We start from the raw sequence: 98,025 nt of genomic DNA on the forward strand, positions 1-98,025 counted from the left end.
TGATACTGTGCTTCCGACTCAGCGACATGACCCCTCCAAAGCCGGACAAATACTCCTGGACCACTTGGCGTTTGAACGCCTCATCGTACTTCGTCATGAAAAACACCCCAAAGGTTGGATGTATGTCCAACTTTTGGGGTGCAGTTCACTGCGCTTGGTTGCGCAGGGCCTTTTCAATTTCCATCGTCTGATAGACGGTTGTACTCAGGGATTTGCCGCAAGTTGTGCCGCGTGCTCGATAACCCTGGCCAGCTTGTCGTCGAGCGCCTTGCCATTGCGCCGACGTCTCGATTGCCGAACTGGCCGAACAGCGTCGACGGTTGATCGTACTCGACCCGGATTCGCCCAGGCGCCATTTCATATACCAGCACGGAAAGCGGTGCGTAAAGCCCGGCACGAATGTCGTGTTTGGTCATTTGCAACGCGATTCGCGGGTTCCCGACGTGATAGCGCTTGGCATGCCCCTTGAGGCCGGCCAGCGCCAACAGCGCGCCATGATTCTGAATCATGAAGATCATCAGTCCCTGATCGCCCTCCATCTGTGCCAATCGAGCTTCGGCGGCTGCGGGATCGGAGGCGATGAGCTTCGTCGCGGATGGATCGAAACGCCCTAACAGGGCTTCGAAATGATGGGTGAACGGTTCGAATGGAACGCTAACGTCTAGCGTCATATGCGTCACGCTAACGGCATGCGGCGTTGACGCGCTGATGAGTCGGTCGGCTTGTTTCATAGCGGATTGCGCTTCGCTAAGGCTTGGGACGAGTCCCAGCGCTAGCCAGGCGAGTGGTGCGTAGCGGAGAAATTTGGCTGCTTTCATGATTCGGTGCCGTCACGCCCGTGAGACGGCATCTTCCAGTGCCCGCTTGAGCATGACCTTGCCAAGCTGGATGCGATAGTCGCCACTCGCAAAGTTGTCTTCCAGCGGCCTCACGTCGACGAAGGCCGTCTCGACGAGACGGCCGATCTCTTCTGCAGATCCCGTGAACCCACGGCCCAGCATGGCTTCGGCCGCAGAGGCACGGAACGCTGTTGCGGCCAGCCCCGTCACGCCAATCCTGCCGCGCGTGCAGGTATCGCCGGCGTACTGCAAGGCGACGGCGGCTGCGGCCACGGCATAGCCCGAGGCGGGATGACGGAATTTCCGATAGGCCACGCGATCGGGGCCGGGCAAGGGGATGCGGATGCGGATGCGCGCCAGAATCTCGTCCTGCTGCGCCGCCGACGACATGAAGCCGACAAAGAACGCATCGGCGGCTACGTCGCGCGTACCGCCGGCGCCGATGAGTTCCATCCGGGCGTCCAGCGCCAGCATGATCGCAGGCCAGTCTGCCGATGGGTCGGCATTGACCAGCGAGCCGCCGATTGTGCCGCGGTTGCGCACGGTCGGATCGGCAATGACGCCGGCTGCCAGCCGGATCAATGGCAGAAGCTCGGCCAGCCCGGGATGATCGCCCAGTTCGGCATGGGTGGTGGCGGCGCCGATTGCAACGTGGTCCGGATGGATCTCGATGCCGTGCAGTTCCGGCAACCTGCCGATGTCGATGAGCAGGGGGGTACTGGCCAGACGCAGTTTCATCAGCGGGATCAGCGAATGCCCGCCGGCCAGCAGCTTGGCATCGCTGTCACTGGCGAGCAATTCGAGCGCATGCGTCACGCTGGTGGCTCTGACGTATTCAACAGGGTAGGGGATCATGCCGGGCTCCTGGTAGCGGCCTGGATGGCGCGCCAGACTTTTGGCGGCGTTAGTGGCATATCGAGATGGACAATGCCGAACGGCTTCAGCGCATCGCAGACGGCTGCGACGATGGCGGGCGGCGCGCCGACGCAGCCGGCCTCGCCGATGCCCTTGGCGCCGAGGGGATTGGTCGGGGAAGGGGAGACCTGGAAGGCGGTACGCATGCGCGGAACCTGCTCGATGCGCGGGAACCCGTAGTCGAGCAGAGACCCCGACAGGAGTTGGCCAGCGTCGTCATAGATGGCTTCTTCATGGAGTGCCTGGCCGATGCCCTGCGCGATGCCGCCATGCATCTGACCGTGGCAGAGTAGCGGGTTGATCAGCACGCCGACGTCGTCGACCGCGACGTAGTCAAGGATCTGCACCATGCCTGTGTCGGCGTCCACCTCCACGACGACCGCGTGGCAGCCGTTGGGTGCGCCCATCGCGGTCGGTTCATAGAACACGCGCTCTTCCAGGCCAGCCTCCATGTCGCGCGGCAGCTTGCTTGCCACATATGCCATCCTGGCGACTTCGGCAAAGGACGCCGAGGCGCCGGCCTCCGTGGAAAATGCTCCGTTGGCATAGCAGACGCTGTCTTCCGGAGCCTCCAGCATGATGGCCGCGATCTTGCGGGCCTTGTCGAGGATCTTCCCCGCCGCTACATACGCCGCGGAACCACCGACCGGCATCGAGCGCGAGTTGAACGTGCCGTGGCCGGCCAGGACCCGGTCGGTATCGCCCTGCACGACGTCGATGTCCTCCATCGGCAACTGCAGTGCGTCGCCCACGATCTGGGCAAAGCTGGTGGCGTGGCCATGGCCTTGCGGCATGGAGCCGCTGAACAAGGTCACCTTGCCATCGGAATGTACCCGCAGGTGGGCGCTCTCCCAACCGCCGCGGTCAAAGCCAACCCGGTGCAGCAACTGCGAGTTGCCCATGCCAACCAGCTCCAGGTAGCAGATCACGCCAATGCCGACATACCGGCCCTGCTGACGCAAAGAAGCCTGGCGCTCGCGCCAGCCGTTGTAGTCAATCATCTCCGTGGCCTGGGACAGGCAGGCCTCGTAGTCGCCGCTATCCCATTTGCCGCGTGCGTTGTTGTGCGGCTGATAGGGGAACTGGTCGGCCCGCACCAGGTTCAGCCGGCGCAATGCAACCGGGTCGATGTCCAGTTCGTTGGCAACCGCATCCATCATCCGCTCGACGATGTAGGCGGCTTCTGGCCGGCCCGCGCCGCGATAGGCATCGACCGGCGTGGTGTTGGTCGTCACCAGGTTGACCTGTACGTCCACGGAGTTGATCTGGTAATTGCCGGTGACGTAGCTGGCCGTGTTGACGGTGGGGATGCCGGTTCCCATGTTGGACAGGTAGGCACCCAGATTGGCATAGGACCTGACCCTGATCCCTAGCACCTTGCCGTCTTTCGTGACCGGGGCGTCCACGTATTCCAAATGGGCGCGCCCGTGCGTGGTGGCCACGTGATTCTCGCTGCGGGTTTCGGTCCAACTGACGGGGCGGCCGAAATGTCGGGAGGCGAAGGCCACCAGCACCTCCTCCACATAGAAGTGCATCTTGCACCCGAAACCGCCACCAATATCGGGCGCCACGATACGGATGCGATGCTCGGGCCAGCCCAGCGTCTCCGCGAGCCACCGCCGGGACATGTGCGGCACCTGGCTCGGCAGGATGAAGGTAAGCCGCTCGTCGGCGGCATCGTAGCTGGCGCAGAGCGCGCGGGGTTCCAGCGGGCTGGGAATCAGGCGCTGGTTGACCAGACGAATCGACACGACACGGTCGGCCGCCTGGACAGCTGCCTCGTAGTCACCGCCTTTCAGCTTGAATACACCGATCAGGTTGCCGGGGACGTTGTCATGGAGCTGCGGTGCGCCGTCCTGCAGCGCGGCTTCCGCCTGCACCACCACAGGCAGTTCGTCATAGTCGACCAGCAGCAGTTCGGCAGCATCGGCCGCCTGTTCGCGCGTTTCCGCCACCACCATGGCGACGGCCTCGCCAACATACCGCACGCATTCGGCAGGTAGCGGCGGATGGGGCGGCACCTTGGAATCGCCGACCACCCAGTTCGGGCGGATGTCGCCGACCTTTCCGGCGATATCCGCATGGGTCAGCACACCGACCACGCCAGGCGATGCGAGCGCGGCGCTCGTGTCGATATGCCGGATTCGCGCATGCGCGAACGGCGACCTGACGAAGGCGGCAAAGACCATGCCGGGGAATTGGTAATCGTCGGTGAAGCGGCCTTGTCCGCTCATCAGGCGCTGGTCCTCACGCCGCTTTACGGGCTTGCCGATGTGGCGCGTGGCGAGGTCCTGCTGTCCTTCACTCATGGCAGGCCTCCTGCGCGGACTGAGTCGCGCTCGCCTCAAGGAAGCTCGCGGCAAGGAGAACCGCGTCAACGATGTGCTGATACCCGGTGCAGCGGCACAGGTTGCCGTGCAGCGCCTCGCGTACCGCTTCCTCCGAAGGATGTGGCGTGGCAAGCAGCAGTGCCCGCGCGGCCATCAGCATGCCCGGCGTGCAGAAGCCGCACTGGAGCCCATGGCACTCGTTGAATGCCCGCTTCAGCGCCGTGGTGACCGGATCCTCTGACATGCCTTCTATCGTGTGCACGCTGCTGCCGTCGGTCTGCACAGCCAGCACGGTGCATGACTTGGCGCACTTCTGATCGATCAGTACGGTACAGGCACCGCACTGCGAGGTGTCGCAGCCAATATGCACGCCGGTCAGCCGAAGTGAATCCCGCAAGAGATGGACAAGAAGCCGCCTGGGTTCCGTCTCTATCGTGCGTGGCGTGCCATTGACAGTGTTATGTATCTGCATGAGTGCCATCTTGTCTCGTTGTTTGCTTGTCTCGGTGAAACGACGATCGTCATACGTCAAGGCGAAGCGGTCTCCTGGCGCTCGCTCACCAATCTTTCGAACCGCGAGAAGAAGTCCGCCAGAAGCTTGTTGGCCACCGAGCCCACCAGGCGCGAGCCAATCTGCGCGAGCTTGCCGCCCAACTGAGCCGTCGCCAGGTAATGCAATGTGGTCCCGCCGTCGGAATCCTCCAGACGGATGTTTGCATTGAGTTTTCCGAAGCCGGCAATCCCACCGCTCCCATTACCCTCGATGCGGTATCCGACGCGCTCTTCGTGGTTGGAGAATCGCGCGATGCCCTTGAAGCGCGCCTTGATCGGGCCGATCGAGGCGACGATCACGGCGTCGTAAGCGCCGTCATCCTGCAGTTGAAATTGCTCGCAGCCCGGCAAGCATTCCTGCAAGGTTTGGTGATCGTTAAGGCGTCTCCACACTTCCGCTCGTGACGCACCAATATGCTGTGAGCCGTTGAATTCCACGTTGCCTCCTTTAGTCTGTCCTGCAATGTATTCGATGTTAACATCGTAGAAATATCGACCGTACTGGTCAAGCTTGAATCGCTACCACCGCATCCGTGCTTACCCTATGCGGAAACTGAAAACGGTTTGAGATGTGATCGGGGAGTGCAACGTGCTCAGCATATGAGGCCGTTGCACCCCGCAGATCCATTGCGACAGCAGCGTTGAAGGCTTCCTTCTACAGCAGTGCTTCGATGGCAAGCGCGATACCTTGCCCACCTCCAATACAGAGGGTGACGATGCCCCGCCGGATTCCATCGGCATGCATGCTGTGCAGGAGGCGTGTGGTGAGGATGGCACCGGTAGCACCGATCGGGTGGCCGTGCGCGATCGCGCCGCCGTCGACGTTGATGATGTCGTGAGGCAGCCCCAACTCCGCCGCGATGGCGAGAGGCACGGCGGCAAACGCTTCATTGATCTCGAATCGTTCGACATCGCCCAGCGACCATTGGGCGCGCGCCAGTGCCTGATGAACTGCCGGCACGGGGCCCAGTCCGAACATCCCGGGTTCGACCGCGCCGAGTCCATATGCAACAAGGCGTCCGAGAGGCCGAAGACCTCTTTTTTCCGCGATGGCACGGTCCGCGACGATCATGGCCGCTGCGCCGCTGTTGATGCCCGGTGCGTTGCCCGCGGTAATGGTGCCATCGCGACGGAATGCCGGCTTCAGCCTGGAGAGTCCTTCGACCGTGGTGTCGGGCCGATTTGTTTCATCCTTCGCGAACGATGTCGTGCCGGTCTTCCCTTTCACAGGCACGGCGACGATTTGTTCCTCGAATCTTCCCTGAGCCTGCGCAAAAGAGAACCGTTGTTGGGAGCGCTCGGCCCAGCGATCCTGTGCCTCCCTGCTCAGTTCGTAGCGCTGCGCGAGATCCTCCGTATGCCAGCCGGAGTGTTCGCCGGAAAACGCGTCGACGAGACCGTCCATCAGCACGCTGTCATGCAAGGTAGCATCGCCCATGCGCTGGCCCCAGCGGGCCGCAGGCATCAGATAGGGCGCGCGGTCCATGTTCTCCATGCCGCCCGCGATGGCGATGTCCACATAGCCCAGACGGACCTCGTCCGCCGCGGAGGCGATGGCCTGTGCGCCAGACCCGCATACCCGGTTGACGGTGAGGGACGGGACGGATTTCGGAATGCCGCCGTTGATGGCCGCCTGGCGCGCCGGGTTCATCTTGTTGCCCGCCTGGATCACGTTTCCAAGCACAACGGAACCCACAAGCTCAGGGTTCAGCAAGGCGCGATCCACGGTTGCCTGGATCACCGTGGCACCGAGTTCTATAGCGGGTACGGTCTTCAGTGAGCCGTTGAAAGCGCCGACAGGGGTGCGAACAGGTTCGCAGAGTACGACTTCCTTGGTATTCATCGGTTACCTCCTGGGTGGATTCAAGCGTAGCGCTTGAGGTCGTAGGGATGGCGGGCAGGCTGGCCAAGCGAGTCGGCCACCCTGCAGTACGTGTTTTCTGTCCGGGCGCACGCCACGCCGGAGTCTTTCGGCGGCCGGCCTGTGGCATTGGCCGCAGGCGCCAGACTTGCAGCGGCAAGCGCCGCAAGGAAGATCAGTGCAGCACGATGTCGATTCATGTTCATTTGCCGTCGGGATCAGTGGGCATCGGCGGACGGGGCCTTCGGCGGGGCGACCTTGCGCATGAGCGGCACCAGCGGCGTCGCAATGACAAAGCACACGAAGATGGCCAGGAACGCATCGGAGTAGGTGAGCGTGTGGGCCTCGCGCATGGCAAGAGACCAGAGTTGCTTGACGGCGGCGGCGTTGCCGTCATTGACTTCGTTGCTCAGCAGCGTCAGGCGTGTCGTGGCGTCGTTCAGAAAGGCCGCCATCGCTTCGTTGCGGATGTTCAGGTGTTCGGCCAGGCGCAGGAAGTGGAGGTTTGTCCGGTCGTTCAGGATCGTGGCGCATGCGGCGATACCGATCGCGCCGCCCAGGTTCCGCATCAGGTTGAACAGGCCCGAGGCAAGTTTTAATCTGGCGGGCGGCAATGCGCCGAGCGCGAGCGTTACCGTGGGTGCAACGGCAAACTGCTGAGCCGCACCGCGCAGTGCCTGAGGCAGGAGTAGTTCGGCCCCACCCCAGTCGTGCATGATCGGCATGAAGTTCCACATCGAGAGCGCGAAGAGCGCCAGGCCGAACATCAGCAGCCAACGCAGATCCACCCGGTTTGCAAAGTACGCATAGATCGGGATCGACATCACCTGGAACAGGCCAGTGGAGAAAATGGCCAGCCCGGTCTGCAATGCGCTGAAGCCGCGTACCTGCCCCAGGAACAGCGGGGTCAGATAGATCGTCGCGAAGATGCCAATGCCCGTGACGAAGGAGAAAACGCATCCGAGCGCAAAATTTACGTCCTTCAAGGCGGACAGGTCGACGACGGGGTTCTTGTAGGTCAGGGACCGCCACAGAAATCCGATGCCCGCAATGCCCGATATCCACGCCGTGGTCAGGATAACGTGGTCGCCCAGCCAATCCCAACGCGGTCCTTCTTCCAGGGTGTATTCGAGGCAGCCAAGGAAGAGCGCCAATAGCACCATGCCGAGATAGTCGGCACCCTTGAGCAGCGACCAGTCCGGCTCGTCGATCTTGACGAGGATGGGCACCACAATGGTGACGAATATGCCGGGGGCGAGGTTGATGAAGAAGAGCCAGTGCCACGAGAAATTGTCGGTGATCCAGCCACCGATGGTTGGCCCCAGCGTCGGCGCCAGAGACGCCAGTCCGCCAATGATGGCGGCCGCCGCTACGCGCTGTTTGCCTTCGAAAAAGGCAAACGCGGTGGTGAATACCATCGGAATCATCGAGCCACCGAGAAAGCCCTGCGCCGCGCGAAAGGCAATCATGCTTTCGATGTTCCAGGCTATCCCGCAGAGCAGACTGGTCACCGTGAATCCGGCGGCCGAAGCGGCGAACAGCCAGCGCGTCGACATAACGCGGGCCAACCATCCGGACAGCGGAATGACGATGATCTCGGCGATCAGGTAAGCGGTCTGGACCCAGACCGTTTCATCGGCGCCTGCGGAAATGCCACCACCGATATCGCGCAACGATGCCGAGACGATCTGGATGTCCAGCAGAGCGATGAACATGCCGACGCACATCGTCGCGAACGCGAACACCTTGGTGCGCATCGGCAGTTCGCTTGGCGACAGCGTGGGCAAGGGCGCCGGCGCATTCGACGCGGCAGCGCTGGCGGAGACTGCTGTACTCATGACTTGCTCGCTTCCTTGGACTCGCGGGTATCGACTTCCGCCACGACCGACAAGCCGGGGCGAAGGAGGCCGAGCTTTGCGTCTTCTGCGTCGAGCACGATGCGAACGGGTACGCGCTGAACGATCTTGGTGAAGTTGCCGGTGGCGTTTTCAGGTGGCAGCACGCTGAACTGGGCACCAGTGGCGGGTGCGACGCTCGCCACGCGGCCATGGAACACCTTGCCGGGCATGACGTCAGCCACGATCGTGGCGCGCACACCGGGTTTCATATGCGCCAGTTGGCCTTCCTTGAAGTTGGCGTCCACCCAGAGCCCAGTTGCCGGCACGATCGAAAGAAGCTGGCCGCCGTTGGAGGCATAGGCCCCCACGCGCGCGCGACGATTTCCTACGGTGCCGTCGACGGGGGCGCGCAGTTCGGTGTAGCCCAGGTTGAGTTGGGCCAGGTCACGCTCGGCGATGGCCTGGGCCAGCGACGCCTGTGCCTGCTGCTTCTGCGTGGCGATGACTTCGAGTTGGCGTTGTGTGGCTTCGGCACTGGCCTTGGCTTTCTGGCCATTGGCGACCGATGCCTTGTAGTCGGCATCGGCCTTCTGGGAGCTCTGAACGGATACGGCGGATTTTTCGACCAGGCTGGCATAGCGCGTCTGGTCGTCACGCGCACGGACCGTTTCCGCGTCGACGGCGGCAACGCCGGCCCTGGCCTCCGCGATCACGGCCTGCTGGAGCCTTTCGCGTGCGTCGAGATTGGCGAGCAGTGCCTGCTGCGATGCCACGGCGCCTTCGGCTTTCGCCAGCGCGGCACGATAGTCGCGGTCATCGATGCGGGCCAGAAGATCCCCTTTGTGGACCACCTGGTTGTCGGTCACGAGAACCTCGGCCAGATAGCCAGGCACCTTTGCGGCGATCAGGGTGACGTCTCCGCCGACGTACGCATCATCGGTCTCTTCCATGAAGCGCCCATCGGCCCACCAGTGGTATCCGTAGCCTGCCGCAGCCAGGGCAATCAGCACGCCGCTACCGCGGATCAGTAGTGCCTTCCTGTTGCCTTTGGTCTTGGACGGGCTGGCATCGGAAGGGACGCGGTTGGCGGTGGCGGTCGTGCTAGTCATGAAGTTGCTCCGTGCTTGCTTGGAACGCGCCATGGGTTGGCGCAGAGAGGTTTGATTCAAGAGGTTGGGTCTGCGCAAAGCGCTCAAGGCGTGCGCGAAGTCCTGCACTTGCCGCCGGCCCGGGGGCGATGGAGTGGGTGCCTTCGGTAATGCGCTCGCCGGTGTCGGCATCGATCAGCGCGATGCGCACCGGACGGCCGGACTTGCGCTCGATCAGCCGTACGGTTTCGCCATCATCCGAGAAGTGGCGGTTTCCCCATGCCATCAGGGTCAGGAGTACGGGGCGGAAGTCGCGGCCGAGGTCCGTGAGTACATAGTCGTCGCGTGGCGGATGGGCGCTGTATTGCCGGCGGCTCATCAGTCCCTCGTCGACGAGCGTATTCAGTCGCCGCGTCAGCATGTTGGGAGCAATACCCAGCCTTTTATGGAATTCGTCAAAGCGTGTGGCGCCATAGAAAGCCTCCCGGAGGATCAGCACCGCCCAGGCGTCACCCACGCGTGCAATGCCGCGTGCCATCGGGCATGGCGCATCCTTGTGTGACGTTTTGATCATGAAATCTCGCTCGCAAAAAAACATGTTGCTATCATCATGAAAGTTAGTCTAGGCTAGTAACTAGCATCATGCAAGTTAGAATTTGCGTGGGATCTGATGAGAGGAATAGACATGACGAATGCAGCACCCCATGGCCTGGTCAAGCGCACCGTGAGCGTTGTGGTTGCCACGCTGGCAACCCTGGGCCTTGCCGCTTGCGCGGTAGGCCCCGACTACCACGCGCCCGCAAGTGAAATGCCGACGGTGTACCCGCACGCGAAGGAACTGGCCCCACTCAACGACGCGCGGGAGCCGGTAGGGTTGGACGCGTGGTGGAACGGCTTCGATGACCCCGTCCTCACGAAAATCGTTCAGCGGGCGCTGGATCAGAATCTCGACATGGCGTCGTCGATTGCGCGTGTGGCGCAGGCGCGTGCGGCTGCGGACTTTGCCGGGGCTGAACTGTTGCCGCAGGGCAGCGCATACGGCGACGTGAGCAAGCAGCGCCAGTCGCTGGAAAGTCCGTTAGGCAAGATCGGCAGCAACCTGCCTGGCTACAAGCGTGGCCAGACGCTCTATTCGGTGGGCGCGGCAGCAACGTGGGAAATCGATATCGCCGGGGGACTGCGGCGCGGTGCGGAGGCGGCCGATGCGGAGCTGCAAGCAGCCGAGGCCAATCACCTGGGCGTGCGGATCCTGGTGGCTGCCGAAGCTGCCGACGCCTACTTCCGCGTGCGCGGAGCCCAGGCCCGTATTGGCATCGCCCGCCAGCAGGTCCAGACCAACCAGCGCCTGCTGGATCTTGTGCGCCTGCGCCTGGCCGATGGCATCGGTGCCCAGCGTGAGCAGGCACAGGCCGAAGCCCAGCTCGCCCAGACCCGCGTCACGATCCCCCCGTTGCAGATCGAGCTCGAAACGCAGCTCAATCGTCTTGATGTCCTGATGGGCGCGCAGCCGGGCACCTATGCCTCGGAATTGCGCGATTCGACGAGCGAGCTGACCGTGCCGCAGGTTGCGCTGGCGCAGGGGCCTGCCGACCTGCTGCGGCGCCGTCCAGACGTGATCGCGGCGGAGCGCAAGTTGGCGGCATCGAATGCTCGTATTGGCGTGGCAACGGCGGAGTACTACCCCAAGCTATCGCTGTCCGCGTTGCTGGGGTTCGAGAGCCTCTCGGCGGGCAAGCTGTTCACGGGCCAGGCCTTCCAGCCTGCTGCTACCGCAGGCCTGCGCTGGCGGCTGTTCGACTTTGGGCGCGTGGCCGCGGAGGTTGCCGGCGCCAAGGGTGCAAATGCAGAGGCCCTGGCCATGTATCGCAAGTCGATGTTGCAGGCGACGGCTGATGTCGAAGATGCGCTCGTGACGCTTGTACAACTGGAAGCCCAGAGCCACGACCTTGCCGACGAAATCCGCTCGCACGAACGCGCGCGCCAGGCAGCGGAGGATGCATACAAGGGCGGGGCGGTCAGCCTCTTTGAAGTGCTCGACGAGGACCGTCAGCTGTTGGCCGCTCGCGACCAGAACGCTAAGGTCCGCGCAGACAATGCACGCGCCGCGGTATCCGCTTTCCGGGCGCTGGGCGGAGGATGGTCCTGACACGCCGCGCGGCTGCCCTGCCTACAGGCGATTCAGCGAGGATTTTGCGGCACGGGCGTGCCGGTGTTGAAAGCTTCGCTGAACTCGTCGGAATAGATCTCGGCTAGCGCGACGCGGAGCGCAGCGGCACGCTCGGAACCGTAGGCGGATTCGAAGCGCTCCTGGGCGCGTCGCCACAGGCGGTTCGATTCGGTCAACTTGGCGCGGCCTGCCTCCGTCAACTCTACACGGCGGCTGCGACCGTCTTCCTCGTCACGCGTCTGAAACAGATAGCCTTCGCGTTCCAGCGGTTGAATACTCCGCGCCAGCGCGGAGCGGTCCAACACCATGGCGTGAGCCAGTTCCGTCATGGTTGGGCGGTCACCCCTCGCAATATGCAAGAGGACTGAGCGCTGTGAAACGCTTAGTCCACAAGGCGCAAGGATGGAGTCATAAAGCTGTGTAATGCGCCGCGTTGCCTTGCGCAGCGCCGCGCCATTGCAGACCAGGGGGTCCTGGGTTGGTGACGTCATTTCTGGCCTCCTTGCTTCCCATCGTTTCGCCGCTCCGCCTCGCGTCCCTCAGGCGCCATGCGAGGCTTGCAGCACCGTCAGTGTAGTCGATCTTGACGAATGCGGGCATATGCAAGTAGATTAAGATGCGTGCATATGCAAATACTTCGAAGGGGTGGATAGTGCCGGGCAAAGCAGGAAGTGACCATGATCTCAACTAACGCCGCGGCGCCGCGCGTCGCCAATCCTCGCCTGCGATCCATGCTTGAGGCGCCCATCGTGCCCATGCTGGCCCGCATGAGCTGGTCAAACATGCTGATGATGCTGGCGCAGTCGTCCACCGGTCTGATCGAGACCTGGTTCCTTGCCAAGCTCGGGACAGACGTGCTGGCAGGCGTCGCGGTGGTGGTGCCAGTACTGATGCTGACGCAGAACATGTCGCAGGGCGCGATGGGTGGGGGCATCTCTTCCGCAGTGGCGCGCGCCCTTGGTTCCGGTAACACCGCTCTGGTCGAGCAGCTCGCGCGTCACGCGCTCGCGATCAATGTGCTGATTGGCACTATCTTCTCGCTACTTCTGTTGGTTGGCGCGAGGCCGCTATTCTCTTTGCTTGGCGCGCATGGCGCAGCGCTGGAAGCTGCCTGCACGTACGGCCGCGTGCTGTTTGCGGCGTTGCCGTTGATGTGGGCAATGAACGCTCTCGCCAGCGTGATCCGTGGCACGGGAAATATGGCGATACCAGGCATGGTGATTTGCGTCGGTGCGCTGCTGATGATCCCGTTGTCGCCGTGCCTGATCTTTGGGCTCGGTCCGTTGCCCAAGCTTGGGGTGGCTGGCGGCGCGTGGGCGCTGGTGGCGTACTACGCTGCAGGGACCCTGGTGCTGGGCTGGTATTGCTTGTCGGGCCGCTGTGCCGCACGGTTGTCGGCTGGCACGCTGCAGTGGGCACCGATGCGCAGCATCCTCGTCGTCGGCGGGCTTGCCTGTCTGAACCCGGTCCTCACCAACGCACTGATCGCGATCACGACAGCGCAGGTCGGCCATCATGGCGGCACGGCCGCGCTGGCAGGCTATGCAACCGCCGCTCGCCTCGAGTATCTGCTGATTCCAATCGCCTTTGGCCTTGGCGCACCGATGGTCGCCCTGGTCGGCGCCAATATTGGTGCAGGGCAAGTCGAGCGTGCCCGCCGCATTGCGATAACCGGTGGTTGCATGGCCTTTGTGCTGGCAGAACTGGTGGGGTTGGCCGCGGCATTTTGGCCGGAGACCTGGCTGCGTCTTTTCGGCGCCGATGCACACCTCCTGGAAACCGGGGCGCTTTACCTGCAAATCGTTGGCCCAGTCTATGGCTTCTTCGCGCTGGGCTTTTCGCTTTACTTCGCCTCGCAAGGTGCGGGTCGCCTCAAGTGGCCGCTGCTCGGTGGTGCCCTGCGTCTCGCGCTATTCGCCGGCGTTGGGGGCGTGGCAATCAGTCTGGGTGCGTCGCTGGCGCAGTACTTTGCCCTGGGCGCCCTTGCCATGCTGCTATATGGCAGCTGTATCTTGTGGTCGATTGCTACCGGAGGTTGGGCAGGAGTCCGCCAGCGCACCGCGTGAATCGGACGGATCTCATCCCCCCGTGCTTGTCAGCCTCGCCAGCCTGCGCCTGCCTGTTGAAGGCGGAGTTGCCCCTTGCGCGCGACGCGGGCCATCCTGGCGAGGCGCGGAGCGCTCAGCGGCGGCGCCGCTGAGCGTTCTGCCGAGACGAATCCCTCTCTCCCCGTGCATTCACCTGCATGAGGTGCCTACCGGAACAGGTTCACCTTTGCGAGGTCGACAAGCTGCTGTCCGCGGCCATCCATCACCGCACGGAGCATGAACAATCCAAACTTGTATGCTTGGTCGGCAGTGGTCGAAGGCGGCATCACAAGCTCCTGGCGCGCGCTGACTACGTCGATCAGCGCCGGGCCTGGGTGCGCGAATGCTTCGCGCAGCGCGCCCTCCAGTTCCTCGGGGTGCTCCACGCGAAAGCCTTTGATCCCCATGGCATTGGCCATCGCGGCGAAGTTCGGATTCTCCAGTTCGCATCCCGTGTCGACGAATCCACTGGCCTTCATCTCCATCTCCACAAAGCCCAGCGTGCCGTTATTGAGCACGACGACCTTGACCGGCAATCCGGTTTGGACGAGCGTGACAAACTCACCCATCATCATGGTAAAGCCACCATCGCCGGACATCGAAATCACTTGTCGGTCCGGGAAGGCAGCTTGGGCGCCGATGCAATGCAAGAGCGAGTTGGCCATCGAACCATGGTTGAACGATCCAAGCAGGCGTCGCCTGCCATTCATCTTCAGATACCGGGCGACCCATGCAACGGGCGTTCCGACATCACAGGAGAATATGGCGTCGTCATCCGCAAGCTCGCTGACGAGCCGCGTCACATATTGGGGATGGATGGTGCTGCTGTTGGGTTCCAGCTCCGCCAGCGCGTCAAGACTCTGCCGGGCCTTGCGATAGTCGTCGAGTGCCCGGTCGAGAAATCGGCTGTCATCCTTCTCCGGAATCAGGGGAAGCAGCTCGCCGAGCGTGTCCTTGACGGTTCCCAACAACCCGAGGTCTATCGGACACCGGTTGCCAAGCGCTTCCGCGCTGGTATCGACTTGCGCAATGGTGACCCCTTCGGGGTAGAACTGGCGATAGGGGAAATTGGTACCCAACATCAGCAGCATGTCGCAACTCTTCATCGCGGAATACCCGGATGAAAACCCGATGAGCCCTGTCATTCCCACATCGAATGGGTTGTCGTACTCGATGTACTCCTTGCCGCGCAGCGCGTGAACGATGGGAGATTGCAGCCTGCGGGCGAGTTCGATGACTTCGGCGTGCGAATCCTTGCAGCCTGCTCCACAAAGCAGGGTTACGCGCGATGACTGGTTTAGCAGGTCGGCGAGTTTGACGATTTCGTGGTTCGATGGGCGAATCAACGGGGCCGAAGGCGCGCTCCAGCTCGGCGCGGTTTTGGCGAGCGGGGCGAGTGCGACATTTCCCGGGATGACGACCACCGCGACGCCTTTACGTGCAACGGCCGTCCGGATGGCACGCCCGAGAATCTGTGGCAGTTGGTCAGGACTTGAGACGAGTTCGACATAGTGACTGCATTCCTTGAACAAGACCTCGGGGTGCGTGGCCTGAAAATAGTCGGTGCCGATTTCCGAGCTCGGGATATGCGCGGCGATGGCAAGAACAGGAACGCCGTTCCGGTGACAGTCAAACAAGCCATTGATGAGGTGCAAGTTACCGGGCCCACAGCTTCCGCAGCAAACCGCGAGCTGCCCGGTGAGATGCGCCTCGGCACCGGCGGCAAAGGCGGCACTCTCCTCGTGCCGCATGTGCACCCATTCGATCGAACCTTCACGACGCAGGGAATCCGTGAAGCCGTTCAATGAGTCTCCCACCACGCCATAGACACGCTTCACGCCAGCGTTCACGAGCGCACCAACCATGTAGTCGGCAGCTATGGTTGCCATGTCATATCTCCAATGTGAGAGAGAAATGCCGCAGTTCCGGTGCGCCCGGGGAGCGCGGCGGGACGGCCCGAGTAGGCTTGATGATAGGAGCAGGTATTCGCCAGGGCCATTACATGAATCTGGCAGGCGGCGATTCCGGACTGGGGCGACTAAATGAAGATTGCGCTACTGCCAGAAGCTGCGGCGCGCGGAGTGCAACGGTCGGGGGATTGGCGCCCGCCTTCACACCGAGCCATCGATGGCAAAGGCATGATGGTCGGGCATTGCATAAGGAAAAGCTTATCTTCACCCCAAGAATATTAATTTTCCTTAATGCATCGCCGTGCCTACGCTATATCAGACGCACTGACTGCGTGGACATTCGAATTTGAGTCAGCCATCCTTCGCCCAGGGCGCTGCCACGACGCCATTCAGATGCCGGCGCCAGACCACCGTCTGGTGCCCATCTCACCACTCCGCGCCACGGCTGCGAACACCACGGCTTTTGTGCGGCATGACCGATGCGGCGCACCGGACCTTGGGTGTGCCGGCAGGACTATTGTCGCCTTGACCATTTGAGTCGCCACGGCGAGAAGTCAGGCACGCTGACGCAAAGATGGAGAAGAAGCCGTGGAATCGCCCGACCAATCTGTGTGCATAGTCGATGACGATGCGAGCATCCGGGGAGCGCTTGAAAGCCTGCTGCGCGCCCACGGAAAAAGCGTGCAGTCGTTCCACTCGGGGAAGGAATTCCTGGAGTCCGTTCAGTGGGATACCGTGGGATGCCTGATCCTTGATATGCGCATGCCCGGCATGAGCGGTCTGGAAGTCCAGGAGCACGTCATCAATCACTCTCATGTTTCCATCGTCTTCATCACGGCAAGGAACGATGTACCTTCCACGGTATTGGCAATGAAGAGTGGCGCCGTTGATTTCCTGGCCAAGCCCATCAGCGAGGATGCGCTACTCCGAGCCGTCGACACGGCAATTGCCAGGACGCATTTGCAGCGACGAAATGCCGCCGAAGCGGCTGCCCTGCAAGCGTTGTACCAAAGCCTGACCCCAAGAGAGCAGGAGCTTCTGCCTCTGCTTGCAGGGGGGATGTTGAACAAACAGGCAGCGGACGTACTGGGGATCACTGAGTACACCGTGCAGGTGCATCGTGGTCATATCATGAAGAAGATGCAAGCGGGCTCATTTGCCACACTCGTCAGGCAAGCAGGGCAGCTGGAGCTTGAGACGCAAGTGCCCGTCAGGGGCTACCGGCACTGAATCACTGCGCCGCACCGATATCCTCAGGTAACGCGAGCTGTGCAAATCAAGGCGTGGCGACTGGGCTCGTGAGACTCGCACCTTCCTGGAGATCGAGGACCATACGATCCGATCTTCAGCGCGAGACGCATGGCATCACATGTTCTGCCTTGTTGATGCCCTCGACACTCCCTCCACGACGTCATACCGCCCATACCCCACTAAAGTCGGGTTAAGAATGTCGCCCGCACCGCCGTTCTGGAAGCGACAGGTGGCACCTTGCTCGTTAACTACGCGGCAGGACACACAATAATGAAGGCGGACCTATTGCCCAACGGCTTAGGCTTAGTGGAGAAAGAATGGCGTTCATCGGCAGCATGAAAATCGGCAAGCGACTGGCTTTGGGCTTCGCCCTTATTCTCGCGTTCTCCATCGTGATCACCGCAATTGGCATCTGGCGGCTCGACAACGTTTCAACCGCGACCCGCGAGATGATGAAGGTGCCGTTGCTCAAGGAAAGGCTGATTGGCGACTGGTATGCCAACCTCGCCTCAGGCATCCGACGCACCAGCGCAATCGCGAAGAGTTCTGACCCTGCGCTGGGCCCCTATTTCGCAGAGGATGCAGCGGCCTCGTCCAAGAGCTCGAGCGAACTCCAGAAGAAGGTGGAGACCCTGCTGTCCAACGATGAGGAGAAGGCGCTGTTCACCAAGATCGGCGAATTGCGCAAGGCCTACCTGAGCTCTCGCGACGAGATCAACAAGGCCAAGGCGGCGGGCAATGTCGATGACGCGACGCGACTCCTGGACAAGGTGTTCACGCCGGCTGCCAACGCGTATCAGGACACCATGCGTCAGTTGGTGGAAGTGCAGCGGCGGACGATTGACGATACCGCCAGGGAAATCGACGGCATTGCCGCAAAGAGCCGTACCCTGCTGCTCGTGCTCGAAGGCCTCATCCTGGTCCTGGGCATCATTTGTGCGTACTACCTGACGCTGAGCATCACCCGTCCGCTGAAGTTGGCCGTCACCATTTCGCGCCGCGTGGCCGATGGCGACTTGTCCAGCGAGATCGCGGTGACGTCCCGGGACGAGACCGGTGAGCTGTTGCAGGCACTGAAGGACATGAATGACAAGCTTGGAGGTACGGTCGGGAATATCCGTACCGCCAGCGAGGCGGTCGCCAGCGCGGCAGGCCAAATCGCATCGGGAAATATGGATCTGTCCTCTCGTACCGAAGAGCAAGCCGCATCCATCGAGCAAACCGCTGCCAGCATGGCCGGACTGACGGAAACGGTGAGCCAGAACGCCGACAACGCGCGTCAGGCGACTTCCCTGGCGGGAAGTGCCAGGGAGATGACGGAGTCCGGACGTGCCGATGTGGCAGCGATGGTTCAGACCGTTAATGAGGTTAACGCCGAGTCGAGGAAGATCGCAGAGATCACTGGAATGATTGAAGGCATCGCATTCCAGACCAACATCCTGGCGCTTAACGCCGCAGTCGAGGCTGCTCGTGCGGGCGAGCAAGGAAGGGGATTCGCGGTCGTTGCCGGCGAGGTGCGATCGCTCGCGCAAAGGGCGTCTGGCGCAGCGAAGGAAATCAAGGAACTGATCGAGACATCGACGGGGAAGGTTCAAGTCAGCGCGCAGCAGGCCGAGGGTGTCAGTGCTGCGATGGAACGGGTTAGCGTAGCGATCGAGCGCGTGTCAGACATCATCGGAGAAATTTCCGCTGCGTCTGACGAGCAGAGCAAGAACCTCGAGCAGGTGAGCCATGCCATTGCGCAGATCGACCAGGTGACGCAGCAGAATGCTTCGTTGGTCGAGGAGTCTGCCGCAGCAGCACAGGCGCTGCGCGAGCAGGCAGTCGGCATGAAAGACGACGTCATGTATTTCAAGATCGCCGGCCAACCTGTACCGGGGCGTTCGCTCATCGCTCTCAGGTCCGCCGCATAGGGTCCGCCGCATAGAAGAGTCATCCTTCGACCTGGGCCAGCGCCAGATCCCTCGTATCTCTGGCGCGATTGTCCAGGCACCCCCCGTCCTTGTCTGGCAGAGCAGTTTATGCCTATTCTTGAGCACGCTGCTCGCTGGCGGCTGGTTGGGGGCGCTGGTGATGCGACTGCCACGCAACCCAGCAAGCCGCAAGCGGGCAGGCGCGACTCCATGCCATTCCGGGCGTGTCGACCGGGCTTGTGGCGATAGCCAGGCCAACGCCGAACGCGCGGATCTGGCATGGTGAACTGACCCAGTCTCGCTGTTCGCCTCCGAGCATGCCGGCCGTTTCCGATCGCAATGGTTCCGAGGGCAACAACCGAACCCTGCTGTATTTTGGTTGGCTGACCCTGTTCGTCCATCTGGCGACGCCGGCCGGTTACCTGGTTGATATACAGACGTCGTACCTGCTCAAGAATGAACTGCATGCGACGGCGACGCAAATCTCGACGTTCCGGCTGGTTACGGGCATCCCGGTGTACATCGCGTTTGTTTTTGGCCTCGCGCGCGACCATTGGAATCCGCTGGGATTGCGGGATCGCGGCTTCTTCCTGATTTTCGCTCCGGTAACCTCGGCAGCATTCGTCTGGATGGCGTTCTCGTCGACCTCATACGCGGGACTGGTCGTCGGGATGCTGCTGGCAATGCTGTCATCCCGATTTATCGCCGCAGCCTATCAAGGCTTGATCGCTCTGGTGGGGCAGGAGAAGCTCATGTCCGGGCGGCTGAGCGCCCTGTGCAACACGATCAGCTCCGTCCCGGTCGTCGCGGGAGCGTTCGCTTCCGGGTACATCTCCGATCATCTTGCCGCGAAGGAGGCCCTCCTCCTGATGGCGATGGTCACGTTGTCGATCGCTGTGCTGGGGCTGTGGAAGCCCATTTCCGTCTTCGGCCATGCGTACGAGAAGCCGCAAGCGAGGGGCGCGGACTTCGTCGGGAATGTCAGGCGGCTCGTGAAGCACAAGGCCGTCTATCCGCCGCTTCTCATCTGCTTTCTCTGGAACTTCGCACCAGGATCGGCCACCCCACTGCAGTTCTATTTGACCAATGAACTGCATGCATCGGATTCCATTTACTCGTACTACAACGGGATTTTCGCCGCCGCGTTCATCCCCACTTTCTTGCTGTATGGCTTTCTGTGCAGGAAGGTATCGTTGAACAAGCTGTTGTGGTGGGGAACGATCGTCGCAGTGCCGCAAATGATTCCGCTGGCATTCATTCACTCACCCGATCTCGCGCTGGTATTGGCAGTACCGATTGGGCTGATGGGCGGCATCGCCACGGCAGCATACTTCGATCTCGCGATGCGGTCCTGTCCGCCGGGCCTGCAGGGAACCTTGATGATGCTGGTGGATGGTGTCCTTGCGCTCTCGGCGCGAGCCGGCGATCTGTTGGGCTCCTGGATCTATCACAGCGGCGCCGCGCTCGGGTTCACGTATTGTGTGATCGCCACGACGGTGGTGTACGCGCTGATTCTGCCCTTGATTCCGTTGGCGCCGAAAGCGTTGATTGCCACCAGGGATGGCGAGTCGAATCCGGAGGTCAAGCCCGAGCTGTCGAGCGACATCCGGGAATCCGAGGCGGGATAGACTTCCACTGGCCGACCCTGCTTCGCTTCTATACTGGGATGACGACGTGCGAGACTCGCGCTCGACTGTGGTGCACGCCAATAGCGGGAAACTTGATCCTGGCAAATCCCACGTCAGCCAACCCGGCACCACCCGCCCGGTGTGAATGTCATCGCAGGTTCACATTTGCCTCGATTCGGGCAAGGAGGTTTCCAATGGCCAACGCTCAAGGACAACTCGTCTTCACCCTGAACCACCTCATCGAAGTCGGCAAGGACGGCGAGCTCAGCTGCCTGACCGGCGCCCGTGAAGTGAACAACGCCGAGATGCGCAGCATCCTGGCAGGCACCGCTGAAACCTGCCGCAGCTCGGTGACCGAATTACAGACCCTTGTCAGCGCCCTGGGCGCCGTGCCGCGCGACCGTGGCACCATGACCGGCACGATGCATCGCGCCTGGATGGAAGTGATGCACATCATCGCTCCGCACAATGATGACGCGGTGCTGCAATTGTGCGAACGCGAGGAAGACGCGGCCAGGCGCGAGTATCGCGCGGCGCTGATGAAAGACATGCCGGCGGAAATCCGCTCGGTGGTCCTGCGCCAGTACGAGGGCATGCAGAAGCATCACGAACGCATCCACGCCCTGCGTGGCATGCAGATTCACTGAAGCGCTGAATCACGCCGGATTGACCTGATCTCAACACGCGGGCCGGAAGCCGACAAGCTGCCGGCCCGTTTTTTGTTTCGACGCCGAAGCTTGCGCCGCCTTGAGTGACGCGCCTCGAAGGCGACACGGTGAACTCGGGACTGTCCGGCTGCGACGACCGCCGCCGTGACCCTGCGTAGACGTCAGGCGGACCGGCGAACCTCCGCCGCCCCGGCCAGCATGAGGTCGAGGTTCTGCACTGCCGCCCCCGAAGCCCCCTTGCCGAGGTTGTCGAACACCGCTGCCAACAGCACTTGCCCGTGCTCCTGGTTGGCGAACACGCCCAGGCGCAGGTCGTTGGTGCCGTTCAGCGCCTGCGGGTCGAGGCGAGTGGCGGCGGCCGATTCGGCGAGCGGCATCACCTCGACATGGCGGGCGCCGGCGTAGTGGTCGAGCAGGCAGGCGTGCAGCCTGCCGACGTCCGTGCCGGATGCCAGCAGGTCCAGCTCCAGCGCCACCGTCAGGACGATACCTTGCCGGAAGGCGCCGTAGGCCGGCACGAAGGCGGGGCGCCGCGCCAGGCCCGCGTGCTGCTGGATTTCAGGCGTGTGCTTGTGCGCCAAGCCCAGGCCATAGACCTGGAAGGGCAGGGCCCGTGCGGCCTCCGGTCCCTCGTAGGTATCGACGGCGGCGCGGCCGCCACCCGAATAGCCCGACACCGCGTGGATGGCGATGGGGTAGTCGTGCGGCAGCAGGCCGGCCTCCATCAGGGGGCGCAGCAGGCTGATCGCCCCGGTGGGATAGCAGCCCGGATTGCTAACGCGCGGCGCGTCCGCGATCCGCTGCGCCTGGCCGGCAGTCATCTCCGGAAAGCCATAGGTCCAGCCGGGCTGCGTGCGGTGTGCCGAACTGGCGTCGATCACGCGCACCGCAGGGTTGACGATGGATGCCACCGCCTCGCGTGCGGCGGAGTCCGGCAGGCACAGGATGGCGATGTCGCAGCCGTTGATGGCGTCAGCGCGGGCGCGTGCATCCTTGCGCTGGCCGGCGGGCAGCGTCAGCAGGCGCAGATCGTCGCGTCCGCGGAGGCGCTCGTGGATCTGCAGGCCGGTGGTGCCCTGGTCGCCGTCGATGAAAACAAGCGGATAGCGCATGGGATGGATCCTCCGAAGTGGCGTGAAAGTGGCAGCCCCGCCGCTGCAGCATCGGCGCTGCGTGGGTGCGGCCGCGGGTGTGGCGCGATAAGGGAAGCGCCATCTTGCGCCACCGGATAGAATCGAAAAAGTTGAATTTCATGACGATGAAATTCACGTTTCCTGAACGATATCCTCGTCAGCAGATTCGTCCTTAACCGGAGTGCCGCCCCATGCGCGAGATCAGCCTGGACCGCCTGCGTACCCTCGTCGCCATCGCCGATCTGGGTTCCTTCGCCGAAGCCGCACGCGCGTTGCACCTGGCTCCGCCCACCGTCAGCCTGCACATTGCCGAGCTGGAAGCCCGCATCGGTGCGCCACTGCTGACGCGCAAGCGCGGCGAGGTGCGTCCGTCGTCCATTGGCGAGACACTGGTCGATCGCGCCCGCCGCCTGCTGGCCGATGCCGACCTTGCGCTGGACGACGTGCAGCGTCAGGTGCAGGGGTTGACCGGCCGCGTGCGCCTCGGCGCCTCGACCGGCGCCATCGCCCACCTGCTGCCGCAGGCGCTGGCCGTGCTAGCGGAGCGGCACCCCGACATCGAGGTGCAGGTGGCCGTGCTCACCTCGCAGGAGACGCTGGCGCGGCTGGCCGCCGGCACGCTGGAGGTCGGTCTGGTGGCACTGCCACAGGCGCGCGTGGCGGGGCTGACCATCCGCCCCTGGCGGCGCGATCCGGTACGGGCTTTCCTGCCGGCGAGCTGGCCCTGCCCGGCGCACATCACGCCGGCCTGGCTGGCATCGCGCCCGCTGATCCTGAATGACGGCACCACGCGCCTGTCGCGCCTGACCGCCGAGTGGTTCGCCAGCGGTGGCCACAGGCCGGCGCCGCGTATTCAGCTCAACTACAACGACGCCATCAAGAGCCTGGTGGCGGCCGGCTATGGCGCGGCCCTGTTGCCACACGAGGTCACCACGCCGGCGCCGGATGCGCGCGTGGTGATGCGGCCGTTGCGGCCCGCGCTGTGGAGGCGACTGGGGTTGGCGCACAGCGAGGAACGGGTGGAACGTGCCACGGAATACGTGCTGGAGGCCCTGTGGGCGCTGCGAGCGGGGTAGCGCTGTTGGCCACACGTCGACCGGCGGCTGTGCGAGCCGCCCAGACCGGACCTGCGGACCTTCCAGCGGGTTGCCCGGGGCATCGTCCGTGCGGCCCTGCGTTGCCAGCCTCAGACAGCCGCGCAGGCAACACCGTGATACCCGGTCATGACGATGCGCTATTCCGCCTCGCGACTTCGATTGCAGACGAGGGAGCCGACGACACAGGCTTCCGGTTGCCCTGCCAGACGCGCATGGCGATCGCAGGGCTGAGCAGCGACGACGGCGGCATCATCAGGTTGACAACCTTCAGAAACGCAGTGGCCAGCGTGCTGTCGTGTGCCGCGGCAAGGTGAAGCTTGCCGATGTACCAGTTGATGAAACGCCGCATCGGCGGGCATGCGCCCTTGACCTCTGGATGGCGGAGGTCGTTGCCGACCGCGATGTCCCACGGAATATCGACGATATGCGCGGCCGCCCTGAAGAATCGACGCGCGAGATCGTTCAGGCCCGCGCGCAGGCTCTGCTGCAGCGTCAGCGCTTCCTCTGCCGCGACCGTCATGCCTTGCCCGTAAACAGGGTTGAAGCTGCAGATGGCGTCACCGAAAACCAGGTAGTTTTCAGGGAAGCGTGCAAGTCTCTCGTACCGCCGGCGCAGGCTCGAGACGTAGCGGAAGCGCCTGAAATCGGTTAGCGGCTCCGCTCTTGCGACAACGTCGTGAATCTCCATGGTTGGCAGCGTCGCCAGATACGCGAGAAAGCCCTGGTCGTTGTCGGGTGCATCGTCGCCAAGAAAACCGCCGGCACTGACGATCCAGCTGTCATGTTCCTGCGCGAGCATGACGCCGTTGCGCCAGTTCGGCGCACTACCGGCGACAACAATGCCGTGCTTGCCGCCAAGATCAGTCGGTCGGCGCCGATAGGTACGGGTCATGTAGCAGATGCCGATCTCTACCTTTTCGTCGGCGGGAGGTTGGTAGCCGAGCTCTTCAAGCCACGCTGCACTGGATGAGCCGCGGCCGGTGGCATCAACGACAAGGTCCGCGTGGATGGTCTCTTCCGGCTTGCCCTCGACACATGCGCGCACACCGGTCACGCTCTTGCGAACGGGGTCGGTGGCAAGACCCTGCACAGCGCAATTTTCCATGGCGCGCACGTTGCGCAACCCCAGGACCCGTCGGCGTAGATGGCCTTCGAGCACGGGACGGCTCGCAAGCAGACCGATCAAATCGCTCGTGCCGTTAGCAAGCCTGACGTTGTGACCGATCCAGATCACATCGTTGGCGACATCGCCGATCACGCCGCCGCTTTGCGCAACGACCTCGGTGTTATATCCCGGAAAGAATGCCTCGAGTACCGCGCTGCCGCGCGCAAGGAGCCCATGGGTATGGCGACCCTGCGGCACGCCCTTGCGCGGCGTGTCTGCTGCCGGAAACGCATCGCGTTCGAGCACGGTGACGTTGGTATAGAAATCCGACAGTACGCGGGCGGCCAGGAGCCCACCCATGCTGGCGCCGATCACGATCGCATGCTTGCCCAGGTTCTTCATGACAATCCTCCAGTTCAATCCGTCGCAATGAGTCCAGCACCCATCGTCTGCAGGGGATGGTAGGATTGCCGCGTCCCCTGAGCGTCCCCCGGACGCCGTCATTGAGGGTCGCCTCGCCATGAATCAGTTCAGCGTGCGGACGCTAGGATTTCCGGAGATTCGTCGGGACGACCGACTGTGCCAGTTGCGCTTGCGCAAGGGCCTGGCCCTGCTGGTCTACCTGGCCGAAGCGAAGGGCTCGGTCGGGCGCGACGTCGTCGCCACGATGTTGTGGCCGGAAGAGGGCGAAGAGGTTGTACGGGCGCGGCTGCGGCGCCTATTGCATCGCCTCCAGCTCACGCTCGGCGACGACGCTCTCACCACCGATCGGTCAACGGTTCGATGGTCGGCAGCGATCGACCTGCAGGTGGATTCCCAGCTGTTCGAGCAAGCCTGCGACCGCGGCGAGTTCGAGCAGGCGTGCCGCCACTATTCCGGTGACTTTCTCGCGGGCTTTTCGCCCGGCGACTGCCCGCAGTTCGACGAGTGGGCCTTCTTTCGCCGGGAGGCCTTGCGGGGCCGGGCGATCCAGGCGCTCGAGCGAGTGGTGCGCGACAGGAACGCGGCCGGCGACTACGCGGTCGCGGCCGCGCACGCGGGCCGTCTCGTTGAGTTCGATCCGCTCAGCGAAGTGTACGGCCGGCACCTCATCCGCAACCTTCTGCTCGCCGGAGACCCGGCCACGGCCCAGCGGCACCTCGAGGCCCTGACGCGGCGCCTTCGTGACGAGCTCGATGTGGCCCCCGAAGCCGAGACCCGCGCGCTGCTGAATGCCGACGCAACGTTGCCCATCGAGGAACCGCCGTCGACGCGCTACGTCAGCGGTGGCGGCGTCCATCTCGCATTCCAGACCTACGGCGCCGGCCCCATCGATGTTCTGGTGCTGCCCGGTTTCGTGTCTCACGTCGAACGGGTGTGGGAGGAGCCCCGCTGCCGGGCGTTCCTGTCCTCTCTCGCCGGGATGGGTCGTCTCATCCTGCTCGATCGCCGCGGCGTCGGGCTTTCCGACCGGGTCGGGTTCAATCCCGGCGTCGACGCAACCGCGCAGGACATCGGCACCGTGCTGGACGCCGCCGGCAGCCGCAGGGTCGTGCTGTTCGGCGCGTCAGAGGGCGGGCCAGCATGCATCAAGTTTTCCGTTGATCACCCCAATCGTGTCGCCGGCCTCATTCTGTTCGCCTCGCTGGCGAAGGGAACCGCAACGCACGACTATCCCCACACCCTTCAGGCAAGTCAGTACGACATCTGGCTGCAGCAGCTCGTCGCACTCTGGGGTGGACCGGCAGGCATCGAGACATTCGCGCCGAGCCTGTCTGGCGATCCTCAGGCGAGAGCCTGGTGGGCTGGCTTGCTTCGCGCCGCGTCGAGTCCGGGAGCCATCAAGGGCGTGCTCGAGGCGTTGCGCGATATGGATGTGCGGCATCTCCTGGGCCGAATTTCCATGCCCACCCTGGTGCTGCACCGTCACGACGACCGCGCCGTTCGCGTCGGCGCCGGCCGGCATCTCGCCAGCCACATCGCGCAGGCGCGATTCGTCGAGCTCGACGGCGCCGATCACTGGGCCTTCGCGGGCGATCAGCAACCCGTCCTGGACAACATCAGGCGATTTGTCGGCAGTCTCGCTGGGTAACTGCGAACCGCGGCCAGCACGCCTGGGTGAGCCAACTGGGATGAAGCGACTCCACCGGGAGTCGTTTTTTTTGGGGGGGGCCTCACGCGGGGGTCGATGCTTGTGCATTGCAACATCCGCTTCCCGCGGGATTTACACCGACGACCCTGCGTCCCAAAGTCATATATATGAGCTAGTTGACATGGATGAATTTGCCGCCTAGGATGATTCCACGCTGACCCACACGAAGGAGATAAAGATGATTCACGTGGTACTGCATGACGCCAGGGACACCGTCGCGGTGGCGGTGGTCGAGGGGATCGAGGCGGGCACAAAGCTGAATGCCTGGATCATGGACGAGGACAAGGTGGTGACCGTCACCGCGCTGCAACCGATCCCGATCGGGCACAAGGTCGCGCTGTGTGACATGGAAGTGAACGAGACGGTCTACAAGTACGGCATCGACATCGGCAAGGTTGTGGCGCCCATCAAGGCAGGGCAGCACGCCCATGTCCACAACATCAAGACCAAGCGCTGGTAACGCGCGACGTCTGGACGCATTTACCGCAAGCCACTTCCCATCCAAAGCACCTGAGGACCTTGTCATGTCCGTAATCGATCAAAACACCACCTTCTGGGGATATCGCCGCGACAACGGTCGCGTGGGCGTCCGCAACCACGTCATCATCCTGCCCCTGGACGACCTGTCCAATTCCGCCGCGGAAGCTGTTTCCGCCGCGATCAAGGGCACCATGGCAATTCCTCATCCCTATGGCCGGCTGCAGTTCGGTCCGGATCTGGACCTGCATTTCCGCACGCTGATCGGCGCAGGGAGCAACCCGAACGTCGCCGCGGTGGTGGTGATCGGCATTGAAGACGGCTGGACCAAGAAGGTGGTCGACGGCATCGCCAGGACAGGCAAGCCGGTAGTGGGCTTCGGCATTGAAGGCCACGGCGACCATGAAACCATCATGCGCGCCTCGAAGGCCGCGAAGGAGTTCGTGCAGTACGCCACGGCACTGCATCGCGTCGAGTGCCCGATCAACGAGTTGTGGATCTCGACCAAGTGCGGCGAGTCGGATACCACGTCGGGCTGCGGGGCCAATCCCACGGTTGGCAATGCCTTCGACAAGCTTCATCCGCTTGGCACTACCCTGGTGTTTGGGGAAACCTCCGAGCTGACCGGCGGTGAGCACATCGTCGCGGCCCGCTGCGCGAACGACGAAGTGCGCCACAAGTTCATGGCGATGTTCGAACGCTATCAGGGCATGATCGACCGCTGGAAGACCTCGGACCTTTCGGAATCGCAGCCAACCAAGGGCAACATCGCCGGCGGTCTCACGACCATCGAAGAGAAGGCGCTGGGCAATATCCAGAAGATCGGCAAGAAATGCACCGTGGATGGCGTCCTCGACAAGGCCGAAGAGCCGACCCACCCGGGCCTCTGGTTCATGGATTCGTCGTCCGCCGCTGCCGAGATGGTGACGCTTTGCGCTGCGGCGGGCTACGTCGTGCATTTCTTCCCGACCGGGCAGGGCAACGTGATTGGCAATCCGATCGTCCCTGTCATCAAGCTGTGTGCCAATCCGCGCACGGTGCGCCTGATGAGCGAGCACATGGACGTTGATTGCTCGGGCCTGCTGCAACGCGAGCAGACCCTGGATCAAACGGGCGACAAGCTGCTCGAATGCATGATGGCCACCATCAACGGTCGCTGGACCGCTGCCGAAGCGCTGGGTCACCGCGAGTTCGTGCTCACCCGCATCCACGAGTCCGCCTGATGAAAACCATCTGCATCAGCGAATTCATGGACCCGGTCGCGGTGCAGGCGCTCACCCCCGGCTTCGACGTGCAGTACGAGCCGGGGTGGGTCGACAAGCGCGCCGACCTGATGGAGGTCCTCGACGGTGCCCACGGGCTGATCGTACGCAATCGCACGCAGGTCGACGCGGCACTGCTGGCTGCGGCAACCCGCCTCAAGGTGATCGGCCGGCTCGGCGTTGGGCTCGACAACATCGATGTCGAGACCTGTCGTCAGCGTGGTATCCGCGTGATCCCCGCACTCGGCGCGAATGCGCGGTCCGTTGCCGAGTATGTGGTGACGACGGCTGCCGTGTTGTTGCGCGGGGCCTATCTGTCCAGCGCGGAAGTGGCGGCGGGCAAATGGCCACGCGCGAGGCTGTCCGATGGCAGGGAGGCGCTGGGCAAGACGCTCGGCCTGGTGGGATTCGGTGACATCGGCAGACGCACCGCGTCCTTGGCGAAAGCGTTTGGCATGGAGGTGATCGCGCATGACCCGATGCTCGCGGCCGACGATCCGGTTTGGGAGGCCAGCGGTGCGCGGCGAGTGTCGTTCGACGAGCTGCTCTCGCAGGCCGATGCGGTCAGTCTGCATGTGCCGCTCGTGGCCGCCACGCGGAATCTCATCGATGTGGGCCGGCTCGCGGCAATGAAGTCAGGCGCTGTCCTGATCAACACCGCGCGTGGGGGCGTGGTGGATGAGAGCGCATTGGCCGACGCCTTGCGTGCGGGGCATGTCGGTGGCGCCGCCCTGGATGTATTCACCGATGAGCCGTTGCCGTCCGGAAGCCCGCTCGCGAACGCTCCCAATCTGATTCTGACGCCGCATATCGGCGGTGTCACGCAAGAGGCAAACGCGCGCGTGTCGATGATGATCGCCAGAGAAGTTCGGGAAACCCTGGAGGCAAGCACATGACACGTGTTCCCCTTGTTGAACTGGAGCGCATGGCCGCATCGGCATTGTGCCGTGCGGGCGCCAGCACGAGGCAAGCGTCGGCGACCGCAGCCGCGCTGGTACGTGCCGATGCGGTGGGGCTGCCATCGCATGGCGTCTCCCGCGTGCCCATGTACGTGGCTCACCTTCGCCATGACCGCGTCGACGGCAATGCCGAGCCCGTCGCGCGTGGAACGCGGGCCAGCGCGGTATTGGTCGACGCGGGCTGCGGCTTCGCGTTTGCAGCGTGCGACGTGGCCATTGCCGAGGCGATTCGTCTTGCCAGAACGACAGGTGTCGGCGTTGCCGCCGTGACCAACAGTCACCACTTTGGCGCCGCGGCGCTGCCCTTGGAGGCGGTGGCCAGCGCGGGCATGATCGGCATTGCGATGGGCAACTCTCCGGCAGCCATGCCAGCCTGGGGTGGCAAGCGCCCGCTCTTTGGCACTAATCCCATCGCGGCAGTCTTTCCGCGGCGCGACGCGGCACCCGTGGTGATCGACCTGTCTCTGTCGGAGGTGGCACGCGGCAAGATCATGGTCGCCGCGAAGCAGGGCAAGGAGATCCCTTTGGGCTGGGCGCTCGATGAGGCCGGTCAGCCCACTACGGATGCCAGGGCGGCCCTGCGCGGCTCGATGCTGCCGGCCGGCGGTGTCAAGGGCGCGATGCTGGCGCTCATGGTCGAACTGCTGGTGACGTCGTTGGCCGGCGCGCAATTCGGTGCCGAGGCCGATTCGTTTTTCGATGACGCCGGGAACCGTCCGCGTATTGGCCAATTGTTCCTTGTCCTCGATCCTGGCGCGTTTGCGGGTAGCGACACCTACGCTGAACGCGTTGAAGCGCTGGTCCGCGCCATGCTGGACGACGAAGGCGCGCGCCTGCCTGGCGCGCGCCGGCATCGCGCGCAAACGGAGGCCGCGGAACATGGCGTGGAGATTCCGGAAACCTTGTGGAGCGACCTGAAAGCCTTGGCGGGGGAGTCGATCGAAGCCTAGCGTACGCCCCCATCCGTGCATCGGCTGGCCTGCGTCAGACAGGCCGACGACAACAAAGGAGACAAACCATGCATCGACGCTTGAATCTTGGCGCGCGCAGAAGCTTCTGCTTTGCGTTCGCTACGTTGGCAGTGGTAACGGCCCTGGCCGGGCCAAAACCTGCGACTGCGGCAACACCGCAGGATGGCGTGGCAAATTATCCGGACAAGCCGATCCGGTATGTCGTTCCCTTTGCTGCCGGCGGACTCACGGATCTCATGGCGCGTACGGTCGCCCAGCAACTGTCGGAAGAATGGAAGAAGCCCATCGTCGTGGACAACAAGCCCGGCGGCAATGCAAACATCGGGGCCGACCAGGTTGCGAAAGCGCCTGCCGACGGCTACACATGGCTCGCCGTTACGCTGACACACGCGTCGAATGTGACGCTGTTTCCCGCGTTGCCGTTCAACATGCAGAAGGATCTGCTGCCCGTGGTGCGTATCGCGTCGTCGCCGATGGTGGTGGTCGTCCCGGCAAACTCACCGATCAAATCGCTGAAGGATCTGGCGACGGCAGCGCAGAAGTCGACATTGAATGCAGGGTCCAGTGGCAATGGCACGCCCCCTCATCTGACGCTCGCACTCTTCGAAAGCCAGAGCAAGGCCAACCTGACTCATGTGCCCTACAAGGGTGGGGCGCCTTCGATGACCGATCTCATCGGCGGGCAGATCGACGTGGTCTTCTCCAATTTCCCGGAATCGCTGGCCTATGTGAAGGCCGGAAAACTCCGCGCCCTCGCGGTCACCACGCGGGAGCGGCATCCGTTGCTGCCCGATGTCCCCACGGTGGCCGAGGCAGGGTACCCGGATCTGATCGTTGAGAACTGGACGGGTTTGATGGTGCCTGCTGGCACACCGCGTCCCATTGTCGAGAAAGTTTCGGCTTCGGTGGCGCGCATGCTGGCCTCCGAGGCCATCCGCAGCCGCATCGCGGCGGCCGGCTTTACACCGGCGCCACAGGGCGGCCCGCCGTTTTCGGAGTACTTCGGCACTGAGGTTACGCGATGGGCCAGGGTGATTGAGGAGAAGCATATCCGGGCCGAGTGATACCGGTACGTCGGTATGGCGGCGCCTGGCAGTGATGACAATGCATCACCTCTTTGGTCCTCGATTCAACTTCAGTATGATGTGGCTTATCTATATGACACGCGACCCTGATGTCACAGGGCGCGCAACTTGAGGACATTTGCCCGTGGGTTCCAGATTCGACGCCGGTGCCGCCATCGGTGGGGTGCTGTACAAGGACGTGAAGCGTGCCATTCTGGTCGCCCTCTCGGAGGGCGAGTGGAAGCCTGCTGAAGCGATTCCTTCGGAACGCAAGCTGATCGAGCGATTTGGCGTTTCCATCGGCACGCTGCGAAAGGCCATCGATGAGTTGGTGACGGAGAATATCCTTATTCGTCATCAGGGCCGCGGGACATTCGTTGCCACGCACCGGATGGAAGACCACTTTTTCCGGTTCTTCCGCGTTGTCCGTCAGGACGGATATCGGGAATATCCCACGGTGCGTCTTGTCCGGTTCCGCCGTGCCAAGGCCGATAAGGCGGAGGCCGCGGCGCTGGGCCTGTCAATTGGCGATGCCGTTTTCAGGTTTGCCAATGTCCTGTCACTGGAAAAGCAGCCTGTCATGATCGATGCGATCACGGTCCCGGCTGAGCGCTTCCCAACACTCACCGAGGCGCAACTGCGTGAGCGCCCGAACACGCTCTACAACTTCTATCAGGATGCGTTTGGCATCAACATCATCCGCACCGACGAACGCCTGCGCGCGACGCTCGCTGACGAAGAGGATGCCGAGCTGATGGGGGTGTCCGCAGGCAGTGCCTTGCTTCAGGTCTTGCGAACAGCGTATTCGTACCACGACGAACGCATCGAATATCGGGTCTCGAAACTTAATACGTTGCACCACGAATTCACACTGTCGCAGCCGTAGGTCGAGAGCCTTGCTTACGCATCTGCGCCAGGCGCGTCCCTACGGGAAAAAATCACCGCTGGCGTCGGACTTTCGTTGACGACCGCGATCCGCTTAGCGAGTGTCTGCACGGCATTTCACGACAGAGGGCGGATGATGACTCATGCGACTCTCAAGAGCACTTCTCCTGTATGCGAAACTCGAAGCAGATCTTTGTCGATCAACTCGACGAGTTCGCCGCTGGACAAGCGCCAATTCTTGGCGCCTGGATAGACGCGCAGGCCTCTAGGTGTCATGAATGATGTGAAGTAGCGACACTCAAGCACAAAAACGCAACGGTCGTCGTCGCCAGCGCAAGTCAGACGCCGGATCACTTTGTTGCCACGGCGCGGGCCGGATTGGGGATGCTGCAGCGTGATAGCCATGTACGAATCAGTGCATGGGACCAACAAGTCCTGTCGTGACGACGGACCGGCATATTCCATTGGCCGACATGCCTGGATACTAATTAGCGCGCATTTGTCGGTAAATGACGATGTTGCCAGAATTCCTGCCAGCAGCGTCATGTACGTCGTGCGATTTTGCAGGTCTCGCCCAACGACTACGAACCTTGCTGTTGCGCAGATGCGTTGCTGGAGCCTTCCAAGAGCTGCACGGATCGCGCGTCACACGGACGGTTGCGTGAACGTTACACCATGCAAAGCGCCGCGATTGGTGCCGATGTGACAACAGAGTGGGTACCGTGAGAGCACTACCGCGTGCTCTGTCGAAACGTATGATTCCCCTTTAAGAAGGTAATCGTCCCATATAGACCCCTGACCTAGTCCAATGCGGAATTCTCGACATGAATACACGCTTCGGCGCAAGAGCAGCCTGCCTTGGCGAATAGGGGCGGGAGGGAGAGAGCGACGCGCCTGCGGCAGGGCCTACCGCACGCTGATACTGCTTCTACTTGTGGGACTCAGCGCCTGCGGGTCGTTTCCTCACAATGCTCCGCGCAATCCGCCTGAGGCTGCGGCAGGCAGCGCATCGGCGGCCATGCGCGAACCCACGGAGGTCGTCGGCCAGACAGCCGTTGCCTTGTCGTTCTCCGGCGGTGGCACGCGAGCTGCAGCCTTTGCCTTCGGCGCGCTGCAGGGGCTGGACGTCATGAGAGGTCCTGGGGGCCCGTCCCTGCTCGACGACATCGCGTTCATTAGCAGCGTGTCCGGAGGATCCATCACCGCCGCGTACTACGGTCTGCACGGCAAGGCCGGCCTGGCGACCTTTCGATCCGTACTCTTGAAGGACGGAGAGGCGGGACTTCGCTTCAGTCTCCTGAATCCGGTCAACCTTGCGCGCCTCTTCGCGGGGGGGCTCAATGATCGGGAAGATCTCAGGAGCTGGCTCGACGAAGACGTGTTCAAGGGCGCGACGTACGCCGACATGTTCCGCCGCGGTAAGCCAATCGTTTGGATCAATGCTACGAACGTCTATTACCGGGTCGCGTTCCCGTTCAGCCAGCAGGCATTCGATGCGCTATGCAGCGATCTCGCAAGCTTTCCCGTATCCGAGGCCGTCGCCGCATCCATGGCGGTTCCGCTCTTCTTCGCACCGATCGTCCTACAAAAGCATCCCGAGGCTTGCAGTGCACCGCTGCCGAACCTTGACAAGGCCCAGGCGCCTGGGCAATCGCTGCTGTTCAGCGCCCTGGCAAACGCCGTTCGCGGTCTCCGGGACACTTCGAAGGGAGAGTACATCAAGCTGGTCGACGGCGGGGTGACCGACAATTACGGCTTGGCCACCATTTTGCAATCGCGCCTGCTGCTGGGCACAGCTTATGGTCCCATGAGTGAGCAAGACGCGATCAATGTGCGGCGGCTGCTTTTCATCGTCGTTGACGCGGGTCACGGCCCGCGCGGCGATTGGAACCGAAGCCAGGAGGGCCCATCCGGGATCGAAGTCGCAAGCGCGGCCATCGATGCGGCAATGGGGACCAACGTCAGGATGAGCTATGACGCCTTCGTTCCGATGATGCAGCAGTGGCGCGACGACCTCGTGGCGTATCGGTGTGGCATGCCGGATTCCCGGCAGCAGGAGATCGCTGCACGCCGCCCAGGCTGGCGGTGCAATGACGTCGAATTCTTCGTCACGCGGATCTCGTTTGAAGCCCTCGACAAGGAGCGTGCTGCAAGTCTGAGCGATGTGCCGACCAGACTCCATCTGCCCGAGAAGGACGTCGATCGCCTGATCGAGGCGGGGAGGGATGCCATCCTTGGCAACCCGGTGATCCGCGAGTTCGAGCGCGAATCGACCGAGGCGCGATAGTCCCGCGGCACGCGGCGTGGGTGAAGCGGGCGGTGGCGGAGTCTCAAAATGACTACCATCGGTTGATAGGCCCCACTACGCAGGCCGCACCGTGAAAATAAAATCCACTTCTACCGACGCGCCTTTTGGCAATTGCAGTACACCAACAGACGAGCGAGTGTGTATGCCGACGTCGCCAAGCACCGAATACAAGACGTCAGATGCGCCGTCGGCGACTTCGCTTTGCATCGTGAAGTCTGGCGCGCTTCGCACAAATACGGTGATGCGCGGCACCGCCTGTATGGCGTCGAGCGTTCCGCAGCTTCTTTTGATTAGAGACAGAGCGCGCAGCGTCGAAGTCCCTGCTGCACGACGCGCCTCGTCGAGCGAAATGGATTCGCCCACTACGCCAACGAAGCGCACCATTTCTCCAACTCGCGGGATTTGGCCAGCAATGTAAGCTACGTTTCCATCAACCAAAACAGGCGTGTACTTTCCACCGATCTTGATTTCCTCGTCCGGATCAAATCCGAATTCCGCCGCGATCTGCCGCAGCTTGTCGTCTCTCGTCATAGTCACCTTCACCAACGCTGTCGAAAGGGTAGAGCGTAATCGATTGCTCTAAGTTTGTCTGAGACGACGCTCCGTCCCTCAGATTCGACATAGGCTTGGTCGAAAATGGAAAATGCAGTGCACTGGCGGGCGAGTCGCCCCACAGGCGTCGACGATTTTGGCAGCGACGTCGGATGACCGGAACTGGCTGCGGATTCAACCGGTGGATGACGGCCTCCAACTCCGCGCTCGATCGGCTCAGCACGTATTGCCGCTACTTAACGTGCAGGATCACGACTCCCTCCGAGATCGTTGGGGCACTTGCGCCATTGCCTGCAGCGTTCTGTGCGATCCATTCCTTAGCCTTTTGGCTGCTTTCATCAATCCCCGTCTTGTCATTGCAAACGGTCACTGAGAAGCCAAATTCACCATCCTCGCTACGGGCCAGTGTGTAGCTGACAAAGCCTTGGACCGAGCGCATCAGCGATTCGATCTCAGGAGTGCGCCTCTCCAACAAATCGAAGAGTTCCTTGGCGCCTGCTCCCGAATATGCCCTTATTACAGTGTGCATGATATGTCACTCACTTTGATGCCCTGGAGTTGGCGCGAACCCGGTGCTGGGTGGAACCCTTGGCCGGTAGTCAATGCGGACGAGAGGCGCCCGAATCATGTTGGCCAGCAGATGTCAGAAGGCGACTTTGCGTAGGGGCTGATTTGCATTCGCCCTCCCATCAGGTACAGCTTTGGCGGCGAATAGAAAAAATGCCAGTGATCTCCGGAGAATTTCCGTCTGTCCGCCAAGGGGGCGAAGGAATTGAGGGCCATGAGTGACCTCCTGGTTCCTCCGGTCATCTGTACGAAGGTGTGCCGGTTCGTTCCGTCCTGCCGTCAAATCTGGCCATCGACGAGAGCGGTGATGGATCCCGGGGCAGCGTGTCGTTTATTGAGCGCTTACGATACTTCTGTTCCCATCGGATTGATTGCGGCACTGGTGCTGTGAGGTGCCCCTGCGCGATATGCATGGACGGCCATGGAAGATTCTCCTTAACGATGCTCAGGTGGCCTGTGCGGTTTCGGCGCGAGCCGTCACAAATGCCAGGCCGGCGCCGAGCAGTAACAGCGTGGCACTGGCCTCGAGCGTGCTGCGATAGCCCAGCGTGTCGAACAGCACGCCACCAACTGTGGAACCCATTGCGATGGATAGCTGGACGACGGCCACCATGAGGCCTCCGCCTGCCTCGGCGTGGTGCGGGAACGTGCGGGTGATCCAACTCCACCACCCGACGGGTGCCGCCGTGGCTACCAGACCCCACAGCGCCAGCAACGCGATGACCGCAGCGCTCTGGTGGCCAAACGCAACCAGCGCCAGGGCGATGATGGCCATCAGCGACGGGATGACGATGAGCGTCATGTAGAACGCGTGCTTCAACACGGTCCCGATCAACATGGTGCCAACGAATCCGGCGATGCCGATCGTCAGCAGGATCAGGGACAAGGTGGAAGCATCAACCCGCGTCACGGTTTCGAGGAATGGCCTGATGTAGGTAAACAGCGTGAACTGCCCGGAGAAGAACACACCAGCCGCCAGCATGCCGAATGCCACGACAGGACGCCGCAGATGTGCGAACAAGTGGCTCGACGCTTCGTTGCGGGATGCCACTGGCATGGCGGGCAGGCTGATCCATTGCCACGCGAGGGCGACCAGGGCAACCGGCACCAGGCAATAGAACGCTCCGCGCCAGCCAACGACCGCGCCCAGATAGCTGCCAAGCGGTGCGGCCACGACGGTGGCCAGTGCATTGCCGCCGTTGAAGACGGCCAGCGCCCGCGGAACCTGGTGCGCCGGCACCAGCCGCATGGCCGTGGCTGCCGACATCGACCAGAATCCGCCGACGACCACGCCGATCAGCGCGCGACCGGTCATGTAGGCGAAGTAGGTCGGTGCCACCGCGATGATGGCACCAGACAACGCCATGACGCCTGTGAGTCCAAGCAGCAGGGTCTTGCGGTTCATGCTGCCGGCCAGCGCAGAGATGAAAAGGCTCGTCACGACGGCAAAGGCGCCGGAGATCGCGATGCCCTGGCCTGCCATGCCTTCCGTGACATGCAGGTCTGCCGCCATCGGCGTCAGCAGGCTCACGGGCATGAACTCCGATGCGATCAATGCGAAAACGCAGAGCGTCATCGCGAAAACGCCGCTCCAGTACGACCGTGGGTGGGCAGGCTGATGCGCTGGAGGGCGTTGGGGTGCAGCGTCGGGCGGTACGGAGCCGGGGTAGGGCGGGCAGGCGGCCGCTTGATGCAAAACTGTCTTTTCCATCGCCGATATCTTCGTGGGGAACGGCCTGCGCGACTAGCTCATCCATGCCGGATGCCTTTATGAACTGCGCTCATGAGCCGTACATGGCAGACTCGGGCTCCGACGGCTTTGCCGGCGACCACAGATTCATGAGGCCCATTCATGACCGTATGTATCAATGCCGCGTAATCGGGCCGCGTTTTTCCGCTACCATCCCGCGAACTCCTGCCACGTTTTCTGCCCATGACATCGCTCAAGATCAACGGCCAGGTCCATGAAGTCGACCTGAACCCCGACACCCCATTGCTCTGGACCCTCCGCGACGCGTTGGGCTTTACCGGTACGAAATTCGGATGCGGCATGGCGCTGTGCGGCGCCTGCACGGTCCATGTCGACGGACAGGCGGTGCGCTCCTGCGTGACGCCGATATCCGCATTGGGCGGTAAGCCTGTGCGGACAATCGAATCGATGGATTCGGATCATGTCGGCAAGGCCGTGCAGGACGCATGGGTAGAACTGGGCGTGGCGCAGTGCGGCTATTGCCAGGCGGGCCAGATCATGACCGCCACGGCGCTGCTCAAAGACAATCCGAAGCCCACCGACGCACAAATCGTGGCCGCGATGAGCGGCAACCTTTGTCGATGCGGCACCTACACGCGGATCAACGCCGCGGTGCGGCTGGCGTCGTCACGGCTCGCCGGCAACAAGACGGGAGCGAAGGCATGACGCGCACCGATATTCAGCCATTGGAGCAACCGGCGCGCCGCCGTCTCTTGCAGGCGGGAGCGGCTTTTGCGCTGTCCGTGCAGTTCGGCGGCCTGATCGCGAAGGCCGATGCCGCCGAAGCGGCAAAGAAGTACGGCGCCGCGTCGATGCCGGGCGGCGTCGTGGACAATCCGCTGGTCTTCGTATCGCTCGCCCGTGATGGCACCGTGACCATCGTCGCGCACCGCGCCGAGATGGGCACCGGCGTGCGGACCAGCTTGCCGATGGTAGTCGCCGACGAGATGGAAGCCGACTGGAGCCGCGTGAAGATCGTGCAGGCTGACGCCAACGAGGCTCGCTATGGCAGCCAGAACGTGGACGGCTCGCGCAGCATGCGGCATTTCCTGGGGCCGATGCGCCGCGTGGGCGCATCGGCCCGCCAGATGCTCGAAGCCGCCGCAGCCGCGCGTTGGAACGTGCCAGCGGCCGAAGTGCAGGCGCGCAATCACGAAGTCATTCATGTGGCAACGGGCCGCCGGCTTGGCTATGGCGAACTGGCCGAAGCCGCCATGCGGCAGCCGGTGCCAGCGCACAATCAGCTCCGGCTCAAGCAACCCCAAGCGTTCCGCTATATCGGCAAAGGCAGGATCATGCCGGCGGATAGCCGTGATATTGCACAGGGCAAGGCCACGTACGGTATCGACGTGCGTCTGCCCGGCATGGTCTACGCGGTCATCGCTCGCCCGCCGGTTTATGGCGGCAAGCTGCGCAAGGTCGATAGCACCGACACCCTGAAGGTGCCGGGCGTACTGCGCGTTGTGGAACTGAAGGGCTATGACGGCCCGCCGCTGTTCAACCCCGTCGGCGGTGTGGCGGTGGTCGCCAAGAATACCTGGGCGGCAATGCAGGGTCGTGCCGCGCTCAAGCTTGAGTGGGACGACGGGGCGAACGCGAGCTACGAATCGGCCGCGTTCCGTCGCGCGCTTGAAGTTGCGGCGCGTCAGCCGGGCAAGGCGCTGCGCAACGACGGCGATGCCGTTGCGGCGCTGTCGGCCGGCAACGGTCAACGCAAGGTTTCGGCGGAGTACTACATCCCGCATCTTGCACACGCGTCGATGGAAACACCGGTGGCAACTGCGCGCTTTGTTGATGGCAAGTGCGAGATCTGGGCCCCGTCGCAGGCACCGCAGGGAGCACTGGAGAGCGTGGCGAAGCATGTCGGGCTTGATCCCAAGGACGTGACGGTGCACCTGACGCTGCTGGGCGGCGGGTTCGGCCGCAAGTCGATGGCGGACTTCATCTCCGAGGCGGCGCTCGTATCCAAGGCGATGGGTGGCACACCGGTCAAGCTGCAATGGACGCGCGACGACGACATCCGTCACGACTATTACCACACGGTATCGGTCGAGCATATGGAGTCGGTGCTCGATGCCAGCGGCAAGCCGTCGGCCTGGCTGCATCGGTCCGCCGCGCCTACCATCGGCTCCACGTTCAAGGTCGGCGCGCAAGGCAAGGCAGACTTCGAGGCCGCGATGACGGCCATCAACATTCCGTACCAGATTCCATCGATCCGGCTGGAGTCGGCCGACGTGCCGGCGCACACCCGCATCGGCTGGTTCCGCTCGGTGTCCAACATTCCGCATGCGTTCGCGGTGCAGAGCTTTGTCGCCGAACTGGCGCATCAGGCGGGCCGCGACCCGAAGGATTACCTGCTGGAATTGATCGGGCCGCCGCGCAAGATCGATCCCGCGACGCTATCCGACAAATGGAACTACAGCGAGTCGCCCGACCTGTATCCGCTCGATACGGGCCGCATGCGTCGCGTGATCGAGGAAGCTGCGCGCCGGGCTGGCTGGGGCCGCAAGCTGCCGAAGGGCCATGGTCTGGGTATCGCCATGGCCTACAGCTTCGTGACCTATGTGGCGACGGTCGTGGAAGTGGCGGTCGACGCCAAGGGCCAGATCACGATCCCGCGCGTGGACATGGCGGTCGATTGCGGCCCGCAGGTCAACCCGGAACGTATCCGCTCCCAGGTTGAGGGCGGGTGTGTGATGGGGATTGGTCTGGCGATGCTGGGCGAGATTTCGTTCCAGGGAGGTCGCGTGCAGCAAAGCAACTTCCACGACTTTGAAATCCTGCGTTCGCAGATGGCACCTCGCGCCATCCACACGTGGCTGGTCGGCGGTGACTTCGATGTGCCGCCCGGCGGCGTGGGCGAGCCACCCGTGCCTCCGGTAGCGCCGGCGCTGTGCAACGCAATCTTTGCGGCCACCGGCCAGCGGATCCGCTCGCTGCCGATCCGCAACCAGCTCTTGCAGGCCTAGCCGCGTGCGCCATCCGCCCGGTAGCGGATGGCGTCGATGACGATTTTGAGGGCGCGCGAAGACTGGCGGCGGCTTGGATAGAACGCGTGATAGCCGGGGAAGGTCGGGCACCAGTCGTCCATCACCCGGACCAGGCGTCCCGCCTCGACGTAGGGCTGAATCATGGGCCAGGGCAGGAACGTCAGTCCGAAGCCGTCCAGGGCGGCATTCAACATCTGGTTGACGCTATTGCAGATGACCTGGCCCTCCACGCGCGCCTGCAGCTTCCTGGCGCCCTTGGCCAGTTCCCACGCATAAAGGCCGCCGCTCGTTGAAAGCCGCAGGTTGATGCATCGGTGGGCCAGCAGGTCACGCGGCGTGGTGGGCTTGTCGCGGCCCCTAAAGTACGCAGGGGCGCCAACGATGGCCATCTTCACGTCGGGGCTGATGCGGACCGCAATCATGTCCTTCTCGATCTGGTCACCAAAGCGCACCCCGATGTCGTACCGCTCTCCGACGATATTGGTGAGTCCATAGTCGACGGTCAGCTCGACGTTCAAGTCGGGGTACTGCGGAAGCACCTTGGCCAGGCGCGGCCAGATGATGGCATCGATCGGATGGTCGACGGCCGTAATACGGATCGTGCCGGCGGGCCGGTCACCGAGCTCGGCCACTGCGGAAAGGTCGGCTTCGATTTCCTCGAACTTTGGGCCCAGCGACTGGATCAGCCATTCGCCGGCGTCGGTCGTAGACACGCTGCGCGTGGTCCGGGTCAGCAGCCGCACGCCCAACTTGGTTTCCAGGCTGCGAATAGTGTGGCTCAGCGCCGATTGGGTGACGCCGAGCCGGGCGGCCGCGCGCGTGAAACTGCGTTCCTTGGCGACGGTGATCAAGGCAAGCAGGTCGTTCAGGTTATGGCGGGGCATGGGCGGGCTTTCTTTTGCGACTCGGGCCAGCCAGGCGGGCAGCCGCGTGCATATATGGAGCTATGAGGGCATTTCATGAATGCCTCCGCTATTGTTCAGCCCGAAGCGCGCCATGCGCAAGCATTTTCATGAGGAGATCCGAATGCGGCGTCTGCACGTCCAGCATCATTCGAGCCGAGTCGCCGGCAGCCTGCGTCAACTGGCTCGAGCCTGTCAGCGATGACCCGTATCGCAAGTGAGGGACGTCAAGGGAGCAAGACAATGAAACACGTTCTGGCCGTGGCGGCTGCATCGTTGGCTGCGTCGGGGAGTGCCGCCATGGCACAGCAATTCGAAGGCCTGGGAAGTGGCGGTTTGCGGACGAACGCGGTCGCAGCACCTGTTTCGGCAGCCGACATCGCCTCGGTGTCACCGGCGTTGGCGGCGTTCGTCCATGAAAGGATCCAGGGCGAGGTGTGGCAGCGCCCGCTGATGAGCGCGCGCGACCGCAGTATCGCGACGGTAGCCGCACTGATCGCCCGCAGCCAGACAGTGGATATGCCAACGCAATTTGCCACGGCGCTGGATCATGGCGTCAAGCCAGCCGAACTGTCGGAGATCATTCTGCACCTTTCGTTCTATACGGGCTTGGGTAATGCGCTGGCGGCGATCCCCGCGGCAAAGCAGATCTTCGTCGCTCGCGGCGTTGGCGTCGACGCGCTGCCCCCCGCAGCCGGCGCGCGCTTGCAGCTCAACGAAGCTGCAGAAGCCGCCCGGGCCGCCGGCGTTCTACAGAACTTCGGTGCCGTGGCACCGGGCGTCGTGCAGTACACGACAGACGTGCTGTTTCGCGACCTGTGGCTGCGTCCCGCGCTGGTGCCGCGCGACCGCAGTCTGGTCACGGTTGCTGCGCTCGTCGCGACGGGGCAGGTGGCGCAGGTTCCCTATCACTTGAACCGTGCGATGGACAACGGCTTGACCCAGAGTGAGGCTTCAGAGTTGCTGACGCATCTGGCGTTCTATACAGGATGGCCGAGCGTTTTCTCTGCCATGCCGGTATTCAAGGACGTCTTCGCAAAGCGTCCTGGATGAGCGGGGATCCAGAATCAAGTATGACCTCAGCCATCACCACCGTTTTAACGAACCGAATCCATCCGGCATGATTACAGTGATACCGCCATGTCAGCAATCGTCCAGCGAGGGACCGGCAGCCTGTTTCACGGGTAGCGTTCGTATCGATTCGCACTTCCAGGCTGAAGCCCCGGCACGCGTGGGGGGAGCCACGGTCACGTTCGCTCCGGGAGCAAGGACGGGCTGGCATAGCCACCCGTTGGGTCAGACGCTCCTGGTCGTGGCTGGTGTCGGTGTTGTCCAGCAATGGGGGGAGCCGGCCCAAACTATCCGCCCTGGTGACCTTGTATGGATTCCACCGAACACCAAGCACTGGCACGGTGCCACAAGCTCGGCCAGCATGATACATATCGCCATTGCAGAGGCGATCGATGGGATGGCGGTGGAATGGATGGAGCAGGTGAGCTTCGAACAATATGCCCATGCACTACGGCGCCCTGCGTGATCTGTTTCGGCGTTGGCGCAACGGCTATGGCCGTAGCCGACCCCAATGCCGTGTTCGAAGTTGCCTGCCTCAACAGCGGCAAGAGATTGGAAATCCTGGTGCTGAGTAACACGCCTCCGCCCGTTCAATTGAGATACCCAGTGGTGGGCGAGTGTCGCCTGTTCAGGCAGCCTGATCGCGGCTAATCGCCCGGATCTTGTCCCAGACGTGCTCGGGCTGGGGAATGTCGAGGTCGAAAACAGTTTCAAGCGTGTCCGCGAGATGGTCGGCACTGGTGATGCGGTGTTCGCTAACGCTGTTGGGCATCACGTTGCGCAAGCGATCGTTCTGCAGGGCGACATAGCCGTCCGCGGTATGACGCAGGACTGCCAGCGCGTTTGTGAACGGCGACCCGGGATCGCGCATCAACCAGGCATGCATGGCGGCCATGGCGGCCTCGTCGCTGTAGTCGACCCGGAAGTCGAAGCTGTGCGCGATGCCATGCACATGATTGTTGAAGCGCAGCCAGCCGTCCTCCGTCGACATGATCGAAAAATCGAAGCCGCGCTGGCTGATTGGTCCGATACCCAGCGGCACCGGTTCGACGATGGCGTCGGCCACGCCGACCTCGGCGAGATAGGGGCCGTCGAGATCGACACGCAGGGTCAGATGATTGCCGATGGCAATGTCGCCCAGTATTTCACGATTGACGCCGCCGCACAGACGGGTTATCTGGAAGCCGAGCGCATCGAGCGCTGCGCCGAAGAGACCGTTCATCTCGTAGCACCAGCCGCCACGCCTGCCCTCCACCATCTTGGCGAAGGCAGACGCCGGGGTGATCGAGGACGGCCATCCCATGAAGGCATCCAGCGCCTCGAAGGTGAATGTCATGAGGTGAGCACGATGAAGTCTCGACAGGCCGTGAAGATCGAGAGAGACCGGCCGGTCGATCTTGATCCTTGCGAGATAGGCGTCCAGCTGGCTGGCTGTCAAGGTCATTCCGTTTTCGTTTGAACGCACGTGTGTCATCGTTCGGTCTCCTTTCGATGGCAATTCTTGCCGAAGATCCGGGCGCGTCAGTGCGGAACCAGACACTTCGTCAATGGGACCTTTCCAATAGAGCCAGTCCCTCCCGTGCTGCGTTGCCTGTAGGGCAACGATTTCGTGTAAGGATTGCTGTTCCTCGAACGAGCTTTCCAGCCAACAATCCCCCTCACAACCGGTTCTCGTATCTATGCGAGAAGGTCAAGAAAAAGTGGAGGACGACATGCAGGACCGAGGACTACCCCCCGCCAAACGCTGGATGGCATTTGGTGCCGCCATCCTGGGGATGACGCTGACCAGCGCACCGGCAGTCGCTGCCGACGCGTTTCCCACCAAGCCGATATCGATGCTGGTCGCATTCCCTCCGGGCGGGCCCGCTGATGTTCTGGCGCGGGCCATGCAGCCGGCGATGGCCAAGGCGCTCGGCCAGCCCGTGGTCATCGAGAATCTGCCCGGCGCCGGCGGCGCGCTGGCAGTGCAGCGGATGCTAAGCCGTCCGGCCGATGGCTACACGCTGATCATGGGCTCGCCGAACGAGGCCATCCTGACGCCGCTGGCGCTCGCCAGCGCCAAGTACAAGTCGGAGGAGCTGGCCCTGCTGGCGCCAGTCTCGAACCACCCGCTCGTCGTGATGACGCGCAGCGACCTGCCGTACAACTCGCTTGAGCAAATCATCGCGGCCGGCAAGTCGGCAGGTAGCAAGAGCCTGACCTTCGGCAATCCGGGCTACGGGACCATGTACCACATCGTCGCCGAATACATGGCTCAACTGACCGGCGCCAAGTTGCTGCAGGTGCCGTACAAGGGCGCCACGCCGATGCTGGCAGACCTGACCGGCCATCAGATCGACATGACGATTCTGCCAAACCTCGGTGCCTCCACGCAGCTGCTCGAAACGCACAAGATCAAGGCGGTTGCAGTGCTGGACACGCAGCGCATGCGAACCCTGCCCGATGTGCCTGCCATCTCCGAAACCAGCGTCGCGCGCAAGTCCGAGTTCGTTTATTCGATCTGGCTGGGCGTCATGAGCAGGGCCGGCATCCCCGCGGAGCGTGCCCGCGTATTGATGGACGCCTCGCAGCAAGCGCTGCGGTCGCCCGAACTGATCAAGGCGCTTGAGCTCTCGGGCGTGCAGCCGATGAAGCCACAGACGCTTGAGGCCTCCGCGAAGTTCTATGTCGACGAGACCGAGAGGCTCAGGAAGATGGCCGCCTCGATCAAGCTGACGGCGCAGTAGTTCCACCGCTCACGGCCGTTCCCATGGCGGCGCCGGCGCTCGCGTCGCTGCCCCGCCTTGTTCCAGCATCCCGTTCCAGGAAGGTTCTCCTTGAATATCCTAGTTGCCGGTTTCCAGCACGAAACCAATACGTTCGCCCCGACCATGGCCACCTACGAGAGCTTCGTCCGTGGCGAGGATTTTCCCGCCATGGCGCGCGGCGAGGCGATCTACGACCTGCTGGAAGTGAACGTGCCGATCAGCGGCTTCATCCAGCACGTTCGCGAGCACGGTCACACCGTCACGCCGGTGATCTGGGCGGCTGCCGGTGCTTCAGCCCATGTCACGACAGATGCCTACGAGCGCATCGCCGGCGAGATCGTGGAGGCGGTGACGACGGCGTCGTACGACGCGATCTATCTCGACCTGCATGGCGCCATGGTGGCCCAGCACCTCGACGACGGCGAGGGCGAGTTGCTGGCGCGCATCCGTGCCGCGGTCGGTCCGGACATGAAGATCGTGGTCTCGCTGGATCTGCATGCCAACGTCACCGAACGGATGCTCGCGCTAGCGGATGGGGTGGTGGCGTATCGCACCTATCCGCATGTGGACATGGCCGCCACCGGCAAACGGGCAGCCGGGATGCTGCTGGAGTTGAGCAGGCGGGAGGCGCGCGCGCACCTGGTGGCACGACGCGTGCCGTTCCTGATACCGGTCAACAGCATGTCCACGATGATGCAGCCGGCTCAAGGCATCTACGGGCTGCTCGAAGAGCTGGAGTCACAAGGCGTGCTGTCGCTGTCGTTCACACCGGGCTTTCCCGCGGCCGACTTCGCCGAGTGCGGTCCTGTCATTTGGGGCTACGGCTTCGACAAAGCCCGCGTCGAGCGGGCCGTCGACGCACTGTTCGCGCGCATCTGCGAACCCGAGAGCCAGTGGGCCGTGCAGTTCGAGGAGCCGGATGCAGCGGTGCAGCGTGCGATGCGGATCGCGCAAGAGGCCACGCGGCCAGTGATCCTCGCGGACACGCAGGACAACCCGGGCGTCGGTGGCGATGGCAACACCATGGGCATGCTGCGTGCGCTTCTCAAGGCTGGCGCGCAGGACGCCGCGATCGGGATCATCTGCGATCCCGCCGCGGCCGCGGCTGCGCACCAGGCTGGAGTTGGCGCGAGGATCGATATTGCGCTTGGCGGCTGCCCTCAGGTGAGCGAGGACGCTCCGCTGCGGGCGACCTTCGAGGTGGAGGCGTTGTCCGAAGGCAAGTTCGTCTACGGCGGACCGATGATGCACGGCAAGGCTGCCAACATGGGACCCATGGCGCGACTGCGGCTCGACGGCGTGCTCGTTGCCGTTAGCTCGACCAAGGCACAACTGCTCGATCGCAACATGTACCGCGCGGTCGGCATCGAACCGGCGGAGATGAAGATTCTCGTGAACAAGAGCTCGGTGCATTTCCGCGCCGACTTCGCCGCGATCGCGGAGGACATTTTCGTGGTGCGTGCGCCCGGTCCGTTCATCGCCGATCCGGCGGACCTGCCATGGCAGCATCTCAAGCCCGGCATGCGCCTGAAACCGAACGGTCCGGCGTTCGCGCCGGCGCCGCGAATCTACGACAAACTTACGTAGCTCGGAATCGAACTGCCCAAGGCCTAAGGCCCGGCGGCGGCCTATGTGTCGAGCATGCGGTCCGGCAAGCTGATCCAGACGCACGGGTACGATGTATCGAAATCTCCACAGCGCAACACGCACTCCCGCTTGAACTGCGTACCACCCTGTCATGGGCAACGCTGCGAACTTCGCAGGGGCGCACAAATCCTCATAAGGCGGTCGAGGCGTCGCTTGCGCGATTCATTGAGGGCTTCGATCAGCCCGACATCGTCAAGGCGCGAGCGTTACTCGCGCGTTAGTTTCTGCTCGACCGCCGCGCGCGGTTGGAAGGCGGGATTCCCCATGTAACGGCTCGCCTAACGCTTTCGAAACGCCGAGATTGCTAAAACTCCTGCATACCAGCCTCGATGGGTTGACAGCCCACCCGCGCCTGGCAATGGTTTGCACGGCAGAGGCGATCCCGTGCGGGCCGTGCTGTTCCGTAGCGGATCGCCTGCACGAGGAGGGCCGTCGCGGCTATGCCGCCGACCCCCTGTTGGAGATAGCAATGCATAAGACTCTTGCCAAGACCCTGCTTGCCGCTGCCGCACTTGCCGCCGGACTCAGCCAGACCGCCCACGCCGGTGCATATGCTGATGCACTGATCGTTGCCGCGCCGGGACACAACGGCCAGCGCGACGCCTTTACCGATGGCGCGCACCGCCCGGCCACCGAGGCCACCATGTTGCCCGTGGTCGCGCATCCGGGCCGGTCCGTGTGCGCGGTCCGTGGCTTTGATCCGTACCAGGACGGCATGCGCAAGCCTGATCCTTACACCGATGGCGCCCGCATCAGCTCGCGCGATGGCTTCACCGACGGCGCGCACAACGATGCGCGCGGCAGCGGGGAATGCCTGTCCTGAGCAGGGCACGGCAACGGCATGATTTGTCCGGGCCGCTTCGTGGTCCAGGCGCGGGAACATGCGCCTGCCTTCGGCTCGTGGCAGGTCAGCCAGTTGGCCCCCGCGGCTCAAAGGCCGCTTTGGAGTACCCAACCGGCGCTCGAACGCCACCGAGCCGCTTTCGATCAAGTTCATACGGGTGGTGACAGGCTCCGTCTATCTGGCGGTCATCCTCCAGCCGGATCAGTGGGCCCGTCGACCTGCGAGATCGCACTAGGCGTTGTCGCTCGCCCGTTGGAGTACATCGACCGTGGCCTCGAACGTCATTCGTGCCTTCTCGCGCCGTCGGCGCGCGAGTCGCTCCGCGCCGGCGCTCCGTTCGGCCTCACCGGCAAGCAAGGCGTGAATGTCGGGGAGCGTGTAGATGGTGGCACGACTGCCCCAGGTACCGTCGGGAATCTCCGTCGGGAAGACCCAGACGCGCGATACGACCTCGTCGAACGGTCGGTTCTCGGCGCGGGCCACCGCTTCCGTGATTGCCTTGACCAGCGCTCTACGCGACTCGTCGGTGTACTGCCCTTCGGGCGCCGACGGAATGATCCGGTAGCGCGCTGCTTTCGAGCGTTCCCCACCGACGAATACCGCAGCAGGTCGATGGAGATTGAGAACAGATACGCCCTGTGCAATCGGATTGGCCGGATCGTACCCCTCCGCTTTGATCAGAATGTCAGTCAATTCTTTGACCAGATGGGCTTCCGCCTCAGGGGTCAAGGCATCTTCCGGCCAGAGTGCGTCGATCATTGGCATGGTGCTGCTCCATTTCTAAGGGTGTCGGCATTTGCTGTCGAGGGTCCACAGCGCCGTTGGATCGTCAATCTAGGCTTCCCCGACCCGCTTGCGTACACCCGGAATGGACAAACAGTTTTGATCGCCAGGAACAAATTCGGCTGGTGCGTCTGTGCACCTCAAGCGTGTCCGATTGCGGGTCGATGTGTCCAGATGGTCTTTGACCGAAGTTCAGTTGTCGCCACCCACGCGCTGACGAGATGTCATCCGCTGCCTGAATCCGCTTGGGTCCACACCATGCTGTTTGTGGAACGCCTGTGAGAAATTGCTGCGGCTGGAGAAGCCAACGGCGCGCGCCACCTGGGAAATTTGCAAGGTTGTGGTCGCCAGCAGCTCTGCGGCCTTGTGCAGCCGAACCGCTCGCAACATGGCCATAGGCGTCTGGCCGAACGCTCGTTCGAAGTGCGAAGCGAACGCTGAACGGCTCATGCCGGCCAGGTCGGCCAATCGTTGCACTGACAGTGGCGCATCGGGATGTTCAAAGAGCTTCTCCAATGCAAGAAGCAGGCGGGGATCTGCAACGGCCGCCGTCCACGACAGTTCCGCGTCATTGCCCTCCACCTGGCGCCGCAGCAGCATGACCAGGCATTGCTTGAGCAATGCCTCGATCAAAACCCTCGAGCCCAATCCGGGCTGCGCGGATTCCGCCAACAGCATGACGAACTGGTCTTTCAACCCTGCGGGCCCGTCGAATCGCGTCACGATGGGGCGCCGCAGCATCCTGAAGGGGTCGGCGGTACTTGTCGCGAAGCGCAGCTCGCCACACGCCATCTCGACGCCCACTGCTGCCTCGCCCACCTTCACTGTCGGCGCCGTTTCACGCGCGGACCACGAGCCAAGCCTTGCCCGATCCACCGAAACGGTCGGCAACTCGAGCGCGCACTCCAGTCGATAGGAAACGCCCGGCGGCATCAGGACGAAGCTGTGCGGCTGTAGTGCGATGCGGTGGCCGTTGCCTGCGTCGAGTGTCCCGCGACCGTCTAGGCAGTAGTGGAGGCTGGCCGTCTCACACGCTTCGAACCGCACGCTCCAGCCATCGCGAATGTCGCACCGTGTGATGTGCGTGACACCAATGTCGAGTGTGGCAAGGAAATGTTCGAGCACACGATGTGCAGAAGGGGCGGATGCCATCATTGGACGAATTGAAACCAAACTAAGACCACCTGGAACCTTGCCATTCCTATCATACCTACTCCAATCCCAATCCTGATAGAGGTTCCCATGTTTGATATGAAAGATCTTGCCCGTCTGAAGAAGCTGGACGAAAACGCTCCTGAAGCGATGAAAAGCTTCCTTGCATTTGACTATGCAGTCTTCGCTGACGGCGCGCTTTCGGTACAGCAGAAGCAAATTATTGCGGTCGCAGTGGCGCTGACCACGCAGTGCCCATACTGCATCGCCTTGCATACCAAGGCGGCCCGCGATGCCGGCGCCACCAATGAGCAACTGGCGGAAGCCGCACTTGTGGCGGCGGCAATCCGGGCGGGCGGGGCCGTAACGCATGCCACGCACCTGTTCCGCGACTGAACTCCGCTCAAGCGCACCTTCCCGCGTGGGGATAGTCCCGCCTTCCATGGGGCGACTTCATATCGGGAAGGGACGCGCCTGATACGTCTCTGGAAGATGGAATCTTCCGAATCGCCGGTTCTGGCAGAGCTGGAACCGGCCGCGGCGGAATGCGCTTGTGCGCATCGTCGCAATGACAGGCAAGGAGGTCTGCGCCACCACGGCGTGCTCCTCCACCCCACATCAAATCTGTTGAGGAGTAAACAATGCTGCCCATCACCTCCGTTACCACATCGCGGACCAACCAAGCCATCCACCATCCTGACGCGTTGCTGCGCTGGTCCCTGGTCATTGTCTTCCTCTGGTTCGGCGGGATGAAGTTCACCGGCTACGAAGCGCAGGGCATTGCGCCGTTCATTGAAAATAGCCCCTTCATGAGTTGGCTCATCGATGCATTCGGTGTTCGTGGAGCCAGCGGCGTCATTGGCGTGCTGGAACTGTCCACCGCGGTGACGCTGGCCGTCGGTGCATTCCATCGTGGGGTGTCGATACTTGGTGCAGCCATGTCATGTGCGACGTACGCCATCACACTGACGTTCTTTGTCACCACCCCCGGCGTGGCCGAGCCGACTGCCGGTGGGTTCCCGGCGATCTCCGCACCGATCGGTCAGTTCCTGCTGAAGGATCTCGTGCTGTTGGCAGCGTCCGCTTCTCTGCTACGCACGGCGCTGGCGCGTTGGCAAGCGGCGCGTTCCTGATTTCGGTGCTGCCACTCAGGATCTTTCGAAGTGGACCCACGTCACAGCATTTTGACGTGGGTAGCTGTCTCATCGTCGACTGCGCTAAAACCCAGTCGCAAATAGAAGGCAGCGGCTGATTCGGTATCCGTCGAAAGCCTAACCGCACGAAACCTTAACGACGCTCCTTCGAGGAGCGCATAGACCAGGGCTTCGCCTACGCCTCGACGCCGAAAGTCATTTGCGACATAAAGATGACGCAGTCGGGCCGTATCGCCGGCTGGTTTATATGGGTCAACGTTCAAACCACCAATACCCACGATGCTTCCGTTGTCGGCAGCCACTAGCAGGCGCTCTCCCAGCTTGTCGAAGCTATTCCTTCCGGTGTGCCACTCGTCAATCAAACGCCCCATAAAGTTAAACCCTTGATTCGAAGCCTCACGTTCAAGGTCAACGAGCTGGGTAGGGAGGGCTTTTAGCTGAGCTATAGCGAGCATGCCTTCATTCCGAGGGGTGTGCTACGTTGCATTGTGCAAAGCTGCAAGACGCTAAACTTCGATACATCAGCTGAACGATTTCATCAAGCTGTTGCGTTGACCGGTTGAATCTGCAACGGGCAACCGCCAACCAAATTCCGAGCGAACAGCAGAGAATCCGCCGACCCGGCCGTCCACCAGCGCAGCTCCCCGCCACGCCGACAGTCAATGATCCCGCCGTAGAGCGGTGGATCAGGGGCCGTTACTTCCCTTGGTGGAAGGCAAACCGATCTTCTAGCATAGATACGCTGGCCAAGAGACCGACAAGGCAGGGAAGCCTGATATGACGGTTACGAGTCAAGTGACGGTTCCGAAGCTTCAGGAGGTAATGGATATGTCTGCCACAAGGATTGAGATGTGCGACCACGATGGCGACGGGGTATTGACCATTCGGGATGACGGCGCCGCATTTTCAGGCGTTGCGCTCGAGCTTTCGAATCTCTTCGGTGAAGACGTGGTCGCCGATATTGACAAGCACCAGTTGCTCGAATGGTGCGAGATGGTCGCCACCCATCTTCGCAACCAGGGCGTTACGCCAAGCGAGTGCGCTCCGGAGGGCTACGTTAACAAGACGAGTCAAAGCCGGACGAAAGAGCAGCCTGGCGTCGAGGATCTCGTGCAGTCGGCGTCATCCTGACTCTGGCGAACTCGAGTCCGCATCCGGCGTGTGTCCGGTGCCCTACCTTATTTCTTCAACCGATACGCCAACTGAGGCCGGGTGATTCCCAACATCCGCGCCGCCGACGACAGGTTGCCACGCGTCGTATCGATGGCCAGCTGCATCAGCCTGGCCTCGATCTGCGCCAGCGATACCTGCTGGTCCAGCAGCTTCTGCAACAGAGCATCGGCATCTTCCGGCGGCTCGGCCGTTCCAGCCTGCTGGCTGGCGAACAGGTGGGACGTATCGATCAGCCCCGCCGCGGGGGCGAGCAGTACGCCACGTTCGATCATATTCTCCAGTTCGCGGATATTGCCCGGCCACTGGTACTGCATCAGCGCATTGCGCGCCCGCTGGCTCAGGCCGCGTACCTGCTTCTGGTAGCGCGCATTGAAACGCTGGATGAAGGCCTGCGCCAGCTCGGGAATATCATCTCGGCGATCACGCAAGGCCGGGATGCTGACAGGGTAGGTGCTGATGCGGTAGAACAGGTCGGCGCGGAACTGGGTCTGCCGGATCGCCTGGGCCAGGTTGACGTTGGTGGCCGCGATCAGGCGCACATCGACCTTGCGTGTCTCGACACCGCCCAGCCGCTCGACCTCGGCGTTTTGCAGCACGCGCAGGAGCTTGACCTGCGCCGACAGCGGCAGGTCGCCGATCTCGTCGAGAAACAGCGTGCCGCCGTGGGCCCGCTCGAAGCGCCCGGGGCGCGACTGCTGGGCGCCAGTGTAGGCGCCTTTCTCCACGCCGAATAGCTCCGATTCGATCAGCTCGTGCGGAATCGCGGCGCAGTTCACCGCAATGAACGGCTGCTGGCTGCGCGGGCCGTGGTCATGCAGCCAGCGGGCGAACATCTCCTTGCCGGCGCCGGTCTCCCCGGTCAGCAGTACGGTGATGTGGCTGTCGGCTGCGGCGGACAGCAGGTTGAAGGCCTCGCGGAAGGCGGGAGACTGTCCGATCAGGTTGCCCTGGTTGGCGCCGCATAGCGTTTCGCGCAACGTGCTGACTTCCTGCTGCAGGGTCAGCAGGTCGCTGATGACCGAATCGGGTTCGAAGTACTTCAGGTAGTCCGGATCGTCCCACGCTTCGGCCGGCTTGCCGACGATGCGGCACAGCGCGTCCAGCCGCCGCTGGCATTCGGTCTCCTTGTAGATGACGAGGCGGTCCATGAAGGTGCTGCTGTAGCCCGATGCATAGCCCAGCTGCACCCAGCAGCCGCCTTCCTCGCGGCTGAGCGCTTCGTTGTAGGGCGCTTCGCCTTCCCACGAATCCTGCCAGAGAAATTCGCCGTAGAAGTGGCCAGTGTCGCGGTCGATCTCCAGGCGCACCGGGTCGACCCGTGTCACGCCTTCGAGCATGTGCAGCTGCGGGCCCAGCAGGAAGGCATCGTTGGGCGAGCTCGCCAGTTCTTCCTTGCGCTCGCGCTTGACCATCTCGGCATCGCGCATGCCCTGCGCGTAGCCCATCCGGATCAGGAGACCCTTGCCGCGCTCCAGCCCCAGCGTGTCCAGGATCTCCTTGCGCAGATAGCTCAGTGCCTCGGTATGCATCAGCACCATGCGGGATTCCCCGAGCCGGATTTGTGCGGCCTTGGGGTCGATTGTCAGCAGCGAAGCCAGGTCGAACGGCGGCTGCTTGGGGGGCGCGGTCATCTCCATCCTCCAGATTACCTGTGGGCGTGGATCGATCCAGAGGGGAGTCGTCCTGCCGCGTTTTGCTCGTAGCCTACACGCCGGTTCAAGGGCCACGCAAGCACGCGTCCCGTGGCGCGCAAAGCATGGTGCGCCGCAATAGCGGCGGATTTGATCATTTGGTGAAAACCGGCTTCCTCACCTCATCAAATCGTCAAGCGACCAACGCTTGAAAACCCGTGCCGATTTCCCTCCGGCCCTTGTGGGGCATGGTTTCGCGGCCGATGGCACGGCTCTCGCTATATATCCCTCCACCAAAAACAGCGCACGCCAGCCGGTGTGCAGCGCAACAGGTGCGAGACATGACCACTCCGATGATCCCTTCCACCACGCCGGGCCGCCGCTATGTGCGGGTGACCGCGCGCGACCAGCACTGGGTCGAGTTCGAGTTCTCGCTCGGCGACCCGGCGCTCTATGTGGAGCTGGTCATGCGCCCCGATCAGTTCGCCGCGTTCTGCGCGACGCAGGGCGCCACCGCGGTGTCGCGTCAGGTCGGCCAGGCGCTCGAACAGGAACGCGGCAAATGGAGCGAGAGCGTGGCCTGAGGCCGCTACGACGCGCGCAGACAGCAGCCAGACACCAGCCAGACACCACAAGCAGATACCAGGGAGACAGGAGCAAGCCACCATGCAAATCGATATCCGTACGGACAGCGTCAGCCCGATCCGGCAGACCTTCGCCAACCTCGCGCGGCGCCTTGGCGCCGACAAGCCGGCCACGCGCTACCAGGAGGCGATGTACGACCTGCAGCCGGAAACCAGTTTCCACTACCGCCCGCTGTGGCAGCCGCAATACGAGCTCTACGATGTGCGCCGCACGCAGGTGGTCATGCAGGACTGGTACGCCCTGAAGGACCCACGCCAGTTCTACTACGGCAGCTATGTCAACGTCCGCGCCCGCCAGCAGGAGGCGATGGACAAGAATCTCGAGTTCGTGGAGAAGCGGGGCCTGCTGGCGTCGCTGCCCGCGCACTTGCATGAGCTGCTGACGCTTGGCGTCGTGCCGCTGCGCCATGTCGAGTGGGCGGCCAACATGAACAATGCCGCCATCACCGCCTATGGCTACGGCTCCGCCATCACCGAGGCGGCCATGTTCCAGACCATGGACCGGCTCGGCATTGCGCAGTACCTGACTCGCATCGGCCTCTTGGCCGGCGACAAGGCGGCCGTTGACGCCGCGAAGGCGGCATGGATGGAAGACCTCGCCTGGCAGCCGCTGCGCCATGCGGTAGAGGACCTGCTGGTGCGCGACGACTGGTTCGAGCTGCACGTCGCCCAGAACCTCGTCATGGACGGGCTGCTGTACCCGCTGGTCTATCAGCGCCTCGATGCGCGGCTGTCGGCCGAAAGCCCGGCGTTCTCGCTGGTCACCGATTTCATGAACACCTGGTACGCCGAGACCGCGCGCTGGGTCGACGCCACGGTCAAGACGGCGGCGCAGGAACAGCCTGCCAACGCCGTGGTGATTGCCGGCTTTGCCTTTGCCTGGCTCGACCGCTTCCAGCACTCGCTGGCGCCACTGGCGCGCCGCCTGTTTGCCGGGAAAGCCGAGGCCGCGCTGGATGAAGCCGTGGCCGCGCTGACAAAGCGCCTGGCCGGGCTCGGCCTTGTCCGTGCCGCCGCATGACACCGAGGGAGCCCGCCATGACCGCCCAGACCACCCAAATCGTATTCATCGCCTTGCAGGCCAACGAAGAGATGCGTCCCGTCATCGACGCCATCGAGGCCGACAACCCGCATGCCACCGTCAATCGCTACCCGGCCATGGTCAAGATCGACGCGCCCGGCCGCCTGGAGATCAACCGCGCCAGTGTGGAGGACCGCATCGGACGCACCTGGGACGTGCAGGAACTGCAGCTTGGCCTGATCTCGCTGGCCGGCAACATCGACGAAACCGAAGACCAGTTCGTGCTGGCCTGGCACTGAACCGGAAACATCAGAAACACCAGGAGACAAGGACATGACTACCGCCACCCCCGAAGCGCCCGCAGCCCCCGCAGCCAATCAGCGGCAGGCCGCCAGGCCCAAGCTGTCGCTCAAGGACAAGTACGCCGTGCTGACGCGCGACCTGGGCTGGGAAACCACCTACCAGCCGATGGATACCGTATTCCCGCACGACAAGTTCGAAGGCATCGTAATCCACGACTGGAACGGCTGGGAGGACCCGTTCCGCCTGACCATGGATGCGTACTGGAAATTCCAGTCCGAGAAGGAACGCAAGCTGTACGCGATCATCGACGCCTTCCAGCAGAACAACGGTCAGTTGAACGTCACCGACGCGCGCTACGTCAACGCGCTCAAGCTGTTCCTAACCGGCGTGTCGCCGCTGGAATATGCCGCGCACCGCGGCTTTGCGATGGCCGGCCGCAGCCTGCGCGGCGCGGGTGCGCGCGTGGCCTGCCAGATGCAGTCGATCGACGAGCTGCGCCACTGCCAGACCCAGATCCACACGATCAGCCATTACAACAAGTACTTCAACGGCTTTTCCGACTGGCGCCACCTGCATGACCGGCTGTGGTACCTGTCGGTGCCCAAGTCCTACTTCGAGGACGCCATGACGGCGGGCCCGTTCGAGTTCATCACGGCCATCTCGTTCTCGTTCGAGTACGTGCTGACCAACCTGCTGTTCATGCCGTTCATGTCCGGCGCGGCCTACAACGGCGACATGGCAACCGTGACCTTCGGCTTCTCCGCGCAGTCCGACGAATCGCGCCACATGACGCTGGGGCTGGAGGTGGTGAAGTTCATGCTGGAGCAGGACCCCGCCAACCGCCCCATCATCCAGAAGTGGATCGACAAGTGGTTCTGGCGTGGCTACCGGCTGCTGACGCTGGTGGCGATGATGATGGACTACATGTTGCCCAAACGCGTGATGAGCTGGAAGGAGGCCTGGGAGATCTACTTCGAGCAGAACGGCGGCGCGCTGTTCGCCGATCTGGCGCGCTACGGCATCCGCATGCCCAAGTACCACGAGCAGGCGGCGAAGGAGAAGGACCACCTGTCGCACATCGCCTGGTCGATCTTCTACAACTTCAACCATGCTGCCGCGCTCCACACCTGGGTGCCGGAGCCGTCGGAAATGGACTGGCTGGCCGAAAAGTACCCCGACAGCTTCGACAAGCACTATCGCCCGCGCTTCGACTACTGGCAGCATCAACAGGCGGCGGGGCAGCGCTGGTCCAACCCGGGCCTGCCTATGCTGTGCCAGGTCTGCCAGATCCCGATGGCCTTCACCGAGCCGGACGACCCCACGCAGATCTGCTACCGCGAGGCCGAGCACGCCGGCGACCACTATCACTTCTGTTCCGACGGCTGCCGCGACATCTTCCTCGACGAGCCCGAGAAGTATGTGCAGGCCTGGCTGCCCGTGCATCAGATCTTCCAGGGCAACTGCGGCGGCACGACCCTGCCGGAGGTGCTCGACTGGTACCACCTCGGCCCGCAGGACCGTGGCGACTATGCCGATTCGCAGGATCGCGCCAACTGGCAGCGCTGGACCGGCACGGCGGCAGCGCCGGCAACGGAGCCGGGCAACGGCGCGCCGTGCTGCGACCACGGACACGACTGAATCGACATCGGGAGACCACCATGCCAGTCATCGCACTGAAGCCGGGCTATGCGGGCGAGACCCGCGACCGGATCGAAAACTTCCACGGCAACCAGCTGGTGTTCTTCGGCTGGGACCAGCACCTGCTGTTCTGCAGCCCGTTCACGCTGCCGCTGCCGCCCGACATGCCGTTCGGCACCTTGGTCAGCGAGGTCATCGCGCCGTTGCTGGCCGCCCACCCGGAGGGCGCGGCCATCGACTGGACGCAGGCGCAGTGGCTGCGCGGCAGCGAGCCGTTCACACCGGACGCGGATGCCAGCCTGACCGGCAACGGGCTCGGGCACAAATCGCTGCTGCGCCTGCGCACGCCTGGCCTTGCCGGCATCGCCGGTTCCTGCAACTGAAAACCGAAACGTCGCCCCAGACAGATTTACGGAGGCTGCCATGACCTATCAACTGACCATCGAGCCCCTCGGCCAGACCATCGACATCGAGGAAGGCCAGACCGTGCTCGACGCATGCCTGCGCGCCGGCGTGTGGCTGCCACACGCCTGCGGCCACGGCCTGTGCGGGACCTGCAAGGTGCAGACGCTGGAAGGCGAACTGGATCACGGCGAGGCGTCGCCATTCGCCCTGATGGACTTCGAGCGCGAGGAGGCCAAGTGCCTAGCTTGCTGCGCGAGGCCGATGTCCGACATGGTGATCGAGGCCGACATCGAGCCCGATCCCGACGCACAGTGCCTGCCGCTGATGGACTTCACCGCGGAGGTCGTACGCATCGAAGCGCTGACGCCGACCATCAAGGGCGTGTTCCTGCGTATCGAGGGCGAGCCCCTGCAGTTCCAGCCCGGCCAGTACGTCAATGTCTGGCTGGGCCAGGAGGCCGCGCCGCGCGCGTTCTCCATCGCCAGCGTGCCATCCGCGGGGGAGATCGAGCTGAACGTCCGGTTGGTGCCCGGCGGCCGCGCCACCACCTATGTGCATGAACAGCTGCAGGCGGGCGAGCGCCTGCAGCTGTCGGGCCCGCTGGGCCGCTTCTTCGTGCGCAAGAGCGACCCGCGGCCGCTGATGTTCATGGCGGGGGGATCGGGGTTGTCGAGTCCGCGCTCGATGATCCTCGACCTACTGGAGTGCGGCGATCCGCGCGAGATCGTCCTGGTGCAGGGCGCGCGCAATGCAGGGGAGCTCTACTACCGCGACGCCTTCGAGGCGCTGGCGCGTCGGCACGACAACTTCACCTACCTGCCTGTGCTGTCCGGCGAGCCGGAACATAGCGACTGGGCTGGCGAGCGCGGCTATGTCCACGATCTGGCAGGACGCCACTTCGACAACGACTTCCGTGGCTGGCGCGCCTACCTGTGCGGGCCGCCACCGATGATCGAGGCCTGCATCGCCACGCTGATGCAAGGCCGGCTGTTCGAGAAAGACATCTTCACCGAGAAGTTCCTGTCGGCGGCCGACGCGAGCCAGGCCACCCGCAGCCCGCTGTTCCGCTCGCTCTGACGCCCGCCCATTTTCCCCACAAGACCCAAGGAGACAACCATGGACAAGATCGCAATCGACGCCGTGCTCAACCGCATCGAGGAAAGCACCGGCCAGAACGCCAACCCGCGCATCGCCGCCATCGTGCATCGGATGGTGCGCGACATGTTCTACATGATCGAGGACCTCGACATCCAGCCCGAGGAGTTCTGGGCCGGACTCAACTACCTGGCCGAGGCAGGCCGCGCCGGCGAACTCGGCCTGATCGCGCCGGGGCTTGGCTTCGATCACTTCCTGGACCTGCGCATGGACGAGGCCGAGGCGCGCGCCGGCGTCGCAGGCGGCACGCCGCGCACCATCGAAGGACCGCTTTACGTGGCCGGCGCCCCGGTCGTCCAGGGCGAGGCCCGCCTGGACGATGGCACCGATGACGGCGAGATACTGGTGATGGAAGGGCAGGTGTTCGACAGGGATGGCAAGCCGCTGCCCGATGCCAGGGTGGAGGTCTGGCACGCGAACTCGATGGGCAACTACTCCTACTTCGATCCGACCCAGAGCGCGTTCAACCTGCGGCGCACCATCGTCACCGACAGCGAGGGACGGTATCGGCTCCGCAGCATCGTGCCGGTCGGCTACAGCGTGCCGCCGGGTGGCGCCACCGACCGGCTGCTGAAGCAGCTGGACCGTCACGGCACACGTCCGGCCCATATCCATTTCTTCGTATCCGCGCCGGGACATCGCAAGCTGACCACGCAGATCAACATCGACGGTGACCCCTATCTGTGGGATGACTTCGCCTTCGCCACGCGCGAGGGGCTGGTGCCGCCGGTCACGCGCGTCGAGGACGCGGCCGCCATGCAGGCGCTGGGCGTGGACAGGCCGTTTTCGGTGATCCGCTTCAACTTCACGCTGCATGCCGACAACGCGAACGCTCCGCTGGCAGAGGTGGCACGCCGGCGTGCGGCCGTGACGGCGTGACGCCATGCGCGCCGCGATTTGATCATTTGATCAAAGCCGGGCCGCGAATTTGATCCATTGAGTAAGGCCGTCGTGGCCCGGTCGGCCACACGCCGGGGATGTGGTGCAGGAATTGTCCTGCACCCGTCATCTCCCTGCGCCTTCACACATCGCCCTCACCACTCCGAACCCGCGAACACCTTCCTGGCACGCCCGATGCAGAGAAAGGGCATGGCCGCGAGGTGGCCGGCAGGCAGCAACCAGGAGACGGTGATGGAATCCAGCGGCAAAACTCCGGAGAAGATGATCCGGCCAGCGTCCCATGCGATGGCGGACGCATGGGGAGGGGCCGCAGCGTCCGAACCACCGCTCGGCGCACACCTCATCACGCCGCGCCACGGCTACGCGCATCACGGCATCTACGTCGGCCACGGCATGGTGGTGCATTACGCGGGCTACTGCCACCGGCGGCAACGTGGCCCGGTGGAAGAGCTGACGCTGGCAGCATTCGCGGACGGCCATGGCATCACGATCCTGGCGACCCCTACGGCACGCTACAGCGCGGCGGAATCCGTCAGGCGCGCCCGCTCCCGGCTGGGCGAAGATCGCTACAACCTGCTGACCAACAACTGTGAACACCTTTGCACGTGGTGCCTGTATGGCGAAAGCCGCAGCGGGCAGGTACGGCATTGCCTGTTGCATCCGCTCCGGGGCCTGCGCATGGCCGCCGGCATGCTGAGGGGCTGGTGGGAGACCGAGAAGCAGTCCGCAGCCGCCCGCCGTGGTCCTCGCTCGCGCTCACAAACGATTACAACCTCGTACGCTTGCTGGCAATATGCTGCCGAGCGCTGATGGCCGATGGGGCCAATGCGTTACGAGGAGAGAATCAATGGGTAAGATCCGGGCACTGGGTCTACTGGCGTCTGTTTTGATGCTATTGAGCGGTGGGAGCAATGCGGCCGCCCAGCAGGTGGTGGGGGGTATGGGCGAGCCGATCCATATCGGCACGTTCGACGCGCGCGGGGAGAACCGGCTTACGGGGCGTCAGCCGCCGGAGAAGCCATCGGCAAAGGCCCGGCGCGCGCGCGATGCCGGAATGCCTGAAGCAACTACGCGTTACGAGAAGCCGACCTTGCCGGGGAAGCACTTGCGCTAGTTTGCGATTGCCGTGACGGCGTCCCCCGCCGTTCTCCACCGCCCCGGGCGTGGCGCATCGCCATGACGGTACATCCGATCTGCTGCAACAACCTGCCCCCGGCAACATACTGAGAAAATGGAAGAAATCGGGTCTGACCCTCGCATTGACGACATCGAGCGTGCCGCGTTGTACCGCATCATGGCGCTACGGCGCGACTGTCGTCACTTCACGCCGGGGCCTGTCCTCCCCGATGCACAGTTGGAGCGTCTTCTGCACGCGGCCCACCAGGCGCCCTCGGTGGGCCTGATGCAGCCGTGGCGGTTCATGCGCCTGAGCACCCCGGAATGGCGCGCGCGTCTGGCGCCGCTGGTGGAGGCGGAACGGCAGGCCACGGCGCAGGCCTTGGGGGAGCGTGCTGCGGAATTCCTGCGCCTCAAGGTCGAAGGCATTCGTGACTGCGCAGAGCTGTTGGCGGTCATCCTGGCGCCCGACGACGGCACGATTTTCGGCCGCCGCAGCATGCCTCGTGAAATGGCCTGGGCTTCCGCCGCATGCGCCGTACAGAATCTCTGGCTGGCAGCGCGTGCCGAAAACCTCGGCCTCGGGTGGGTATCGATGTTCGATCCCGATGCGCTCGCGCGCGAGCTCGGCCTCCCTGCCGGCGCAACGCCGTTTGGCCTGCTCTGCCTCGGGCCCGTACCCGCCTTCTACGAAGCGCCGATGCTCGAACAGTTGGGCTGGCGCAAGCGGTCCCCGTTGCATGACATCCTGTGGGATCCGTCGTCGGCTCCCGCACCTTCGGCCAGTTGAGCGCGAATGGCGGGCACGCCGGTGGCCGACTCACTTCCCGCCGACAAGCGTCTCGTGGAGGCATGGCGATGGCTGTATGGATATACAGTGCTGCTGGGGGTCTGTCCCCCAGGCTAACCTGCTGATTCGTATCTATTAGCCCCGTTTTTGGCGCACATGTTTTCTCGACATAGCCGGCTCGCCGAAGACGGGAACCTGATATTAATCAGCGATGAAGCGCACCCTCACGATTCCGCAACCGGTCGACGCCGCGCTGGTTTCCGGCGAAGCGGCGTATCCCGCCGATGGCGAGGATCGCAACTTCGTGACCGCGCTGGCCCGCGGGCTGGAACTGCTGCGCGCCTTCGGGCCCGATGACGACTTCCTCGGCAATGCCGAGTTGTCGCGCCGTACCGGTATCCCACGTCCTACCGTCTCGCGCCTCACCTACACGCTGGCGAGCCTGGGCTATCTGGTCTACGTGGAAGCACAGGAAAAGTACCGCATGGGGCAAGGCGCGATGCTTCCCGGACAGCGCTACCTTTCCGGCGCGGGCATTCGGGACATCGCCCAGCCGCTGATGCAGTCACTGGCGTTTGCCACCGACTGCACAGTGGCGCTGGCGGCACCGGATCGCCACGACATGCTCTACCTTGAGGTCTGCCAGCCACGCGGTGCGCTGGTGATGCGGCTGACGCCGGGATCGCGGCTGCCCATGGCGACATCGGCGATTGGCCGCGCATGGCTGGCGGGGCTGACGCCAGAGCGGCGTGCGGCCGTGATCGCGGAACTCGAGCGTCATCACGGCCCGCGTTGGCCCGGCATGCGCACAAAACTGGACCGGTCGTTGCGCGAGCACGCGCGGCGCGGCTTCTGCCTGGCGCATGCCGAATGGGACCGCACGGTCAGCGGCGTGGCGGCGCCGGTGCGCCTGGAAGGCGGCACGGAAGTCCTGTCGATCAATATTGGCGGCGCCTCCTCCCGGCTGTCGCCGGAGATTCTGGAGAGCAACCTGGGGCCGCGCATCCGCGAACTGGCGGACACGCTTGCCGCGCGGCTCTGGCAACCGGCCTGAACAACGATTCCACCCGATTCGACGAGGAGACAAGCATGGACATTCGCAACAAGACCGTCATCGTGACCGGCGGCGGCACCGGTATTGGCCGCGCACTGGTGCTGGCCTTCGCGCAAGCGGGCGCACGCGGCGTGGCGGTGGCCGATATCGACCACGCGGGCGCCGCGCAGGTCGCCGCGGAAGCCGCCGCCGTCGCGCCCGACTGCAAGCTGTTTGCGCAGCGCGTGGACGTGGCCGATGCGGATGCCGTGCAAGGCCTGGTCGACGTGGCCACGGAGCGCTTTGGCCAGGTCGACATCTTCTGCTCCAACGCGGGCATCATCCTGCGCAAGGGCCTGGACGCCAGCGCGGCGGAATGGCAGCGCATCTGGGACATCAACGTCATGGCGCATATCCATGCGGCCAAGGCCGTGTTGCCGCAGATGCTGGAACGGGGCGATGGCTATTTCATCAATACGGTGTCGGCGGCGGGCCTGTTGTCGCAGATCGGCTCGGCGCCGTACGCGGTGACCAAGCATGCGGCGATCGGGTTTGCCGAGTGGCTGTCGATTACCTACGGGGACCGTGGCATCAAGGTCAGCTGCATTTGCCCCCAGGGCGTACAGACGAAGATGCTGTTCGGCGAGAGCGGCGAGCGCAAGGGTTTCCTGCAGGAAGGATCGGTGACGGCGGAGCACGTGGCCGCCAAGACGCTGGAAGGCGTGGCCAGCGAAAGCTTCCTGATCCTGCCGCACCCCGAGGTGCTCGAGTACTACCGCCGCAAGGGGCAGGACTATGACCGTTGGCTGCGCGGCATGCGCCGGTTGCACGATCAGGTCACCCAGACATTCGGCAATATTGCCGTATAGCAACACCCAGGCATATGCGGATTGCCGCGCGCCGGGCGGCATGGACAATCGGAGCAGGAGCGGGCCACGCGCTCGCCTCCCCGGTGATTGACGATCGTCGAAGAAAATCGGACTGCCGATGGACTGACCAGAACGGCAGCCAACCAGGAGACATTTTCATGCGTGTTCGTTTGTTCCAGCGCCGCCAGGTCCTGGCGATGATGGCGGCTGCTGCCGCAGTGGCCGTTGCGCCCGCGGCGCAGGCCGATACCTATCCGTCCAAGCCGATCCGGCTCGTGGTGGGCTTTCCCACCGGCGGCGCGCCCGATACGCTGGCGCGCATCGTGTCCGAGAAGATCTCGTCGTCGTGGGGGCAGCCGGTCATCGTGGACAACAAGCCCGGTGCCGGCGGCAATATCGGCGCCGAAGCCGTGGCGCATGCCGCCCCGGACGGCTACACGCTTGCGCTGGGCACCGTGGGCACGCACTCGATCAACGGCGCGCTGTACAGCAAGATGCCGTACGACATGGTCAAGGATTTCACGCCGGTGATCCTGGTGGCATCGACCCCCAACGTGCTGGTCGTCAATCCGTCCGTGCCCGCGAAGAACGTGGCCGAACTGATCGCGCTGGCCAAGGCCAAGCCGGGGGGACTGACGTTTGGCACGCCTGGCATCGGCACGTCGCCGCACGTGGCGGGGGAAATGTTCAATACGCTCGCGCAAGTCAAGATCACCCACGTGCCTTACAAGGGTCGGGCGATGGCGATTCCGGACCTGCTCGGCGGCCATATCACGATGATGTTCGACAACCTGCCGTCGGCGCTGCCGGTGGTCCGGGAGGGCAAGCTGCGCGCGCTGGGCATCACGAGCCTCAAGCGGTCGCCGTCGGCACCAGATATCCCGACGCTGGCCGAGCAGGGCCTGCAAGGCTTCGACGCCGATTCCTGGTTTGCGATCTTTGCGCCGGCCAATACGCCGAAGGATGTCGTGGCCAAGCTCAATGCGGAACTCAATCGCATCTACACGCTGCCTGACGTGCAGGCCAAGCTGAAGACGCTGGGGCTGGATCCGATCCTGGGCACGCCTGACAAGCTGGCTGGCTACCAGCGCAGCGAAATCGCGAAGTGGGCGAAGGTGGTGAAGGAGTCGGGCGCGAAGGCCGAGTAAGGCCACGCGCCGTGGTGGCGGGCCGGACCGTCAGGCGTCCGGTTCCGCCGCTGCTGACGACGATGCCGTGGCGCGCCCGTCGCGCAGTCGGCTGAGGCTGATCACCGCGCCAGAGAATGCCACCGCTGCCGCCACATACAGCGCCAGGCGCGCGGCGCCCGAGCGATCGAGGCTGAACAACAACGCCACGACCGCCGTGCCGGTAGTCTGGCCCAGCAGGCGCGTGGTGGCCTGGGCGCCGCTGGCGCCGCCGCTGCGCTCGCGCGGCGTGGCGCCGATCATGGCGCGATTGTTGGGCGACTGGAAGAACCCGAAACCCAGTCCGCACAGCGCCATGCGCCAGGCTATGTCGAAGCTGCTGGCGTCCTTGCCCAGCACCGCCAGGCCGACCAGTCCCGCCGTCAGCATCACCAACCCCGCACCGGCGAGGATGCTGGCCGGGTAGCGATCGGAGAGCCGGCCCGACACGGCGGCCATGACGGCGACCATCAGCGGCCATGGCGTGATCAGCAGCCCGGTTTCCTGCAGGCTGCGGCCAAGTTGATATTCCAGATAGAACGGCAACGCCACGAAGGCCAGCATTTGCGTCATGAACGAGCAGAACGACGTGCCGACCGCCAGCGTGAACGCACGGCTGGCAAACAAGTCCACCGGCACCAGCGGCGCGGGCTTGCCGTGCTGGCGACGCACCAGCAGCCAGCCCAGCACGACGGCCAGCACCACGCCGGAAGCACCGGCCAGACGCAGCGGTGCGTGACCCAGTCCGTCCACCCCAAGGATGAACAGCCCAAAGACGACCGCCGACAGGGCGGCACTCGGATAGTCGAATTCGCGCGGCTGCGCTGGTGTCTCGGGCAGCGCGCCGCGCGAGATCGCCAGGGCAAAGATTGCAACGGGAATATTGACCGCGAAGAGCCACGGCCAGCTGCCGATCGCCAGGATCAACGCGCCAAGCGATGGCCCCACGGCGATGGTGACGCCCACGACCAGCGCGTTGAGCCCGATGCCACGACCCAGCTTGGTCGGCGGGTAGATAAAGCGGATCAGCGCCGTGTTGACGCTCATGATGCCGGCACCGCCCACCCCTTGCAGCACGCGGGCCGCCACGAGCATGGGCAGGTTCACGGACAGTGCGCACAGCACCGATCCCACCAGGAACGTAGCCAGGCCAACCCGGTAGACGCGCTTGTAGCCCAAGATGTCCCCCAGTGACGACAGCGGCAGCAGGCAAACCGTGACGGTCAGCTGGTAGGCATTGACGACCCAGATCGTACGCGCGGGATCGGCGTGCAATTCCCGGGAAATGGAAGGAAGGGCGATGTTGGCGATCGAGCCATCCAGCACGGCCATCACAAGACCGCAGAAGACGGTCAGGATGGCCCAGGTACGCTGGGGCCGAGGGAGGCCTTGATAGGGCTGCATGGATGGATAAGCGGCTGGCGTATTCTCGCCATTCCCCGTGTTGGCGGAGATGCCCCACGGGATCGGAGGCGCCATTATCGTCCGGGCGGGCGTCGCCCGCAAATGCGGCGTTTGTGGTAGGCCGGAACGTCAGTCCGGCGCCACGTCCCTGCGCACCTCTCGCTCAGGAGGTGCGGAATGCGCGCCCCGGACCGGGGGCTTGAGCGCCAGCACCGGCTGGGGGCGCCAGGGATTCCCTGCAAAGGCGCCAGTCCCCGGATTCGAGGGCGATGTCGTGTCCTTGCCATACGCCAGGACGGCGGCGTACAGGGCTTCGGCGAGCGTGCCGATCTCCGGCGTCCAGATGTCCGTGCCAGCGCAGCGGTGCTCCAGGTTGCGACATCGTTCGAAGATCTCGCGCGCCTGCACGATCAGGAACGCGCCTGCGGACCGATGCGCCCAGTGCCGCAGCGCCACGGAGTCATGACGCCGCATGACGGCGGCCAGCTCGGGCGCGTCGGTCTGCAGTTGCTGCCGGAGGATGCCCTGATATCGGGCCAGTTCGGCGGGCGCAAGCGGCGCGTCTTCGACATCGGCGTGGCCGGCTGTGGCGGCCGCTGTGCCCGTACGCGGTGGAGCCGGCGCAGCCCGCAGCGCATGTTCCAGTTCCCGGAGCGACGCGGGCTTTGCAATGTGTCCTGCAAAGCCACGGGCCCGCCAGTCGGTCGCGCGCCCGTCGGCCGTGACCGCGCTGAAGGCGAGGACCGCGATGTCGGGCCATGAGGTCTGTACCGCAGCGAGCAACGCGTAGCCATCCATCACGGGCATGTGAATGTCCGTCAGGATCAGGTCGACGCGGTTGTGAGCGAGCACGGCGAGCGCATGACGGCTGTCGCCGACCGCGATCGGGTGCCACCCGAGCAGCTCCAGTTGCTCCGCGATCAGCATCTGGTTCAGTGGGCTGTCCTCGGCAACCAGCACGGTGCGGACATCCGGCCCGCCTGCGATGCCGGGGGCGGGACGCGCATCGCGATGCTCGTTGCCTTCCGGCGATGCGTGCGCGTCTTCCTCCCTGTCATGCAGTGCGGCAGCGGCGGCGGCAAACAACGCATTGCGGCTGTAGGCGGAGGCCCTGGAAATCGTCCAAGCCTCGACTACTTGACCGAATGAGGACAAGTGACAAGGCTGCCGCCTATTTCCAACCTGCAGAAGAAGTGTGTCATCTTTGATGCAAGAGTCCCCCATCGATTCGGAGCGTGGTAAGCCCAGACACAGATGGCGGAGGGAGGCTCTTTCGAAGGGCGGCGACTACGCTTCATGCGGTCGATGGCTCGGCCATTCGCGTCGCACTAATCGACGCTGAAGCTTGATGTGGGCACTGCTGGATGGTGCCGACTCGCTTAGCCGCTTTCAGCGCTCGTCTGGAACGCCGCAATTCGCCGCCACATCTCCAACGGATTTGAATACATCGGGAAGTGGCCACATTCGGCGACTTCTGCAAGCTCGACGCCGGACTTGGCCAAAAGCGGCAAGTAGGTTAGATAGCTATTCTGCTCGCCGTACATGAACATCCTTGGGAAAGGAAGCGACAAGAACTTGTCCATGAGGCCACCGTGGTCCGACAGATGCACCATCGAGGTGAAGATGCCGGACACCGCCTGGGCGCGGACCTTGTGGCGAAGGCTTGCGGCAAAGAGCGGTGAAGAATACTGAGAAGAGTGCCAGTTCCGTTCGATGAACTCGTTGAAGAACGCTTGAGGGTCCTCCGCGGGGAAGTCCACAAGCTGCCTGCTCAGGAAGCAGTCTTCAGGCGCGACATTGCCTTCGATGTCGATGAAGCTCAACACGCGGTCAGGCAGTTCATGTGCGAGCATCAGCGCAGTGAGTCCGCCCATGGAGTGCCCGACCAAATGGAACTGGTCGATACCCGCATGAGCCAGCATTGCTTTGGCTGTCTCCACTAGGAAGGGAATGCTGACCTTGCGAAGGTCACCACAGGCAGTTTCTCCACAGCCGGGCGCGTCGTATGCAAGGAAGGGGCGGCCCGCGAAGGCACGATTGATGGCGATGTCCGCGTAGTCTTCCTTCGTCGAGCCGAATCCGTGCAAGAACACAATCGGCGCGAGCTCTCCTTGACGACCAATGGCCGCGATTTTGAGCGCTACGCCGTCTACCTCAAGCGCTATGGTTTCCTTCCGGGTATCTCTGTTCATCGTCATTGTCGGGATGATGGTTAGATTCTTAGTCGACTGTGGCACCAGAAAGCTTGACGGCCTCAGACCACTTCCGAATATCGGAGCCAATCAGGATACGGAACTGTGCAGGCTTCATCGTCATTGGCTCTGCGCCCTGTCTGACCCTGCCATCTATCTCACTTAAGAGACAGGCAGAACTGACGAATGGCTTCGCACGCCTTACGCAGGGACTCGTTGTCCAAGGCGTAAGCGATGCGAATGTAGGGCCCCAACCCGAAAGCAGAGCCGTGCACTACGGCGATGTGTACTTCCTCGAGCAGAGCGAGAGCAACGTCCTCGTCTGTACGCAGCAGCGTGCCGCCTGGGGTGGTTTTGCCGAGCAGACCTTCGCAAGACGCAAACGCGTAGAACGCGCCGCCCGGCACAGCACAGCTAAGCCCAGGCGTGATGTTCAGCAATTCCACCATCATGTCCCGACGGCCTTGGAAGACCTCTTTCGAATCGCGGATGAAGTCCTGCGGACCTTGGAGTGCGGCGAGAGCGGCGTGCTGCGAAATCGACGAGGCGCCGGAGGTCTGTTGTCCCTGCAGCTTCTCCATCGCTTCCAGCAGCCATGCTGGCCCGGTGCCAAATCCAATACGCCAACCGGTCATGGCATACGCTTTGGAGACGCCATTCATGGTCAGCGTCCGGTCTTTCAGACGTGGCTCGACTTGGGCGAGCGTGAAGAACTGCTCGCCGTCGAAGGTGAGGTGTTCGTAGATATCGTCAGACAGCACGAGCACATGAGGGTGGTCCAGCAGTACTTCCCCCAGCCTGGCCAACTCGTCTCGCGAGTAGACCGCACCGGTCGGGTTAGACGGCGAGTTGAGAATCAGCCAGCGCGTTCGTGGGGTAATCGCCTTGCTCAGTACATTGGGTGTCAGCTTGAATCCGACATCGGCGCCGCACTGCACGACCACGGGCGTGGCCCCGCACAACTGCGCCATCTCGGGATAGCTCACCCAGTACGGAGCCGGAACAATGACCTCGTCGCCGGTGTTCAATGTGGCTGCCAAGGCGTTGTAAATGACCTGCTTGCCGCCTGAGCAGACGATGGTGTCCTGCCACCTGACATCGAGACCGTTCTCGCGCTTGAACTTCTCAGCGATAGCTTCCCGCAGCGCGCGAAGCCCCGCCACCTGGGTGTAGCGCGTGTAACCGCTACGAATGGCGCCGATGGCCGCCTCACAAATGTGCGCCGGCGTGTCAAAGTCGGGCTCCCCGGCACTCAGGGAGATGATTTTTGCACCGGTCGCACGCTTAGCAGCAACGCGGTCCATCATGCGATAGGTTGCCGACGGCTGAGCGTTGGCGAGATTAACGTTCAATCGCTGCTGTTCGTCTGCCATCACGCCTTCCTCTGCAAGGTATGGTAGCCCAGCGCTCCCCGAGCTTCACCAAGCGTCTTGCCGCTTGCGATGTGCTCGCGAATCTGCGATTCGACGTCCTCAATCTTGCGTGCGAGTTCCGCGACTTCCTTGGCGCGGTCGCGCGGGATGACGACGACGCCGTTGGCATCTGCCACCACGATGTCACCGGAGCAAACGCGAGCGGTTCCCACGGAAATCGGAGTGTTCACCGACTCAACTTGCACGCGGTCCTTTCCGGTACGCATGAAACGGCCCCGGGTGAAGAGCGGATACCCGTCGCCGAGCGCTTTCGTTACGTCGCGACAGACGCCGTCAATTACGGTACCAGCGATGCCACGTGCGCCGGCGCACTGCGTCATGATGTCGCCCCAGACCGTGCAATCCGTGCGGCCGTCGTTGTCAATGACGACGATGTCGCCGGGTCGCACGTCGTCGATGAAGTCGCCAACGGTGCCAGGCGGCGTACTTGCCGCCACATACTTCACGGTGAACGCGGGCCCGACAATGGGCTTGCGATAGTTGTCCAGCGGCGCGATGTCCAAGCACTGACCGGGCAGGCCGAGACGGTCCATCGCGTCAGATACGCCAGGGGTGTCCAGGCCTTCAAAGAGGGCTACCAGGTCCTTGTCAGTCATTTTGCGTCCTTGCTGTTGATAGCTTCGAATTCCTTGTCGTGCATGACTTCCTCGACGGAGCGTCCCGAGCGCACGGCCTGCACCATGCCGTCCTGACGCCGCGCAATGCGTTCGCCCAGGTCCAGCACCTCTTCAATTCGGTCGGCGGCGACGAAGACCGTGCCGCAGCGGTCCGCGATGACATAGTCGTCCTCGCTAACAACGACGCCTGCGAATTTGACCGCCTTGCCAGAGTCGACCTGCACCACGCGGTTGCGTGCGCTAATCATCGTGACGCCACGACCGAATACGGGATAGCCAATCGATTCACTTCCCTCGATATCGCGACTCATGCCGTCAATGACGGACCCGCGGACCTTCTTGGCTGCGGACGCATTTGCAAGGATGTCACCCCAGCAAGAGATGCCTTCCACTCCGCCTGCGATGACGAGAATGCGGTCGTCAGTCTGAATTTGCACGACGACCGGCGTGATGAGGTGCACTGTCGGCTTTGCATCGGTCTTGGGGCCGAGCTGGATAGTGCTTGCGCGGCCGACAATCTTCGGGCAGTCCCAGAGAGGGCGAATACCATAGGTTGCACCGGAAAGATTCAGGAAGTCGAGCGCATCGGAGACGGTGTTGGTGTCGAGCGATGCAAGGCGGTCCAGCAGGGAGGATGTGCTCATGATGAGGGTGTGTTGGGTTGCCATGGCTGTACTCTCGGCGCTAGAGTTCGAAATGTAAATTCCGAATCCAGTAACCTTTCGATACGTCAAACCTATCAATCGCTATGATTAACTTCAGGCTTGTTCGACACCTGTACCTGTTCTTGGCGGTAGCGGAGGAGGGGAATTTTGGGCGTGCTGCGAAGAGGCTTGGGATGTCGCAGCCTCCACTGACCGAGCAAATTCAGGTGCTGGAGCAGGCTCTAAAGGTGAAGCTCTTTGAGCGTGGAAGAAAAGGGGCGACCCTGACTCCGATTGGGGTCGCAATCCTGCCCGCAGTGCGGAAGTTTGCCGAGCAATTGGACCGCCTGGAACTGGCCGTCCAGGAGGCAATTTCCGGCAGCACTGGCGTGCTATCCATTGGCGCCATCTCCTCAGCACTCGTTGATACGCTGCCGGGCCTCATTGATGAATTGGGGAGAAGATTCCCTCAGCTCACGGTTTCGGTCACGGAGATTGATAGCGTCGATGCGGTTCCGGCGCTCGAGCGGGGGGACATTGACCTGGCATTTGCTCGCCTCGAAGGTGATATGGGCACGGCAATCGGCGCGCTTCCGCTGAAGCAAGACCGACTTGCAGTAGCCCTGCCGAAGACCCATAGGTTTGCGGACATGCCTAGGGTTCGCCTTGCAACCCTGGCTGAAGAGCCCTTTGTCAGCTTCGCGCGCTCCGTCAGTCCGACGTACTTCGACAGTCTCATCGCGACATGCCGGGCGGCGGGCTTTTCTCCGCGAATACTCCACGAAGTAAGAACCGTTGCAACGCAAGTGGCATTTGTTGGGTGCGGCCAGGGCATCGCGCTTGTGCCGTCATCCATGAAAAAGGCAGCGCCAGAAAGTGTTGTCGTCCGTCCTTTGAAGGAGGCGGTGAATGTTGTCACCACCGCCATGGCCTGGTCGAAGAGCCGCCAGAGCCCTGCGGTTGAAGCGGCTATCGACATCCTGTCGAGCGGAAAAGTGGGCTCATCTCGACAGCGCACACAGCGCTAGGACGGGATACGGTGTTCAAAATCTATCCATAGGTTTGGCGTATCAAATCCATCCGGTATTTGGAATTTACAGTTGCATGATGATGCCCGAGAGTTCGCATATACCCGCGATTCCTTCCAGGAGACTCTTGTGGCTGCGTCCAATTTCATCGTCAATCCCGTTCCTCCTCTTGCGCCTCCCGAAGTCATCGAGGCCTTTCGGGATGTGGTGACTCCGCATATTAGTGACAACCTTCAGCGCCTCTCTGGCGTAACTGGTCTGACGCGGTTCAACCGGAGCCGCAAGCTGGTCGGCACGGCAGTCACGGTGAAAGCCAGACCTGGCGACAATCTGCTGATTTACAAGGCGCTTATGGAGCTGCAACCGGGCCATGTCCTGGTTGTTGACGGTGGCGGAGACTGTACGAACGCGCTGGTTGGTGAACTCATCATGCAATACGCGGCAGCGCGGGGATGCGTTGGCTTTGTTTTGGATGGTGCTATCCGTGACACTGCAGCATTCTACGAGTCGGACTTTCCTTGCTACGCAAGGGGTGTCAGTCACCGTGGTCCATACAAGATGGGGCCCGGGGCAATGAACGTTCCGGTGTCGATTGGCGGCCAGATTGTGTCCCCAGGCGACGTTGTGGTGGGTGACGAGGATGGCGTGGTCGCGTTTCCCTTGTCTCAAGCAGCTGCGCTTCTCGAAGCAGTCGCCGTAACTGCAAAGAACGAGCAGACAATTATGGGTGAGATTGCGACAGGCGTAAGGGAGCAAGAGTGGCTTCGCAAGGTGCTTGAGCCTCATGCGCTGTACTAAGCTGCAATGAGCGGGAAGGCGAGCCGGCTCGCCGTCCGGGCCATACGGAACGCCTATGGAGACTGGGCTCGTCACCTGTGTTCGGATTTGCGGTAAGGGCCGTTCGGTAATTCCAGATTGCTATGGACTGCAGTTTTCACGCAACCTTGTCTCCGACAGACACACTCGGCAACGACAGATTGGCCGAGGATAACTCGGAGACAGAGATGATTCGCAAGCAGTCAGTTGGTAGCAAATTGGGCATTCGTTTGGCGTTCGGAGCACTTGGCCTCGCCTTTTCGTCGGCTGTTTTGGCAACGGATGCCTTCCCGTCGAAGCCTCTGACGCTGATTGTCCCGTTCTCTGCCGGAGGTCCGACTGATGTCGTGTCGCGGGCTCTCGCGCTGGCAATGTCGAAGGATTTGGGCCAAAGCGTTGTAGTCGAGAATCGACTTGGTGCCGGCGGAACCGTTGCCGCCGCCTACGTCGCGCGGGCTCAGCCTGATGGCTACACTATCCTCATCCATCACAACGGGATGGCCACGGCACCGGCTCTCTACAAGAAGCTGTCGTACAGCCCGCTCAAGGACTTTGAGTACATTGGCCAGGTCGCGGATGTCCCGATGACGATGCTCGGCCGTAAGGACCTGCCGCCTGCGACTACGGCTGATTTGGTCAAGTACGTCAAACAGAACAAGGACAAGGTTTCGTTAGCCAACGCCGGCCTGGGTGCCGTATCGCAGCTTTGCGGCCTGCTGTTCGAAGAAGCGGTTGGCGTCAAGATGACGTCTGTCCCATACCAGGGTACTGGCCCCGCCATGACCGCGCTGCTGGGTGGTCAGGTTGACCTTCTCTGCGACCAGACGACCTCCACGCTTCAGCAAATCAATGCCAATCGCGTGAAGCTGTACGGCGTCACTACGCCGAACCGAATCAAGGCTTTGCCCAATACGCCGACGATGGATGAGGGTGGCGTCAAGGGCTTTTCGATGAAGGTGTGGCACGGCGTATATGCCCCAAAAGGCACGTCCCCTGCCGTCACTGCCCGTCTGACGAAAGCATTGCAGCAGGCCTTGAAGGACCCTGTGGTCTCTAAGCGCCTGGATGAGCTCGGCGCGGAAGTCGTGCCGGTCGACAAGCAAACGCCGGCCGGCCTGCAGACATGGCTGAAATCTGAAAGCGACAAGTGGCAGCCGCTACTGAAGACGATGAAGGTCGAGGCGGACTGAGGCCGGCCTGCATCGTAAGCCCGGTGCGTGTTGAGAATCCAAAGCGGGGTCATTTGACCCTTTCGGCCCGCCTCGCGCGGGCCATTTTTCTATCCAGGCCGCGGATGCTGCTGTTCCCTCATGCGGTGAGGGCAAGCCATCAGGTATACAAGCCTGTGATGGCAGCAGCCGAATATTCTATTTCTCTATTGCTCATCCCCTTGGATACCATGGGTTCACAGGGATGCAGCGCGTCGCTCGCCCAGACAAAAATTATCCGGAAGAGACATGAAACACTTCATCGTGAAAGTGGGGGTAGGTGCGCTCATTTCCTGCAGCGCCTACGCCCAACCGACGTATCCTGACCATCCGGTGCGTCTCATTGTCGGGTTCGCAGCTGGCGGTAGCACGGACCTGGTTGCCCGTATTGTCGCCAACAAGATGAGCACGCTGCTGGGCCAATCCGTCGTCGTGGAGAACCGCGCGGGAGCCGGCGGGAGCATCGCTACCGACGCTGTGGCGAAGGCCAAGCCAGACGGCTACACGCTCCTATTCGGTACCAGCTCCCACGCAATCAACGCTTCGCTGTACAAGCGTTTGCCCTACGACTCCCATGACGTAGTTCCTGTGTCGATTGTCGCGTCGGTTCCGATGGTGCTGGCCGTGAACCCGTCGGTGAAGGCGAACACGGCGAAGGAGTTCATCGATGACATCAAGAAGAATCCGGCGAAGTACACGTACGGGTCAGCAGGCAAGGGCAGTGCGGTGCATATGGCCGTGGAGCTCCTGGCCTACCAGGAAAAGCTGCAGGTCACGCACGTTCCGTTCCGCGGCGCGAGCCAGGCGATTCAGTCTGTGATTTCGGGCGATATCCCGTTCATCACGGACGCCGTGTCGACGGCTGCGCCGATGGTTCAGGCCGGCAAGCTGAAGGCCCTCGCTGTCACCACGTCCACACGCTCGTCGGTGCTCCCCAATGTGCCGACGATGAAGGAAGCAGGCTTTCCTTCCTATGAGACGTCCATCTGGAACATGGTGATGGTGCCAAAGGGAACGCCTGCGCCAGTCATCGAGAAGCTTAGCGCTGCCCTGCTGGCGACCGTGAGGGACCCCGACGTAAAACAGCGCATGCAGAAGATTGGCGTTGAACCGGTTCTGGACTCCACGCCGGACAAGGCTGCTGCGTTCGTTCAGGCCGAGACCCGCCGTTGGGCGGAGGTCATCAAAGCTGGCAACATCCAGCAAGAATGAGCTGGGCAGCCGGGCTGCTCCATATATAGGGAGGCCCGGTGTTACGCACCAATCCATGTCGCGCCGGGCCAGGCCCCATCCAGCACCAAGCGACGCATCAACGCGACAAGCTCCCCAGCGACGAAGCTGCTAGCCGGCGACGGGCGACGACTGCTCGCCTGCGCGATGACGATTCGACGGGAGAGGTTGGGCGAAACAATAGGCGCTCCTGCGAGGGTGCCTGCTTCGAGTTCTTCGGATACAGCCGAGCTTGGCAACACAGTAAATCCGAATCCCTGCGCAACCAGGGCTTTCTGAACGCTGAGCGCATTCGTCTCCATTGCCACCATTGGAGTGATGCCTGCCACCGCACAAGCATGCTCGACGACGCCGCGCAACCCGTGAGGAGCGTTTGGCAGCACAAGTGGGATGCCCTTCAGGCTTTCAACGCTTTCCTCCGCGCTTTGCAACGACCCTGGTGCGCCGATGAGATAGAGCTGCTCATCCAGGAGCGCTTCGACGGCCAGGTTGGAAGACACCTTGGTGTCGTAGAGCAGTGCGACTTCTACGTCGCCGGCTTCGAGCCACTCCAGTACGTTGCCCGCATACCCGGCATTGATGCGGACCACCAGTTGCGGATGCTTCGCCTTGACCGCCGACACCAGTTCGGTTGCCAGCAGCTCGCAGGTACTGGGCAGTAGCCCAATCGCTGCGGTGCCGGAAAGCTCGCGGCTAGCTGGCTTGATTTGCGCCTTGGCACGGTCGAGTTCCTGGATGGCTCGTCGGCCGTATTCAACCATCGTGCGGCCGGCCTCGGTGAGCACCATGCCGTGCCGTTCCCGCTCGAATAGCTCCACGCCCAGCTCTTCTTCCAAAAGGCGCACGTGTCTCGAGACCGCAGGCTGGACGATACGCAAGAGGTCCGCCGCCTTGGTGGCGCTACCCGTTTCCGCAATCGCCAGAAGGGCGCGCAGTTGCTTGATGTCCATATGGTTTGCCTGCTCCGGGTCCTATGCAGAATCGTGATGCTGCCATCAAATAATTGTATTTCATGGTGCGATACCAACAAAACTATGATAGCAGCGTTGTCCCACTTTCGTGTACCCACTGCCTACTATGACCAGTCCCAGCTCGGAGCCGCTCGCGTGGCAAGAGGCCATCTTCCAGGCCTTCAAGGAAAACAATATTCAACAGGTAGCGTACGTGCCGGACGCCGGCCACGCGCACGTTATCAAGAGCGCCATCGCAGACCCGGACATCCGGGACATCGTGCTCACCACTGAAGAAGAGGGCGTGGCTGTCGTTAGCGGTGCCTGGCTCGGCGGTCAGCGAGCAGTTCTGCTGATGCAAAGCAGTGGTGTGGGCAATTGCGTGAACATGTTCTCGCTGCTCGATAGCTGCCGCTTCCCGTTCTTCACGCTCGTGACGATGCGTGGGGAGTATGCGGAGTTCAATCCGTGGCAGAACCCGATGGGGTTGGCTACTGAGAAGGCTCTTGAACTGATGGGAATCACGGTCTACCGCGTGAACTCGCCCGAAGATGCGGCAGAACTCGTCGACGCGGGCCTGGTATCCGCCTTCGACGCCGGCAATCGCGTTGCCGTCCTTCTGTCCCAGAGCCTGATTGGCCGCAAAAAGTGGATGCGCTGAGCTATGACTACCTCGACTCCCAAGAACGGTATTGACCGTCGCAAGTTCGTTGCTGAACTCTTGAAGCAATTCCCTGACGCGCTCGTCGTAACGGGTCTTGGTTCGCCTGCATACGACGTCTTCGCTGCCGGCGACCGGCCGAGCAACTTCTACCTGTGGGGCGCAATGGGTGGCTCCACGTCACTGGCTCTCGGCCTGGCAATTGCGCAGCCGGAAAAGACCGTGATTGTCATTACAGGTGACGGTGAGCAGCTGATGGGTATTGGCAGTCTAGCCACTGCGGCCGCGCAACATCCCCAGAATCTGTCTATCGTGATTCTGGACAACGGTCACTTCGGAGAGACAGGCATGCAGCAGAGCCACACAAGCCTGGGTACCAACCTTGCACAAGTGGCCAAGGCGGTCGGTGTGCCTTCGACTCTCGAGATTTCCGACATCGAGGAGCTGGGCGCCCTGGTCAGCCAAATCAAGAAGGGTGAGGGCATGACGGTCTCTCAGGTCTACATCTCGACCGAAGAGCCGCAGCGTGCTCTGCCTCCGCGTGATGGTGTCTACGTGAAGAACCGTTTCCGTCAGCACCTCGGATTCGGACCCTTCTAAGCCCAAGGGAAGCAAAGCGCCATGAAGCAGTATCCAATGTTCATCGACGGGGCCTTCGACAATGCAGCCGACGGCCGTTGGTTTGAAACCCACAACCCCTACACCGGAAAGCCTTGGGCCGAAGTTGCTCGGGGTAGTGAGGCCGATGTCGACCGAGCAGTGAAGGCGGCAGACCGAGCCTTCCGTTCGGGGCCTTGGGCCGACATGACAGCGACGCAACGTGGCGCCTTGCTGCGAAAACTCGGTGACCTCATCGCAGAAAATGCCGACCGGCTTGCCGAGTTCGAAGTGCGGGACAACGGCAAGCTACTTGCAGAGATGGGGGCCCAACTCAGGTACCTGCCGCAGTGGTTCTACTACTTTGGCGGTCTGGCAGACAAGATTGAAGGCTCGGTTATCCCGCTGGACAAGAAGGGGTACTTCAACTACACGCGCAAGGAGCCACTGGGCGTCGTCGCGGCAATCACGCCGTGGAATTCTCCGCTTATGCTGTTGGCTTGGAAGATTGCTCCAGCTTTGGCTGCGGGATGCACGGTGGTCGTCAAGCCATCGGAATTCACTTCGGTGTCTGCGCTGGAACTGGCATTGCTGTTCCAGGATGCAGGCTTTCCGCCGGGCGTATTCAATGTAGTGACCGGATTCGGCGGCGAAGTCGGGTCTCCACTCGTAACGAATCCGCTTGTGAAGAAAGTGACATTCACAGGCTCCGACGCGACCGGTCGTATCATCAACCAGCAGTGCGCCGAGCAATTTAAGCATGTGAGCCTCGAACTGGGTGGCAAGTCGCCGAACATCGTCTTCGATGACGCCAACCTTGACGATGCGGTCAATGGTGCGGTCTCCGGCATCTTCGCGGCCAGTGGCCAAACGTGTATTGCAGGTTCGCGACTGCTTCTGCAAGAGAACATTCACGACGCATTCGTTGAGAAGCTTCTTGCACTCGCCGGTACTGCGAAGCTTGGCAACCCGATGGAATCGACCACGCAGGTCGGTCCAATCACGACGCCGGCGCAATACGAGAAGGTCCTCTCATATATCGAGATTGCCAGAACCGAAGGCGCGAAGCTCCTGCTTGGCGGAAAGCCAGCGAGTTGTGGTGGGTGGTTCGTCGAGCCAACCATTTTCGCGAATGTACTGCCGAAGATGCGAATCGCACAGGAGGAGGTATTTGGCCCGGTCCTGTCCATCTTGAAGTTCAAGGATGAAGACGACGCGGTTGCGATTGCTAATGACAGCTGCTATGGACTTGGCGCGGGCGTCTGGACGGGTGACATCGGCCGCGCATTCCGCATGTCAGAGCGCATTCAGGCGGGTACTGTCTGGGTCAACACGTATCGTGCCGTGAGTTTCATGTCGCCGTTCGGCGGCTACAAGGACTCTGGCCTTGGTCGCGAGAACGGTATGACCGCCATCGAGTCGTACCTGCAGACGAAAAGTGTGTGGGTGAATACAGGTGCCCCGACCGGAAACCCGTTCACAATTCGTTAGGGCACAACTTAAATTGACAATCGTGCAGCAGCTCAGGGGCATGTGCTCCGAGCTGTTGCGCTGCGTGGGCGCTTCCTGGTGTTGCCCCAGGCCGACATAGCATGACAAAGAGCAAGATTTCGCGCTAGGTTGGAAGTTATGTGGACCGGCTACCGAAGCTGAGTTAATCGTGCCGTCCTCGCTGCGGCAAACTATACGGCGTCATTTGGGCGCCGCCCGCCGACTCCGCTGCTTCAATCAGCGTGTCAATGAGAGCCTTTGCACAACTAGGGAGGCCTTCCAGTTCTCGCACGATGACAGCACGCTCCCGGAGCGCCCACGGTTCGAGCAGTTCCACAATCGCGAGCTTCATCGTTCGGCGGTGTCGCAGGGCAGCCGACAACGGCAGGACCCCGACGCCGACTCCAGCCTCAATCATTCGGCAAGCGGCCTCGAAGCTTCTGATTTGGATTCGAATCTGGAGCTTGCTTCGCTGGTCGCGCACAAGGTCGGTCAGGAAGGCATGAAGCGTACTGCCCTCGTGGAGACTGACGTGCTCATACTCGAGGGTGTCTTCAAAGCAGACGTCTTTCTTCTTCGTTAGCGGGTGTCCAACCGGCGTTACCAGGACGAGCTTGTCAGTGCTGAAGTGAATGACCTCCAGGCCTTCGGCAGTCATCGGTCCAGAGATGATGCCCAAGTCGGCACTGCCGTCCAGCACGCCACGAATAATGTCTCGAGTGAGACGTTCCTGCAGGTCTACCGTTACGGCATGACGCTCTGCCATGAAGCGAGCCAACACCTCCGGCATGAACTCTGTGACCGCGGTCGTATTGGCGAAGATTCGGATGTGCCCGACGGAGTCTTTGGAGAACTCTTCAAACTCGCTTCTCACGTGCTCGAACTGGCGTTCGATGACTCTGGCGTGGCGTAATAGCCGCTCACCGGCCGGCGTCAGGGAGAGTCCTTTGCTTTCCCGATAGAACAAGCGCGTGCCAAGCTGGTCTTCCAAGGCTTTCAGCCGTGCGCTGGCTGCCGCCGGCGAAAGAAAGGCTTTCTTCGCCCCGCGGGACAGGTTTTCTTCCTCGGCTATGCGTGCGAAAAGCCTAAGGTCGGCAAAGTCAAAATGCATCGAATCTCCTCCGCCCACACTGTACCAAGCCGAAACATACGGCGCAAAGGGTGCTGCCCAAGGTGTGCCTCGCACCCGCGTTCGCTACAGGCGAATGACCGATTCGAAAAAGCGAGATTTACCTACTTCGCCTTCACTGCCATCCTGCCTTATATCCAGCTGTTTGTTGCTGCGCCGGCAGCGCGAACGTTATCAACCTTCGAAAGGCTGCTATGCGTCCCCTTGATGGCATCACTGTAGTATCTCTGGAACATGCAATCGCAGCGCCGTTCTGCACTCGTCAACTGGCAGACCTCGGCGCCCGTGTCATCAAGATTGAACGACCGAAGGTTGGTGACTTCGCGCGCGGATATGACGAGCGGGTAGACGGCATATCCTCGCACTTTTCTTGGACCAACCGCTCGAAGGAGAGCCTGGCCCTTGACCTTAAGCATCACGAAGCGCCGGCGATTCTGCAGAAGATTCTGGAAGAAGCCGATGTCCTGGTGCAAAACCTGGCACCGGGGGCGGCCGACCGCCTTGGCTTGTCGTACGAGGCGCTGACGCAGCGCTATCCCGGCATCATCGTTTGCGATATTTCCGGCTATGGCAACGACGGCCCGTATCGTGACAAGAAGGCCTATGACCTGCTGATTCAGGCTGAGTCTGGGTTCATTTCTATCACGGGTACGCCCGACAGTCCGTCCAAGGCGGGTTGTTCGATTGCCGATATCGCCGCCGGTATGTACGCCTACACCAACATCCTGGCTGCCCTCCTGCAACGCGGCAAGACGGGCAAGGGCTCGCACATTGACGTGTCGATGCTGGAGAGCATGGCCGAATGGATGGGGTATCCGCTCTACTACGCGTTCGATGGAGCCACGCCCCCGCCGCGTGCCGGCGCCTCGCATGCGACGATATTCCCGTACGGTCCATTCTCGGCAGGAGACGGTAAGACCGTCATCCTCGGACTGCAGAATGAACGAGAGTGGGATGCATTTTGCCGCGTGGTGCTGGAACAGCCGGAGCTGACCAAGGACGAGCGGTTCGTCTCGAACTCGTTGCGCAGCAAGAACCGCGCTGAGCTGACCCAACTAATTGTCGACTCGTTCGCGCCGCTGACCATCGAGCAGGTTGTCGAACGACTGGAACGGGCGCAGATTGCCAATGCACGTCTCAACGAGATGCGGGACGTGTGGAACCATCCGCAGCTGAGAGCGCGTGAGCGCTGGACCTCGGTCAATTCCCCGGTGGGTGCAATTCCAGCCTTGCTGCCGCCGGGCCTGTCGAATGCATATGAGCCGCGGATGGACGCTATCCCGGCGCTTGGTGAGCACAGCGAGAGCATTCTCCGCAAACTTGGCTACGTCAGCCAGGATATCGACCGCCTTCGTGCAGAAGGTGCCATCTAGCGTGTCGCCCGCCTGGTTCTGAAGCACATCGTCTCCTTCGACCTCACTCAGGCGACGGAGACGTTTGCCATTCTCGACTTCACATTCCACTATGACCACGTCTTCATCCGCTCGCTCGTACCTCTTCGTCCCTGGCAACCGTCCAGAACGGTTTGCCAAAGCTCATCAGTCTGGAGCAGACCGGGTCATTCTCGACCTGGAGGATGCCGTGGCGGAGGGCGACAAGGACTCAGCCCGCCGCCAGGTGTCGGAGTATCTCGAGGCGGGCGGTACCGGGATTGTCCGGATTAACGCCACCAAGGCGCGTTGGTTAGACGACGTCCTGGCTTGCCGTAAGCCCGGTCTTCAAGGGGTCATATTGCCGAAGGCAGAAGGCTCCGAGGTGATTGCGAGAATCGTCAAGCATCTGCCGACGAACGTGAAGGTGCTTCCGCTGATTGAGACCGCGCGGGGGATGAAGTGTCTCGATGAAGTTGCTTCGACGGTCGGAGTCGAGCGCCTGATTTTCGGAACTGTCGACTTTCGCGCTGAGCTCGGCATTGAGGGCGACGACCAGGAGCTGTTGTACTTCCGTTCGATGATTGTGCTGGCTTCGAAGGCGGCAGGCATTGCAGCTCCTATCGACGGTGTGACGGTCGCCATCAACGATGTGGAGGAGCTTCAGCGCGCCTCCGTCCGGGGGCGCCGGTTGGGATTCGGTGCGAAGCTCTGCATCCACCCCACTCAGGTATCGGAGGTCAATAAGGCCTTTCGCCCGTCCGACGAACAGATTGCCTGGGCCGAAAAGGTTGTCTGCACTGCCAGGTCCTCGCCCGGCGCCTTCAAGCTAGACGGTGAGATGGTGGATGCCCCTGTTATTGCTCGAGCCAGAGAGCTTCTGCGGCAAGCCGGCTTGGCCCGAGCATAAAGCCTGGAACGGATGGGAGCTCAGCGGGCTCCATGAAAATGTATGGTCAGCCTGATCTTTGCAACCTTGGCCTGTGACCTAAGATGAAATGGCTTGCGCAAATGTATCCGGGCTCGCAATGGGCGCGGATCGCGCCCGGCCCCCGATGAGAAGCCGCGCCCGACAGTCCTCAAAAAAGGCTCAGTCTGCAGGACTGAATTTCATGTCAGGTTATCTGTCGGGCCGTGAGCCGATTCTCTTCATCACGGGTCAGAAGTCGCAAAAGCAGGCGGGAAACTCGGATCAGGCGGTGGCCGGATGCGCCCGGTACTCGCCCCCCTTGGCCAGGATCGCCCAGACGATTCTGGCCATTTTGTTGGCCAGCGCGCAGGCGACGACGTTACTGTGGCGCCGCTGCATCAGGGACCTCAGCCAGATGCCCAAGGCATCGGTACGGCGCGGGGCGCGCTGCATCACCGCTCGTGCGCCTTGGACGAGCAGGGATCGCAGGTGCTTGTCGCCGCGTTTTGTGATGCCCAGCAGGGTGGGGCGCCCGCCTGTGGAATGCTGTCGGGGCACCAGACCTAGCGAGGCGGCAAAATCGCGCCCGCGTTTGAAGCCGTGCATATCGCCGGCCATGGCCAGCAGGCAGCTGGCGGTGATCGGGCCAATTCCGGGAATCGTCAGCAAACGTCGGCCGGCTTCGTCTTCGTCCAGTTGCCGCTTAAGTTCGCTGTCAAGTTGAGCGATCTCTTCGCTGAGCAGGCCATAGCGCCGGTGCAGGCGCAGCAGGAGGGAGATGAGCCGGGGTGGGAGCGTCACAGCGGGACTGTCGAGTAAGGCCGGCAGGCGTGTAATGGCGAGCGTGCCTACTGGCAGGCTTACACCGAACTCAAGCAGGAAACCGTGAATCTGGTTGGCCGTAGCCGTGCGCTCGGCCACCAGAGCCTCACGTACCCGGTGCAAGGCGAGCAGCGTCTGTTGCTCGGGCGTCTTGAGCGCTACAAAGCGCATGGCCGGGCGCGCTGCTGCCTCGCAAATGGCCTCGGCATCGGCAAAGTCAGTCTTGTTGCCCTTCACGAAGGGGCGCACGAATTGCGGGGCGATCAAGCGGACCTGATGGCCGAACGCCTGGAGCTTGCGAGCCAGCCAGTGCGCGCCCGCGCAGGCTTCCATCGCGACCGTGCTGGCTGGGCAGTTGGCCAGCACCGTCAGGAGCTGTGTGCGCGTGGCCTTCTTGTGCCACACCTCGTGGCCGTGGCGATCCTGTGCGTGCAGAAAAAAGTAGTGCTTGCCCAGATCGATGCCGATCAACGTCGCGGTGCCCATGATGATCTCCTGGAAAAAAGAAACAGCCCGATCAGCGTAAGCCGATCGGGCTGTTTCGGTCAGGCTGACCATCTCATTAAAGGTGGGTGGCGGCAAGTCGAGCCCCCACCTTTTCATTCGGAAATCCGTTCAATGACGTCGAGCACGGTTCCATCCCGGTATTCGACGATGCCCACAACCTCTCCAGTTGTACTCGGCACTGCTTGCCGCCTCTCCAGGCGTCGGTGTGCTTCGTCATAGAGTACTTCGATAGGGGCGACCTTTATCCCTGCCGAGACGAGGCGCTCCTTGACGTCGATTCGGAGCGGATTGACGGCAACGCCGGCTTCCGTGACCACGACGTCCACGGTCTCACCTGGGGTCGTGACGGTGCGCACCCGTTCGACAATTTTGGGTACGGTCCCAGCGCGCAGTCGCGTCGTAACGATGGAGAGCTTCGCCCCGGCCGCCGTATCGCTGTGGCCGCCCGACCCTCCAATGATGCGGCCGTCACTAGCGGTGGTCACGTTGACGTTGAAATCCAGGTCGACCTCCGCAGCACCAAGAATCATGGCGCTCAGTTGGTTGACGACTGCGCCTTTGTTCCAAGGGTTGGCGTACATCGACGCCGACATAGCCTGATGTCGCGGGTTGTCGCGAAATGAATCAACTGCGCGCAGGTCGAAGCACTGGACGTCCAGCAGACTCCGGAAAAGACCCTGTTCGAGCATGTCGACAAGGTAACCCGTGATTCCACCCGCCGCGAAGCTGCCTGTGACGCCCCGATGAAGCATTGTTTCCCGCAGGGATGCGGCGACGGCCAAAGAGATGCCACCGGCGCCTGTCTGAAACCCGAAGTTCTCATCGAGAAGGCCGGCCGCATCGATGACCTTCGCTGCGGTCGCGGCTATAGCCAGACCGATAGGCTCTTCCGTAGGGCGTGTTGTACCCGAGACGATTTGTGCGCGATTGCCAATGGAGGAAACGGCGACAACGTAGTCCACGTAGTCCTGCCTGATGAATATTGGGCAGGCGGGATATGGCACCAGGTTGTCCGTGACGACGATGACCGTGGCGGCATGGCCGATGTCGGTTTCCGCATAGCCCAATGTTCCGCAAGCGGATGGACCTTGGACGCCGTTCATGTTGCCCATGGCGTCTGCAGTTGGAGCGGCCACAAACGCAGCGTCGATGCGCAGAGTGCCGGATTCGACAAGCCTGGCCCGCCCGCCGTGGGTGTGCATGATGAGCGGCGAGGGAAGTGAGCCTCGAACGACCGCATCGGCCACCGGCCCCGCCGCATATGCGGTGTAGATTTTGCTGATGACTCCGGCCTCAATGAGCTCCACCCATGGCGCATGGACGGGGAAGATGGAGCTTGCAGCGACCGTCAGGCCACGCAATCCCATCTCAGCGGCTTCTTTGAGGACGGCGTTGGCCACCGCATCGCCGTTGCGCAAATGATGGTGAAAGGAGATGGTGGACCCATCTCGCACGCAGGCAGCGTCCAAGCTTTCCCGTATCGAGCCAAGCAACTTAGGTGTTCCTCGGGGGAACGAGCGCAGGCTTGTTTCCACCCGACGATGGACCTCTGGGCCCGCATTAAGGCCTGCATATGGCTTCAGGCGCTGTCCATCAGCCCAATCTGGGACGAGTCTGCCAATACTGTTCTTCATGGTTTTCTCTCGTTTCCGGTTGCTCACAGGCCGTCTTCACGGAGGCGGGCCACGGTACCCAGAGAGACGCCGAACCAGTCGTGGAAGGAAGCTTCCAGGTCCTTGCCGTCTCCCCAGCCCACCCGTTGCCGCAGGTCGGCCACCGACAAGTCAAACAGGAAGGAATCGAACAGTGCCCTCATGAGCCGCTGCGTTCGGCACAGTTGGGTAAAGGCGGCGCCCTGGGTGAACAAGGCTGTGCGAATCTTGTTCGGCGTAGTTTGCAATGTGGTCGCCATGACTTTTGCGTTCCATGTCTCCTGAGGATTCTGGAACACGGTCCCTGAAATCAGCTCGCGCAGATGTTGCACCTTGGCGCTTGCGCTACCCGTCGCAAAGGCGGGAAGTTCCTTTGAGGACACGCCATGGCTATCGGAGAGGGAAAGGGTGCATTCGGATGGGAAGAAGATGCCACCCGTGAGGTGTAGGTCAACGGATTCGAACGCGGGGATGCCAATTGTCTGGCCCTCACGGAGAGGACGAGTAAATCCGCGTCGGCTCAGCGTTTGTTCGCCCCTGGTAGCCGTGATTGACATGGGGAACGCGGGCACGAGCCGATGAAGTGAAACTCGGGAGCGGCATCGGATTTGAACTTGCATGGGCCTGGCTGTGCGCATTGTCATGACTCAATGCTGGAGGCACATTGGTGCTTCGTAAATCCGCGAATTCCGAATGCTGCATTCGGATTCACTCAAGGTGGAGGCTGCTTTCTGCCTGACCGAACGGCGCGTTCCGAACTTTCGAATTTTCGGTTGTGCGTGTCACGTGCATAGTGGAGGCCAAGCAGTTCTAACTGAGGAAAGCCATGGATGTTGAGCATTTGAAGCAGTGGGTCGGAAGGACGACGGAAGCCCAAGACGAAATCACTGCGTTCCCGGTTGCGGCACTTTCGGCGACCCTGGACTATGAAATTCCTGCCGTGCGCCGTGGCGAAGCAATCTCTCCTCTCTGGCACTGGCTGTACTTCCTCCCCCTGCATCGCCGCTCCGAGATTGGTGCGGACGGTCATGCGAGCCGCGGTGGCTTCTTGCCTCCCGTGCCGCTGCCTCGCCGTATGTGGGCGGGTGGGCGCCTCCAGTTTCATCAGCCTCTCCGCGTCGGCAATCTTGCTTCCAAGGTCTCGACCATCCTCGATGTCAATGCAAAGTCCGGACGGAGCGGCTCTCTAGCCTTTGTGACGGTCGAACACAAGTACTACGGACCGTCGGGGCTCGCCGTCACCGAAGAGCACGACATCGTCTACCGTGAGGCTGCGTCGCCGGACGCTCCTGCTGCCGAAGTTGTTCCGGCGCCCACCGACGAAGAATGGGTCCAGGAAGTGGAGACTGACGCTGTTCTGCTCTTCCGCTTTTCGGCACTGACCTTCAATGGCCATCGGATTCACTACGACAAGCCGTATGTGAGCGGTGTCGAACACTATCCCGACCTGATTGTTCATGGCCCGCTTCAGGCCATGCTGTTGCTGGAACTGGTGCGCCTCAACCTTCCGGAAGCTACGATCAAGTCGTTCTCGTTCCGCGGCGTCCGCCCGACCTTCGTGCCGCAGCGCATTTCCGTGTGCGGAAAGCGTTCTGAGGACGGTAAGACCGTCAATCTCTGGATTCGCCATGAAGACGGGGCGCTCGCGATGAGCGGGTCCGCCGAGCTGGCTTAACCCTTATAAGACTGGAGACCGATGTGCTGAACGCAGTCGATGAGTATCAAGAAATCCGTGAAGCAGTCCGTGACCTTTGCGGCCAGTTTTCGTCCGAGTACTTCCGCAAGATTGACGAAGTCCGAGGCTATCCCGAAGAGTTCGTCAATGCGCTGACCGAAGCCGGCTGGCTCGCCGCGCTCATCCCTGAGGAATTCGGTGGCTCCGGGCTGGGTCTGACCCAAGCGTCGGTCATCATGGAAGAAATCAACCGCGCCGGCGGCAACTCGGGTGCATGCCATGGCCAGATGTACAACATGGGCACCTTGTTGCGCCATGGCTCGGATGAGCAGAAGAAGCTCTACCTCCCCAAGATTGCGAGCGGTGAGCTGCGCCTGCAGTCGATGGCTGTGACGGAGCCGACTACGGGCACGGACACGACGAAAATCAAGACTACGGCCGTTCGCAAGGGCGACAAGTACGTCGTGAACGGGCAGAAGGTGTGGATTTCGCGCGTTCAGCATTCCGACTTGATGATTCTGTTGGCGCGTACGACGCCGCTGGACCAGGTGAAAAAGAAGTCGGAAGGCATGTCCATCTTCGTGGTCGACCTGCGGGAGGCTATCGGGAACGGTCTGACCGTTCAGCCCATCCTGAACATGGTCAACCATGAGACCAATGAGCTGTTCTTCGACAACCTGGAAATCCCTGTCGAAAATCTGATTGGCGAGGAAGGCAAGGGCTTCAAGTACATCCTGGACGGCCTCAATGCCGAGCGTACGCTGATTGCGGCGGAATGCATTGGCGATGGCTACTGGTTCATCGACAAGGTGACCAAGTACGTCAACGAGCGCATCGTGTTCGGCAAGCCTATCGGCCAGAACCAGGGCGTGCAGTTCCCCATCGCACGTGCATTCGTGAACGTCGAAGCGGCAAGCCTCATGCGTTTCAAGGCAGCAAGGCTGTTCGACGCACACCAGCAATGCGGTGCAGAGGCGAACATGGCCAAGCTCCTGGCTGCCGACGCTTCGTGGGAGGCGGCCAATGCCTGCCTGCAGTATCACGGTGGCTTCGGCTTTGCGGCCGAGTACGACGTCGAACGCAAGTTCCGCGAAACCCGTCTATATCAGGTGGCGCCTATCTCGACGAACCTGATTCTGGCGTACGTCGGCGAGCACATTCTCGGCATGCCTCGGTCATTCTGATAACCGTATCGGTGGTCTCCTGACCATTGGGACCTGCGATAGGGCAGGTCCCTTTTTTGCTTTTTGGCCAGTTTGAAGCCGATAACCGACGCACGGTAGCCACTGCATTCCTCAGTGGTACGGTTGAAGCCGCCTGGGGTCCCATGCCGCCACAACCCGACATTGATTTCAGGTGTGAGTGAGGGAGCGAGCGTCTTCTGCAGCCTTCGCCGCGCTTAGGACGTGGTCAAAGCAAAGTTGACGAGTGGTCTCCGCATCCCGCTTCTCAATCGCCGATACAACTGCATCGAGCTCCTTGATGGATTCGGCAAGCCGTCCGGTGCGGCCGAGCGACAGACGGCGCAAGAGAGTAATGCGGTTGTTGAGCTGGGTGAGCATCTGCCCGGCAATTTCATTTCCGCATCCTTCCATCAAGATTGCATAGAAGGTGTTCTTGCCTCGGAGCAAGGCATCGGTGTCTGCGGAAACCTTGGGCGTGGCCAGGTATTGCAGCGCTTCCCTCAGGCGCGAAATCTGTACGTCCGTTGCATTACGCGCGAACCCTTCACCGATGCACGCCTCGAGATAGGCGCGCACAGCGTAAATTTGACGCGATTCCTCTTCGGAGATGGTGGCTACCACCGGGCCCTTGTGAGGAATCAGATGAATCAACCCCTCCGCCTGGAGCTGCTGTAGCGCCTCGCGTAATAGCGGCCGGCTCACGCCAAGGTTTTCGCAAAGCTCCCGTTCGACGAGTCGTGCCCCCGGCACGAAGCGGCCGGAAAGGATGGCTTGACGCAACCTATCCGTCACTTGTTGACGTAGGGTGGTCATGTCGCGCTTGATGTACAGGTCTGTTTCCATAGGTCGCCACGCTGGTTGCCGGGAATTATCCCAGATTTCCAACCAAACAGATTGTCAGACAATCTTATTGACTTACGAAAAACTGCGCTCTACGATGGGACCCACTAACCAAAGGAGAGACGCATGAATCAAGACTTGTTCGACAAAGGCCTCAAGACCCGTCGCGAAGTGCTGGGTAGCGAGTACGTCGACGCATCGCTCAAGAGCGCGGACGACTTCAATCGCGATATGCAGGAACTGGTGACGCAGTACTGCTGGGGAGATGTCTGGAATCGCCCAGGCCTGGAGCGTCGCACGCGCAGTTTCCTGAACCTGGCCATGATTGCCGCGCTCAATCGGCCGCACGAGCTGAAGCTGCACGTGCGGGGCGCCATCAACAACGGGCTGACCAAGGATGAAATCAAGGAGGTCTTCCTGCAGGTGGCCATCTACTGCGGCGTGCCGGCGGCAATCGATTCGTTCCGAATCGCCCGGGAAGTGTTCAAGGAAATGGACATCTAAGGAGTCGGCCATGAAGCAGATTGGATTCGTCGGCCTGGGGATGATGGGTTTCCCCATGGCCGGCCGCCTGGTCGCAGCGGGGGTGAACGTCCTCGCCTATGACGTCGTCGCGGAGACCCGGGCGCGCTTCGCCGCCGAGCAAACGGGAGACCGTGTAGCGGCGGACCTGCAAGAGTTCGGCGATTGCGATGTCGTCGTAACGATGCTGCCCAACTCCGAAATTGTCGATGAAGCCGTCCTCAAGCTGACCAAGGTTCTGCAGCAAGGAGCCATCTTGGTCGACATGAGTTCCGCCGACCCGGTGCGCACGCGAACGCTCTCGGATGCGGTCAAGGCGGCGGGCTTGACCATGATTGATGCTCCCGTGTCCGGCGGGGTAAGTCGCGCACGTGCCGGCTCCTTGGCGATTATGGTCGGCGGTGATGCCGCTGATGTCGAAAGGGTTCGGCCGCTTCTTGGCCACCTGGGTTCCACGCTCACCCATGTCGGTGGCATTGGCGCCGGCCACGCGATGAAGGCACTGAACAACTATGTTTCGGCCGCTGGTTTGATTGCTACCGCGGAAGCGCTGATTGCCGGTCAGCGCTTTGGCATCGACCCCAATGTCATGGTCGACGTCCTGAACAGCTCCACTGGGAAGAACAACACAACGGAAAACAAGGCCAAGCAGTTCATGCTTTCCGGTGCGTTCAATTCAGGATTCTCGCTCGCCTTGATGGCAAAGGATGTCGGCATCGCGGCTGTCCTTGCCGAGGCAGTAGACGCCGCAATGCCGCTGGGCGTGTATGTCAACGCTTTGTGCACGCAAGCATCCAACGAGCTAGGGAAGGGCGCGGACCACACGGAAATGTATCGCTTCGTCGAGCAACCCTAGCCGCCGGCCCATGCACGGCTCCGCCAAGGCATCCGATAGATAGCGGATAGCCTGGGCGGCATCCCAATTCTTTGATGTACTGATTTTCCGCGCCAAACGGAGCGGTGGGCCACGCTCGTCCCTACGACGGCTGCAGCCCGAAAAAAGACAAGGCGATTCGACAGAGGTTGCCATTCAGATTGGAGACATCATGAAACGATTACTTGCAGTAGCCACAGGCATTGCCATTGCTCTGACGTCAGCGCTCGCGACTGCCCAGTCTTATCCGAACAAGCCTATTCAGGTCATCATCCCTTACGCACCGGGTGGGTCTACTGATGTCATCGGGCGGGCATTGGGCGAATCTATGGCTCGCAACCTCAAGGAACCGGTCGTCATTGAGAACTCCGGAGGCGCGGGTGGGACCATTGGAACGGCGCGCGTGGTGAACGCGCAGGCGAATGGCTACATGCTGCTCTTCCACAACATGGGCATCGCCACGGCACCAGCGCTGTACAAGAAGCTGAACTTTGACTCGGCCAAGGACCTGGAGCCGGTCGGTCAGGCGGCTGACGTGCCGATGATTCTTGTAGGAACAAAGGGGTTTGCACCTTCGAACCTGAAGGAGGTCATTGCCCACATCAAGCAAAAGCAAGGTTCGGTGCGCTTCGGCCATGCAGGTATCGGCTCGACTTCGCATCTGTGCGCAATGCTCCTGGCCAAGACACTGGGCACGGAGGTGACCATGGTGCCGTATCGCGGAACCGGACCGGCGTTGCAGGACCTGCTCGCTGGGCAAGTCGACCTGCTCTGTGACCAACCGGTGGCGACCGGTCCCTACATCAGGAGCGGAATGTTGAAGCCATATGCCCTGGCGGCAGCTTCGCGTCTGGCGAGACTGCCCGATGTCCCCACTTTCGCCGAGGCGGGCTTGCCGAACTTTGAACTCGAGGTTTGGCACGGCCTCTACGCACCGAAGGGCACACCGACGGCAGTCATTGAGCGATTGAACCAAGCATTGCGCTTCGCGCTTGCCGACCCGGCCGTACTGCAACGGTTTGGCCAGATGGGGGTCACAGTTCCGACCTCTGAGCGACAAGATGCGCCGGCACTCGGGACGCGCACCAAGGCAGAAATCGCACGTTGGACACCGGTCATCAAGGCGGCAGGCGTCTACGCGGAGTAATCCGGCTCGGACAGGACCGGCGGTTCCGGCCTACTCAGAGAGTGGGGCGTCCACAAGAACACCGGTCCTCAGCCGACGGATGCGCGGGTCAACAAAGTACCCTCCGCCCTCCACGTAGCGCAAATACGCGCGTTGGCAAACCTTGCACTCCGAGACGGTGGAGCGGTTGTACGGAAAGTAGAGGGGAGCAATCGGTGCTTCGGCTGACCAGAGGGTTGTGCCCTGTGGGTGATACTCCTCATACGTCGCCTCGGTGTAGGCATCGCGAAGCAGGGTGCCAATGACGCGAAGCTGTTGCTCTGGGAAGGAGACTGGCAACGACGTCCATTCATCGAGCTCAGGGGCGCTACACGCACAATCGAGAGTTACGGCATCGGTGCGGCGGGCGAGAGCTTGCAGGGCGTCAAACTGCAGGTAGGTTTCGTTTTCCACGGGGCGTTACGTGATAGGACAGACTTCTCAGAGTCAACCCTTGCATCATACCGTCGCTGCGGATATCAACACAGTGCTCTCCGCCCTGCCTCCGCGAAGCGCAAATGATGACACCACGTTGCCCACATACCTGGGGTCCTATGGGACCCCATCTTCATTTCTTCTTCTTCAACCAGGAAACGGCCACATCGACCATTGGATGGTACCGATTTGAGTTCCATGCCAGCGCCGCAGCCACCACCATGATTCTCTCCTTCAAGGGGCGCACAACGACGTTCTCGGGTGCCACCTTGCGCATGGAGGACGGTACCAGTGCTACGCCTTGACCACATCCAACATAGGCGATTTGCGATGTGATGGTGCGCACCTCGTGCAGGACGCGAGGAGCAAAGCCATGCGCGCGGCAGACTGATGTAAGCAAGTCAAAGTAGACGGGGCTACGCTCTCTCGACGACATCACCAGTTCCTCATTTGCAAGCGAACGCAGGCTCACCCTGGAAAGTGCGGCCAAGGAATGGTCCTTCGGAAGTGCCACCGCGAGTCGGTCCTCCGACAAAGGCATGGTCATGATGCCACTTCCCACATCACCATCGAGGCGAACGAACGCCAGGTCGAGTTCGCCGGACTTCAAGGCCGGAATTGCCTCAACACTGTCGATTTCCTTTATGAATACAGTGAGATGTGGATACGCCTGCCTGAGCGAATCCAGCAGTGGCGGAACCGTCTCCAACATTGCAGATGTGACTGCACCAATGTGTAGCACGCCTGATTGACCGGAAGCGACCTCACGGATGACCAACTGCAGCCGCTCCACTTGGCTCGCGAACTGTTGAACTGCCGGCAGGATTGCAGCGCCCGCGGGACTAAGCTGCGTGCCGCGCCGCGACCGTTCGAAGAGTTGTAGTTTAAGTGACTGTTCAAGAACCTTGATTTGCTCGGTCAGGGGCGGTTGTGACATGTTCAGTCGCGCTGCAGCACGTCCGAAGTGCTGCTCCTCGGCAACGGCCAAGAACAACCAAAGCTGCCTTATCAGGCGGAAATCGATTGAGGTGTTCACTTCAGGGCCCTCCGTATGCCGTGTTTTGCCAAGTGTCCTCTGTTCCGAAAATCGTATCACGGAGATACCTAGTTCGGAATTTACATATGAGATGCAGGGGCCGATGATTCCTTCGAATCTTCGTGAAAACCGGCAATGTGTGAGCTCTTGCGACTCGACCGCTGCGTAGCGGCTGACGTCAGCTGCGATTCCGATGCGCAGGACTCTCCTTGCTTCGTTTTTCGCTACCACCCACCGGGCACGGACGCCATTCAGCGGCTGCGACAGTGCTGGCCCCGTGGTGTTGGCACAAACAACAAAGATGGAGGCAACATGAGTGAATTCAGTTTGGATGTAATCCGCCAAGCTGCGGCCCGTTTACGCGGAAAGGTGGTGCGTACCCCTCTGCTCGAATCGCCAATGCTTAGCGAGCGTGCGGGCTGCCGGCTACTTGTAAAGGCCGAGGCGCTTCAGCTAACGGGCTCCTTCAAGGTCCGCGGCGCACTCAATAAGGTTCTCTCGATGGAGCACGCCGCGCGACGACAGGGCATCGTTGCGTTCTCTGCCGGAAACCATGGTCAGGGAGTTTCTGCGGCCGCTCGTCAAGTTGGTTGTCCGGCAGTCATCGTAATGCCGAACAATGCCCCGCGAATCAAGGTTGAGAACTGTCTGTGGTGGGGCGCAGAAGTCGTCAAGTATGACCCCCAGACGGAAGACCGTGTCGAGGTTGCTCAGCGTATCGCTCAGTCCCGACGCATGACGGTTATCCCTCCATTCGACGACTACGACATCATGGCGGGTCAGGGTACCTGCGGGTTGGAAATCGTTGAGCAACTGGAGGAGATTGGGGTGAGGCCCGATGCAGTTGTTATTAATTGCAGCGGTGGCGGGCTTGCCTCTGGTGTCTCGGAAGCCATCAAGAATGCCTTCCCGAACACGCGGGTCATGATTGCGGAAGTCCTCGGCTATGAAAAGGTCGCACGGTCGTTGGAGAGCGGCAGGCCTGAAAGCAATCCCTCAGTTCCCAAGACAATCCTCGACGGCATCTCGGGACCGACGGCCGGCGCGAAGACCCTCGAAGTGCTGCGTCGCCACCAAGCTACTGGGCTAAGCGTAAGCGACGACGACGGACTAAATGGTGTTGCCGCTGCGTTCAAGATGCTCAAGCTAGTCGTCGAGCCGGGGGGGGGCGCTTCCCTAGGTGTTGTCCTGGCAGGGAAGGCCGACGTTGCAGGAAAGAACGTTGTGGTCATCGCTTCCGGTGGAAACGTCGACCCTTCAGTTTTCTCCATGGCGCTTGAGCGCTGTTGAGCACACCCGTCGGCCCGTCCTCGGCGTCGGAAACCTCCATTGCAAACCAACATTCCCATCATGAATCCTCAACAGAGATTAGAGGCTGCTGGCCTGAAGCTGCCAAAGGCGTATTCCCCGTCGGGCAACTATCGACCGTTTCGTCGAGCTGGGCAGCTTCTTTTTGTTTCAGGCCATGGACCGCGGCTTGAAGACGGCAGTTATGTCACTGGTCAGCTTGCGACTCCCGATGATGTGAAGTCGGGCTATGGAGCCGCTCAACTCGCAACTCTGAATCTGCTTGCGGCAGTTCAGCTAGCCGTGGGTGACTTGTCTAGGGTGGAGGCGGTTCTGAAGGTCCTCGGGCTAGTCAACTCCACGACTGCATTCATGCAGCACCCCAAGGTAATCGATGGCTGTTCGGACACATTGGTGGCTGCGTTTGGGGACGATGTCGGCCAGCATGCCCGTTCCGCTGTGGGCATGGCCTCTCTCCCGCACGGAATGATGGTGGAGGTTGAGGCCGTATTTCTCATCCGCGACTGACGACGTAGGCCCCGATTCATCACGAATGGACGTACAGCGCCCTCGTACGAAAAAAGCAGTCCACCCCAATTCAGGGCCGCTACTGGCGAGAAGCCGGATAGACGAAGGGGTGGACCACTTCTCTTGGAGACACCCACACATGAAACAGAATATTGTTGCGCTTTCGGTCGCTATCTTCGCCGCTGGAGCGGCCCATGCTCAGAGCAATGACACGCTTGCCAAAATCAAGGCCGTAGGGAGTATCACCCAAGGCGTACGCGAAGCTTCTGGTGCTCTTGCCTATGCGCTGGGAAACGGGGTCTATGCCGGCTTTCACTACGAGGTCTGCACCAACATCATCTCTGATATCAAGAAACAGATGGGTCTATCGCAGCTCGAGGCCAAATATGTCCCTGTGACCTCGGCCAATCGTATACCGCTCGTGAAGAACGGTACGGTCGACATTGAATGCGGCTCTACCTCCAATACCCTGGCCCGACAAAAGGAAGTGGCATTCGCCAGTACTCTGTATGTTGAGGAGGTCCGCATGGCAGTTAAAGCTGACTCTGGAATCAAATCACTGGCGGACCTCAACGGAAAAACTGTCGTGACCACGACCGGCACAACCGCGCTACAAGTGGTTCGTCAGAACAAGCGTGCGAAGAATATCGACTTCCGGGAAATCAGTGGAAAGGACCACTCCGATAGCTTCCTTCTGCTCGAAACTGGGCGTGCGGACGCCTTCGTACTTGACAGCCAAGTACTGGCGGGAAGCATTGCCATGGCGAGGAATCCCAAGAGCTTCAAGATTGTCGGCGAGCCACTGTCGGTAGAACCCATTGCCATCATGATTCGCAAGGATGATGCCGCCTTCAAGAAAGCAGTAGACGACAGCATCGCTCGCCAAGTGAAGGATGGAACCATCGCCAAGCTCTATGACAAATGGTTCATGAAGGCAATCCCTCCGTCGAACACTTCGCTCAACCTACCTGCCTCCGCAGCTACCAAGGCCGCCTGGGAACATCTCAACGATAGGCCAACGGAGTCGTACAAGGTCGAATGACAGCGTTTGACGCGACATGCTTACCGTCGAGCGTTAAGTCGTGCAAGAACAGCCTCGCACACCGAGTATCAAGAGCTGTTGCACACGCATTGCGGAGACACCCGCACCTTCGCGGCGGGTGCACCACATAGAAATAGAAAGTTAGGAGCGTTCTATGGGAATCGAATGGGACTGGAAAGTCTTTCTTCAAGACCCCGGAACCTTCCCCACGTACTGGCAATGGCTAATGTCTGCCTGGGGATGGTCCGCATCGGTCGCCGTACTGGCGTTAATTATCGCGTTCATCCTCGGGTCCATCATCGGCATTCTGCGTACGCTGCCTCATAGCCCCGTGCTGTCTGCCTTTGCTGGCGGTTGGGTTGAGTTGTTCCGAAACGTCCCGTTGCTGGTGCAGATTTTTCTCTGGTACCACGTCGTTCCGGCGCTTTTACCCCCGATGAAGAGTTTCGACAATTTCGCGTTGGTGGTTATCGCATTAGGCGTGTACACCTCGGTACGCGTCGCCGAACAGGTACGCTCCGGTATCCAGGCACTGCCTCGTGGCCAGCGCTACGCGGGCATGGCACTGGGATTCACCACGTTGCAGTACTACCGATATGTGCTTCTCCCAATGGCGTACCGCATCGTAATTCCGCCCTTGACAAGCGAAGCAATGAACGTTTTCAAGAATTCATCGGTCGCCTTCGCTGTATCGGTAACTGAGCTGACCTGGTTCGCCATGCAGGCGGGGGAAGAAACTTCGCGTCCAATTGAAATGTATGCAGCCGTGACAGGCCTATACATCATCTCTGCCTTGACCATCAATCGAATGATGGCGTTCATCGAAAGGCGGGCGCGCATACCGGGGCTGATGGCCTTGGCCGGCGGCGGGGGGCATTGAACTATGGACCTCGATTTTTCGTTCTACGGCTGGGGACTCATCAGCAACTACATCCTTAACGGGATGTACTTCAGTGTGATGTTGACGGTCATTGCGACCGCAGGTGGCATCATCTTCGGGACCTTGCTGGCGCTCATGCGCCTGTCCAAACGGAAGGCTTTGGTTGTGCCGGCGACCGTCTACGTCAACGGCATGCGAAGCATCCCGTTGGTGATGGTTCTCCTCTGGTTCTTCCTGCTAGTGCCTCTCTTGATTGGGAGGCCCATTGGCGCAGAGGTCGCGGCAGTCATCACGTTCATTGCCTTTGAGGCGGCCTACTTCAGCGAAATTATGCGCGCCGGGATTCAGTCCATTCCCCGCGGCCAGATGTTGGCGGGGCAGGCTCTCGGCATGACGTTCAGCCAAAACATGTGCCTTGTCCTCCTGCCGCAGGCCTTCAGAAACATGCTGCCGGTGCTCCTTACTCAGACCATCATTCTGTTCCAGGACACATCTCTTGTTTATGCCATCGGCGCCAACGACATGCTGAAGGGCTTTGTGGTCGCTGGCACTAACCGAGGTCGTCCAGTTGAAAGCTACCTGCTTGCCACCGCCACCTATTTCATCATCTGCTTTGCGCTGTCCTACTTAGTCAAGCGCGTGCACCGGAAGATTGCCATTATCCGCTGAGCGGAAACTGAGGATACTGCTATGTCTCAAGCCATGATTGAAATCAAGAACGTCTCCAAGTGGTACGGCCCGGCGCAAGTACTTCATGACTGCTCACTGAGTGTGAACAAAGGCGATGTGGTGGTTGTTTGCGGCCCGTCTGGCTCAGGAAAATCCACGCTGATTAAGACAGTGAATGCACTGGAGCCGTTTCAGAAGGGCGAGATTATCGTCAACGGAATCGAGCTTCATGGCCCGAAGACCAATCTTCCTAAGCTCCGCAGCAAAGTTGGGATGGTGTTCCAGCATTTTGAGCTGTTTCCACACTTGTCAGTGACCGAAAATCTGACGATTGCCCAAGTCAAGGTGCTGGGTAGGAGCATGGCAGATGCGAGAACACGTGGTTTGAAGATGCTTGACCGGGTTGGCCTGATGGCACATAGGGACAAGTTTCCCGGCCAGCTCTCCGGAGGGCAGCAACAGCGTGTTGCCATAGCACGCGCTCTTTCCATGGACCCTGTGGTCATGCTGTTCGATGAACCCACCTCGGCCTTGGACCCCGAGATGGTAGGAGAGGTCCTCGACGCGATGGTGGGCCTGGCCAACGAAGGCATGACCATGATGGTTGTCACGCACGAGATGGGCTTTGCGCGAAAGGTGAACCGCCCCGGGTACCGTGGAGGCTGGTTGGTTTAAGTTAATAGCGTTTCAGCGGCAGGCATTTGAAGCTGCTGATAGTAGTTTGCCTCAGCTTCGGCGGGCGGGATATAGCCAAGGGGTTCCATCAGCCGGTGGTGATTGAACCA

Annotated in this window: 94 protein-coding genes and 1 pseudogene; 58 read left to right on the forward strand and 37 right to left on the reverse strand. The window is 62.0% G+C overall.

Annotated features, from left to right (window positions below):
• Nucleotides 1-173: 173 nt before the first annotated feature.
• The 9 genes from AC1DOX_RS23020 to AC1DOX_RS23060 all read right to left on the reverse strand — a co-directional run bounded on the left by AC1DOX_RS23020 (nt 174) and on the right by AC1DOX_RS23060 (nt 10,021).
• Nucleotides 174-818, reverse strand: coding sequence for a DUF302 domain-containing protein (locus tag AC1DOX_RS23020; RefSeq protein WP_477112591.1), 645 nt, complete (start codon nt 816-818; stop codon nt 174-176).
• 12 nt (nt 819-830) lie between these two features.
• Nucleotides 831-1,694: an FAD binding domain-containing protein gene (locus tag AC1DOX_RS23025; RefSeq protein ID WP_477101508.1), complete on the reverse strand. Its 864-nt coding sequence runs from the start codon at nt 1,692-1,694 to the stop codon at nt 831-833.
• Nucleotides 1,691-4,063: a xanthine dehydrogenase family protein molybdopterin-binding subunit gene (locus AC1DOX_RS23030; RefSeq protein ID WP_441620747.1), complete on the reverse strand. Its 2,373-nt coding sequence runs from the start codon at nt 4,061-4,063 to the stop codon at nt 1,691-1,693. Before AC1DOX_RS23030 ends, AC1DOX_RS23025 begins: the two co-directional genes overlap by 4 nt.
• On the reverse strand, nt 4,056-4,556 hold the full coding sequence (locus AC1DOX_RS23035) for a (2Fe-2S)-binding protein (RefSeq protein WP_441620922.1): 501 nt from the start codon (nt 4,554-4,556) through the stop codon (nt 4,056-4,058). The genes AC1DOX_RS23030 and AC1DOX_RS23035 overlap by 8 nt, the downstream gene beginning before the upstream one ends.
• A gap of 56 nt (nt 4,557-4,612) precedes the next feature.
• A complete protein-coding gene (locus AC1DOX_RS23040; protein WP_441620749.1) occupies nt 4,613-5,074 on the reverse strand; it encodes an SRPBCC family protein in 462 nt (153 codons plus the stop codon).
• 217 nt (nt 5,075-5,291) lie between these two features.
• Nucleotides 5,292-6,479 carry a thiolase family protein gene (locus AC1DOX_RS23045; RefSeq protein WP_441620751.1) on the reverse strand — a complete coding sequence of 396 codons (1,188 nt, stop codon included), beginning with the start codon at nt 6,477-6,479 and terminating at the stop codon, nt 5,292-5,294.
• Nucleotides 6,480-6,715: 236 nt separating this feature from the next.
• Nucleotides 6,716-8,335, reverse strand: coding sequence for a DHA2 family efflux MFS transporter permease subunit (locus AC1DOX_RS23050; protein ID WP_441620753.1), 1,620 nt, complete (start codon nt 8,333-8,335; stop codon nt 6,716-6,718).
• Nucleotides 8,332-9,444: an HlyD family secretion protein gene (locus AC1DOX_RS23055; RefSeq protein ID WP_441620755.1), complete on the reverse strand. Its 1,113-nt coding sequence runs from the start codon at nt 9,442-9,444 to the stop codon at nt 8,332-8,334. Before AC1DOX_RS23055 ends, AC1DOX_RS23050 begins: the two co-directional genes overlap by 4 nt.
• Entirely contained in the window at nt 9,437-10,021 is a 585-nt protein-coding gene (locus AC1DOX_RS23060) for a winged helix-turn-helix transcriptional regulator (protein ID WP_441620757.1), read from the reverse strand. Before AC1DOX_RS23060 ends, AC1DOX_RS23055 begins: the two co-directional genes overlap by 8 nt.
• Nucleotides 10,022-10,108: 87 nt before the next feature.
• Between AC1DOX_RS23060 and AC1DOX_RS23065 the strand changes: the two genes are divergently transcribed.
• A complete protein-coding gene (locus AC1DOX_RS23065; RefSeq protein ID WP_441620759.1) occupies nt 10,109-11,569 on the forward strand; it encodes an efflux transporter outer membrane subunit in 1,461 nt (486 codons plus the stop codon).
• Nucleotides 11,570-11,601: 32 nt separating this feature from the next.
• Here AC1DOX_RS23065 and AC1DOX_RS23070 read toward each other — a convergent pair whose 3' ends face one another.
• Nucleotides 11,602-12,081: a MarR family winged helix-turn-helix transcriptional regulator gene (locus tag AC1DOX_RS23070; RefSeq protein WP_441620761.1), complete on the reverse strand. Its 480-nt coding sequence runs from the start codon at nt 12,079-12,081 to the stop codon at nt 11,602-11,604.
• A 186-nt stretch (nt 12,082-12,267) separates the two neighbouring features.
• Here AC1DOX_RS23070 and AC1DOX_RS23075 point away from each other — a divergent pair, with 186 nt between their 5' ends.
• Nucleotides 12,268-13,656, forward strand: coding sequence for an MATE family efflux transporter (locus AC1DOX_RS23075; RefSeq protein ID WP_441620924.1), 1,389 nt, complete (start codon nt 12,268-12,270; stop codon nt 13,654-13,656).
• Nucleotides 13,657-13,844: 188 nt separating this feature from the next.
• On the opposite strand, the gene poxB is transcribed toward AC1DOX_RS23075, so the two are convergent.
• Entirely contained in the window at nt 13,845-15,566 is a 1,722-nt protein-coding gene (poxB, locus tag AC1DOX_RS23080; protein ID WP_441620763.1) for a ubiquinone-dependent pyruvate dehydrogenase, read from the reverse strand.
• A 609-nt stretch (nt 15,567-16,175) separates the two neighbouring features.
• Here poxB and AC1DOX_RS23085 point away from each other — a divergent pair.
• From AC1DOX_RS23085 to AC1DOX_RS23100, 4 genes are all read left to right on the forward strand, one after another.
• On the forward strand, nt 16,176-16,817 hold the full coding sequence (locus AC1DOX_RS23085) for a response regulator transcription factor (RefSeq protein WP_441620765.1): 642 nt from the start codon (nt 16,176-16,178) through the stop codon (nt 16,815-16,817).
• 338 nt (nt 16,818-17,155) lie between these two features.
• Nucleotides 17,156-18,751 carry a methyl-accepting chemotaxis protein gene (locus AC1DOX_RS23090; protein WP_441620767.1) on the forward strand — a complete coding sequence of 532 codons (1,596 nt, stop codon included), beginning with the start codon at nt 17,156-17,158 and terminating at the stop codon, nt 18,749-18,751.
• A 317-nt stretch (nt 18,752-19,068) separates the two neighbouring features.
• Nucleotides 19,069-20,379 carry an MFS transporter gene (locus AC1DOX_RS23095; protein WP_441620769.1) on the forward strand — a complete coding sequence of 437 codons (1,311 nt, stop codon included), beginning with the start codon at nt 19,069-19,071 and terminating at the stop codon, nt 20,377-20,379.
• Nucleotides 20,380-20,573: 194 nt separating this feature from the next.
• Nucleotides 20,574-21,026 (forward strand): PA2169 family four-helix-bundle protein, encoded by a 453-nt coding sequence (locus AC1DOX_RS23100; RefSeq protein WP_441620771.1) that lies wholly within the window; start codon nt 20,574-20,576, stop codon nt 21,024-21,026.
• Nucleotides 21,027-21,208: 182 nt separating this feature from the next.
• Here the strand turns inward: AC1DOX_RS23100 and argC are convergent, their stop codons facing one another.
• Nucleotides 21,209-22,159 (reverse strand): N-acetyl-gamma-glutamyl-phosphate reductase, encoded by a 951-nt coding sequence (argC, locus tag AC1DOX_RS23105; protein ID WP_441620773.1) that lies wholly within the window; start codon nt 22,157-22,159, stop codon nt 21,209-21,211.
• Nucleotides 22,160-22,371: 212 nt separating this feature from the next.
• Here argC and AC1DOX_RS23110 point away from each other — a divergent pair, with 212 nt between their 5' ends.
• On the forward strand, nt 22,372-23,256 hold the full coding sequence (locus AC1DOX_RS23110) for a LysR family transcriptional regulator (protein ID WP_441620775.1): 885 nt from the start codon (nt 22,372-22,374) through the stop codon (nt 23,254-23,256).
• A 145-nt stretch (nt 23,257-23,401) separates the two neighbouring features.
• Here the strand turns inward: AC1DOX_RS23110 and AC1DOX_RS23115 are convergent, their stop codons facing one another.
• The gene (locus AC1DOX_RS23115) at nt 23,402-24,784 is read right to left on the reverse strand and encodes an NAD(P)/FAD-dependent oxidoreductase (protein WP_441620777.1); all 1,383 of its coding nucleotides are present in this window, start codon (nt 24,782-24,784) and stop codon (nt 23,402-23,404) included.
• 118 nt (nt 24,785-24,902) lie between these two features.
• On the opposite strand from AC1DOX_RS23115, the gene AC1DOX_RS23120 reads away from it, so the two are divergent.
• The 7 genes from AC1DOX_RS23120 to AC1DOX_RS23150 all read left to right on the forward strand — a co-directional run bounded on the left by AC1DOX_RS23120 (nt 24,903) and on the right by AC1DOX_RS23150 (nt 32,132).
• A complete protein-coding gene (locus tag AC1DOX_RS23120; protein ID WP_441620779.1) occupies nt 24,903-26,453 on the forward strand; it encodes a bifunctional AfsR/SARP family transcriptional regulator/alpha/beta hydrolase in 1,551 nt (516 codons plus the stop codon).
• A gap of 238 nt (nt 26,454-26,691) precedes the next feature.
• Nucleotides 26,692-26,973: a UxaA family hydrolase gene (locus AC1DOX_RS23125; RefSeq protein WP_092137421.1), complete on the forward strand. Its 282-nt coding sequence runs from the start codon at nt 26,692-26,694 to the stop codon at nt 26,971-26,973.
• Nucleotides 26,974-27,037: 64 nt separating this feature from the next.
• Complete coding sequence (locus tag AC1DOX_RS23130; protein WP_441620782.1) at nt 27,038-28,213, forward strand: UxaA family hydrolase; 1,176 nt, start codon at nt 27,038-27,040, stop codon at nt 28,211-28,213.
• Nucleotides 28,213-29,148: a hydroxyacid dehydrogenase gene (locus tag AC1DOX_RS23135; RefSeq protein ID WP_441620784.1), complete on the forward strand. Its 936-nt coding sequence runs from the start codon at nt 28,213-28,215 to the stop codon at nt 29,146-29,148. Before AC1DOX_RS23130 ends, AC1DOX_RS23135 begins: the two co-directional genes overlap by 1 nt.
• The gene (locus AC1DOX_RS23140; protein WP_441620786.1) at nt 29,145-30,161 is read left to right on the forward strand and encodes an Ldh family oxidoreductase; all 1,017 of its coding nucleotides are present in this window, start codon (nt 29,145-29,147) and stop codon (nt 30,159-30,161) included. The genes AC1DOX_RS23135 and AC1DOX_RS23140 overlap by 4 nt, the downstream gene beginning before the upstream one ends.
• A gap of 68 nt (nt 30,162-30,229) precedes the next feature.
• The gene (locus AC1DOX_RS23145) at nt 30,230-31,246 is read left to right on the forward strand and encodes a Bug family tripartite tricarboxylate transporter substrate binding protein (RefSeq protein WP_441620788.1); all 1,017 of its coding nucleotides are present in this window, start codon (nt 30,230-30,232) and stop codon (nt 31,244-31,246) included.
• A 145-nt stretch (nt 31,247-31,391) separates the two neighbouring features.
• Complete coding sequence (locus tag AC1DOX_RS23150; RefSeq protein WP_441620790.1) at nt 31,392-32,132, forward strand: GntR family transcriptional regulator; 741 nt, start codon at nt 31,392-31,394, stop codon at nt 32,130-32,132.
• Between the two features lie 140 nt (nt 32,133-32,272).
• On the opposite strand, the gene AC1DOX_RS23155 is transcribed toward AC1DOX_RS23150, so the two are convergent.
• Nucleotides 32,273-32,536 (reverse strand): hypothetical protein, encoded by a 264-nt coding sequence (locus AC1DOX_RS23155; protein ID WP_441620792.1) that lies wholly within the window; start codon nt 32,534-32,536, stop codon nt 32,273-32,275.
• Nucleotides 32,537-33,149: 613 nt separating this feature from the next.
• On the opposite strand from AC1DOX_RS23155, the gene AC1DOX_RS23160 reads away from it, so the two are divergent.
• Entirely contained in the window at nt 33,150-34,418 is a 1,269-nt protein-coding gene (locus AC1DOX_RS23160) for a patatin-like phospholipase family protein (RefSeq protein WP_441620794.1), read from the forward strand.
• A 75-nt stretch (nt 34,419-34,493) separates the two neighbouring features.
• On the opposite strand, the gene AC1DOX_RS23165 is transcribed toward AC1DOX_RS23160, so the two are convergent.
• From AC1DOX_RS23165 to AC1DOX_RS23175, 3 genes are all read right to left on the reverse strand, one after another.
• The gene (locus AC1DOX_RS23165) at nt 34,494-34,970 is read right to left on the reverse strand and encodes a RidA family protein (protein ID WP_441620796.1); all 477 of its coding nucleotides are present in this window, start codon (nt 34,968-34,970) and stop codon (nt 34,494-34,496) included.
• Between the two features lie 253 nt (nt 34,971-35,223).
• Nucleotides 35,224-35,520 carry a hypothetical protein gene (locus AC1DOX_RS23170; RefSeq protein WP_441620798.1) on the reverse strand — a complete coding sequence of 99 codons (297 nt, stop codon included), beginning with the start codon at nt 35,518-35,520 and terminating at the stop codon, nt 35,224-35,226.
• Nucleotides 35,521-36,003: 483 nt separating this feature from the next.
• The gene (locus AC1DOX_RS23175; RefSeq protein ID WP_441620800.1) at nt 36,004-37,134 is read right to left on the reverse strand and encodes an MFS transporter; all 1,131 of its coding nucleotides are present in this window, start codon (nt 37,132-37,134) and stop codon (nt 36,004-36,006) included.
• 357 nt (nt 37,135-37,491) lie between these two features.
• Here AC1DOX_RS23175 and AC1DOX_RS23180 point away from each other — a divergent pair, with 357 nt between their 5' ends.
• Nucleotides 37,492-37,974, forward strand: coding sequence for a (2Fe-2S)-binding protein (locus tag AC1DOX_RS23180; protein WP_441620802.1), 483 nt, complete (start codon nt 37,492-37,494; stop codon nt 37,972-37,974).
• A complete protein-coding gene (locus AC1DOX_RS23185; protein WP_441620804.1) occupies nt 37,971-40,277 on the forward strand; it encodes a xanthine dehydrogenase family protein molybdopterin-binding subunit in 2,307 nt (768 codons plus the stop codon). The genes AC1DOX_RS23180 and AC1DOX_RS23185 overlap by 4 nt, the downstream gene beginning before the upstream one ends.
• Here the strand turns inward: AC1DOX_RS23185 and AC1DOX_RS23190 are convergent.
• Entirely contained in the window at nt 40,274-41,182 is a 909-nt protein-coding gene (locus AC1DOX_RS23190) for a LysR family transcriptional regulator (RefSeq protein WP_441620806.1), read from the reverse strand. The two genes, AC1DOX_RS23185 and AC1DOX_RS23190, sit on opposite strands and share 4 nt — an antisense overlap.
• Before the next feature lie 261 nt (nt 41,183-41,443).
• Between AC1DOX_RS23190 and AC1DOX_RS23195 the strand changes: the two genes are divergently transcribed.
• Nucleotides 41,444-42,253, forward strand: a complete 810-nt coding sequence (locus AC1DOX_RS23195) for a carboxymuconolactone decarboxylase family protein (RefSeq protein ID WP_441620808.1) — start codon at nt 41,444-41,446, stop codon at nt 42,251-42,253.
• Nucleotides 42,254-42,320: 67 nt separating this feature from the next.
• Nucleotides 42,321-42,737: a (R)-mandelonitrile lyase gene (locus tag AC1DOX_RS23200; RefSeq protein ID WP_441620810.1), complete on the forward strand. Its 417-nt coding sequence runs from the start codon at nt 42,321-42,323 to the stop codon at nt 42,735-42,737.
• Between the two features lie 162 nt (nt 42,738-42,899).
• On the opposite strand, the gene AC1DOX_RS23205 is transcribed toward AC1DOX_RS23200, so the two are convergent.
• Nucleotides 42,900-43,715: an arylamine N-acetyltransferase family protein gene (locus AC1DOX_RS23205; RefSeq protein ID WP_441620812.1), complete on the reverse strand. Its 816-nt coding sequence runs from the start codon at nt 43,713-43,715 to the stop codon at nt 42,900-42,902.
• A gap of 268 nt (nt 43,716-43,983) precedes the next feature.
• Between AC1DOX_RS23205 and AC1DOX_RS23210 the strand changes: the two genes are divergently transcribed.
• The 3 genes from AC1DOX_RS23210 to AC1DOX_RS23220 all read left to right on the forward strand — a co-directional run bounded on the left by AC1DOX_RS23210 (nt 43,984) and on the right by AC1DOX_RS23220 (nt 47,488).
• Nucleotides 43,984-44,997 (forward strand): tripartite tricarboxylate transporter substrate binding protein, encoded by a 1,014-nt coding sequence (locus tag AC1DOX_RS23210; protein ID WP_441620814.1) that lies wholly within the window; start codon nt 43,984-43,986, stop codon nt 44,995-44,997.
• A 90-nt stretch (nt 44,998-45,087) separates the two neighbouring features.
• Nucleotides 45,088-46,605, forward strand: coding sequence for a M81 family metallopeptidase (locus AC1DOX_RS23215; protein ID WP_441620816.1), 1,518 nt, complete (start codon nt 45,088-45,090; stop codon nt 46,603-46,605).
• Between the two features lie 529 nt (nt 46,606-47,134).
• Nucleotides 47,135-47,488, forward strand: coding sequence for a hypothetical protein (locus tag AC1DOX_RS23220; RefSeq protein ID WP_441620818.1), 354 nt, complete (start codon nt 47,135-47,137; stop codon nt 47,486-47,488).
• A 252-nt stretch (nt 47,489-47,740) separates the two neighbouring features.
• On the opposite strand, the gene AC1DOX_RS23225 is transcribed toward AC1DOX_RS23220, so the two are convergent.
• Both AC1DOX_RS23225 and AC1DOX_RS23230 read right to left on the reverse strand, forming a co-directional pair.
• Nucleotides 47,741-48,274, reverse strand: coding sequence for a tautomerase family protein (locus tag AC1DOX_RS23225; RefSeq protein WP_441620820.1), 534 nt, complete (start codon nt 48,272-48,274; stop codon nt 47,741-47,743).
• Nucleotides 48,275-48,484: 210 nt separating this feature from the next.
• Nucleotides 48,485-49,417, reverse strand: coding sequence for an AraC family transcriptional regulator (locus AC1DOX_RS23230; RefSeq protein WP_441620822.1), 933 nt, complete (start codon nt 49,415-49,417; stop codon nt 48,485-48,487).
• Between the two features lie 117 nt (nt 49,418-49,534).
• On the opposite strand from AC1DOX_RS23230, the gene AC1DOX_RS23235 reads away from it, so the two are divergent.
• Together AC1DOX_RS23235 and AC1DOX_RS23240 are read left to right on the forward strand one after the other, a co-directional pair.
• Nucleotides 49,535-49,840 (forward strand): carboxymuconolactone decarboxylase family protein, encoded by a 306-nt coding sequence (locus AC1DOX_RS23235; protein ID WP_441620824.1) that lies wholly within the window; start codon nt 49,535-49,537, stop codon nt 49,838-49,840.
• Between the two features lie 245 nt (nt 49,841-50,085).
• The gene (locus AC1DOX_RS23240; RefSeq protein ID WP_441620826.1) at nt 50,086-50,577 is read left to right on the forward strand and encodes a YkgB family protein; all 492 of its coding nucleotides are present in this window, start codon (nt 50,086-50,088) and stop codon (nt 50,575-50,577) included.
• Nucleotides 50,578-50,618: 41 nt separating this feature from the next.
• Here AC1DOX_RS23240 and AC1DOX_RS23245 read toward each other — a convergent pair whose 3' ends face one another.
• A complete protein-coding gene (locus tag AC1DOX_RS23245) occupies nt 50,619-51,053 on the reverse strand; it encodes a GNAT family N-acetyltransferase (RefSeq protein WP_441620828.1) in 435 nt (144 codons plus the stop codon).
• A 367-nt stretch (nt 51,054-51,420) separates the two neighbouring features.
• On the opposite strand from AC1DOX_RS23245, the gene AC1DOX_RS23250 reads away from it, so the two are divergent.
• A complete protein-coding gene (locus AC1DOX_RS23250; RefSeq protein ID WP_441620830.1) occupies nt 51,421-51,729 on the forward strand; it encodes a hypothetical protein in 309 nt (102 codons plus the stop codon).
• 47 nt (nt 51,730-51,776) lie between these two features.
• Here the strand turns inward: AC1DOX_RS23250 and AC1DOX_RS23255 are convergent, their stop codons facing one another.
• Nucleotides 51,777-53,402 (reverse strand): sigma 54-interacting transcriptional regulator, encoded by a 1,626-nt coding sequence (locus tag AC1DOX_RS23255; protein WP_441620832.1) that lies wholly within the window; start codon nt 53,400-53,402, stop codon nt 51,777-51,779.
• 341 nt (nt 53,403-53,743) lie between these two features.
• On the opposite strand from AC1DOX_RS23255, the gene AC1DOX_RS23260 reads away from it, so the two are divergent.
• The 13 genes from AC1DOX_RS23260 (at nt 53,744) to AC1DOX_RS23320 (ending at nt 64,424) form a co-directional block, all read left to right on the forward strand.
• Nucleotides 53,744-53,986 carry a phenol hydroxylase subunit gene (locus tag AC1DOX_RS23260; RefSeq protein ID WP_441620834.1) on the forward strand — a complete coding sequence of 81 codons (243 nt, stop codon included), beginning with the start codon at nt 53,744-53,746 and terminating at the stop codon, nt 53,984-53,986.
• Nucleotides 53,987-54,068: 82 nt separating this feature from the next.
• The gene (locus tag AC1DOX_RS23265) at nt 54,069-55,067 is read left to right on the forward strand and encodes a ferritin family protein (RefSeq protein WP_441620836.1); all 999 of its coding nucleotides are present in this window, start codon (nt 54,069-54,071) and stop codon (nt 55,065-55,067) included.
• A gap of 17 nt (nt 55,068-55,084) precedes the next feature.
• Entirely contained in the window at nt 55,085-55,366 is a 282-nt protein-coding gene (locus AC1DOX_RS23270) for an MmoB/DmpM family protein (RefSeq protein WP_441620838.1), read from the forward strand.
• 34 nt (nt 55,367-55,400) lie between these two features.
• Nucleotides 55,401-57,008: an aromatic/alkene/methane monooxygenase hydroxylase/oxygenase subunit alpha gene (locus tag AC1DOX_RS23275; RefSeq protein ID WP_441620840.1), complete on the forward strand. Its 1,608-nt coding sequence runs from the start codon at nt 55,401-55,403 to the stop codon at nt 57,006-57,008.
• Nucleotides 57,009-57,028: 20 nt separating this feature from the next.
• Nucleotides 57,029-57,391 carry a phenol hydroxylase subunit P4 gene (locus AC1DOX_RS23280; protein ID WP_441620842.1) on the forward strand — a complete coding sequence of 121 codons (363 nt, stop codon included), beginning with the start codon at nt 57,029-57,031 and terminating at the stop codon, nt 57,389-57,391.
• Between the two features lie 40 nt (nt 57,392-57,431).
• Entirely contained in the window at nt 57,432-58,490 is a 1,059-nt protein-coding gene (locus AC1DOX_RS23285) for an NADH:ubiquinone reductase (Na(+)-transporting) subunit F (protein ID WP_441620844.1), read from the forward strand.
• A 39-nt stretch (nt 58,491-58,529) separates the two neighbouring features.
• Complete coding sequence (gene catA, locus AC1DOX_RS23290) at nt 58,530-59,447, forward strand: catechol 1,2-dioxygenase (RefSeq protein WP_441620846.1); 918 nt, start codon at nt 58,530-58,532, stop codon at nt 59,445-59,447.
• A 252-nt stretch (nt 59,448-59,699) separates the two neighbouring features.
• Nucleotides 59,700-60,278, forward strand: coding sequence for a lecithin retinol acyltransferase family protein (locus AC1DOX_RS23295; protein ID WP_441620848.1), 579 nt, complete (start codon nt 59,700-59,702; stop codon nt 60,276-60,278).
• Between the two features lie 37 nt (nt 60,279-60,315).
• On the forward strand, nt 60,316-60,582 hold the full coding sequence (locus tag AC1DOX_RS23300) for a hypothetical protein (protein WP_441620850.1): 267 nt from the start codon (nt 60,316-60,318) through the stop codon (nt 60,580-60,582).
• A gap of 117 nt (nt 60,583-60,699) precedes the next feature.
• Nucleotides 60,700-61,374: a 5,6-dimethylbenzimidazole synthase gene (gene bluB / locus AC1DOX_RS23305; protein ID WP_441620852.1), complete on the forward strand. Its 675-nt coding sequence runs from the start codon at nt 60,700-60,702 to the stop codon at nt 61,372-61,374.
• Nucleotides 61,375-61,585: 211 nt separating this feature from the next.
• Complete coding sequence (locus AC1DOX_RS23310; RefSeq protein WP_441620854.1) at nt 61,586-62,428, forward strand: IclR family transcriptional regulator; 843 nt, start codon at nt 61,586-61,588, stop codon at nt 62,426-62,428.
• 35 nt (nt 62,429-62,463) lie between these two features.
• Complete coding sequence (locus AC1DOX_RS23315) at nt 62,464-63,276, forward strand: SDR family oxidoreductase (protein WP_441620856.1); 813 nt, start codon at nt 62,464-62,466, stop codon at nt 63,274-63,276.
• Nucleotides 63,277-63,434: 158 nt separating this feature from the next.
• Nucleotides 63,435-64,424 carry a Bug family tripartite tricarboxylate transporter substrate binding protein gene (locus AC1DOX_RS23320; protein WP_441620858.1) on the forward strand — a complete coding sequence of 330 codons (990 nt, stop codon included), beginning with the start codon at nt 63,435-63,437 and terminating at the stop codon, nt 64,422-64,424.
• A 30-nt stretch (nt 64,425-64,454) separates the two neighbouring features.
• On the opposite strand, the gene AC1DOX_RS23325 is transcribed toward AC1DOX_RS23320, so the two are convergent.
• The 6 genes from AC1DOX_RS23325 to AC1DOX_RS23350 form a co-directional block, all read right to left on the reverse strand.
• Entirely contained in the window at nt 64,455-65,846 is a 1,392-nt protein-coding gene (locus AC1DOX_RS23325; RefSeq protein ID WP_441620860.1) for an MFS transporter, read from the reverse strand.
• Between the two features lie 129 nt (nt 65,847-65,975).
• Entirely contained in the window at nt 65,976-67,001 is a 1,026-nt protein-coding gene (locus tag AC1DOX_RS23330) for a response regulator (RefSeq protein WP_441620862.1), read from the reverse strand.
• A gap of 224 nt (nt 67,002-67,225) precedes the next feature.
• Entirely contained in the window at nt 67,226-68,044 is an 819-nt protein-coding gene (locus AC1DOX_RS23335; protein WP_477101513.1) for an alpha/beta fold hydrolase, read from the reverse strand.
• A 152-nt stretch (nt 68,045-68,196) separates the two neighbouring features.
• Nucleotides 68,197-69,411, reverse strand: a complete 1,215-nt coding sequence (locus AC1DOX_RS23340; protein ID WP_441620866.1) for a pyridoxal phosphate-dependent aminotransferase — start codon at nt 69,409-69,411, stop codon at nt 68,197-68,199.
• Nucleotides 69,411-70,067: an RraA family protein gene (locus AC1DOX_RS23345; protein ID WP_441620868.1), complete on the reverse strand. Its 657-nt coding sequence runs from the start codon at nt 70,065-70,067 to the stop codon at nt 69,411-69,413. The genes AC1DOX_RS23340 and AC1DOX_RS23345 overlap by 1 nt, the downstream gene beginning before the upstream one ends.
• The gene (locus tag AC1DOX_RS23350; protein ID WP_441620926.1) at nt 70,064-70,732 is read right to left on the reverse strand and encodes an RraA family protein; all 669 of its coding nucleotides are present in this window, start codon (nt 70,730-70,732) and stop codon (nt 70,064-70,066) included. The genes AC1DOX_RS23345 and AC1DOX_RS23350 overlap by 4 nt, the downstream gene beginning before the upstream one ends.
• Before the next feature lie 104 nt (nt 70,733-70,836).
• Here AC1DOX_RS23350 and AC1DOX_RS23355 point away from each other — a divergent pair, with 104 nt between their 5' ends.
• The 4 genes from AC1DOX_RS23355 (at nt 70,837) to AC1DOX_RS23370 (ending at nt 74,996) form a co-directional block, all read left to right on the forward strand.
• Nucleotides 70,837-71,760, forward strand: a complete 924-nt coding sequence (locus tag AC1DOX_RS23355) for a LysR family transcriptional regulator (protein WP_441620870.1) — start codon at nt 70,837-70,839, stop codon at nt 71,758-71,760.
• Between the two features lie 129 nt (nt 71,761-71,889).
• Nucleotides 71,890-72,558 carry an RraA family protein gene (locus AC1DOX_RS23360; RefSeq protein WP_441620872.1) on the forward strand — a complete coding sequence of 223 codons (669 nt, stop codon included), beginning with the start codon at nt 71,890-71,892 and terminating at the stop codon, nt 72,556-72,558.
• Between the two features lie 206 nt (nt 72,559-72,764).
• The gene (locus AC1DOX_RS23365; protein WP_441620874.1) at nt 72,765-73,766 is read left to right on the forward strand and encodes a tripartite tricarboxylate transporter substrate-binding protein; all 1,002 of its coding nucleotides are present in this window, start codon (nt 72,765-72,767) and stop codon (nt 73,764-73,766) included.
• 267 nt (nt 73,767-74,033) lie between these two features.
• Nucleotides 74,034-74,996, forward strand: coding sequence for a Bug family tripartite tricarboxylate transporter substrate binding protein (locus tag AC1DOX_RS23370; RefSeq protein WP_441620876.1), 963 nt, complete (start codon nt 74,034-74,036; stop codon nt 74,994-74,996).
• Between the two features lie 41 nt (nt 74,997-75,037).
• On the opposite strand, the gene AC1DOX_RS23375 is transcribed toward AC1DOX_RS23370, so the two are convergent.
• Nucleotides 75,038-75,964, reverse strand: a complete 927-nt coding sequence (locus AC1DOX_RS23375) for a LysR family transcriptional regulator (RefSeq protein ID WP_441620878.1) — start codon at nt 75,962-75,964, stop codon at nt 75,038-75,040.
• 127 nt (nt 75,965-76,091) lie between these two features.
• On the opposite strand from AC1DOX_RS23375, the gene AC1DOX_RS23380 reads away from it, so the two are divergent.
• The 3 genes from AC1DOX_RS23380 to AC1DOX_RS23390 are packed head-to-tail and all read left to right on the forward strand — an operon-like array spanning nt 76,092 to nt 78,713.
• Nucleotides 76,092-76,625 (forward strand): phosphonopyruvate decarboxylase, encoded by a 534-nt coding sequence (locus AC1DOX_RS23380; RefSeq protein ID WP_441620880.1) that lies wholly within the window; start codon nt 76,092-76,094, stop codon nt 76,623-76,625.
• A 3-nt stretch (nt 76,626-76,628) separates the two neighbouring features.
• Nucleotides 76,629-77,225: a thiamine pyrophosphate-dependent enzyme gene (locus tag AC1DOX_RS23385; protein WP_441620882.1), complete on the forward strand. Its 597-nt coding sequence runs from the start codon at nt 76,629-76,631 to the stop codon at nt 77,223-77,225.
• Nucleotides 77,226-77,246: 21 nt separating this feature from the next.
• Complete coding sequence (locus AC1DOX_RS23390) at nt 77,247-78,713, forward strand: aldehyde dehydrogenase (RefSeq protein WP_441620884.1); 1,467 nt, start codon at nt 77,247-77,249, stop codon at nt 78,711-78,713.
• 163 nt (nt 78,714-78,876) lie between these two features.
• Here AC1DOX_RS23390 and AC1DOX_RS23395 read toward each other — a convergent pair whose 3' ends face one another.
• Complete coding sequence (locus AC1DOX_RS23395) at nt 78,877-79,824, reverse strand: LysR family transcriptional regulator (RefSeq protein ID WP_441620886.1); 948 nt, start codon at nt 79,822-79,824, stop codon at nt 78,877-78,879.
• 212 nt (nt 79,825-80,036) lie between these two features.
• On the opposite strand from AC1DOX_RS23395, the gene AC1DOX_RS23400 reads away from it, so the two are divergent.
• On the forward strand, nt 80,037-81,215 hold the full coding sequence (locus tag AC1DOX_RS23400; protein WP_441620888.1) for a CaiB/BaiF CoA transferase family protein: 1,179 nt from the start codon (nt 80,037-80,039) through the stop codon (nt 81,213-81,215).
• A gap of 91 nt (nt 81,216-81,306) precedes the next feature.
• On the forward strand, nt 81,307-82,122 hold the full coding sequence (locus tag AC1DOX_RS23405; protein ID WP_441620890.1) for an HpcH/HpaI aldolase/citrate lyase family protein: 816 nt from the start codon (nt 81,307-81,309) through the stop codon (nt 82,120-82,122).
• 282 nt (nt 82,123-82,404) lie between these two features.
• Here AC1DOX_RS23405 and AC1DOX_RS23410 read toward each other — a convergent pair whose 3' ends face one another.
• From AC1DOX_RS23410 to AC1DOX_RS23420, 3 genes are all read right to left on the reverse strand, one after another.
• Nucleotides 82,405-83,430: an IS110 family RNA-guided transposase gene (locus AC1DOX_RS23410; RefSeq protein ID WP_441620892.1), complete on the reverse strand. Its 1,026-nt coding sequence runs from the start codon at nt 83,428-83,430 to the stop codon at nt 82,405-82,407.
• 113 nt (nt 83,431-83,543) lie between these two features.
• Nucleotides 83,544-85,085: a citrate lyase subunit alpha gene (citF, locus tag AC1DOX_RS23415; RefSeq protein ID WP_441620894.1), complete on the reverse strand. Its 1,542-nt coding sequence runs from the start codon at nt 85,083-85,085 to the stop codon at nt 83,544-83,546.
• A 23-nt stretch (nt 85,086-85,108) separates the two neighbouring features.
• Entirely contained in the window at nt 85,109-85,486 is a 378-nt protein-coding gene (locus AC1DOX_RS23420; protein WP_441620896.1) for a hypothetical protein, read from the reverse strand.
• Between the two features lie 443 nt (nt 85,487-85,929).
• Between AC1DOX_RS23420 and AC1DOX_RS23425 the strand changes: the two genes are divergently transcribed.
• Both AC1DOX_RS23425 and AC1DOX_RS23430 read left to right on the forward strand, forming a co-directional pair.
• On the forward strand, nt 85,930-86,778 hold the full coding sequence (locus tag AC1DOX_RS23425; protein WP_441620898.1) for an HTD2 family dehydratase: 849 nt from the start codon (nt 85,930-85,932) through the stop codon (nt 86,776-86,778).
• Nucleotides 86,779-86,804: 26 nt separating this feature from the next.
• Complete coding sequence (locus AC1DOX_RS23430) at nt 86,805-87,962, forward strand: acyl-CoA dehydrogenase family protein (RefSeq protein WP_441620928.1); 1,158 nt, start codon at nt 86,805-86,807, stop codon at nt 87,960-87,962.
• 168 nt (nt 87,963-88,130) lie between these two features.
• Here AC1DOX_RS23430 and AC1DOX_RS23435 read toward each other — a convergent pair whose 3' ends face one another.
• Nucleotides 88,131-88,805 carry a GntR family transcriptional regulator gene (locus AC1DOX_RS23435; RefSeq protein ID WP_441620900.1) on the reverse strand — a complete coding sequence of 225 codons (675 nt, stop codon included), beginning with the start codon at nt 88,803-88,805 and terminating at the stop codon, nt 88,131-88,133.
• 123 nt (nt 88,806-88,928) lie between these two features.
• Between AC1DOX_RS23435 and pcaC the strand changes: the two genes are divergently transcribed.
• The 3 genes from pcaC (at nt 88,929) to AC1DOX_RS23450 (ending at nt 91,345) form a co-directional block, all read left to right on the forward strand.
• A complete protein-coding gene (gene pcaC, locus AC1DOX_RS23440; protein ID WP_441620902.1) occupies nt 88,929-89,306 on the forward strand; it encodes a 4-carboxymuconolactone decarboxylase in 378 nt (125 codons plus the stop codon).
• Nucleotides 89,307-89,316: 10 nt separating this feature from the next.
• Nucleotides 89,317-90,180 (forward strand): NAD(P)-dependent oxidoreductase, encoded by an 864-nt coding sequence (locus AC1DOX_RS23445; protein ID WP_441620904.1) that lies wholly within the window; start codon nt 89,317-89,319, stop codon nt 90,178-90,180.
• A gap of 190 nt (nt 90,181-90,370) precedes the next feature.
• Entirely contained in the window at nt 90,371-91,345 is a 975-nt protein-coding gene (locus AC1DOX_RS23450; protein WP_441620906.1) for a tripartite tricarboxylate transporter substrate-binding protein, read from the forward strand.
• Between the two features lie 30 nt (nt 91,346-91,375).
• Here the strand turns inward: AC1DOX_RS23450 and AC1DOX_RS23455 are convergent, their stop codons facing one another.
• Nucleotides 91,376-91,777 carry a hypothetical protein gene (locus AC1DOX_RS23455; protein ID WP_441620908.1) on the reverse strand — a complete coding sequence of 134 codons (402 nt, stop codon included), beginning with the start codon at nt 91,775-91,777 and terminating at the stop codon, nt 91,376-91,378.
• Between the two features lie 154 nt (nt 91,778-91,931).
• Nucleotides 91,932-92,834: a LysR substrate-binding domain-containing protein gene (locus AC1DOX_RS23460; protein WP_441620910.1), complete on the reverse strand. Its 903-nt coding sequence runs from the start codon at nt 92,832-92,834 to the stop codon at nt 91,932-91,934.
• A 312-nt stretch (nt 92,835-93,146) separates the two neighbouring features.
• Here AC1DOX_RS23460 and AC1DOX_RS23465 point away from each other — a divergent pair, with 312 nt between their 5' ends.
• The 6 genes and pseudogenes from AC1DOX_RS23465 to AC1DOX_RS23490 all read left to right on the forward strand — a co-directional run.
• Nucleotides 93,147-94,124 (forward strand): threonine ammonia-lyase, encoded by a 978-nt coding sequence (locus tag AC1DOX_RS23465; protein WP_441620912.1) that lies wholly within the window; start codon nt 93,147-93,149, stop codon nt 94,122-94,124.
• Nucleotides 94,125-94,163: 39 nt separating this feature from the next.
• Nucleotides 94,164-94,649 (forward strand): RidA family protein, encoded by a 486-nt coding sequence (locus AC1DOX_RS23470; RefSeq protein ID WP_441620914.1) that lies wholly within the window; start codon nt 94,164-94,166, stop codon nt 94,647-94,649.
• A 139-nt stretch (nt 94,650-94,788) separates the two neighbouring features.
• Nucleotides 94,789-95,691: an amino acid ABC transporter substrate-binding protein gene (locus tag AC1DOX_RS23475; RefSeq protein ID WP_441620916.1), complete on the forward strand. Its 903-nt coding sequence runs from the start codon at nt 94,789-94,791 to the stop codon at nt 95,689-95,691.
• A 154-nt stretch (nt 95,692-95,845) separates the two neighbouring features.
• The gene (locus AC1DOX_RS23480; RefSeq protein ID WP_441620918.1) at nt 95,846-96,571 is read left to right on the forward strand and encodes an amino acid ABC transporter permease; all 726 of its coding nucleotides are present in this window, start codon (nt 95,846-95,848) and stop codon (nt 96,569-96,571) included.
• 3 nt (nt 96,572-96,574) lie between these two features.
• Nucleotides 96,575-97,240: an amino acid ABC transporter permease gene (locus AC1DOX_RS23485; protein ID WP_441620920.1), complete on the forward strand. Its 666-nt coding sequence runs from the start codon at nt 96,575-96,577 to the stop codon at nt 97,238-97,240.
• Between the two features lie 33 nt (nt 97,241-97,273).
• Nucleotides 97,274-97,882, forward strand: a pseudogene (locus tag AC1DOX_RS23490) (amino acid ABC transporter ATP-binding protein); the annotation flags it as partial.
• Nucleotides 97,883-98,025 lie beyond the last annotated feature (143 nt).

The sequence above is a fragment of the Cupriavidus sp. 01L415 genome (assembly GCF_056400065.1).

What these genes read in the sequence shown, in the direction of transcription:
- AC1DOX_RS23020 (WP_477112591.1), bottom strand. Translation starts at nt 818, where the DNA reads ATGAAAGCAGCCAAATTTCTCCGCTACGCACCACTCGCCTGGCTAGCG.
- AC1DOX_RS23025 (WP_477101508.1), bottom strand. Translation starts at nt 1,694, where the DNA reads ATGATCCCCTACCCTGTTGAATACGTCAGAGCCACCAGCGTGACGCAT.
- AC1DOX_RS23030 (WP_441620747.1), bottom strand. Translation starts at nt 4,063, where the DNA reads ATGAGTGAAGGACAGCAGGACCTCGCCACGCGCCACATCGGCAAGCCC.
- AC1DOX_RS23035 (WP_441620922.1), bottom strand. Translation starts at nt 4,556, where the DNA reads ATGCAGATACATAACACTGTCAATGGCACGCCACGCACGATAGAGACG.
- AC1DOX_RS23045 (WP_441620751.1), bottom strand. Translation starts at nt 6,479, where the DNA reads ATGAATACCAAGGAAGTCGTACTCTGCGAACCTGTTCGCACCCCTGTC.
- AC1DOX_RS23050 (WP_441620753.1), bottom strand. Translation starts at nt 8,335, where the DNA reads ATGAGTACAGCAGTCTCCGCCAGCGCTGCCGCGTCGAATGCGCCGGCG.
- AC1DOX_RS23055 (WP_441620755.1), bottom strand. Translation starts at nt 9,444, where the DNA reads ATGACTAGCACGACCGCCACCGCCAACCGCGTCCCTTCCGATGCCAGC.
- AC1DOX_RS23060 (WP_441620757.1), bottom strand. Translation starts at nt 10,021, where the DNA reads ATGTTTTTTTGCGAGCGAGATTTCATGATCAAAACGTCACACAAGGAT.
- AC1DOX_RS23065 (WP_441620759.1), top strand. Translation starts at nt 10,109, where the DNA reads ATGACGAATGCAGCACCCCATGGCCTGGTCAAGCGCACCGTGAGCGTT.
- AC1DOX_RS23070 (WP_441620761.1), bottom strand. Translation starts at nt 12,081, where the DNA reads ATGACGTCACCAACCCAGGACCCCCTGGTCTGCAATGGCGCGGCGCTG.
- AC1DOX_RS23075 (WP_441620924.1), top strand. Translation starts at nt 12,268, where the DNA reads ATGATCTCAACTAACGCCGCGGCGCCGCGCGTCGCCAATCCTCGCCTG.
- poxB (WP_441620763.1), bottom strand. Translation starts at nt 15,566, where the DNA reads ATGGCAACCATAGCTGCCGACTACATGGTTGGTGCGCTCGTGAACGCT.
- AC1DOX_RS23090 (WP_441620767.1), top strand. Translation starts at nt 17,156, where the DNA reads ATGGCGTTCATCGGCAGCATGAAAATCGGCAAGCGACTGGCTTTGGGC.
- AC1DOX_RS23095 (WP_441620769.1), top strand. Translation starts at nt 19,069, where the DNA reads ATGCCGGCCGTTTCCGATCGCAATGGTTCCGAGGGCAACAACCGAACC.
- AC1DOX_RS23100 (WP_441620771.1), top strand. Translation starts at nt 20,574, where the DNA reads ATGGCCAACGCTCAAGGACAACTCGTCTTCACCCTGAACCACCTCATC.
- argC (WP_441620773.1), bottom strand. Translation starts at nt 22,159, where the DNA reads ATGCGCTATCCGCTTGTTTTCATCGACGGCGACCAGGGCACCACCGGC.
- AC1DOX_RS23110 (WP_441620775.1), top strand. Translation starts at nt 22,372, where the DNA reads ATGCGCGAGATCAGCCTGGACCGCCTGCGTACCCTCGTCGCCATCGCC.
- AC1DOX_RS23115 (WP_441620777.1), bottom strand. Translation starts at nt 24,784, where the DNA reads ATGAAGAACCTGGGCAAGCATGCGATCGTGATCGGCGCCAGCATGGGT.
- AC1DOX_RS23120 (WP_441620779.1), top strand. Translation starts at nt 24,903, where the DNA reads ATGAATCAGTTCAGCGTGCGGACGCTAGGATTTCCGGAGATTCGTCGG.
- AC1DOX_RS23125 (WP_092137421.1), top strand. Translation starts at nt 26,692, where the DNA reads ATGATTCACGTGGTACTGCATGACGCCAGGGACACCGTCGCGGTGGCG.
- AC1DOX_RS23130 (WP_441620782.1), top strand. Translation starts at nt 27,038, where the DNA reads ATGTCCGTAATCGATCAAAACACCACCTTCTGGGGATATCGCCGCGAC.
- AC1DOX_RS23135 (WP_441620784.1), top strand. Translation starts at nt 28,213, where the DNA reads ATGAAAACCATCTGCATCAGCGAATTCATGGACCCGGTCGCGGTGCAG.
- AC1DOX_RS23140 (WP_441620786.1), top strand. Translation starts at nt 29,145, where the DNA reads ATGACACGTGTTCCCCTTGTTGAACTGGAGCGCATGGCCGCATCGGCA.
- AC1DOX_RS23145 (WP_441620788.1), top strand. Translation starts at nt 30,230, where the DNA reads ATGCATCGACGCTTGAATCTTGGCGCGCGCAGAAGCTTCTGCTTTGCG.
- AC1DOX_RS23155 (WP_441620792.1), bottom strand. Translation starts at nt 32,536, where the DNA reads ATGGCTATCACGCTGCAGCATCCCCAATCCGGCCCGCGCCGTGGCAAC.
- AC1DOX_RS23160 (WP_441620794.1), top strand. Translation starts at nt 33,150, where the DNA reads ATGCGCGAACCCACGGAGGTCGTCGGCCAGACAGCCGTTGCCTTGTCG.
- AC1DOX_RS23165 (WP_441620796.1), bottom strand. Translation starts at nt 34,970, where the DNA reads ATGACGAGAGACGACAAGCTGCGGCAGATCGCGGCGGAATTCGGATTT.
- AC1DOX_RS23170 (WP_441620798.1), bottom strand. Translation starts at nt 35,520, where the DNA reads ATGCACACTGTAATAAGGGCATATTCGGGAGCAGGCGCCAAGGAACTC.
- AC1DOX_RS23175 (WP_441620800.1), bottom strand. Translation starts at nt 37,134, where the DNA reads ATGACGCTCTGCGTTTTCGCATTGATCGCATCGGAGTTCATGCCCGTG.
- AC1DOX_RS23180 (WP_441620802.1), top strand. Translation starts at nt 37,492, where the DNA reads ATGACATCGCTCAAGATCAACGGCCAGGTCCATGAAGTCGACCTGAAC.
- AC1DOX_RS23185 (WP_441620804.1), top strand. Translation starts at nt 37,971, where the DNA reads ATGACGCGCACCGATATTCAGCCATTGGAGCAACCGGCGCGCCGCCGT.
- AC1DOX_RS23190 (WP_441620806.1), bottom strand. Translation starts at nt 41,182, where the DNA reads ATGCCCCGCCATAACCTGAACGACCTGCTTGCCTTGATCACCGTCGCC.
- AC1DOX_RS23195 (WP_441620808.1), top strand. Translation starts at nt 41,444, where the DNA reads ATGAAACACGTTCTGGCCGTGGCGGCTGCATCGTTGGCTGCGTCGGGG.
- AC1DOX_RS23200 (WP_441620810.1), top strand. Translation starts at nt 42,321, where the DNA reads ATGATTACAGTGATACCGCCATGTCAGCAATCGTCCAGCGAGGGACCG.
- AC1DOX_RS23205 (WP_441620812.1), bottom strand. Translation starts at nt 43,715, where the DNA reads ATGACCTTGACAGCCAGCCAGCTGGACGCCTATCTCGCAAGGATCAAG.
- AC1DOX_RS23210 (WP_441620814.1), top strand. Translation starts at nt 43,984, where the DNA reads ATGCAGGACCGAGGACTACCCCCCGCCAAACGCTGGATGGCATTTGGT.
- AC1DOX_RS23220 (WP_441620818.1), top strand. Translation starts at nt 47,135, where the DNA reads ATGCATAAGACTCTTGCCAAGACCCTGCTTGCCGCTGCCGCACTTGCC.
- AC1DOX_RS23225 (WP_441620820.1), bottom strand. Translation starts at nt 48,274, where the DNA reads ATGCCAATGATCGACGCACTCTGGCCGGAAGATGCCTTGACCCCTGAG.
- AC1DOX_RS23235 (WP_441620824.1), top strand. Translation starts at nt 49,535, where the DNA reads ATGTTTGATATGAAAGATCTTGCCCGTCTGAAGAAGCTGGACGAAAAC.
- AC1DOX_RS23240 (WP_441620826.1), top strand. Translation starts at nt 50,086, where the DNA reads ATGCTGCCCATCACCTCCGTTACCACATCGCGGACCAACCAAGCCATC.
- AC1DOX_RS23245 (WP_441620828.1), bottom strand. Translation starts at nt 51,053, where the DNA reads ATGCTCGCTATAGCTCAGCTAAAAGCCCTCCCTACCCAGCTCGTTGAC.
- AC1DOX_RS23250 (WP_441620830.1), top strand. Translation starts at nt 51,421, where the DNA reads ATGGATATGTCTGCCACAAGGATTGAGATGTGCGACCACGATGGCGAC.
- AC1DOX_RS23255 (WP_441620832.1), bottom strand. Translation starts at nt 53,402, where the DNA reads ATGACCGCGCCCCCCAAGCAGCCGCCGTTCGACCTGGCTTCGCTGCTG.
- AC1DOX_RS23260 (WP_441620834.1), top strand. Translation starts at nt 53,744, where the DNA reads ATGACCACTCCGATGATCCCTTCCACCACGCCGGGCCGCCGCTATGTG.
- AC1DOX_RS23265 (WP_441620836.1), top strand. Translation starts at nt 54,069, where the DNA reads ATGCAAATCGATATCCGTACGGACAGCGTCAGCCCGATCCGGCAGACC.
- AC1DOX_RS23270 (WP_441620838.1), top strand. Translation starts at nt 55,085, where the DNA reads ATGACCGCCCAGACCACCCAAATCGTATTCATCGCCTTGCAGGCCAAC.
- AC1DOX_RS23275 (WP_441620840.1), top strand. Translation starts at nt 55,401, where the DNA reads ATGACTACCGCCACCCCCGAAGCGCCCGCAGCCCCCGCAGCCAATCAG.
- AC1DOX_RS23280 (WP_441620842.1), top strand. Translation starts at nt 57,029, where the DNA reads ATGCCAGTCATCGCACTGAAGCCGGGCTATGCGGGCGAGACCCGCGAC.
- AC1DOX_RS23285 (WP_441620844.1), top strand. Translation starts at nt 57,432, where the DNA reads ATGACCTATCAACTGACCATCGAGCCCCTCGGCCAGACCATCGACATC.
- catA (WP_441620846.1), top strand. Translation starts at nt 58,530, where the DNA reads ATGGACAAGATCGCAATCGACGCCGTGCTCAACCGCATCGAGGAAAGC.
- AC1DOX_RS23295 (WP_441620848.1), top strand. Translation starts at nt 59,700, where the DNA reads ATGGAATCCAGCGGCAAAACTCCGGAGAAGATGATCCGGCCAGCGTCC.
- AC1DOX_RS23300 (WP_441620850.1), top strand. Translation starts at nt 60,316, where the DNA reads ATGGGTAAGATCCGGGCACTGGGTCTACTGGCGTCTGTTTTGATGCTA.
- bluB (WP_441620852.1), top strand. Translation starts at nt 60,700, where the DNA reads ATGGAAGAAATCGGGTCTGACCCTCGCATTGACGACATCGAGCGTGCC.
- AC1DOX_RS23310 (WP_441620854.1), top strand. Translation starts at nt 61,586, where the DNA reads ATGAAGCGCACCCTCACGATTCCGCAACCGGTCGACGCCGCGCTGGTT.
- AC1DOX_RS23315 (WP_441620856.1), top strand. Translation starts at nt 62,464, where the DNA reads ATGGACATTCGCAACAAGACCGTCATCGTGACCGGCGGCGGCACCGGT.
- AC1DOX_RS23320 (WP_441620858.1), top strand. Translation starts at nt 63,435, where the DNA reads ATGCGTGTTCGTTTGTTCCAGCGCCGCCAGGTCCTGGCGATGATGGCG.
- AC1DOX_RS23325 (WP_441620860.1), bottom strand. Translation starts at nt 65,846, where the DNA reads ATGCAGCCCTATCAAGGCCTCCCTCGGCCCCAGCGTACCTGGGCCATC.
- AC1DOX_RS23335 (WP_477101513.1), bottom strand. Translation starts at nt 68,044, where the DNA reads ATGACGATGAACAGAGATACCCGGAAGGAAACCATAGCGCTTGAGGTA.
- AC1DOX_RS23340 (WP_441620866.1), bottom strand. Translation starts at nt 69,411, where the DNA reads ATGGCAGACGAACAGCAGCGATTGAACGTTAATCTCGCCAACGCTCAG.
- AC1DOX_RS23345 (WP_441620868.1), bottom strand. Translation starts at nt 70,067, where the DNA reads ATGACTGACAAGGACCTGGTAGCCCTCTTTGAAGGCCTGGACACCCCT.
- AC1DOX_RS23350 (WP_441620926.1), bottom strand. Translation starts at nt 70,732, where the DNA reads ATGAGCACATCCTCCCTGCTGGACCGCCTTGCATCGCTCGACACCAAC.
- AC1DOX_RS23355 (WP_441620870.1), top strand. Translation starts at nt 70,837, where the DNA reads ATGATTAACTTCAGGCTTGTTCGACACCTGTACCTGTTCTTGGCGGTA.
- AC1DOX_RS23365 (WP_441620874.1), top strand. Translation starts at nt 72,765, where the DNA reads ATGATTCGCAAGCAGTCAGTTGGTAGCAAATTGGGCATTCGTTTGGCG.
- AC1DOX_RS23370 (WP_441620876.1), top strand. Translation starts at nt 74,034, where the DNA reads ATGAAACACTTCATCGTGAAAGTGGGGGTAGGTGCGCTCATTTCCTGC.
- AC1DOX_RS23375 (WP_441620878.1), bottom strand. Translation starts at nt 75,964, where the DNA reads ATGGACATCAAGCAACTGCGCGCCCTTCTGGCGATTGCGGAAACGGGT.
- AC1DOX_RS23380 (WP_441620880.1), top strand. Translation starts at nt 76,092, where the DNA reads ATGACCAGTCCCAGCTCGGAGCCGCTCGCGTGGCAAGAGGCCATCTTC.
- AC1DOX_RS23385 (WP_441620882.1), top strand. Translation starts at nt 76,629, where the DNA reads ATGACTACCTCGACTCCCAAGAACGGTATTGACCGTCGCAAGTTCGTT.
- AC1DOX_RS23390 (WP_441620884.1), top strand. Translation starts at nt 77,247, where the DNA reads ATGAAGCAGTATCCAATGTTCATCGACGGGGCCTTCGACAATGCAGCC.
- AC1DOX_RS23395 (WP_441620886.1), bottom strand. Translation starts at nt 79,824, where the DNA reads ATGCATTTTGACTTTGCCGACCTTAGGCTTTTCGCACGCATAGCCGAG.
- AC1DOX_RS23400 (WP_441620888.1), top strand. Translation starts at nt 80,037, where the DNA reads ATGCGTCCCCTTGATGGCATCACTGTAGTATCTCTGGAACATGCAATC.
- AC1DOX_RS23405 (WP_441620890.1), top strand. Translation starts at nt 81,307, where the DNA reads ATGACCACGTCTTCATCCGCTCGCTCGTACCTCTTCGTCCCTGGCAAC.
- AC1DOX_RS23410 (WP_441620892.1), bottom strand. Translation starts at nt 83,430, where the DNA reads ATGGGCACCGCGACGTTGATCGGCATCGATCTGGGCAAGCACTACTTT.
- citF (WP_441620894.1), bottom strand. Translation starts at nt 85,085, where the DNA reads ATGAAGAACAGTATTGGCAGACTCGTCCCAGATTGGGCTGATGGACAG.
- AC1DOX_RS23425 (WP_441620898.1), top strand. Translation starts at nt 85,930, where the DNA reads ATGGATGTTGAGCATTTGAAGCAGTGGGTCGGAAGGACGACGGAAGCC.
- AC1DOX_RS23435 (WP_441620900.1), bottom strand. Translation starts at nt 88,805, where the DNA reads ATGGAAACAGACCTGTACATCAAGCGCGACATGACCACCCTACGTCAA.
- pcaC (WP_441620902.1), top strand. Translation starts at nt 88,929, where the DNA reads ATGAATCAAGACTTGTTCGACAAAGGCCTCAAGACCCGTCGCGAAGTG.
- AC1DOX_RS23445 (WP_441620904.1), top strand. Translation starts at nt 89,317, where the DNA reads ATGAAGCAGATTGGATTCGTCGGCCTGGGGATGATGGGTTTCCCCATG.
- AC1DOX_RS23450 (WP_441620906.1), top strand. Translation starts at nt 90,371, where the DNA reads ATGAAACGATTACTTGCAGTAGCCACAGGCATTGCCATTGCTCTGACG.
- AC1DOX_RS23465 (WP_441620912.1), top strand. Translation starts at nt 93,147, where the DNA reads ATGAGTGAATTCAGTTTGGATGTAATCCGCCAAGCTGCGGCCCGTTTA.
- AC1DOX_RS23475 (WP_441620916.1), top strand. Translation starts at nt 94,789, where the DNA reads ATGAAACAGAATATTGTTGCGCTTTCGGTCGCTATCTTCGCCGCTGGA.
- AC1DOX_RS23480 (WP_441620918.1), top strand. Translation starts at nt 95,846, where the DNA reads ATGGGAATCGAATGGGACTGGAAAGTCTTTCTTCAAGACCCCGGAACC.
- AC1DOX_RS23485 (WP_441620920.1), top strand. Translation starts at nt 96,575, where the DNA reads ATGGACCTCGATTTTTCGTTCTACGGCTGGGGACTCATCAGCAACTAC.